The organism is Prochlorococcus sp. MIT 1306, assembly GCF_047304515.1.
Classification (GTDB): Bacteria; Cyanobacteriota; Cyanobacteriia; order PCC-6307; family Cyanobiaceae; genus Prochlorococcus; species Prochlorococcus marinus_D.
Genome location: NZ_CP138959.1, coordinates 683713 through 790665, shown reverse-complemented (window position 1 = coordinate 790665; position 106953 = coordinate 683713). Strand labels below are relative to the sequence as shown.

Sequence of the window (106953 nt, the reverse complement as noted above, 5' to 3'; positions counted from 1 at the left end):
GTGGTGGGGTTCCATTGAACTTGTCTCGGCATTTGAGCAGTACAGGCAGATACATCTTCTTCCAGGTTTTATCACCAGCGTTGGGGACGAACTTCCTGTAGCTCTCGATCAGCTCGCTGAAATTTAGTTGCTGTTTTGTGCTGCTTGTATCAGCACTTTGCGCTGCCTCTGCCAGGGTGAGACGTCCACCATTCCAGCGTTTAAAGATCTGCTGAATACGTGGCAGGGCATGTGCGGAGCCTTGATTGCTCCAGTCATAAGGGAGCATCACTGAACCAACGCCACTGATCTGTAGACGCATACGTCCGCGATGGTTCAGCACCTTCCAGTTGGGTGCTGTCGAGATGCGAACTGCCTCTCTAAAGGGCTTCACCCAGGGATCTGTGTTTGAGATGCGTCCCAATGAAGCGAGACATGTTGCTATCCATATTGTGTGCTGAGTGTGTGCTCAGCGTCAAGCAGAGGCGATCACCTGATGACATCTGATAACACAGAACCTTTTGTACAACAAGGCTATGACTAGAGGAAGACCCGTAAACACTGAAGCAACATATTGCTTTGGGAGCACTAGGTCGCAGGTTCGAATCCTGTCGCCCCGACTTGAATCTAAGCGAATAGCAAAACAGGTTTGCGCTAAGGCTGCGCTAGGGGAGGTGGCTGCAAAGGCCGTAGCGCAAGACTTTCGATCAAGCGACTCAGCAGCTGTTGACTTATTTCATAACTAGTTGGTACCTTTTGCGTCAATGAGCGAAGAGCAGCTCGGGGGACCCGAGGCGATCTTCGCCAGGGTCTGCCTGGTCCCTAACCAGCTCCATTCATGAGTTGGCTCACTGGAAGTAGTGAGGGCTTCGCTTTAAAAGTTTGCCGAAAGGACGGTTCTGTTCACCCCCTTCTCAGGAAGATTCAGCAAACCAGTCAATGCCCATAGTTGATGAACATGAAGGTTCAAGTGCATTCAATTGCACAGTCTGTATAAAGACAGAGGGTTTCGAATAAAGAGCGTCATCAAGCCACCCTCCTGCCTTAAGTTTCTATGACCTGGATCATTGCTAGTTTTTGCGTAAGTGTCATTGCCGGATGCCATTGGCTTGCAGGCGTGGTTGCAGTACGTCCTGAGCCTGAACAACAACGCTGGGCCTCACTAGGAGGTGGAGCTGGGGTCGCTTATGTCTTCTTACATCTACTGCCAGAACTAGCCATAGGTGGTAATGCACTTTCCGCAACTCCTGGCATGCAGACTTTTGCAACGACACCCGTAATCGAGGCATTGTTGTTTCTAGTCGCACTTCTGGGAGTGACATTCTTTTTCAGTATGGATGTCATCTCCAGCCAGAGCAAAAAAAGCAACTCAATGGTTGCATTAATCCACGGACTTTCCTTCGCATTGATCAACTACTTGTATGCCTACACCCTCCCTTCACTTATCACTACAGGGCGTTTATATGGCCTACTATTCACGGTCGCGATTTCAGCGCATGTACTTGTTGCGGATCGAACGATGGCTCGCCATCATCCACGCGTCTATCGACGAAGATTTCGCTGGCTAGGGACCGCTGCCGTTGTCTTGGGATTCTCGCATGCAGCTCTACTTCATCCAATCTCAGATCTCACTCTTGCTATCGCAACAGCCTTCCTTGGTGGGGGGGTTTTGATCTCAGTTTTCCGTGAAGAGATCCCTACTCCTTCCGCCACGCGCTTGTCGTGGTTTCTAAGCGGACTAGGCATGATGACTCTTCTGCTGCTGAGGGCTCTCAGCCTTTATCACCATTAAAAAGGTCAAGAAAGTAGATCTCCATCACCCCCAGATCGGCTGCACTGCCGTGGTCTTCTTCAGCAGCTACTGGCTGGATGGGAGAACTAGCTAAGGCAAGAGCTGCAGCAACACCAGTAAGCGATAAGGAGAGACGAAAGGCACGCTGCACTGGGATTGAACGCTTAAAAGGTCACTGATTGACAGAGATGTTTTTGGTTGCACCTTTCAGGCCACATCAACTGCAGTAATCGATCTCACCAGCCGTTTAAGCGTACGGCTACCCCTCGACTGAAACCGTCAAAAGCCATGTGAGCACAATCATCAGCAAGCTCGGTGTGCGTGATCGAACTCAAGCAGCAGTCTTTGCGATCAGACATTGCATCGTGGGGTGAGCACGCTCAAAGGCTTTTCCCCCAGGTCAGTTGCCTCAGCCCTCTGAAACGATATCTAGATAAGCGTTGACTAGGCGTAGCTTGCGTTTGTCAGACAAAAGCTCCGTTGTGATGTCGCAATTTAGTTTTTCTAAAATTTCAACTCTGAATTTATCGAAGTAGCTAATTAGCTGTTGTTATTCATCCACCGCTCAGCTCGAACTAAGTTTTCAAGCGCAGCTTCCCCTGGAGAGTCATTTTTAACATCCCCCACATGGGGGAATAGGCCCAGAACTATTTCACCCGGATGGGCGATGTGAATATTGTAAAAAGAAAGCAAGATAAAACAGTTAGCTAAAAACTCTGAGGATTAAAATGACGACAATTTCCATACAAAAATCAAAATCTCAACCCACGCAAAGAGGTGGCCTGAGGTATGTATCAATAGGCTCTGGAGTGGAAACTTACGAGAAAAGAGCACTAAAGGTTGAGATCTCTCACAATCTTCAGACAGGAGAGACTCTCTACTGGGAAGGGCATGGAAGAGGGATTAGCCCTGAGGATTTCATCACTTTTAGCCAGTCTTATGGGGTTTATGGACAAATGCTCCAGGGATCCCTTTACGGAGGCATAAAAGCTAGAGACTCAAGAAGAAATGACATGGGGTTATTTTTCACTACCAAATCTGATGGCGATCCGGACGAGGTGCTGCATTTAGACTTCTATTCCGATCCGGAACGACAAAACTTAATTGGGCGAACATCTACAACCTTAAAAGGTGCTCCATACAAGACTGGTGGGGGCCCTGAGCCAGTCTCGCCTATTAAAGCGCCAAGCAATGTGGAGGTCATCCAGAATTTATTTGCTAACTCTGGTGGAATAATTAACGACTCACAGAGTGTATCCGGAAGTGATATAAATATCAACAGCGGGAACACTTTTGTCTTCAACGATAACTCGTTAACTTACAACATAAATGTGACTGGTGACATTAATCAAGTCACGAATAATGTAGTCAACAACGAATTAAATGTTAGCTTTAGGATATCTGGAACCGCCATGGCAGACAACTTAAAGGGTTCTGTAGAAAAGGCACTAGCGGAATTGCTAGAAGGCGGCGATGGCAATGATGTTCTAACTGGCTTTAGAGGTGCAGATGTACTTTCCGGAGGCAATGGAGATGATCAGCTTCGCGCAGGGAATGGACGTGACTTAATAACAGGTGGCACTGGTGGAGACAGCCTGTATGGAGGCTTTGGACATAACACTTTCACTGGTGAGAGAGATGGGCAGGTTGACTCTCTTTACTTCAAGAGTGATCAATTTGCCTACAACTGGATCTATGACTCAGCTAGCAATAGCCCTAATGGTGAGAAGGTTGATGTGATTAAAGCTCTTGATGCTCATGATCAAGTCTTTGTTCAAGGGGTCGCAACCTCAGAATTATCCTTTGGATCATTGAGTAATTTCTCGACAGCAACAGGTAATTTCTCAGGTGTTGGAATCTATGCGAATGGATTTCTAGAGGCTATCTATGCAGGTGGAGACCTTAATGCCAGTCAGCTCCAGGCCATGACATCTGGAGTTCCTGTCTGATAAATCGTCGGGGAGCCTGAAGCTACGGCTGAAAGCTATACAAAACCCTCGATGGGAAAAGCAGGGCGCGAAGTGTTGTGCGCGATCAATCCCCCGACAAAACCATCAACGCCCCGCCGCGAGCGGGGTTTTTTTATTGGCCTGCTCCAGGCAACAGTTCCCTGCATCCAGGGATCTTCTTCAGAAGAAGACCAAGCCCTGATGCCAGGCGCCAGGGTCAGTATCAGCGTTGCAGCTGCGATCAGTAGAAAGCGCATTTCAGGCCCTGGCCTATCAGGCGACGCTAAGTCTGGACCGTTTTTGAAGTGGATTCAATAGGGAAATGCTTTCCCACTGGGGTGGTGACTGCAGATCTCCGCTTTTTTAAAGCTATCGGCAACGCTTGTAATCTTAAAAAGCCTAGATGGTTAGCAAAAGAAGAAGTGTCCGACAGACTCAACAAATTGCTCAAATACTTGAGAATGTATTGCAGAGGATATTAATAGAAGCAAGCGCTCTGACCAGTGAATATAGAAATACTGAAGTGTCCTCAGGCGTAAAGAGTGTGGTCATAAGTTATCGCAAGGTTTGCCGCTCATTAACAAGATTTCCGTGAGCCTATATACCTGCTGTGAGCAAGATCACAGTTGCGAGTGACTGTAAACACGACAAATGTGGTATCTTTTGAAGAAGCTCGGTAGACAGAGGATATCCTCCTCACTCAAAGAAGCTGAACATGACTTCATCGATCAAGAAAATTTGTGGGCTTTCCGCATTCTGCATGAGTTTCTATATAGCTGCTCCGGTTGCGGCTCACCCATGCCCAGATAGTATTTCGGTAGAACCCACAACGCATCCAATTTCAACTAGAGTTACAAAATCACCTAGTTTTCTGCGAAATTGCGGAGCCTTTAATCCTGCCAATGTGGGAAGCATTAACAGCGGATGCTCAATTATACCGAGGTCCCTTGTTGGTAGCCGTAGTACAGTTCAGATCATCTCCACGGTAAATCGTACTTCTTCTGGGCAGAGTGGGATCTGGTATCGGATAAGGGTTGTAAGTAATTCAACCTCAAACCAAGTAGCCTCAGTCAATGCTGGAGTAGGTGTCATTGGCTGGCTTAGAGCTAATAAACTTTAATGCCAACATTAATAGAAGACATCAAGGCAACTTTCTGAAAGTCAATGGTGCCAGATATCGATGGTTGCTTCAAGCCAATATTGAGGTGTTTCAAGAAATAAAAAGCCCCCGCGATTGCAGGGGCTTTTGGAGGGTATCGTAATAAGGGATAAAACAACACATAAGGCACATCACCGCTGGCACCAGAAATCGACACTCTTGCACTCACGTAACGCGGCCGGCAGATAACGCTCCACACATTCAGTCACAATCCCAATCCCACCATTTACAATCGTGCACCCTTACATCCCGATTGGCTGGTGTTGCAGATAACGCTTGAATTGCAGGCATCACTGCTGGTATGCCAATCCGGCGAGGCAAGGTTGATCCATACGGATGACTTACCAATACCTCCATCACCATCGAGGGTGACAACGGTGTCGAACTGACAGCCGGGTTCAAAGCGTCGTTTTACGGCACCAAGCAAAGCAATCTTCATGTATTGGTCAAAGTCAGGCTCGTTAGTTCCGAGATATGTAGTGCTGATGGAATCGATATCGACCGGTTCAATGGCTGAAGAATCAGCGACGTAATTGAGATAGTTCTGAATGGGGTCGTACCGATTCAGCAACGCCAAGCGCAAAACAGCATCTTTAACGGCTTCTTTGGTGATGCCCCATCCCTGTGCTTGAACCTCTGTGTAAAAGGTTTCGAGATCGGACTCTTCAAGGGGACTGCTATGGACTTCGATCAGACCGGTGACGATATTGAGGCGAATTGATCTAGAAGGAATCGCTTCTCTTAGCCGTATCAGAGCTTTACCGGCATTGAGAGGCGTGGCGACTTCCTTGCCCTTGTCATTTTCAAACCAACCACTTCCCCAGTAATGAAGGAGGGATTGATTGGCTGGTAGTTGAGCAGCACTTACTGCTTCAAAACTTGGATAGATCTGCGGTTCCCCCTGCCGAACAAATTCAGAAAGGCTTGATCCCAAGGAAGCCATCAGAAGCCCTCTGCCAATGGACGAACAGCCGCAGGGCAAGGAAAGCATGGTGTTGCGCAACACCTTGAACCTCGTGTTCCGGAACACGAAGTGCCGAGCATGCTCACCCGGGTAAGCATGGTGATGCGCAGCACCTTGAACCTCGTTACCCGGGTAACGAAGTGAGTCAAAGAAACTCATGGTGTTGCCCAACACCTTGAACTTCGTTATCCGGATAACGATGTAAACCAAGGAGAAAGCAAGGTGACCCGGGTCACCTTGAGCAGAGTGATCCGGATCACTCTGAACTCCCAAAGAAAAGCAGCGTTACGCCCATAACTCTGAACATCGTGACGCCCGTCACGATGTCAACAGCCGCAGGGCAGGAAAAGAACTCATGGTTATCCGGATAACCTTGAACATCGTTATGCGCATGAAGAATGGACCTGGAAAGAACTTATTGCCTGGCAAATTCCGAGAGCTTTGCTAAAATTGGTAAAAGAAAAAGCCTACACACTCAAAGCCCTCAAGGGGCTTTTTATTTCTTCAACGACTTCCCTATTCGCTTAAAGGGCATCCGAAACCTCACACGATCTTGAAGAATAGAAGCTAGGCAATCTCCGGCAGGTTCCTAAAATATTTTAGTTCTGCTAATTTCTCCGAGAAGGTGTGACCAACCTCACAGCTGTGAATGAGCTAGTTCATAACACGAGATTGTCGATGTTGGGATAATTTACATGCAAGACTTGAAATTCACCAATGGCCAACCAATTAGGGCAATTCATTAGAAAGAGTAAAAGCGATGCTTCTCTAAAGGCACAGCTCAAATCAAATTGTGCTGATGTAGTTGCTATTGCAAAGGCTCATGGGTTTGTGATCACAGAAGAAGATTTGAATGACTTTGAAGAAAGTTCAAAAGCTTTTATAGATCGAACGATCAAGTCCATTGGCATGGGAGATCCCGAAGAAACTATGAAACGATATCAAGTCTATAACTTGGTTTTATCAGCTTGGATTCGACAAAAAACTAAGCCGATTCAGCTATGAACTTTTTATAATTTATACAAAGTTAGCTATTTTACTAAAGCAAAGACACTGAAACGAAGTCAACCAAGAGAAGAGCATGGTGTCGGGCGACACCTTGACCCAGCGTGTTCCGGAACACTCTGAACTTCGTGTTGCGCAACACGAAGTGAGCCAAAGGAAAAGCAGCGTGACCCGGGTCACTCTGAACCTCGTGATCCGGATCACTAAGTCAACCAACAGCCGCCGGGCAGGAAAGAACCTTCTATTAAGCAGTGCTACTGAAAGTGGGCGGCCGCCCACCTGGCATTCCACGTGGTCTCGGGCCGACTGAAGAGGCAGGGACTGCAGGGCATTTGCCACGCATGACTGAGAAGCCTGGTACGGCAGGCTGACAATTGTCCGCCTGCTCCTGAGCCTTTTCTGGTTAATAAAACCCTGGCAACTGCACCGGCTACACCTGCCGCCGCTACTGATAATTAAAAGCTCTGTCGGGAAGCCTGAAGCCATGAAAGCGAGGCTGAGAGCTATACAAGACCCGAAAGGGAAAAGCAGGGGTCGTTGAGTAGTCGCTATCGATCTCCCGACTGAATATTCACAGGACCCGCCTCGAGCGGTTTTTTTGTTCGCTAATCAACTACACCCCCAAAGTGGGGAGAACATTCACCGGAAATATCCCACGTTGAGGTGATGTAGTTACAGACTAATTCAGCGATGTTGAAGAGGTCCATGAGGGGGTCCTCCACATCCTGAGATAAATGACAGAAACATCCAGCCCAAAAAAGCAAAAAAAGTATCGCCTTCCAAAGAGGCAGAAGGAAGTTCTTGATCAGCTTCTTGTTAGCATCCGAAGTGCACCCAATGTCACGGCGAGACTAAACAGAAAAACAATTACATGCTTGCTAAGCAGCACGCAGGATAAATTATATGCAGGAGTAGAAATGAGAAAGAACAAATTTTCCTTGACCTATAGAGTTGAACAGGACAAGGCAGATAACAGTCAATTAGTTCATGACCTATTTCGCGAGGTTTCGCAAGGGCTCAGTTGCGCAAAAATCACTACTGGAAAGTTTTATACTCAAATACTATTAGATGCCGACATAGCAAAAATGAACCTTCTGATTCGGAGGTTGGCAGACAAGCTAGAAGATGAGGATCTGGGCAACTCACTGACTAATGGCACGCAAAATTTTCTCCAGCTAGGTACACAGTGCGATCAATCTTACTTTGATGATGTAGCACAAATTATTCACTTCTCTTCTAGAGAAAATCTAAAATGGCCTTTCGAGGGCTCCTTTCGCAAAACACTAGGCTTTGACTCTGTGGACCGACTCATTACGATTGGGCACTCTCAACTTGCTCTAAGCGAAAAGGCAAATGAACTTTGGAGGGAGCATGTTGTTCCAGTAGTAATGATTAAACGAAAAGTTTATGAGATGGCTAAAAACCATGCTCCACCCAGAGTTATCAGTGAGTTCCTCAAAGCTCATCTTGCCATACTAATTATTACCAGGAAGGAAGCTGACCTTATGGACCGACAGCTTACAGAGAGCAACGAGAGTCTTAGAACTTCAATGCCGGAAGGATGGGATTGGGGCCAGGATCCTCTTGCTAGGATTAAAGCTGTGGGAATAAAGCCTCACCTGATTGGTGGGTACCAACCTCATCCATGGCAAGGCTGGAAGCCCACTGCAGTGAATAGCCTTTGGTATTGGCTAAATAAACCAATATTGAATTTCTAACTACCAGTCGGAAAGCCTGAAGCCCTTGCGAGACGGCCTCAAACCAGCGGGGCTCGTTTGATTTCTTCAAGCCACGGGTTCTGCAGACCTTGCCCTCGCTGAAGAAGAGCTGAGGTTCTCCTAGGCATTGGTCCGAACGATGAGGCAATTCACTTCCCACATTCGTTAGCCGAACACCCGCAGGAGTCTGGCCACATTCGTGCAACCTTCTTCTAGGAGTTCGTCGTTGCCATCAGGGTCGCTGCAGGTAATAACGACATCAGAGAAGCAATGGCAACCAAAGGACCTCTCCATTCATTTAAAAGCGAACCCTGAACACGTACCTCCGCTTTTTTAAAGCTATCGGCAACGACGAAAAGCCCCGCCAGATCTGGCGGGGCTGCTGATCGCATTGGGGCAGTTACGCAAGGAATGAGTTGTTGTCCCAGAACAATGCCAGTTCCTGATTGGCTTCCAGCGCATGGGCCCGGCGGATAGCACTTTCGGCATTGGCCAGACCGTTGCCGAAGGTGGTGTCAACCCCCCCGGTGCCGAGGTCCATGGCACTGCTGATCAGGATTTCTCGCAGTTGGCCGCCGGTCAGATCGTTGTTCTCGCTCCAGACCAGCGCTGCCACACCGGCCAGATTCGGGTTGGAAGCTGACGTGCCATCAAACCAGCTTCTGGTGCCGTCGACGTCCATGGCCCAGCTGTCCGTAGGAGCAACAAGTGTGAGGTTGCTCCCGCGATTGGAATAGGTCGCCAGGCTGACGTCGGTCGCGTTGATCAGTCCGTCAATGTCCGTTCGGAGACCGCTTTCAAGGGCTCCGACGCTGGTGATGTTGTCGTAACTGACCGCTGCTTCTGCAACTCCAGAGACGGTCGTTAAGTAATCGTTCTCACTGAACGTCTGGCCACCTCCATTGCCGGCTGCGATTGCAAAGAAGCCCCAGGGTCGGCTGGCAGCGAATTCTGCTTCGACTTCTTCCCTTGTGCTGGCTCCATCAGATGTCCATGGCCAGTCGCCTTGAACACCTCCTTGGAAGACGATGCGTTGGTGCCCCTCGCGTCGCTCACGTGTTTGTTCGAGGGCGGCTTCGAAGCCGATGCCGTTCTGATTCGCTGTTTTGGCGTTGAAGCTCCAGAGCTGACTGTCTGGAGCGATGCCGGCGACACCGGTGCCGTCGTGGCGTGCGGCCATCAGGCTCATCGACCGATGGCCATGCTCGGAGTTATAGCTGTTGACTTCGGTCAAGTAATCGACATGGTCGATTTCGGCGTTGAAGGCTGGCGAACCGCTGCCGTCGTCGCGTAAGCCACTATCCAGAGACACCAGCACCACATCGTTGGACCCGGTGTTGAAGCGCCAGGCGCCTGGCACATCCATGACATTGGTGTTCCATTGGAGTTCGCTTGTGGCATCAAGGTTCGGTGTTAGATCGATCGTCGCATCGCTGAAGCGCAATCGTTCGATTCCTTGGAGATAAAGCTCATCGCCATTGCTCAGGGTGAGGCTGTCGAAAACGGTCCCGCCGTAGAAGGCTTGACGGCCGAGATCCGCAGCCTCGGCCGGATCAATGCCAGCGCGTCCGTTGAACGAAACAACGTCGCCACTGTTGATGTTCTCAAGGTGGAGGAAATCGGTGCCGCCACGGCCTCGGTAGATCCGGCCTGATCCCGCTGCTGGAGCAACTTCCTGGTAGATCAGGTCGTTGCCAGTTTCATCACCAACGTGCTGTGAACCCCACCGCAGCGGTTTGATCAATGTGATCGGTTCTTCAAATGATTCGAAAACATGCTTAGTGGATCCTGAGCTCACTGATGTTTCGACATGAATGGCGTATCGATCACGCAGGCTCCAAGTGGAGATTGCATCCAGTTTGTCCTTGAGATTGACCAGGGCCGTTCCACGGATGGGGTCGACCACTTCCGTTCCCAGGTTGATGACGCTTCCCGTTTCCATGTCGGTCGCGGTGACAGTGACGTCCACGAGACTCATTGGCTGTGAGTGGCGTCGACCAAAGCGGTCAATGTCAATTTGATTGAGGTGTCGATATTTGTTGGGATCGAGATTGATCTTTAGGGCGCCATCCTCGAAAACTTCAGCCAGGCTGCTGTCTCCTGAAGCGTCGGTGATGCGTCGTTCTTTGAGTTCTGGAAGTTGAGGTTCAAATTCGAGTCCAGGTTTGAGCCAGCTCGGATTAAAGAGCTTTGGATTGATTCCACTGGCTTCGAGGATCTGCTTATCCAATGGTGTGTCGTACTTAAAAACACTGTCATCGATAGATTTGACAGTGATCTTCTGGGGGGGGTGTGTGAACTTTTCGTTTTCGAAATCGCTGTTAGCAGTGATGCCTTTGTTCGGGTCTTGATGTGGCGACTTGTTGTTGCTTGAGTGCTGCGATGTGAACAGTTTGTGAAATATTTTTTGGAGGTCAAGGTCTGTCATGGGGAAGATTGGTGGAAGAAAGTTGTAACTGTGTTAGCTTCTTCAACGCTTGGTCATTATTTGGTGATCTGAGTCACGCATGGTTGTGAGGTTCTACAGGTAATGGAGGTTTTGGGCCTGCATTTCTGTAAGTACTATCGCCATAAGGCCAAAGGCGCTCCCAAGAGCCACTGGGGCCGCGCATGCTGAAACGATTGGTGAGCCCGAAGCTTCAGCTGAAAGCTATACAACACCCTCGATGGGGAAAGCAGGGCGCGAAGTGTTGTGTGCGATCAATCCCCCGACAAAACCATCAACGCCCCGCCTCGTGTGGGTTTTTTATTGGCCTGCTCCAGGCAACAGTTCCCTGCATCCAGGGATCTTCTTTAGTTTGAGGCTCGAAGGGGGAAGGCTCGTTCAGTTGTTATTTGATTCCAAGACGGAGCGGCCGTCTGGTGCAATCACCACCACGGTCACCACGCTTGGCTCTGCATCGTTTTGTTCCCAGCCTGGAGGACCACCTGGAATCGTGAATTCAATGCCTTGTGAATCAGAGCGGGTGATGCAGGGGTTGCCCATGGCGCTGGCAAACATGCAAGTGCTAGGGCGGTATTGACTCAGTCCACCATTGAGTGACACGGCTGTTCCGCGAGCCAAGTTGATTGCCCTTCGGGCAGCCAGGGGGTCAAGTGTTGTGTCCGATGGAGCCTGGAAAGGCTGCCCAGATCCGGATTCATCTTCATCGTCGTAGGGGGCAACTGTGGAACCTGTGCTCGGTGGCACCGTTTCGGGTTCTGATTCGCTCTCGTTGCTGAGGGGTGTCGTGGTTCCGTTGCTGGGAAGACAGCTCACGCTGGGGGTGGTGATGTCGATGTCGCTGATGGCGACCTGTTCGCCGGACTGGCGATCAAAGCATCGATAAGCGTTGGCTTCGGCTTTTGGAGTGAAGATGAGTGTGCTGCTAGCGAGGAGAATTAGACCCGCAGCGCTTTGATGGACTATGCGCATGTCTGAATCATCAATGAGTTTGCGTTTGATTCGGAAAGGACTTATGGCGATGGAAGGGGTTGATCTCGCCATGACACGAGGCTTTGTTGGTTTGTTCTTTCAGCATTTTGGAGGCCCTGCTTGCCTTTTTGATGTGGAGAGCAGGGCGGAAGTTTTGCTTCTACGCGGAGGGTGTGTCGGGGCTTAGAGGATCAGCGGAAGACATCTTTAATCCCCTCTGCTAACAGCTTGCCAATGTGCTTGCCGAGGGCTTCACCGATTTGTGAGCCTGTGGAAGCTTCAGGATTGGTTTCATCTTCATATACATCTTCATCTTCGTAGGCAATGTCTTCGTTCCCAACGTCTTCGTTTCCAATGTCTTCGTCTGCAATGTCGATGTCAGAGTCAGCATCCTGGTCGAAATCTTCACCTGTACCGGTGTTATCAACAATGATGTCATCGTCCTCTGAATCGATGCCGGAATCCTCGGTGAGGGTTGTGCCTGGAACTGGCAGGCAGCTGATGGCCATGCTGGTCATGTCGACGGCACTGCGGGCAACCAGTTTTTCAGTGCTGCGCTCAAAGCAGTCAAAAGCAATGGTCATGGCGTTGACCTCTTGCGGCTGAACAGACAGAAGCGCAGCGGAGGAGAGGGTGAGAGAGGAGAGGATGGAGAGTGAGCGGTTCATGGTGGCGAGGGTGTGGGGAGAGAAGTGGAAGTGCTGTGTGTCCCACCGATCAACCCAAGATCTCTGAGAGTGGGAGATGGGTTGATGAGCTGTGTCATGGGTGGTTGTGATGTTGATCACAGGCAAGAAAAAACCCCGCAGCGGGCGGGGTTTTGGGGAGGTGTGAGCTGGCTGTCGTTAGCTAAATCTGGCCCGGTTGTGCCGCTGCCGTTACCGCGCCAGCTCACTGAAAGCTGGCTTCCTAGCAAGCAGGAGTGTTGCTGATGGAGCCTGGATTTTGTGTGGGAGACCATGAGGTGTTGAAGCCAGGGTTGCCGCCGACTTTGACCAGACCGTTGCTTGTGATGCGCAGTTTGAGGGAGCCTGTGCTGCGATTGCAGTAGTTTTTCCAGCTGGCATTAATGATGTTGCCCTGGATGTTGCCGGTGATCAGATTGAAGGGCTTGCCATTGAGGAAGCCTTTCATCTGGAATGAATTGCCGCTGCGTTGTACGGAATAGACGCCTTTGTTATTGCCTCTGAACCAGCCGTTGAGGTTGACCTGCGACTGTTGCTGCTGACAAGCAGGAGTGTTGCTGATGGAACCTGGATTTTGTGTGGGAGACCATGAGGTGTTGAAGCCAGGGTTGCCGCCGACTTTGACCAGACCGTTGCTTGTGATGCGCAGTTTGAGGGAGCCTGTGCTGCGATTGCAGTAGTTTTTCCAGCTGGCATTAATGATGTTGCCCTGGATGTTGCCGGTGATCAGATTGAAGGGCTTGCCATTGAGGAAGCCTTTCATCTGGAATGAATTGCCGCTGCGTTGTACGGAATAGACGCCTTTGTTATTGCCTCTGAACCAGCCGTTGAGGTTGACCTGCGACTGTTGCTGCTGACAAGCAGGAGTGTTGCTGATGGAGCCTGGATTTTGTGTGGGAGACCATGAGGTGTTGAAGCCAGGGTTGCCGCCGACTTTGACCAGACCGTTGCTTGTGATGCGCAGTTTGAGGGAGCCTGTGCTGCGATTGCAGTAGTTTTTCCAGCTGGCATTAATGATGTTGCCCTGGATGTTGCCGGTGATCAGATTGAAGGGCTTGCCATTGAGGAAGCCTTTCATTTGGAATGAATTGCCGCTGCGTTGTGCGGAATAGACGCCTTTGTTATTGCCTCTGAACCAGCCGTTGAGGTTGACCTGCGGTTGTTGCTGCTGACAAGCAGGAGTGTTGCTGATGGAACCTGGATTTTGTGTGGGAGACCATGAGGTGTTGAAGCCAGGGTTGCCGCCGACTTTGACCAGACCGTTGCTTGTGATGCGCAGTTTGAGGGAGCCTGTGCTGCGATTGCAGTAGTTTTTCCAGCTGGCATTAATGATGTTGCCCTGGATGTTGCCGGTGATCAGATTGAAGGGCTTGCCATTGAGGAAGCCTTTCATCTGGAATGAATTGCCGCTGCGTTGTACGGAATAGACGCCTTTGTTATTGCCTCTGAACCAGCCGTTGAGGTTGACCTGCGGTTGTGGGCTGGGGCTCGTTGGCCCGGACCCGATGCGCGTTAGCCGATATTGCAGTGCTTTGGGTACGTTGCCGCCCATGGTCGCAGCATTGGCGTAAAGCATGTTGTTGGAGCGCTGGATCACCCATTGCTGATTGGAGAGTGATTGAAGCTGCAGGATGTTGCCGACCCTGTTGGCGCGGAACAGACGGGTTTTGCTGGCGGTGTTGCAGCCACGCATCAGTTTCAGTGCGTTCTGAGAGTTCACGCTCACCCAGCGATTGGGATCTTGAGTACTTCGCAGGGCGTAGGTACCTCCATTGAGGCCATCTCGATTGCCCAGGTCATAGATGTCGAAGGTTTCCCAGCTGGTGCTGCCGCCCACGCTGTTGCTTTTGGCGCCGACATAGGCACCGGAACCAATGCCGGCCCGCACGTATTTATTGTTGAGTTCCGATTTCAAGGTGTAGCGGCCCAGCAGCATTCCGCTGTCGCATCGGGTGGCTGCCTGGGCGGAGAGAGCGGTGAGTGTGTTGAGGCCGCTAAGACCAGCTGCGGCTGCGAAGCTCAGGGCGAGGGATTTGGTGGCGAAATACATCGGTTGAAAGGTGAGGATTAGTAGTGCTGTTAGGGAGAAGCGGTGCTAGATCACCGATGAGCCCAGGATCTCCGTGATCGCATGCAGAGTTGTCGTTGGTGCTCGCATCCTTTTGTGATGTTGGTCACAGTGAACAGATTTGGCAATTTGCGTGTCAGAAGACTTTTCGAGCTGGTAAATGGATCAAGGCCAGTTGGGGCTTAAAGACATCCTCACAGCAACCGTTGGACGTGTTCTTTCCACTGCTTAACATCGGTACTGTTGCCGATGAGTTGATCGGCAAGTTGCCCTTTTTGCTCCAAAGTCCATTGGGCGTCGATGCGAGCCCGTGCTTCTAATTCATTCAGCTGATCCCGTGTCTGTAAGCGTTCAAGCTGCTGATGGCTACCAGTCTTGGCTGGGACTCGACATCGAACAGATTGGAAAGGGTGTAGCTGTCGAGGTCGATTCGGATTAGATGGTGCCTTTATTGGTTGAAGAATAGAGAGAGGGACAGGCTTATGGCATGGCAGATGTGAGTCAGTCAAAAGATCCATTGATTTATTGGAGGCTGATATAATGCTCTGTAGAGCTTTTGAGGCCTATTGTGATGAATCTCACGAAAATAATTGATTGGCCTCACATTTTGATCGTTGGCAGGGATATATGCTTGGAGTATTGAGGGAATTAGTCAACCCTCAATCAATCCTTCTTCATTATCATGCTCAACATTAGATACGCTGGTAAATGTGCGCTTTTCGCTTCCCTAATGTTACTGCCATTAGGGGTTGGATCTCTTCCTTCAGCTCGCTCCCAAAGCTTGCCTCAAAGTTATGAGCCTCAGCCCTCAGCGGAGAATTTCAAGCCCAGGATTCCTGATGGAATACGGGATCCATTTGGTCAATGTGATATCCAGCTGTTCTGGCGGATTACAACTCCGACCAGTTCCTTTAAATACCGTTCAGTGGGTGGGTCTTCTGGGTCGGTTACGGCACCGGGTAAATACACCTCCAGTCAGATCATTCGTGCTTTCCCGGTCTATAAGAATGTAGGCAAAGGAAACTGTAAATCGTTTACAAATCGAATTCAGATGCGGCAGACGGTTGATGGCGCCCATTCAGGAACCTTTGATCGTAATGAAGTTATTTGCCGAGGATCTGGTCCCATCAATTCCCTACGTCCCGGTGAAACATGCAATGCAGATGGTGTGAAATTGGCTTCTCCTGCAGCATGCCCGATTGGAGGGGGTAAATTTTTTGCTCAGGCGGCTCGTATGAATTGGGATCGAAATCAGCGTAATAACACCTACAAAGTTATATTTAAGACACGACGCGGTGATAGGCCCTGCCCTCAGGGATCTTGATTGCACTGTTATCTAATCCCCATGCTTAGTGCAGGTAGCTGGCAACATATTTAGATGGCTAATGCGGCCTTGCCTCAGGCAACTTCTCCTTCTTCCTCAGCTAAACGCCGGGCAAGAAGAGTTCAAGCCAAAGCTGCTGCTTCTGAACCAACCAATCTGGTGACTGAGGAATAAAACTTCTCAGGCGGGGTTCGATTCCCCGCACTGGTTATTGCCCACGATCTCCCCTACCCTTTATATCTCTCCTCCTCAGGCTTTTGCTTGGGGGGTGAGGCGTTGCCTTACGTCAGCACTTCGCTTTAACCACACTGGGATCGAGTGGGGGATTCGTGTGTCTTCACCACAAACTGCATTCCATCAATCTCCATCAACAACATCACGCTCATACATACAGCTCCCCATTCCCCAAACTCTTCTCCATCCAATACGCCAACAGAATGAAGCTCAATACCTCGCTCCCAATACTTCTCCAACACCAGCATCTCTTCCCGTAACCTTTCGATCCCTTCTGAGACTTTGCTCTCCATACGTCTACAAGGTCTGCTCAGTCAACTTAACCTGGTCGTACTAACTACCTGACTCATGCCTTTCACTAACGGCACCTGGATCTCCTACTTCACCCAAAACGGACAGCTGATGAAATCCATCACCTTTATTCATGGCGGTAAAGCAACTTCCACCATCACCGTCCCCTGCTAAATCAACAGCCGCCGGGCGAGAGGTAGCAAGTTCATTGATTTGGAAGTACCGGAAATGTTCTGCGATATAGGCGAGGGATTTGAGCTGACTATCTATGCGTAAGCGATGAAGTTGATCTAGGCCGGGATGTTCTCTCCAGATCTGACGCAGATGGGATCTAAGAGCAGCGCCACGAGCTTGTGCATCGTTGATGACCTGTTCAGCCGCTTTGAGTTGATCAGGTGTGCAGCTATAGAAGTCCGGGATATTCCATGCGAGCTGAAAGGCATCGTGGAACTGTTCAATGGCATCAGCCCATTGAGAACGTTTTGCTTGAAGTGAAAGGAGTTTTTGATTGGGACGCGGACGACGGGAATAATCCTTTTCGCCCGGTTGTCTTGGTTTATGTGGCCTGAATACGGCTGCCATGCCGCTGAAGCCACCATCACGGCGAAGTAATGCCCAGGGCTCGCCATCGATAGTGATGGTGTCACCGATCTCTAGATCAGAAGGCGGGGCAAAGCGATCACCTTGAAAACAAAGGATCAGATCATCAGACCAACGGCAGTTGCCATTGGCATTGCGACCACAGCACGGGCAGGGTTGCTGACGAGATGAACGGTTCATGCCTCCCCCTCCTCATAGGTCTCGACTTTTTCTTGCTTGTTTTTCAGTCGCGCCTCACGTTGAGCGTCTTCTTTTTGCGTCGCTTCAATCGTTCGCTGAACTAGCAGCTCAATGATGGAAGGCACGTTGTAAAGGACGCTGCTGTGCTTGCCGCCGGTTGAATAGATCCAATCGATGCCAGGGCGCAACCTGCGCTCACGGCGCATGCAGCGAAGAGTGCTGGGTTTCATTGCAAGCAGTTCACTTGCAACAGCCTCCGGCACCCATACAGGGTCTGTTAGGGAGAAGAAATGATCCCGCTGAGCAGACGTATCAACGTGGCTCTGGAGAAAACTCTGAGAGGTTGATCCGTTTTTTTGCGATTGGGGTCCAGGGGACTCCGCTAATGCTTGGGTATTTGAGTGGTCCCCAAATCCGTTCGAGGTAGGCGCGGATTTCTGGGGAGTCTTCTGCTGGCGTTGCGGATGCGCGGTAGGCATCTCGTGCTTCCTGCTGCAATACAGCGGAGGGTGTTCCCTCAGTTGCAATCAGTTGCTTCTGCAGGCGGTAGAAACGATTTCCAAGCTTGTGGCTTAGGAGATCGCCTCTTCGAGGTTTGTTCTCGGTGTGTTCGTAGATGACGCCAAGAGCGTGATCACGTCGAACCTTGCAATGAGCAGCTGCCTTTTCTGAATCACTGGCAAATAGAACAGGGCGTTGACCCTTTGGGGTGCGGATTGGCAGTGCAAGCCATTCCTCCAAAGAAGGTTCAAGCCTCGGACGTACGGGTGAATTCAGCAGCTGCAATTCAGGCAACTGTTGTTCTGATGGAAGGTTTTCGACGGAATCGCGGTTCAGGGGCTCTGAGAGGCGCGATGCGTTAATCACACCCTACTGATGCGATCAGACAAGTCAATTAACGCTTGGAAAGTTGTGTGGTCAGCTTTCCCAGAAGCAAGCCATAACCACACTCTGACCACAGAGGCCCTTTTGCCATTCGCTGAGATTCAAGTCGGGGCGACAGGATTCGAACCTGCGACCTAGTGCTCCCAAAGCACCCGCGCTACCAAGCTGCGCCACGCCCCGCCACGCAAGAATCCTAATATCTGGAGTGCTTATCAGTAAAACCTTTGCGACCAATAGGTTGGGCCTTTTTGTAGAAAATTACGCTGAATTCGTCTGTGGCGTGGGCGTCACTCAGCCGATCGGGCTGATTTTCCTCCCTTGATGCTCTGACAATGGCAACGACAACCCCCATAACTTTGGTTGGTGCAGTCGTTTCAGCAAGAGTCGGCAGGGATCACCTACGCCATTTTTTTGATAGTCATGACTTTAAAATCGAGAGATTGTCCATGATCATGATCACCTCATGCTGGTAGAGCTATATCTAAGTGGACTAAAAGTTCAGAAGCTAATGATGGAGACTGGTCGAGCCGAGACAAATTTGTGGTTTGGACAGCACTAATCAGGAACATACTGATGCACCACCCTCCACAAGAATTAATTCGCCGCTTGGAGCGAGTGCTGACTCCAAAAGAAATGGAAGCCTGGCTAGAAGGCTGGCAACAATCATTGGCAGCTGGAGCAGAGCCACCACCGATCCCAACATGGGGGTTGCCATCACCTAGCCCCAATAGGAATATCTAGCTTACAAAGAAGTTGTGATTTTCCTTCTCTATTCTGATTGAATCATTCAATGGTTGTTGGTGTTTTAGCAGCGCTTTGTGGATCTCTTGCTTGGACATTAAGTAGTAGTCTTTGGCGCTCAATCGAAACGTCTTTAACTGCCTGGCAATTAAATGGTCTTAAGATCGTCATTGCCACATTATTTTTGTTCCCTGTACTTCTATTCTTGCCATGGTCTGAGCAGAGCAATGGCTTGATGTTGTTAATGGCCAGTGGCGCATTAGGTATTGCATTGGGAGATAGCTTCTACTTCGCTGCTCTGCGACGACTTGGAACACGAAGAACATTGACGATTGAAGCGCTAGGACCTCTTTTGGCAAGCTTCTACGGAATGACATTTTTGGCTGAGACGATAAATTCGAGGTCTTGGCTTGGAGCAATCCTTGTTGCTGCATCAGTCGTGATTGCAGCCTTTCAGCAACCGCCGGAAAAGGAAGTGGGTTTCAATCGAAAGTTCTCGTCTCAACGATTGGGCCTGCTCTTTGCTCTATCTGGTGTTATTTGCGGCGTTAGTGGTGCCGCACTGTCACGTCAGGTACTCCTTTTAGGACAGATCACACCTTTGCAAAGTGCCGCGATTCGCTTACTAGGTGGATTAGTGCTCATTATTCCTTGGCTACGCAAATGCATTCGACCAATTCCTTATCCACGCCCGTCGCAAATCCGTTGGCCCAGGATTCTGTTTGCGACATTGTTGGGAACCAACCTTGGGATTATTTTGCAACAGCTAGCTCTGCAAAAGCTTCCCTTAGGGATTGGGGTGACATTACTGAGCAGCTCACCTGTAATGGCTTTGCTTCTTTGCCGCTATGAAGGCGATAGACTAAGGCTTGGAGGAATTACTGCATCTTTTATGGCAGTTTTTGGAATTTGGCTTGCAGTAACTAGCTAAACAAAAAACTTTAACTCTATTAAATAGAATCCTTTGAATTTGTCAGCCAACTCAGGCTATCCATGGCATTAACCATAATTCAAGAAGGCGTGGCCATCAAAGATCTCAGAGTTGGCTTTGGCGTCTTAAAGATTGCTAGGTTCTAATCAAAAGGTTAGGCATTAGAAAATCAGACAAGTTGAAGAAGTTGTTCTTCAACTTGTTGATAACACTTGGCGAAGGTCTGATGGGAAGAATTATGTCTTTATTTAAGATTTCGAGCCTCTCCTAATCACTAGGTAGTTAGCAATATCTAGACTCTTGATGTCATAAATGGGCGCATCAGATATTGAGAAGCCTTAATAAAGCAAGGTGTCTCTTGTCGCTTGAAGACAGCCAGAGAATCTAAATTTTCGAATTATCAATCAATGCCCATACTGCCCTTCTAATAGATGCTCACTGTCTTTTCATGACGTTTGGCATCGGCCATAGCTAGGGCAAAAGTAACCTTCAGATGGAAGGTCGACGAATGAACATTACTTTTATATTTACTCTATCGCTGTCGACAAAGAACTACTCAGTTTTGGCTTCAGTTGTGCCCCTTATGGGTCGCACTGACTTCAGAAGGCGCATCGTGACCACCAGCCATTTGCTTAAGGGACTGACTAGCGCAGATCGTGCTTAGGGCAATTACAACCAAGGATCCAGTGCGCAGAACCTCCAGAACGATAGGGAGGTGAGCATTGATTCGGTCTCGAACAGTTGTCATCAGATCATTTGAGAACATCCAATTACAGCAAACAATCAACCAAGAAAAAACCCTTGGTGGAATTCTTGAAGGGAGACGTTGCTTGAACGTCCTGTTTCGCAGGATGGAAGGCACAGGCAAATTCTTCCTTCCAACCCTTAGACAGCTCAGCCATCTGGTCTTGCAATGATCTTGACCAGTCTCACCCCAATGCTGTTTGGCGCTAGAGGCCAGATGAAACAGAGATCCCACAAGCATCAGTTTGTTCGTGAAGATCATTGGAACAACTGTCTACCCTTGCAGTCGACCAAGCTTTGCCTGGTTGAGTTTTTTGAGTCCAGTGAAATTGGTTAAAGCACTGTTCAGCAATAGGTTGGAGTTAGGCCATGGTCAATCACTGCCGAGAGAAGCAAGACCTTGCCTGACCAGCCCAGAGAAGATCGCCAGACAAATTCTTTCTATTTCTGGTTTGACTGCCAAATTTCATAACCTGCAAAGGGCTTTGCTTGTCTCAGCCGATGGTGTTGCTGAAATCGGGCAAACAACGGATCCGTTCTTATCACTTGTGTATCGTCAACCCAGAGGCTCAGCAGGTTGGTTCTAGAAGCATTGCTGCGTAGAGCGGAGCAGAGCAGATCGACTCATATCAGAGAAAGGAAACAACCAGGGCTTTGTAGCAACGTAAGCCATTCACTCCAAGTGGCAGGCAAGGAAACGGCTATACGAATGCTGTCCTCCTTTGTTGTCTTGATGTTGCGATCACGTCAGGTCGCTGCAATAGAGTCTGTAAGGCTTAGCCAAAAATTATCCTTATGGCTCAGGAGGCCCTGATGGACTCTCTCTCTTCTATGGATGTTTTGGGATTAATAGCTGGGACACTAACCACTATTGCATTTGTTCCTCAATTAGTAAAGATTTGGCGCTCTAAATCAGCGAAAGACATCTCTTATGTGATGTTCATTCTTTTTATTGTCGGCATCATCCTATGGGAAATATATGGCTGGGGAATACATTCTATGCCAGTAATCCTATTTAATGTGATCACCTTCATACTAGGGCTGGCTATCCTAATTCTTAAGTTTGTCTTTGACAGGCCGATTGAGGAAGCAACGGAGACATCAAAATAAAATTCGTGAATGACGAGTTCACTGATTAATTGATTTTCATTGTAAATGACAAACCTAATGACAGGTTAATGGCTACAACCTGATCGTAAAAGTGTATAGATTGATTAGCCATATAGCATTAACTGAGCTCAATGCATGATGTAAAGCTGTTCAATTAAAACCAGCCAAGAAGTATTCACCATTGCCTGGGTTTACCTAATCCAAGTCAATCTCTTCGTTTACGGTTCGAAGCCTTTGACTCTACCAATAGTTGTGTGAGCAGAATCACAGCAGATCTTGACTTTGCTCACTGTTGGTTAAGCTTTATTGGCTGAAACTATCAGTATTGAAAGATTTATGCTTTCTCACTGATTCCAGAGCGATGAACACCGTTACTACCAAGCAACTACTAAAAGCACAGATTTTAGAAAGGGTTAAATATCTAACCAATCACGGCCTTCATCATGAAGCCCACTCATTGTTTGCCAAACATTTTAAATGAAACAAGTCTCCGCAAAGATTATCCCATCATTTGATTGCTGAAAAATGCATGGACCATGAAAGGTTCATTTTCTTGACATTGACTTGCCTATTTTTATTGATTGGCTTATAAGGGTGTGATGGATAGAAATGAAATGGCCAATTAATCCATTGTTCTAATAACAAATCGAAATCTAAACTCATGAAAAACCGAAAGACTTCCCCAATTGCCTTGACTAGTTTATCCCTCGCCATGATCCTTAGTGGATGCTTAGGGAGCAATGAGCCTCAGAAATCGGCTAGCGATCAGAACGTTCAAGAGAGAGTGGAGATAGAAAAGGATCAACCACAGGTGAAACAAGAAAGCACCTCAGTAACGAGACAAGCTCGTCAGAGAATTAAAAATGCACTAGCTGTTGAGCCGCATGAGCTTGATGGTGTTGAGGTTGCGCTAATGAGAGTCAAGCGCTCAAGTGGAAACACATTAAATATCTATTGGACATATACCAATAACTCTTCAGAGGAGAAGAAGCTTACCGAGGGATGTTATGGTTGGCTCTGTAAATATAGGGCAGCTTCAGATGCTTATATCATCGACAATATTAATCAGAAAAAGCATCTTGTTGTAAAGGCTGATGGCAAGCCAATAACAAGTAATAAGTCAATGTTAGGTAGGGAAAATACTTTAGAGCCTGGTGCCACTATTAATGTTTGGGCAAAGTTCCCTGCACCTCCAAACGATATTGAAACGATATCTTTATACCTTCCTGGCATCCCTCCAATCGAGGATGTCCAAATCACAGAATAACTCAATGAATAAAACCAACCTTCAACATACAAATAACATAAAATGGGCATTCAATACTCTTCTTTTAGTCTCTTTTCTTCTTCCGCATTATCTCAGGGCTAATCAAGATAATCGTGGCACCGAGCTTATTGATCAGGGGGCAAAGGAGATAGACCTTATTCAACGCCCGATTGAACATAAGTTCTCAATTCTAGATCTTGATTATCAGATCCAGGGTCTTGACTATTCGATGAAGGATCTTACCTATTCGATTAATGATCTCAATATCACTACTAAACAAGAAAATGAGGTTCTTATTGAACTTGCTGCTGATGTCCTCTTTGATTTCGATAAAGCCAACCTCAAGCCATCGGCTGTTGCTTCTCTTGAGACTGTCGCCAAACGCATCCGTGAGACTTCACAGGGAGATGTTCGCGTTGAAGGGCATACTGACTCGAAGGGTTCGAATGAATACAACCAAACGCTTTCTGAGAAGCGTGCAATTTCAGTTCGAGACTGGTTTGTCTCTGATGGCGGCCTAAGCAATGTTCAATTCGTCACCAAGGGCTTTGGGGAATTGAAGCCGGTGGTCTCTAACACAACTGAAAAAGGAGGTGATAATCCAATAGGCCGTCAGCGCAATCGACGGGTGGAGATTATCATTAAGACCGTAGACTAAACTCTAATAATCAGAATTTAAATCTGACTGCAATCAGTCAATCATCTTATTATTTATTTTGCCTTGCAAAGAATATGGCACGAATATGTGTTTTTTAATAGAAATCAACCAGTTTTTTACTTGACGGCCTTGCTGTATTAACCGTCTGAAGAATGTTCATTCAATCAAATCAAACTCTAATTTGTGCATGGCTCAAAGTTTTCATTCAATGCTGGGCCACCATCTGCGGGCTGGATACAGCTCGATTGTTGAGTCTGTGGCTCTTCTTTCTCAGTTCTATACTGTTGATCTTTGCTTCCATTAGAGTTCATTTGCTCACTGATATCAGATAAGAGCATCTGGCCAACAAGCCCTAATTGGCTGCCAATAAATAACGAGATGAAGAAGCTGATCACCAACAAGGGCCAAGGTGCTGATTTGTCGGTCTTGAGTTTGGCCATGTCTAAATTTAGACGCTCAGGGTCTCTAATCAATTGATAGTCATCATCTTTGATACCACTTAACGCAAGCCATTCATTCCCTAGGCTTCCGTTCTCTGCAGCATCCTCGCAGCTAGCCATGGCTTAAAGGAGCGTGATTGCCGCGAGACTACCCAGCTGGGCAGATCATAATCCCACTACAATCCCATGATTTTGTTCAAGATAGCTCTAGGATTATCATGGTTAAAGAACAGAATCTCCTGTCTTTATTTCGTTACTAAAGCTATAGATTCTTTCTATCGACTCCGAATCCTTGGTACAAATGTATTTTCCGATTTTTGCATCGCCTTAGTCTACCTATGAACTGGCCACCCAACAAAGCTTGGACAAGCACAACTTCTCGGCGTGGTTTTCGCCATTTTGTTGCAATCAACTACGGTGGTAAGGGATCAGATCGATGGGTGAATCTCGTTTCTGTGCTTGATGGCCAAGCACGATTACGTGTGTCTTGGCAGGAAATGAAAGACTCCTCCATGTGGAACAGTGGCTGGCAACAGCTCCCTAAGCTTGAGGCCAAAACACTTGATGGTCAGATAGTTAATCAACAAATAGACCAAAATACGCAAGAGGCTTGTCTGCATCCTTCTGAGGATTTTGATAATCGGCCGTGGTTTGATCAAGAAAACAGTTGAGCTGATTAGATGCCTGACTTTTCTTTTTCTATTGATTGATGATTAAATCAAAGACCATTTACTCCCCTTTCTATTTATTAATACCTGCTTATTCCTAGATTTGCTTCTTATCCACTCTTAAGCGCTTACCACTTAGTGCTTACATACTTTATAACTAGAGCTTTGCTGTTCAATGAAAAGCAGCTTAATGGAACACAGCTGGCTTAAGTGTTAGTTCCAGAAATCCCTCGAGCTCTGAAATCGGTAGGATCTGTTTAACTGCCTCCCCGATAGGGATGATTAAACCAGACGCTATCAGCAATGGCATGCGATCAACTCTCATTCCCTTGCCTATCTTCTGAACGCAAAGTAGTTCTGTAACTCCGTCTGAGTTGTTGCGCTCATAGAGCTTGGCATTGTTGATTTGGGCAAGAGCAGATGGAACGAATCCATGTTTTGCTACAACATTTGTAAGTTTCATAATCCTAGCCTCTCTTTGATCAATGGGTCGAGGTCTTTCTTAAGGAAAGCGGCGTAGGCGAGAGCTAGATTTAAATCACCTCGCTGCTCTGCATATTCGATTGCATCGAGCACTGCCAACTTGATCGTGTGGATGTTTGTCAGCCCACGCGTTGCTGAAGTTCTCTTGATTGTGTTGTTCATTTACTGATTGCGATGGAGTTGTTTTAATGCCGGAATTTGTCGGCATCCGAATCATCGAACCTTTGCGCTGCAAAGTGCAACCCCTTGTGTGTAGGGATATCCCTATGCTTCACTTTGGATCCCTTATGGCTATTGTGTCTTGACTGATGCAGCTTCAGGGCAATGCCTGTCAATCTCACCATCACCAGGCGACTGGCTGTCAACCTTCCGCTTTCGCTTGCGGCTGAGGTGGAACGTTTGGCAAGGAATGAGCGTCGTTCTATTGCCTCATGGCTTCGGAACGCTATTGAGGATCAGGTCTTGCTCGAACTCAATCGCGAGCAGCACAGGTCTTGAATCGTCTCAAGCCGTTTTTAATCAAGCTGATCAAGTAACGGGTCAGACCTTCTGCCTATCGTCTCCTCTACAAGACCCTTCGAGCAGACTGGTTTCCTACTCATTCAATGAAGGAAACTCTTGTCGATAACGATCATTTGCGAACGGCTTTTTAGCCCTCTTTTGAGAGCTTGAATGCGAACTCTCTACATCAGTGAACAGTGCAAATCATCATGCTGAGAGAACCAGGAGATGGTCAACCCAGCTCGCATGAAGAACTGGGTTTTGGTTCTGTCGATCATCTGCTTGCCATTTTTAGATTATGCGGCCTTGCTGGAATGATGCAGATCAAGACGCTGCCAGCAACCGCTTTGGAATTTCGGAAGTTGCCAGACTCTCTGGGCTTCCTTTTGTTGACTTCGAATCTGACAGCAATGCTCGCAAAGGCATGGCTCTAGCTCCACCCCAGTTGCCTGTAACAGTGTTGCCATTGTGCTTTGGCAGTTACCCAGGGATAGCAAAGAGGCACGCCATTCGCCAGTCCTCCTTTTTTCTAAGGCCACGAATCAGCCAAGGCTTTGTGCATGCCCTGCAACGATCATGGCCTAAGCGAGCGGCCCAGGCTTGTTACTAGTCAAATCGATAGCCAACAGCCCCATCGGCCTGACCATGCCTTACTGATGCATCCTTTTTCTATTGAGTGAATCAATCACCATGAATCTCTTGGAACCCCAGGATCTGCCAGATCTTCCCAAGCTGAAGTTGGCCGTTGTGGGCCACGTTGAATGGGTGACCTTCCTGTCTACAGATCAATTACCCCAGCCTGGGGTAATCAGCCATGCAGATCATGCTTTTGAAGAGCCCGCTGGCGGTGGAGCTGTCGTCGCGGTGCAATTGGCTCGGCTCGTTAAACAACCCGTTCAATTCATAACAGCTCTAGGTCGAGATTCATACGGTGAAAAGAGTTTTCAAAGACTCCAGCAGCTTGGCTTAAGCCTGACTGTGGCTTGGCGTGATCAACCCACTCGTCGGGCGATCAGCCTTGTTGATTCTCATGGGGAACGGGCAATTACAGTTATTGGCGAGCGTTTACAACCCAGAGCAAAAGATGCGCTGGGCTGGGGAGCCCTTGCTGGTTACGACGGTGTTTTTGTGACCGCTGCAGATGCCCCTGCACTGCATCATTGTCGTCATGCTGGTGTGATGGCAGCTACTCCTCGCGTTCGTCTAGAAACACTTGAGCAGGCGAATATTCAGCTTGATGCGCTGATTGGTAGTGGTCTTGATCCAGGCGAACACGTTCCAGATAAAGCTCTCTTTCCAACTCCCCGGCTGAGAATTGCAACTGAAGGAGCTTTAGGCGGTCAGCTATGGCCTGGGGGACGCTATCAGGCTGTTTCACTGAAGTCTCCAGTCGTGGATGCCTATGGCTGTGGCGATAGCTTTGCCGCTGGGGTAACTGCAGGTTTGGCTGCTGGTTGGACTGATGAACAGGCGATCAGCCTAGGGGCTCACTGCGGTGCAAGCTGTGCAACTCATTTTGGGCCTTACTCCAGTGATGAGTGAGTCTGAGAGTTGGGCGTTGATTCGACCTTCAGACTTGAAGGCAAGCCTGCCAATAGCTTGTCAGTAGCTTGAAGTGAGGGTCAACCTGATTCACTTAGGCAATCGCGATCAGATCTTTATCGGAAAAATAAGAGATAGCGCTCAGCTTGATTCAGAAAGATGACGCTTGATTTGCAGAGGCAATTGGCCGGGAGGGTGATCAGCCTATAAATCCAAGAAATCACAGCTGATTGATGTCCAAGATCTGCGCGGTCCCTGAGCACTTTTTTGCTTGTTAGCAAGACGTCTTATCGGCTTTGATCAATTGAGCATCTACCCATTCGCCCTTTGCATTGTTCTCAACCGATGGGCAGCTCAGCTGCTGGATCAGGACTTTCGAAGATCGAGGCAATCCTTGCGACAAGAAGATCAATGCGTTAGAAGCTTGAGTACTACCGAATTGGAAGACGATCAATGAGATCCTCTCCACACCCTTACGAGCTAACCATTGTTGTTGGCATTGCAATATTGCTCGGAGGGCGCTTTTCAGTTTTTACTTTGCGCCCCGTATTTATTAGCGCAATCGCATTGTTGATCACCTTGACTGCATCGCGCTCCCAACGACGGTTAAAGCCTTCCCGCTCATCGTTAACTCCAATCCGTTCAACGAATGTCAATCGGAATGCACAACCTGCACCTATCCCCGAATGGGGTCCACATGCCCATCAATTGTCCAGCAGTGCACCGACTTCACGGTTGAGGGTGTCGCCGCCTCGCGCCAGGAAAAAGCTTCATCCCCTTTCTTCTGACCTAACCAAGGCTGGCAATCCTGACTAGATCAAAAGAGAGGCAGGCTGTCGCAGATGTTTGTACTTAGATTTTGATTCGCCAAGAAAACTATTGGGTTATTAATCTCTAAACAGAACACCCTTTGATCAAACTCACTGAATCTGATCAATAGATTGATTCTTTCTTGTCATTTTTTATGGATATAATACTGACTACTCGTTAAAGCTCTCGCGTATTCTAGCACTATCATTGACATACATATTTCCAGGATATCAATCTTAAAATGATTAGGCAACTGTCAAGTCTTGTCTATTGCTCGGTTGATATTGTTAGCGTCACTATTTTTCCTCATCTGCAATTCCTTCAACCCAGTGTTGATAAACTTTATTTTTAGTTCCGTCAAACCCCTGCAGCTTTAGCCAATGATTCCAAACCCTGGAGAGCTCAATCGCATCTTCAGGAACTTGTCTTGCGGTCGGCAAGCTTTTTGTAGGTTTTGGTACGAGTAATGTGAGGCTTGGTTCGAGTACATTCCAAGCAGCACCCTTCTGGGCCGAAATGATTACTGCATCAAGATTATCATTTTTGAGTTCCTTGAGTAGCTCGGCCGTTCCTTTCGATGTATTCAAGATAGCGTGCGGAAGCAATCGTTGCACCCAATTGATACTGTACGGGGAATGAGCTTCGAGACCAACTCGAAACCCTTTTATAGCCTTGATCTCTTTCCATCTATATTTACTACTGAATCGACTCCCCTTTAACAGCAATCCTATGCCGTAGCTTTGATTGGTTGAAGTGTACAACACCTCAGCAGACTCCTGAGGTACAATGATATCACTGGATAGTTTTAGGTCACATAATTCATTCTTCAGTGCCTCGAGTCCATTTGGTCTAACCTTATTTGGATTACCCAAGTGATCGATTTGAATAAAGCTAGCTTTCATACCCATATCTTCTGCAAATAAAAGCCCAGTTTCTACATCAGCACCAACTAACTCTTGTTTTGCATTGCGATAAGCCATTGGATAATCCTGCTTATGGATGCAGTAACGGATTGCTCCTCTAGCCTGCATTGACGGCCAGATACCGGCTTCTTCGAGAGGCTTGGGTTGCTTGATTAGCTCTGCTTTCTCTTTGGCCAGAACAAAGCCTTGAGTCTCGAGTTGACTTCGGTATGGATTGCTTGGTTGCGGAATTTGATTGAGGATAAACCGACTCACACTGATGAATATTGGTATGATTAGCATTGAGAGAGCAACTGGTAAAAGTTTCGATAATCTGTATCGAAATCCCTCAAGGCTGATCCATGTCCCAACAAGTACAAGGCTGATCACACTCATGCATGCGAGCAGCGTGCCAAGACGTGCTACAGCCAACTGATCAAGGGCAATGTAGAGATTCACCATGTCTGTAGGCAGGCCCATCTTGCTCAGCAGGAATGTCATCGCAAGCACTCCTTCAAGAAAAGTGCTTGCCAGACCTGTGATGAGGAAGCTGGGCATTTGTTCGACTGTTAACGGATTGCCTGTAAGCCAACCTGCAAAAGGGACGAAAGCAAGCGACAACACTCGGCCCATATCAGGAAAGACCAGCGCAAGAGGAGTCAGCACCTCAACCGGTAATTCGATCGACTGAGCTAACTTTTTACGGCTTTCACGATCTTCTAAGCCAAGGGAACGTTGTCTTGCCATCCCCTCAATCAAGAGCTGTTTGCCTTGATTGATTAGTAATGGAAGTACCACCAGTAAATTTGCTGTTGAGAACGCAATCAAAAGCGGTGTACGGAAAGATTTGATCAGTTCCCCGGCCTTGATAGGGATGACTGCTTGAACGAGGTAGGGAAGGAAGAGAAATGTAAGGACAACTGCAACTCCGCCCTGCAAAACAATGTAGATGGCGAGTCGAGGGATCTCTGATGGTGAAACTTGAGACGTCGTGCTTGCGAGGATCGCAAACACTCCAAGTGGTGTATACCTTGCGATGTATGCAGAGATCTTCAACAGCGCTGATTGAACCCGATCCAACACCTCGATCAAGCCCTGCCTTTTTGGAACTGAAATCAGAGCGATGCCGAGCGCAATAGAAAACAGCACCACTGCTGGAATTTGTGTGTCTGCAAATGCTGCGAATGGATTGACTGGAATAAACAGTTCGATGAGGTTCATCGGCTTAGCAGCCTCTAAGAGGCTTGGCCGGAAGAACGATGCTTCCCGCCAATCTGGAAAGCCAAGGGGAATCAAAAGCACTGCCCCAAGCACGACCACCCAGAACCCCATCAGCACCATCGCTGCTCGGCAGAGCAGCCGACTTGCTTGACCAAGTTCAAGGCGTCCCACTCCAGCCACGAGCGAAATGCTCAAAAACGGCACAACTGGCATCTGGAACAGGCGAAGGAAGCCTTCCCCTATTGGTGCAAGCAGGCTCACAATGGCCACGGGAAGCATCAACCCAGCAATGACCCCTGCCAGCAAACCTTCAAGGATCTGCATCGATAGGCTCTGACGCAGAAAGCGGCTCAGTGGCCAAAGAAGCCATCGCAGTCCGGCAACCATCTCGGCAACTCCATGTCCCGGAGGGCGTTTCACGTCAGAAAAACGATTCCTCACGGTTAGCCATTAAAGGCAAGCACAGAGTTGAGAACCTGTCACTCAAGATTAATGATCAGTTGATCAATGAGTAGTGCTTAAAAATCTCAGAGTTTAAACTTATCAACACAGAAATGTCTTTTTGGCACTAGAAGCCTCAATACTTATGTGTTTATTATAGACACAATCGTGCTTTTCAGCATTGCCTCAATCGTCTTAATTCGCTATTAAAAGCTAAATACCAGAGGAAGCATAGCTTCACGACTGATCTTCTATGCACAAATTTACGATATGGCTTGCTTCTACTTATCGAGGTCTTAAGTGGCAGCGAACCCACTCATATTCTTCCGCATAATTTGCTGACAAATCCTAATTATTCACCGTGACGATAACTCCTTTCTGATGAGTCTATAATAACTCTTCTTTTTGATTGCCGTGCTATTGCCACAATCAATTTAACGGCAATAGTGCGTATTGGCATGCGCCCCAACACTGCGATTAAATACTTGGATATTTAATCAGGGCTTTTATTAGCTTTTAACTGACTTTTAACTGGCTTTTTGTCTGGTGGTGATTTTTTGTCTTCGGTTCTTACCACAGTTGAGAATTAGGCTGATCTGATTAATGATCAACGTCCCCCTACGATCACAGGCGTCCCGCCTCCTTTTGATCCTGGCAAAGCGGGCACAACCTTCGTGCTGCCGTCCCATTTGTCGAGGAACAGTTTAAAAAGCACCTGGTCGTCGAGGGTGCGGTTGAGGGTTTCGTATCGCTGTGCTTCCTGCTCAGCAATTTTAACTTCAGTTTGCGCTCTGAGAAGTTGTTGCTCTGCAATCTGCTTTTGTTCGATAGCGGCTCTGTACTCTTCAGCGATGACAAGGCCAGTGAGATCAAGGCCACGAACTTCTACATAGTCAAACTTATCGAGTTCATCAGCGACAGCCCGTTCCACAAGCTCTGAGATGTCGCTCCACTTGCTGGCAATAGTGACAAGTTCGTATTGGGAGAACACTGATTTAAGTGCCTTGAGCAGGGAGGGTTGAATAATGCGTGGATAGATTTCGCGGTCATTGCTGGCGATTGTGCTGTACACACGCCCGGCTTCATTCGGCCGTACTGCATATTTCACCGTGGCGGTGGCCTCAATGACTTGAAGATCCTTGGTTAGGGACGCGAATTTCTCAGGCCTCACCTGCGTGCGGACATCAAAGGGGGCTACTGCTTGGATGAACGGAATTTTGAGGTTTAGCCCGGGCAGACGAGATCCACCAGTGACTTTGCCCAACGTGGTCACAACTCCAACTTGACCTGCTGGGACGACGAACAAAGCCTGTGTGATCAAGATAAGGCCGGAAAACAAGAGCGCGATCAGAAGTGATGCCGCGCCTCCGGGGGTATTGGGAGTGACGTTACGAAAGGGGGTTTCCATGTCTAGATCTCGATTGCTAAAGCCTATGGAGCTTTCTTGCATTTTGTTGATACTGGGCGCTTCGGTTGAGGACCTCAACACCATTGAGCTCTTTGGCCCTCAGCCAAGCAGTAGATCTAACGAAACTCTGGCGGACTCCTTTAAATACATCGACCCTGCAGCCGCAGGTGACCGAATGCATTCATCTAAGGATGCGTTATCTGGAGGATTACCTTCATTGTCATGGACATTTCAATGATGGTCAGAACTCATCAATTACTCAATGAGTCTTCTCGCGTAGATATGAAATAAGATGTAAATTCATCCACATCAGTTTGGCTATTTAGCCCAAGAGGGTCACCACATTTATCAACAACCATTGATGTAACAAGGGATGCAATTTTGTTTTCGTCTATACTTTCTAGCTGCTTGTCATTGGAGATGACAGCAGTCCATAACGAGGGATTGAATGAGGGTTTGCGATTTTCAGCAATTGCAATTTTAAGAGCACTTTCTTGCGTAAGGCCCATGGCAACTCCATTGCAAAATTTGCCTGCATAGCCTTGTGCGACTTTGAGCTCTAATGGCGTAGGATCTTCTACATCAACAATCTCAGAAGCGAAGACTGCTGCAGGGGAGAATATTGTCAAAACAAGTGCTAGTAAGGCTATTAGAGTCGCTGTTCTCTTCAGCCTGATCATGAAGGTCTTGAGAATTGTCATGGCTATCTATTAGTCTTGTTGATGGTGCCACAGCTGCTGGGCTTGGCTCAATGGCACGTGTAGCTTCCAAGGCGATCAGGCAGTACATGAAGCCTGAATCAATATCAAGTTGATTTAGGTATTTTGATCAAGTTCACAGGAAAGATCGCATTGGGTCAGCGCTGGGTTGGTCAATCGCTCGAGTACTCGTGCCATATCCACCGCAGACAACTCTCCGTTGCTGTTCCACTTGAAGGTGGTTTTGCGTTGGGGAAGGCTTTTGTCGGGTTTTGGTGTTCTGGAGTTTTGGGTGCTCATGATTGGCTCCCTGTATCGGGTGATACATATAAGCCTGAGAAGCACTGCTGAAGCTCAATTCTTACCCAACCTTTACTCAGCTTTTCTTTAGATTTGCCTTCTAGGAGCTCCCTCTGCATGTCTTTGCAGCTGTTTCAGCAGGTTTGGCTTGAGTGCATTGGTTGTCATGGCCTTTGATGACGTTGATGGACGAGGGGGGTTGTTCAGTGCTAGAAGTGGCAGCGATTTTGAAATGGACGTCATGGACGTGGTTATGCCTGCAGTGCTCTTTGCCTCAGCAGTCGGCCCCTCAATCCGTCCCGAGATAGCACTGCTTATCGCTGGAGGACTGTTCCTGCTTGCCACGCAAGTCTTCGTCAAAAAAGAAGGCTGAACCTTCTTTTCATAAGGCGAGCATCTAACTGGGATCAGCCTGAAATGGCCCTCCATGGTTCATGGAGGGAATTGCCATAACGTCTTAAGAATGCTCATGCTCTCTAGAAATAAATACTGTTTTTTTTGCTTATCTCGCTTCAGCACATCTAAATCATTTGGGTCAGGCTCAAATCTTTGCTCCTTTTGATTTCCCTAATTTGGTCTAACCATCAAAGATTTGATTGACTCGGCTTTGTCGGTCTGCATAAATTCTTTTCAACATCAGGGTTTCTTCTCCTCTGTCAACAGCTGGGCTGGTGCGGTGCACAATCCGGTCTGACCTCCGCGAGACCTGGCCATTGCAGGAAGGTAGGTATCTCATTGGCAGTCTTTGGTTCTTGAAAATTCTGATGAGGAGAGGAAGCGGCCGTTTGCTGCCTATGGGCAAGTCTTGGCTTTAACCTCTTTGGTGAGTTTGAGTTTTTACTCTGGTGAGGATTCCGCCAGGCATCTCAACCAGGCGAAGCAGGAATTGCTATCTATTGAAAGAAGAGTGGTGAATGAGTCATGTGTTTAATCGGCTTGCTTGGACTTCTAGCCCCAAGAGTTGTGCTGATTGCACTGTGGTTCTTTTATCAACCATTTATCATGGGCCCATTTGCTGGAGTTTGGATCTGGCCATTGTTAGGGCTATTTTTGCTTCCAACAACGACCCTTGCTTATTGTTGGGCAATCGCACTGGATGGTGGATTCAGCAGCTTTAGTGGATTGTTGATTCTTGCAATGGGCATTCTGTTTGATATTGGTTTCGTTGGCGGTGGAAGAGGAGTGCTGCGTCGTTAATGCGAATGTACCTATTGATTGATAAGGGGGTTGAGGAGTACTTTCTCAATCTCCTTCAGGATCTAAGTTTGCCTAGGTCATAGGCGCTCCAATCAAGATGATTGATTAGCTCGACGATCGCTGATGATTTTGGCGAGCTCCAGAACGTAACCTGCTACTACAAACTTGCCACGATTGTTTCGACTAGAGTCTGGGTCGCTGCGAATCGTTGCTGTTTCAGCCATTATTAGATCAAGTTCACCCTGAGAGAGTTCGTACAACTCTGAGAGGTTCACCTCCCGTCGAAGTAAATCTGACTTGAACCAGCGGTCCTGAGATTCTTGTAGAGGAACACCTGGTTCAGCTGAGTAGCTACCTACAATCGGGCTCAATGGATTGGAAACATAGACATTTCCATTCAGAGTACTTCCCGTCGCAAGTTTCAAGGCGAGCACGAGACTTTCAACTCCCTATTGCAGCAGAACATCCATTCTCCAAGGCATCAAGTCAACGGACAGGGCTATGAGATCAAGATGGTATCTATGCACGTGAGGGGCGAAACTATCTTGATGTTGTCTATGCAAGCGTGATTCAGCACCCTTATGAGGTGATCGTGATCGGCTCTGGTGCTACTGGAGGGGTTGCTGCTCTAACCCTTGCAGAAGCTGGTGTACGTGTGCTCGTGGTAGAAGCTGGGCCAGATTTGTCTGCTCAAAAAGCCCTGGGCTCAGAACCTGGAAACACCCTTAGACGTTTGGATGGTTTATGTAGCGGCAAGCATCGATCTCAGGCTCAACATCCTGGCTATTGGAAAGCGAATCCGTTGCTCTACGCGAATGAAAAGGAGAATCCCTATACCTATCCTTCTGAACACCCCTTCATCTGGACCCAGGGTCGTCAGGTGGGGGGGCGCAGCCTCACTTGGGGTGGAATCACTCTTCGTCTTTCAGATCAGGACTTAAAGGCTTCGCGCAGAGATGGTTATGGGCCTGAATGGCCACTGCAATACAGCGAGTTAGCTCCTCATTATTCCGCCCTAGAAGAGCGATTGAAGGTTCATGGTCATGTGGATGGGTTGGAACAGTTACCGGATGGCAACTACATCGCCCCATTACCGTTCACAGCTAGCGAACAACAGTTCGCTAGCGCCGTTGATACGGAACTTGGTTATCCAGTCATTCATTCACGAGGGTTCGGACCTCACCAGCCTTCAGTTGATGGACCTTGGCCTCGTTCAAGCAGTCCGGGCAGCACCTTACAGATGGCACTTGCCACAGGCAAAGTAGAGATCCTCAGCGACCACAAGGCTGAGCGGTTGCTGATGCATCCAGATCATGCAGCAGCCCGAGGGGTGCTGGTGATTGATCAGCGCAACGGCAACCGACAAGAGCTCCATGGTGAGCTTGTGGTGCTTTGTGCATCGACAATTCAGAGTCTTCGACTCCTGCTGAGTTCCGAAGTGAGCCATCACAGCGCGGGGTTTACTGACCCCTCGGGCAACCTCGGTTGCTATTTGATGGACCACGTCTCCACCTGTCGTTTCTTTGCTCTGCCACGTAGCCAAGTGAAGCAGGTGTCTGAGACTGACTCAACGGCGAATGTGCTTTCTGGAGCTGGCAGTTTTTTTCTTCCTTTCGGTGCTTGCTTAGAGCCTAAAAATCAGTTGAAGTTCTTGCGGGGTTATGGACTCTGGGGAGGGATTGATCGCTTTGAACCCCCAGATTGGTTGAAACGTAAACCAGACACAGCTACAGGTTTCCTGATTGGGCATGGTGAAGTGTTGCCTTCACCTCGCAACAAAGTGACGCTGTCAAGCACTTTGGATCGCTGGGGTGTTCCGGTGCCACATATCGATTGTCGATGGGGGGAGAACGAGCAGGCCATGGTTGATCACATGCAAGGCACGATCAAGGCAGCGATCCAGTCAGCTGGGGGAACAATGTTGCCGCTCAAGGAGCTGATTAATTTGATGTTTCTCGAACCCCTTCTCGATGGTGCGCTAGCTCTCAGTGAAACGTCTCCACCGCCGGGGTATTACATCCATGAAGTTGGCGGTGCTGCGATGGGAGAACGTGAAGATTGCAGTGTTGTGGATCGTTGGAACCGTCTTTGGCGATGTCCAAATGTGCTTGTTGTGGATGGAGCGTGTTGGCCAACATCCGCCTGGCAGAGTCCCACTCTGACAATGATGGCGATTACAAGAAGGGCTTGTCTACAAGCCCTTAAGCCTCGGCGTGGCTGAAAAGGTCATTGAGATACCGCTCAGTAACGGCTCGATCCCCGCAGCCGTTTTGAAAGAGGAAATGGGCGATGGCTGAACTCATCACGCGGTATTGGTCCCAGTTGGGATGTGACCCGATGAATTCCTTCATGCCTCGATAGAGCACTTCTGGAATTTCTGCTTCAAGGCTCACATAGGTGGAAGTGGTCTCAACTGATTGGCAAGCATCATTGATTTCAACGCAGCGCTCGAGGTGATTTCGATCCATAGAACGCCTTCAGCGAGTTTTTTTCTTGACACCAGGAAGCCACACTCTTGGGCTTAGCGTCAATCGTTGCAAGCACTTAGCAAGCTGTCCCGTAGAAAGGCAAGACTCATGTGTTTACAGGCGTTCCGGCTTCATTGGGCTGAGCATGGAGCCGAACGCAGTCAAAGGCTTACTGATGTAACGCAGATCAGTAACAAAGCTGTTAAACCACAGAGTCACCTTCCCATCAAGAGTGTTGCCCAAGAGGCCGTGGAAAACCCTCTTAGAACTGTGGAAAGCAATCGGAGAAAAGCCCCCCCCTGGCGACTGATCAGCCTTACTTATCTAAGTCGAGTCGCGCCTATCGCAAGTGAGAAAGCTGCTGACGATCCTTGCGTTCTATCAGTGATTTTAGGTTTCAGTCTCGCTTGATTTTCTCAGGCTGACTGGACCAAATGGATGCTCAGCATGGGGATAGGGGTAGTGACCATGGCTGTGGTCATGGTCATGGTCATGAGCCTTTTCCTTTAGGGACACTGGTATGCCGTCGGGCTGACAGGCACCAGTGCACTCCTTTTTGCACAGGGTGCAGCTCTCTGTAAGGCCTTCGACGTGATGGTGATGGCTTTCCTGCGCAAGACCAACTTCGTTTTCAAAGCCGAGAAGCTCAGACCTGTATTTACATAGCGAACAGTTCATTGCGGTATCTCCGCCACGCAAGATCTCGTCAATGCGATCCCGAAAGGTCTCGATGACAAGGGGGTGGTCTCCGAGGTATTTGGCCGCAAGAAACTCAATATTGGGATGATCATCTGCAACCCGCTTTGTGTGCTCTCGAATCCGACTCACCAACACCCCTGAGAAGAGGAAGTAAGGAAACACGATGATGCGGCGGAAACCGAGGCGTACTAGGTAACGCAAGCCAGGCTCCACAAGGGGGAAGGTGACGCCGGAATACACGGTTTCACCCCAAGCGAATCCGAAGCCTTCCACCAACATCCTGGTGATTTTGGCCACATTGGAATTGGCATCAGGATCTGAGGAGCCACGACCTACGACCACCAGGAGCGTCTCGCAAAGTGGGACTTCAGGAGCAGATTCAAGCGCCTCTTTCAAGCGGGCGCCGGCCGCACCGATCATTAAGTCGTTAATGCCAAGTTCGCGTCCGTAATCAATGATTAACCCCTTTTCAGCTGCGTAGTTGTTGAGTACGGAGGGGATGTCATTTTTGGCATGGCCTGCGGCAAACAACATCGCCGGGACTGCAAGAACCCTCTTCACGCCTTGTTCAAGTAGCCGATCAAGGCCTTCTCTGAGCACTGGACGGGCAAATTCCAGGTAGCCGTATTCAACGGGAATTGTGGGGAATTTTGGCTTGAGCGCCTTGACTAATTGGGCAAACTCCTCAACGGCTAAGCGATTCCGACTGCCATGCCCACAGATCAGGATGCCGAGATGACCATCTGGATGATCTAAGGATGCAGGATTCACAGTGAGGAGCGACCTAGAAAGACCCTATCTGTTGTCGTGAAGCAAGAGAACCAACGCAAAGTTCGATGTCTTCAATGAGATCTTGACTGAAGCCTGATGAGCAAGGGCTTTCTCCTCAAGACAGAGATAGTTACGCTGATCAATGAGGGTTAAGAGGCCGCCATTCATCGTCGCCTCCATGTTCCAAACGCACTTGCAGAGGATGCTTGCATCGCAGGAGTCTTCAATCCCAAAGCGGATGACATTCCTGCGCTGATGCGCTCGCTACAGCTCAAACGTAAACCCTTAATGGTTTGCAGCGGAGGCACAACCAGTCGCTGTGCAGCTGAAGGACACTGGACTCTGGATCTGCGCCAAAGCTGTCGCCAGATCCATTTCGATCCCAGCACCCAACACGTGGAGATTGGGGCTGGTCAGACAATGGAGGGTCTTCTCAGAGAACTCGCCAAGCACGGACGAAGTTTTCCCACAGGGCTATCAGGACTGCCAGGCCTCGGTTACATCCTCACTGGAGGCATCAGCCCTTTGAGTCGCAGTCAAGGATTAGCAATTGATCAAATCCTTGAGATCAAAGGTGTATGGGGCGATGGAGAAAGCTTTGTTCTCTCCAAGCCGGAAGCTGCTTGCTGCTCTGAAGATCAATTGGCTTGGCGTGGTCTCTGCGGAGCAGCGCCTTTTCTGGCTGTGATCACAGACCTCAAGCTTCAGACACATCTGCTGCAACCGCTGCGTATCTGGCAATCAAGTTTGACGTTTGAACAGCTGTTGGAGCTTATCCATCAGGCTGAAAGCTGGCCTGATTCGTTAAGCCTGCAGTGGATCTGGGGGGATGAAATCCACGCTTACGGAGTGATCCTTGCGAACGATGCTGTCGCTGTTGCGACATTCAATCAGCTGCAAAAAACAACTCTCTGCACAAACGTTGTTGAAATTGACGATGTTGCTGGCATACATGAATTGCCACCATTTGCATTGCCTGTTGTTTCAAACACAGCGATTGGGCGTTGCCACTCTGAAGTCGTTGCATTGCTTGGCCCTGCTTGGGGGTCTGCCTGTCAGGGAGTGATCACGGCCCTTGCCGAACTGATGGCAGAACGCCCAGATCCAAGGTGTTACTTGGCTGTTCAACAACTCGGCGGAGTCGCCAGTCGACAGCGTAAGGATGTCAGTTCTTTGATTCACCGTGAGGCGATCTGGAAACCATGGATCACGGCAGCCTGGCCGGCTGGAGATAGCCATATCAGAGCGCTAAGTCTCAACTGGCTAGAGAAGGTATGGGCAACGCTTGAGCCTTATTGCGAAGGTGTTCATCTGGCTCAGATGCATCCGCATCTGCCATGGCATCAGCGGGAGCTGAAAGCAGCATTCGGCGAATGGTTACCAGGTCTTCAAGAACTTAAGGCTCGTCATGACCCAAACGGTATTTTGCCGTCGCTTTGAGATAAGGTCTGCCGTCAAAGCCAGCCTTTTTAATGATTAACCGGTCAGAACCATCGTTGATCAAACAATGGTTAGGCAACCCTCCAAAAGATCTCCTCTCTGGGCTGGTGGTTGCCTTCGCAATGATCCCAGAGGCGATTGCCTTTTCAGGCATCGCTGGTGTTGATCCGCAAGTGGGCCTCTTTGGAGCGTTTTGCCTTTCAGTCACCATCGCCATAGTCGGCGGACGCATGGGGATGATCACCTCAGCGACTGGCTCGACAGCACTGTTGATGACAGGGATTGTGGCGACTGGTAATGCCGTTGGTGAAGGCCTAGGCCTTTCCTATTTGATGGCAGCAGGCCTATTGACTGGGCTATTGCAAATCCTTTGGGGTTATTTGAGACTTGCCTATCAAATGCGTTTTGTTCCTCAAGGGGTGCTGAGTGGATTTGTGAATGCACTTGCCTTATTAATTTTTCAAGCACAATTCCCTCAATTAGGCCTGAATCTGCATTACGGCGAAGACGTTGTTGTCGATCATGCAACCCAGGTTTTGCCTACTGGTGGCCAGATCCCTTTGGTTTGGGGGTTGGTGATCCTTGGCTTGGTGATTATTTATGGCTTACCGCGCTTAACTCGCCTGCTGCCTTCTCAGCTGGTGGCCATCATTGTCTTAACGATCATTAGCATCGGTTTCAACCTCGATATTCCTACTGTTGAGAGCCTAGGAAGCCTTCCAGATGGTCTCCCTAGTTTCACACTTCCATTTGGATCATTAGCAGATGGCAAGGTGCCATTCAACCTTGAAACATTTGGATTGGTTTTACCCACAGCTCTCGCAGTTTCCTTGGTTGGGTTGATTGAGACGTTCCTCACCCAAGACATCGTTGATGATTTAACTGATACCACCTCCAACAAGAATGTTGAGGCTCGAGGCCAGGGAATAGCAAATGTTGTCTCCTCTCTTTTTGGAGGAATGGCAGGCTGTGCACTTGTGGGGCAATCTGTGATGAATACAGAGAATGGTGGGCGTAGCAGACTTTCAACATTGTTTTCTGGTGTCAGTTTATTGTTAATGATCTTGTTGGGTCAAGGTTGGTTAAAACAAATCCCTATGGCGGCATTAGTGGCTGTGATGATTGCGATTGCTGTCAGTACTGCTGATATCCGCGGACTCCGACAGCTCAAAAAGATTCCTCGCAGTGATACAGCTGTAATGCTGATGACTTTTGCCGTCACCATGCTCACCACACCCCATAATTTAGCGCTTGGAGTGTTAGCGGGTGTTGCACTGGCAGGGGTACTCTTCAGCCGTAAAGTTGCCAAAGTGATCCGTGTCAGTGTTATACAAGTCAACCCTGATGAGCTTCGTTATGAAGTCAGTGGACAATTGTTCTTCGTGAGCAAGGTTTATTTTTTACAGGGCTTTGACGTTCATAAGCACCCTGCCAAGGTGACAGTCGACATGTCGCGAGCACACATCTGGGACCAAAGCGGAGTTGCTGCTTTGGATCAGGTGATTCGCAAGCTTCGCCTTGGAGGATCAGAGGTGGAGGTGGTTGGCCTTAATAAGGAGAGTCTTGATCTGTTTGAACGTATAGGCGGCAATCAGGAGCCTGCTCATATCTAGAAGGGTTGTATTTGAGATGATGACCAAGACTTTCTACTCTGTATTATCATTAGAGTTGTTTGCAGCGCTAATGATTTTAAATCATGAACTAGTTTGAAGATATTAGATTCATCTAAACCATTAATTCCTTAGACACGATGACATTTTAATCATCTAATGATTTCTTGGGAGTATTCCAGTGGCCCTTTGTGTTTCGTCATCCAGCAAGCGCGCTACTTTGCAAAATCATTAGTTTGATCTTCTGCTGAAAAAATGATGTCTTGGCTCATTTTGAAATTCTCTCATACACCTACTCTGAGCTGCTATAACTCTTTAGCTCACCAATGCTTTTCATGGCGAACTTCGATGCTTCTACGCCCTTTCTTCTACTGGCTCGCATCCATGTAAAACCAGGCTCTGTTGACGATTATCTTTCATTGGCTGCGACGACAGATGCAGGGGTGAAGGATTCTGAGCCTGGAATGTTGCATCACACATTTGATCAAGATCCAGATGATCCCCACGCGTTTGTTTGGTCTGAAGTTTATGCTAATGATGCGGCCTTTTTGGCGCATCTTGCCAATCCAATCGTTGGTGACTATCTCACTAAGCATGCAGAACTTGGTAATGGTTTTAGTGTTGAGGTCTACGGCACCATTGGTGCTGAGTGTCGAGCAGCAATGGCAGCAACTGGATTACCCCTAAAAATCTTCGAGACAAGATGTGGATACAGTCGTGTCTAAGTTTTGTCTGAATTCTTTCTGTTGCGATACAATTGGCATGACCGAAAAAATCATACACGCATAATAAGTGATCAGCATGAGATCTGTTTTGAGTATTTATTCCAACTAGGAACCATAAATACCCTTTGATTATCATTAGTCTATAGTGCAGAAAGCATGAGGAGCTTATAGACATGCTTTGCGCTATGTGGCTTTCTTTTCCGTCATTGGTTATCACATGAAAATCATTAAGTATTGATTTCTGATTCTCTCTATCCTCAATTATGGCGGTTAAGTGCTTCAAATATTATCTTGACACTAAGACCAGTATTGAACTGTTAATTCATCGCTATAATATCTCATCAAAAACCATAAAACTCTTGTTTATCTCCCTGGTCTCGCATAGATAAAATGCATAAGCCTTATCTCAATGTCACTCGTATTTAGACAAGTTCTGCCTTACAGATTTTTCGCACTACCCTTTACTCTAGGGGTCAATCATTGAAAGTTGAGACAGATCAATATCAGAGCAGTAAAAATCATTATTGGTATCGAAGTAGACAAAAGATCGTAAGCTGCAAGAGAGCTTGAACGATCTGTTGAAAGCATTATGTCATGCATCTAGTCAACCTAGAAATCACTGCAAGTGAGACGAATGATTGAATTGGGGCGGGATTGGCTCTTGGGCCCTTAGTCTATGCTTACTAGGAATATCCACTTCATCCCAAGAAGACTGCTGACCAATGATGAATCGATAATGATAGAGATCCAATACGCTATCCCATGCTATTAGCATGGGATAAAGATCTTTGCCCTGTTCATGAAAAGAGTTAAAAGCGGCAAGATCACTCACTTGACTTTTATTTAATCACCGTAAAAACCTAGTTGTTCATATCAAGCCCCATTCCTCTCTCGGTCTATATGAGCAACAAATCCTTTTTAATTACAGGCCATGAAATATGTTTGAAGACATCTACTTTATGCAAGAGTTGGTCTTCGGAATTTAAGACGAGTCATTCTATTCTCTAGTTCCATTTTGAACTAAGCAATGTTTTAGTTGCTGCATTGCGTCAGGTGGCAATCGATTATTCTCAAGCTTTGCCAAAGATCTGAGAGAATGAGGCTAAATTGCATAGTTACAGCATGATCAGGCGTTTTGCCACAGGTCTAGTCACTCTGTCTTTGCTTGCCACAGGATGTGCCTCAATTGATCAAGGTGGTGGTTCTCGGCTGGAATTGATCAGCAAGCGCGGCCAATTGCATTGTGGTGTTAGCGGCAAGATCCCAGGCTTTAGTTTTCTACTTGGCAATGGTCGCTATGAAGGGCTAGACGTTGATATCTGCCGCGCTATGGCCGCTGCAGTTGTTGGCGATGCCACGAAAGTGCAATATCGACCTCTTACAGCTCCCGAACGCTTCACTGCTCTAAAAACAGGCGAAATTGATCTGCTTTCACGTAACACCACATTTAATCTCAGTCGGGATGCAGCAGGAGGCAATGGTCTCACCTTTGCACCTGTGGTGTTTCACGATGGCCAGGGGTTGATGGTCAAGCGAAGTAGCGGAATTAAGGGCCTTCAGGATTTGAAAGCCAGCAACATCTGTGTGGGCTCAGGCACCACGACGGAACAGAACCTCAACGATGCATTTCAGGAACGAAAGCTTTCTTATACGCCGATCAAGTATCAAGATCTCAATCAAGTTGTCGCCGGCTACCTCCAGGGTCGATGTCTAGCGATGACTTCCGATCGTTCTCAACTTGCGGCGGCTCGATCTGGTTTTCCTGATCCTGAGCAGCACATCATTCTTGATGTTGTGCTGAGTAAGGAACCGCTTGCCCCTGCCTCAGTAGGTGGAGACCAGCGTCTTGGTGATGCCATCCGATGGGTGGTCTTTGCTCTTTTTGCCGCTGAGGAATTTGGTATTACTCAAGAGAATGTCGACAGCAAGCTTCAACAAGCCAAGACAAACCCACAGATGTCATCGCTGCGACGCTTTCTAGGCGTTGATGCTGGCCTTGGTCAAAAGCTTGGTCTGGCAGATGACTTCGTTGTCAAGGTGATCCGAGCCACAGGCAATTATGGAGAGATCTACAACCGCCACCTCGGTCCAAACAGTTCTGTGCCAATTCCTAGAGGTCTAAATCGCTCCTATCGGCAAGGTGGCTTACTGATCGCGCCACCATTTAACTAACCCCCCATGAAGCGCTCGCAGCACTTTTGCTTGCAAGTTGGCGTCGCTCTCGCTCTGCTGACCATTCTTGGCGTGTTGATCAACAATCTCGCTGTGAATCTGATCCGCACGGACATGGGGCTCAGCTTTCTTTGGTTAGGACGACCTGCAGGCTTTGCTCTAGCTGAACATCCGCTGTCTTATAGGCCTTCGGATAGTTATGCCTGGGCTCTTTGCATGGGCTGGTTAAACAGCCTCAAGGTCATCCTTTGCGGCCTTGTTCTGGCCACGGTGATTGGAGTGCTTGCAGGGGCTGCCAGAAGTAGCCGCAATCTGCTGTTACGAGCACTGTCGAGCGGATATGTGGCCTTGATCCGGCAGATCCCTCTGTTGCTTCAGCTGTTGTTCTGGTATTTCGTTGCTTTCTTAAGCCTTTCTGGGACCCCCTTGGCGCCATTAGGAGCCTTGATACGTGTCTCGAACCAAGGGATCGAATTGCTTGGCCTAAATCTGAGCGTTGAATTTTCGGCTTTATTAGTGGGCCTAAGCATCTTCACAGCAGCATCGATTGCTGAAATTGTCCGCGGTGGATTGAATTCTGTTCCGAGTGGTCAATGGGAAGCGTTTCGCAGTCTTGGTTTGCCAGAAGGTTTTGGGTTACGTCGAGTGGTGTTACCTCAAGCTTTACCAGCAATCCTGCCTGGCCTGACAAGCCAATATCTCAACTTGGCCAAAAACAGCACATTGGCGATCGCCGTAGGTTATGCCGATGTCTATGCGGTAAGTGATACGACAATCACACAGACCGGCAGAGCAATTGAAGGATTCTTCTTGTTGTTGATCAGTTTTTTGCTGCTTAACCTTCTGATCACTGGAGGGATGGAAGTTCTCAATCGGGTTGTGATCAGATCCCAGCAATAGCCTTAAGCTCAATTAGGTTTTTGTTTTTCATGAACTCTTTACTTCAACGGCGCATCGCAGCAGTGCTCTTGTTTATTGCAGCTGCCATTGCCATCCTTTTGCCTTTTGCCTCGGCCACCTTGCTAACCATTGCCCTCGGGGGGGCTGCCTGTGCCGCAGGCATTGGCCAATTATTGCGTCTTGGCGGTGAAGCGGGCTTGCAGGGCAAAGTGTTTCGAGGCTTCAGTGGCGTGCTTTATATCGCAGCTGCTCTTTGGATTTTGATCGACCCGGTCGATAGTGAAATCAGCCTTACCTTGTTTGCAGGGGTCTTGCTTCTCATAGAAGGCTTGATGGAATTGGCTGGAGGTGCAGCATCTCCAAGCCCTTTAGGTGGATTGGTGGTCTTCGATGGAGTGATCACTGCAATCTTCGGTCTATTGCTTGTTATTGAATGGCCTTCAGACAGCATTTGGGCTCTAGGAACATTATTCGGGGCAGCATTGTTCCTATCTGCAATCAACCTGCTGAGGGGCCCTAAGCCTGCTGAGACCACTTAGCAAGTGGATCTCATTGGCGACATCATCAAATATCGCCAATGAGACCAGTCTCGATTAATAAGCTGAAATATAATATTCCCATAGGGATGCATTAAATCCTTCAATGTTTGCACTACTACTACTTAGCTGTAGACAATGCACTCCGAGGCAATGCAGAAGCCAAAAGGATCATTAACCTCACCTAAGTACCAAAGCAGGTGTCAAGCAGAAGAGGATGATCATGATTTCGTAAAGCATCATTCCGCCATAGTGGAGGCGGTCAAAGCTTCTCTTGCTGAGATCGATGAACCAGCGTGAATGCCATCGGTAGCCCCATTCACGGTGCCGTATGAAAGCAATCAGCCAGAAGGTCAAGAGTGCGAAATTCAGCACCGTTGCCTTGGCAAAGATTTCAGCGAATTCAGCTCTCTCCATTGGCTAAATCTTGAAGTACCTCTAAGCAATAGCAATGGCTTTTGCTTCTGTCCATGCTTGGCTCAACAAGGGCAACAGAACCTCTGTTTCAACAGGATGTACAAATGGGCTTACGTTGATGATCTGCATCGATGGCCTATGCGTTTGAGCATGTCCCTTGATCGTTTCTATCCCAAGAGAAGTGGTCCGAATTGAGTTTCTAGTTCTCCTGAGTACACCTGCTAAATCCTGATGCAGTCTGGGCCAAGCCCTTTTAAACGTCTGAAACGGCACCTATTGGCCACTCCTCTGGATGGCTTGATGACTGTTTTGCTGCTTGCCCTGCTTGGTTGGGTTGCGACCACAACCCTGCATTGGCTTTTTGTTGATGCGGATTGGCAAGTCGTTAGCCAAAACCTTCCGCTGTATGCCTTTGGTAGCTATCCACCTCATCAACGTTGGCGCCCATTTCTTTGGATTGCGCTGCTGATAGGCCTCACCTTTTTAACGCTGTTAGGGCCACGTCGGGGTTGGATTCGGAAGGCCTTGCCTTTGGTATGGATTGCGATGGTGCCCTGTGGTGTGGTTCTTCTTGCTGGTGGCCTCGGTTTACTGCCGATCCCTTCTCATGCCTGGGGTGGCCTAACCCTCACCCTGCTGCTAACCGCCTGCAGCGGTGCTCTTGCTCTACCGCTGGGCATCCTTTTGGCACTCGGGCGTCAAACCAGGCTGGCCGTGATCCAACGAAGTTGCAGCGTCTATATCGACGTGATGCGGGCTGTTCCTCTAATCGCAGTGTTGTTTTTTGGTCAGCTGTTGATTCCCCTTTTCCTTCCCATGCATCTAGAAGTCAATCGAGTCCTGCGCGCTGTATTGGCCTTCGCATTATTTGCTGCCGCATACATCGCTGAAGACGTACGAGGTGGATTGCAAGCGATCCCACGAACCCAGCGTGAAGCTGCTGCTGTGCTGGGCCTGAGTCCTAAGCAAATGATTCAACTTGTGTTGTTGCCGCAGGCACTTCGTACAGCTCTACCGGCCCTGACCAACCAAGCAGTTGGATTACTTCAGAACACCAGCCTGATGGCCATCTTGGGTTTGGTGGAACTCCTGGGGATCAGTCGCAGCCTGTTGGCCAACCCTGATTTCATTGGTCGGTATCTGGAGGTGTATGTATGGCTAGCAGGGGTTTACTGGTTGGTTTGCACTGCTATGGCCTTACTTGCCCGTCATCTTGAACATCAACTGAGCCCCACAAGGTCTGCGACTTCAAAGCGATGATTCCAGCCATTCAAGCCACGGGCCTTGTTAAATCCTTTGGTGATCATCAGCGAGCTCTTGATGAGGTGTCGTTGCATGTTGAAAGCGGAGAAGTTTTGGTCGTCATGGGTCCTTCGGGTTCTGGTAAAAGCACCTTGATTCGAACCTTCAATGGACTCGAATCTCTTGATGAGGGGCGACTTGAAGTGCTTGGTATCCCCTTAGATGCAGACCACGATGAACGTCAGATACGACGTATCCGTAAACGTGTGGGCATGGTGTTTCAACAATTCAATCTCTTCCCGCATCTATCCATCCTCGACAACATCACTCTTGCACCGATTCGTGTGCAACGTCGGCCTCGAAAGGAGGCGGAGGCACGCGCTAATGATTTATTAACTCAGATGGGAATTGCCGAGCAGGCAGGTAAATACCCTGGCCAGCTGAGTGGAGGGCAGCAACAACGAGTAGCCATTGCACGTGCACTCGCACTACAACCTGAAATCATGCTTTTTGATGAACCTACAAGCGCTCTCGATCCGGAACGGGTCAAGGAGGTTCTTGATGCGATGCGATCGCTAGCGAATGATGGGATGACCATGGTGGTTGTCACCCATGAGATGGGCTTCGCCCGTGAGGTGGCAGATCGGGTGTTGTTTATGGATGAGGGCAAGGTTGTGGAGACCTCATCACCAGATGAGTTTTTCGCGAATGCTCGTGAAGAGCGCAGCCGCCGTTTTCTCAATCAAATGATGTGAATTTCTCCAAGGATTTTTAGGATTGAAGCAATTTCGACGTCAGTGATTGAAACTTGTGCATAGCCATTGAAATTCCAGCTGTTACTGAAAGCTTCTACTCCTGATGCAATATACGAGAAGAAGACATCACGGTTATCACTAACGGAGTGAGCTCCCTTGATATAAGTATCAACATCGCCTGTATTCACCGGCCTGCTGTCATTATCTGCGTTCAAACCAAATATCCAAGAGCGGTCTCCGTTCAACCACTGATAACCAAGACTTGTTAAAACCAAGACTGATTAAAATACTAATCAAGGAGAGTTTTGCTTTGCCATTACTTTGATGCCTTTGCTACACAACCAATTGGATCATGCAAGAACAATAACTTCGTTATAAAACTTGGTAATTCATTGTGCAACAGTCATTCTCAATCGTCCTTTCCTGATGCGCTATCAGCAAAGGTCTTCTCCAATCGCGCTTTGATTGTCTCGTCCTGGCTGATCTTCGCTTGATAGGGAGGCTTTCGTTGAGAGCTGACCTTTTCCCCAGCCCCGAAGTCAAACAGCCCTCCTGCCTTCATTTGCCCGAGTGGACCTCTCTCGATTGGGCCGTTCTTAAACATCGCAGTTTTTGCCAAATAGCCAACACCAAGGCCAACCAACACCGCCATTGAGATCAACGTGAGTAGAGCAGTGTGCGTCTCCATCTAGATCACATGTCCATCACTGCAGCCTTGCACACCTCTGATGAGCTCGCATGGCCAGAGGTGGTAAGTAAATGATGTTCTGGTCAGTGATCATTCAGCTCTTGATTGCTGGTTGCAGCTTCACGTTTGCTCTTCCCCAAAGGGGGCTTAATGGTCAGCGAATGAAATTTCAAGCCATTCCTCCTACAGATCAGGCCTGGAAGCCCTGATCAGATAACTGCAATTAATCCTGGGGGGGGCTTGCCATGGAGCTGGAGCCAACTCTTGATCACCTGTTCGGCTTCCTTCGGAATGGATCTCAGCCTGCGCCAAAAGGCTGAGCTGAACAAGATCCTCCATGGTTATGGCCATGTGCTTAAGGAGCTCGAGAACGCAGGGGAAGCTCTAGAGGAGGCTTTTGAGGAGAACGGTTCTTGGGGCGTGTTCTCTGGGTCTAGCTTGGTTGAGGCTGTGCGGGCATTCATCCAGACCTTCCGCCTTGCATTGGATCAAGCGAAGGAGGCACGGCTTACTAAGCGTGAAGCCACCAAGGAGGTGGTCGATGTCGATCGCTGATGGGTTACTTGCAGCCATTGAGGAGGTCAACAACCTCGACAAGAAGATGGCTCGTGACATCGGGGAGCACATCGACTCCCAGGCCCGCACGCTTGAGGCTCTGAAGAATGAGGTGGAGGCCAAGGCCTTTCCCCTCAAGCCTTTAGGTCGTTACCTCCAGCAAAGAAGGATCCGTTCTAAAAGCTGAAGGCAAGAGAGCTTAAAACCATTGCGTCACGCATGGCTCTCCCTGGACGGAGCAAATACACAAGGAAGCAACCATTATCCATTTCCTTATCGAAAACAAAGCACCACTCGCTGCGTCATATGAACAGCTGTTGGCGTTTTGGGTTGAGCACAGCCGATAAGGGATTTGTTGCAGAGGAGCGCCTAAACAAGGAGCGTCTTGCCAAAGCACTCCAAAAAGCTACTGGGGTGTGCCTCTCTAGATAGGCAAAGCTGGTGTGCAATTACACTGAGGGAATTATTTTCTAGAAACTAATTCTTAGAGTTCTAAATGAGCATTGATCAACTCATAGCTCCTAACACCTTCGGCTTTATAGCTGCTGCATTAACGACCATTGCATTCATACCTCAGGTCATAAAGACATGGAAAAGCAAGAAGGCTGATGACGTATCAATAGTGATGCTCTTGATGTTTATCACTGGTCTGTTATTTTGGATCATCTATGCGATAGAAACGAATGCTCTTCCTGTTCTCATTGCAAATATCATTACCTTCATCCTCAACATGACAATCCTTACCTTAAAGTTAATCTACGCGAAGCAACCCACTACAGCAGGCTAAAAGCAGATAGCATCAGCCCTTGCTAAAATATATTTTTAAAGGTCTAAGCTATGTTCACTAGCTAAAATCATTAATTATGGCCATCCGGTATAGCCCTCTAGCCGATCCTCTGATCGCCTACATAGACAAAGACCAAGAAAATACATCGGGTAGAGCATCAAGCTTACTGACCCCAATCAACTACAACGCAGATCTATTTGCTAACGAGGCAAAGTTTTTCACTGGCAACTATGGATTTGACGGATATATTGGTGTACCAGACTTACTCGGGCCAGGGGGCCAGCAGGCAGCTGCGCATCACAATGTTGCCTGGGAAAGTGTTGATCCAGAGCTGAGTCCAACGCTCCGCGCGCTAACAAGTGCAGCGAGCGTTGTTGGCTCTAAAGCTGTTTATGGCATGAATCTTTTGTTGCAAGACACCATGCCATTGGTGTTCAGTTATCCAGTCTTACCAACAACCTTAGATGGTGATGGAAGCGATTTTGAGATCACCCTGAACGATGGTTCGATCGTATCGCCTGCCCTTGCAGGATTCTTGCCAAACCTCGAATACAATGAACGCCAAACGATTGTGGTGGGAGGTGATTTCGGCAATCGCCTCAACCCCGAAAGTGAAGGAGCCCGCTATCCGGTATCGGTTCGAATCGTCAATGACGGCACACCCCTGCAGATGCTCTCAGCAAAAGGGCCTGTCTTTGCTACAGAACTGTCCATCGATAGCAGCAACTCCTATGTTCAAGGGGATGGCCCGAAGCTTGTTGCGGCCAAACTGAATACCTTCAGTCCGCTTGGAGAAGGCGGACCTATTGGCGTTGGCGCCACTTCAGCTAGCAACAGCGGGAGCGATCTTTATGGCGATCAAGCCCAATATCGCCTACGCCTTTATACCAGTGCAGGATTCTCACCAGATGGTATTGCAAGCCTGCAACCCAGCGAGTTCAATAAATACTTTATTCTTGAAGCGAAAGGCGATAAAGGCGAAAAAATTTCACTTACTAAATCGAATCAGGATTACACTATTGGCAAGTATGGTTCCATCAAAGTTGTAGGAATAGCAGATTTAGCACCAGCAGGAACAATAGAAAATGCCGCTTATGTGGAAGATCATGATAATTACTACGACATCATCCTAGAAGGTGATCTCAGTGCAATTACGAGACTAAGAAGTGTTCGTATGCCATCAAGTGGTAATTACCAAGTCGTTTATAACCCTGGTGGACCTGGTAATAATCCGGATGCAAAGGCTGCAGCACCAGGCCCGTTTACGATGCCGAGCGTTGATCACACCATTGCCATCATCAACGACCTTAATGGTGCGATGACTGCCACCTATGTCGAAATCGAAGGAGCCGTACTGACAAATCCATTGAGTAACTTACCGGTTGGAAAGCTGCTAGGAGTAGCAGTGGAAGACACGATCAGCGGCCAGCAAATTTACGCGTACGAAGATCCCTATGGACGTCGTTTCTACACAAGTTTCGAAGCCTCCAAAGACGTAGCCTCGGTACTTCCTAGCAACCTCCTGAAGCCGAAGCCGATTGACCTGATTGACACAACAGGTTTTGCGACCGACTCCAGCGTCATTATTTCCGGGTCATTTAGTCGCTCAGCATCTCACAGCTCAACATTGCAGTTTTATGAGGTAGCAGGACCCGATGGTGGTGTAGTTGACCCTGTAACTGGCAGAACGCTAATGCCCGATGAAAGCGGCTACAACTATGTGGCGAGGAGCAACCTGCTTACCAGCAAAAACAGTTCATTGAAAATCGAAAATAAGGAAATCAATAAATTTCAGTTCAATGCCGAGGCCGGAAAGATTTATGCACCATTGCTGATCAACGAAGTAACTGGTGAACAGTATTTTGCCTTCACTGGCGCTAACTCTGACAAGTCCGTGCATTTCACTGCTCTTGGTCCCAATGGCTTCGGTGTAGAGGATCTATTTGGTGGTGGTGATAAGGACTTCTCCGACATGATCGTGCGATATACGATCACAGTCTGAATCTCAACAGTTAAGTTTCGCTTTGCTGTAGTTCTTCCATTAAGCATTCACTCATACATAAAGATCTGCTGCACTGCCGTCCTCTTGAGCAGCGACTGGTTGGATCGGAGAACTCACTGAGGCAAGAGCAGCAGCACCAGCAAGCGACAGAAGAAGACGAAGGGAATGCTGCATTGAGAAGGAGCTATTCAGCGCAGAATGCCTTGCTTCTGCTGCTGCCCGCTGTAGTAGGCAGTTTCAGCTTTGCTGAGGATCAGTAAGCAATAAAAAAAACCCCGCACTTGGCGGGGTCATGAATTGTTTGATTGATTCTATTAAACAGCACTGCGGGGTGGAAGCTTGGCAAACAGATCTTTATGCGCATCAACCACATCTTGACAGCTCATAACAGGGGTAAATTCCATCACAATTCCAAATTGAGCACGCCAGGGAGCGAAATGTGTGAACAGCTGCTTATCGCTCTCTGCCCTGCACAAGATGACGACACGCCCTTCGCCTGGCGCATGAACACGGAAAAGGAGTTCAAAACCTTCAAATTTATCTTCCTTTGCCATGGCTCCACTTTCCCATAGTTCAATGAACTGGGCATAGGCGGCTTTCTGAAGATCAATATCTTCGAATTGGGCATCACATAGAAAGAGCTGCATTGGTGGTGAGTCGAAGGAATTTACTTTCTACATGAGCAAAAAGATATTTTTACAGTTCGTCAGGATATTAAGATCCAGCTCTTCATCAGAACGGTTTTGCCGATGTGCTTTTAAGTCTTCTGTGGTGATCACAAACCCAGCAGCTTTGGCAATAGCAACAGGATCTGCGCCTTCTACTTTGAGCTGGTCCTAAAGAGAGGTGTCTGCTTGAACCTTGGCGATGAATGCTCTTGATATTTACATCGTCAATTTAATTTCCTAAGGCGTTTTCAACATGGAACTGGATTGCATAAGATGCTACAAAATATTTACAAAAATGTGGCTTTACTGCAGGATAACAAATCAAAGTGTAGCGTCTTCTCAAGCCCTTCTATACAACAATGCACTTTAAACCTTTACTCACGCTTGCAGCAACAACAGCAATCTGCGCCCCCTTGTTGATAACAGCACCTGCAGAAGCTCAAGAGGCTGGGGAGAAATACACTATGGTTGTAGTCATGACTTCCTACGAAGTTGAAGATGATCAGATTGAATCAAGTATGGTTAGTGAACCGCAACAGGAGGCAGTAATTGACCAGGAACAAATTCTTGCATCAATGGGCGTAAATGCCAAGGAGATTGATACCATTAGCTACGATAAAAGACTCGCCCTAATAAATAGCTTTAAAACTCCTTTGGCTGAATCCGAATCGCTCGCGGTTCAGTCAATACCGATGGTCACATTGAAAGGTTGTCGGAGAGCAGGAGAAGCTCTTAAGTATGCTTTTACATTGCCTTCGTCAATGCTCAAGACGACGTACCAGTGCATTCAGAACTATTGAGAGGATTGATTGCTTTTCCCATAGTCTATTGATTAAGCTTGATTTACTTTTCTCAAGTAAATCAATGTGATTTGGACGTTCAGTAAGATGAGATACGTAAGGATTGGCATCAGCTTGTATTTAGATTTAGACGAGTCGATGGTATCCGAGATGCTGATATAGAGCGAAGCCTTGGTGGTTACTTTGAGGAAATAGATTTATCCGTAGAGATAAGAATTGAAGGGCTTGGTTTTGCTTCATCTCATGTGTATGGAGTGTATTGGCTAGCTCTAAAGCGACCAAAGCCAGGCAGCAAATGATCTCAATTGTGCCAGCTATCGGATGTCGTCTTAAGCTAATCGTGAATCCATGCTTGTTCCCCTCACTCCCCTCTTGGTTTGACTCCACCAGAATGTTCAACCGAACCAAAAGGGTCGTGAGAACCAGGGCCGGTTGGCGATCGACATCCCGTTTTGAACGTCTCTGGTACGGTTTTCGCGACTCAAAATCCATCGATCAATAGGTGCATCGTCAAGGCAATACAAGAGTTGCATGGCTTGAGCAAGATTCAAGCCTGGAGGCTTCTCTGCGATGAACTCCTCGAGCACCTAGAACTGCTCCGCGCTTGGCTCCTATAGCTCGCCGTTGTCTTGAAATTCAGCAATAAGGTTCTCGAGCTATTTCTTCTCACGCTGCGCACGTTTGCACCTGTTCTTGCCATCGCTGGCCATGTGAGACCATCAGCTGAGCAAGCCTTCCAGCTCCTCAATGCTCAGTAAGTCCATAACTGGGATGTTCGGTCGTCGAAACAAAAAAGATGCTCCCAAGGAGGAACCCACAGAAACAGATCTCGAAAGGGGCTACAGGCTCGCTGCCGCCAAGCAAAAGGAGATTTTGAAAGAACTTCTCGCACAAAAACCAAGGGCCTAACTTTCCACCACTGGTCTACGAGCAGAAGAGTTGAAACGACCCTCACCACACGGCTCACTTGGCCCTCCAGCCCACTTTTTGCAGTCTTTTCCATCGCTCCCTTGTGTCATCCACATCGGGATCCATCGATCTGGTTTTCAGTAAGGCGAGCTCTTCCTTCCTCTGGCGACCTTTGATCACTTCGATGGGGGGGTCTAAGGAACTACGGCCGAGAACATCTTTAAAGCGCAGATACTATTTGAAGACCCCACTGAGAAGCTCTCTGATCAAGAGTCTCTTCTCACGCAGGAGATGGAGATGAAAGAAGCAGGGATCCCCTTCGAAATTTCAGAAGGTCATGACGATGAATGAGGCCGACTTCGCTGAGCTGTTCGAACGCTGGCAGGCGGCCGAAGAGGTTGACGATGAGTTGATCCAACTGATCAAAGAGACTGTCCGATTTAGCGAAGAAACTGGTGACGACACCTTGAGGGATCGTGCGTGTGATCTGCTTTCTGGTGTTTTCCACCTGCCGAGTACTCCTCAAGAGATTGCTCTGGTCGGAGACGCGTTAGAAGGCTCAGGCACAATTCCTCCGCCAATACCTCCGGAAGACGACGAAGCTCGATAAAGACAGAATGCCTCCCGAAGCTGCCAGTCGAGGGGTCTCCGCTCTCCAGTGACTGTTGGTGGGCCTCAGGCGCCGACTCGACAGTTGTCACGCCGGCCTCGACACCAGCTCATATCTGTTGAGACCGCTTCCCTATGGGGACCCACCACAAAATTGGCGACAAACCCAATACACGAATAAAGTGCGATGCTCTAGGGGTTTCTAGAAGCTATGCATGGACAAGAAAGGCGCTAAGGGTTATTGGATCAGCACTTCAACAGTCACCAATCCAGCTTTATTTGCTGAGTACGTTGAGAAGGTTGGACCTTGGCTCAAAGAAGTTGGTGGAGTGGTTTTTGCTAAAGACACAGAACCTCAAGGGAAAGAGAAGACAGAAGGAGCGAACTTGGCAGTGATTTGTGAGTTCCCTTCAATGAGAGCGGCCGTCGATGCTTATGAATCAGCTGAGTATCAAGAGCTAAGCAAAATCCGTTACGCAGCCACAGAGAATGCAACCTTCACGATCATGGAAGGTATGGATGAAGCAGCAAAACTAAGGAGAGCCATGGGTAAGTAGTCGTTTCTTAAAACTGTTACTTGGGTGACATCGCCTTTGATGTAAATCGACTAGAAGGCTGATGCTTTTTTTTGTTTGACATGACCTTTCTGATGCATTGGAGCTTTAAAACTGGCTATCACGAGAAAGCAGCTCGTCAGTTCCTTGCGACAGGTGCCCCGATGCCTGAGTGCAAGTCTTGGCAGCGCTTTCACGCACCAGGCTCTGTACAAGGCTGGATCATTGTCGAAACCAACGACGCTGGAGTCTGCTATGAGCATGCAGCTGAGTGGGCTGAGTTCCTTGACTGGGACGTGACTCCCGTCTTCACGGATGATCAGGCAGGCCCATTGATTGCAAAGGTTTATAGCTAACCTCTATTGCAAGGAGTGATGCAAGGTCCTAGCCCAGTTGGAACCTCAGAGGCTCCTGGGGAAGCTGTAGCTGACATCGCCTCTTTCTCACTGAATATTCACCAACCCTCCCCGATTTGGGGGAGGGTAAGACAAACGCATGAATCCTCATTGCACGAAGCGCCTATTTCCCCATGGCTACTGCTCTGCTGTGCATAACAGGCGTGCTAGGCGGCTTGATCCACAGCCGCCTGTTCATGCGCGGGAAAACCGGTAATGACACCAGTGAGAGCAAGCTCCTGAGAACGCTCCCTTGAAGCAGACAATGACCCGACACGGGCATCGGTGCCATCACTGATCAACATCAGCACGTTGGAGGTGAACTGGTCTGGGATGTTGTCCTTGTAGGTCTGAAGTTGCTTAACGCTGCCCAGACGTCTACCTTCTCATCGGCGTGGTTCTTCAGTTCCAAAACAACGACCGGCAGCCGTTCAGGTGGAAGACGACATCAAGACGACGTGTGCTTCCGGCCCTGAATCATCAACTGGGAACTGCAGCGAATAATCAGATCAGGTTGTCGTCCTGGACTGGAATGATATGCAGATGGGCCGGTTCATGAGCCAGAAACGCATCCTTGTGCACATTCAGAAGCAGGGTGCAGATGTCATCTCCGGCACGGATCAACAGTCCCTCTCCTGTCTGTCTGAAGCGCAGGTCAGGAGTTCCCGCAACGCTGATGGAATCCTCGCCGATGCGGAAATCCGATATCACATCGTTTCCGGGTGACAGTACGAAGAGGTCTGGTCCGGGAAGGCCCGTAAGCCTGTCGTTGCCTTCGCTTCCTCCGTTTCGTTGCGCCCAGGCGTAGCCGAGTTTTCCGAAACTGGGCACATCGACGGCGTCTTTTTCATCGGATGATGAGGCTTCAAGCGTCTTGCCGGAATCGATCAGGCTGTTTAATTTCCCTGCATCGATCTCTGGTTTCTGGCCCATCTCCCTGGCTGTAAAGCCACTGGTGCCGATGATGGTATCTGGCTCAAGATTGATGATCCAGTTGGAGATCTCCTGCACTGCCGAGACATAACTGTCGAGATCGGAGAGGTTGTATGGAGAGGCCTCTGTATGAACATCAAGAGCGATATTGCCATCACCAATGGCATTCTGGATTTCTTCCGCCCAGTAAAATTCAAGGAAGGGTAATCCATCGGCTTTTGTTCCTTCAGGCGCCTCCCATGCGATTCCTCTTGTGAAATTCATGATGGCTCGATAGGGGTCATTCCTGAAGGCCTCCGGTTTCATTTCTTCTGGCAGCTGACCCTTGAACCTGTCCAGGTCCACGGAGTGAACCATGTATTCATCCTGCTCTCCCTTCACACCGTTCAGATAACGGTATCCAGGTTCGTTTTCGTTGAGAACCTTGAGCCAGGCGTTGCCGCTGTTGGCCATTTCTATCCAGAATTCATCCATGGAACTGCCATTGTTATTTTTGTCTTTCAGATTTGAGTAATTGGCTTCCACAACTAGATTGATCTTGAAATCTTCGAATCCTCCTCGCTTCATCTGTGAAAAAGTGTTCAGCGTATGGTGCCCATCGGTTAGGTAAGGGTTGTTATCGGGGCCGATCACCACTGTTTTCATACCGTTGGTCACGGTGCCGGGTGCGACTCTCTCCCAGTTCTCGTTAAAAACGTAGTAGCTGTCTGGATTTCCTGGGGTTGAATCGTCAAACCTGACAATCACTGCGTTGTCAACCTTTTGGCCGTTGGCGTAGGCAACATCATCAAACATTTTTTCATCATCACTGAATGTCCGTCCATGCACCGGATATCCATCCTCGAGAATCCAGTTCACGCCGTCGTAACGCCCAACCTTGTAGAGAACCTGGTCCTTACCGATCGCTGGTTGCCCTGCCTTGATCTCACTCAGTTCCAGCTCGAGAACATCATTTTTGCTCTTTTTCATGCGGTCAATGATGCGTTGTAAAAAGGCAGACATTTTTTATAATTTATTGGAAATAATAGCCATGGCTCCTTTGCAGACCTGATCGTTTTGGCCATCCTCGCCTTTGACCAGTCTTGTCAGAATGAACAGCCTGGTCGGTTCAAAACGAGATAACTCAGGGCTCAGCGATGTTTGAAATTCCCAAACCGATTCACCGCAGCAGGGTTCGACAACTGCTGGGTCGGGAATATCACATCGCCAGACGCAAAGCCAACTGGCTGTTCGGCTCCAGACAATGGGCGACAACACGCGACGTCCTGACGGCAAGCCACCGCAAATTCAGCCATCAGTCTCTGATCCTGCGCCCTTTAAGGGATGTGGATATGGTGCTTCAGCACAACAAGCGCAGGAATCTGGAGCTAGCGCTTGCGCAACTGGATCGAATCCTGATTCGTCCGGGGGAAACAATGTCCGTGTGGAAGCTGGTCGGACGACCCACTAGACGGAAGGGCTATCTAGAGGGTCTGGTGCTGAATCAGGGCAGGATCTCCAGGGGGACAGGAGGAGGGCTCTGTCAGCTGGGAAATCTGCTGTTCTGGATGGCGGCCCACAGTCCGCTCACGATTTCGGAGCGCTGGAGGCATGGTTTTGATGTGTTCCCGGATGTGAATCGAACCATTCCCTTTGGTGCCGGAGCAACGCTGGCGTACAACTATGTGGATCTGCAGATCACCAACAACACGCCCTATTGCTTCGCGATTCATCTATGGCTGGATGACATCCATCTGCATGGTGAACTCAGCTGTGATGTGGATTACGACTGCATCTACAGCGTCGAGGAGCGTCATCACAGGATCCAGCAGCAGATCTGGGGCGGCTATTCGAGGCACAATCAGCTCTATCGGATCTGCACAGCATCCGATGGTGTTGAAACGGAACAGCTACTGGTGGAAAATCACGCGATCATGATGTACGAGCCGTTGCTGAAAGCGGCGCCATGATGCCTTGATACTGAACGAATCTCAGCCTGTTGAATCGTCATCGCCAATCCCTTGAGAATCGCCAGCTAGCTAGCCAACCAAGGCCACTGGATCCCGAAGGCCTCGAGGGGGTCCATCACCAGCTTGTTAAGCGCACGCCCGAGCACCACCTGCGGTTCATCGGCACGGATGGGGATCACAGAGTGCTGCAGGGTCCTGGGCAGGTCGGCGCCCCTCACGATCCCGCGCCTGAGCAGTGAGTTGCCCGCTTCCAGACCACACACGTAGGCGCGTTCCTGACAAAGGCCTTTAGCACCATGTTCTTTCTCGCCCATCCGCACCCAGTCGCCGGCGCAGACCACCGAAGCCAGTGACGTCTCCATTGGTGGCCGCTTGCTGAAACTTCCCGGCGAGAAGAGGGACACCGAACTCGGATAACGCCGCACCTCCTGATCCACGACCCTGGCCCCCCTGAAGGCAGGCTGCGCTATGGGCAGCAGATCCTGCATCAGGCAGTCGACGATCTCCTGATCGCTCAGCTCGGCAATGGCCGAGGCGTTGTAGAAGTCGCTGGCGATCACCGAGCCCTGCGGTGGCTGATCACCCCAGAGCGCCTGCTCCGACTCCCGCTGCAGTTGATCCAACATGAAGAAGGTGGCGCCGGCGCCTCTTAGTGCGCTGAAACGTGAGAACACATTGGCGGGATCGGCGACCGGCACGGTGCGATCCAGCCACAGACGGATCGACACCACATCGATCGATCCGAGCGTGGCGGCACGCACAAGCTCTGGCGCCAGCGCGCCGCACTGTGGGGATTGCGCCATCAAAGCACCCATTCCTTTGGCACTCACCGCAAGCACCACGGCATCGACATCCTCGATTAAACCGGTGCTCCCGCTTGTTACGGAACGGGTTGCCACCGAGCGGATGGCCTGAGTCTCCGGCGAGACGTTCAGCCGGGTGGCCAGGGTGCCGCCCAGCACCTCGAGCTGATGCTGCTCCTGCAGCCGCTCACTGAGCGGGGCAATCAGCTGTTCGGCGATGCTTTTCGACCTGATCCAACGCACATCGAAGGAATCCTGATGCGCCAGGGCGTAGTAGTAGAGGAGCTCCATCGTGACAGCGGCCGACAGCTCCTCCGGCGGCTTGAACAGCCCCACCAGCAACGTTGGCCGCAGGAAATCATCGATCATGCGATCACTGATCCTGAGCTGTCTAAACAGCGTCAGCGCATCGATCGAGTCGTAGCTCGTGTATACCGCATCGCTGCGGTTCAGATCGAGCATGGCGTAGAGCAGGCCGGCGATGCTGAGCCGATCAGCAACAGGCAGGCGCTTGAAGTTATTGATCGTTGCAGCAACCTGACCCAGGGGACTCGGCCACAGCGGAGCGTCACCGAAGACAGGAGCCGTCGCCTCCAGGCCTTCGGGTGACCAGAACGCACTAGTGGTGAACTCCGTGAAGATCGAGCCGAGCCCGAGCTCTGCCGTCAGGGCATTGATGTTGGGATAATCCTTCCAGAACCCCCGGGTGCCTGCCTCGAACGGTTTGCCGCTTGGCGTGGTGAGGGGCTGACTACCGGTTGGATCCGCCATCCCATCCATCAGGGTTACGCGAACACCCGCTTCGCAGAGTGCCTTGGCCGCACCCCAGCCAGCCCAGCCGGCCCCGATGACAACCGCATGAGATTGCTTTTTACCCGGAAAACCTTCGGCCATGAAGCTGTTTTACATCGGCCCAACCTAAAGAGATGAACTCATGAACCATGGGCTTCCTTAGCCACCTTGTGACAAAGGCAACTCTTGAAGGAAGTCTTCATTGTCTCCACAGAGCAACTACTATTTCTTCGTCTCTCCTTACAGGGGGGAGCGCAGCTAGCCCGAGCCCTGTAGGAAACACCTCAGAGGCAGCGCAGCAAGACCCCTCTCTCTCGTTAAGAGCTCCTAAAAACTGACCTAAATTGGGTTAACGCTTAGGAGGGCTGTTTAAAAAAATGGTTTTTCGCACCCTGAGAACAGACACTCGTAGACGTGTTGAGGAGATCATCCATCGCTTAGCGACTGGAGAACCTGTCAGCCTCGAGGAGCGGGCTCAACTGCAGAAGTATGCACTCCACATTCCTTTTGTTGCAGGCCAATTGAGAAGAGCCCTTAAGCATCGAGAGGAACTGGAGGCAGATGGACTTATTGAATGATCAGAGGGTTAACTCGCCACCGTCAGTTCTCTTTCTGATCTTGCTACCACACTCTTAACTTAAGGAGGCGAGAGTTGTCTACGCTTATGCATTCTAGATACTCAAGGATGTGGTTTTGCTATTGCTCAACATGTTTGCAATGGGTATGAAGACCCTCAATGAGTTGTTCTTCTGACATGAGATTAGAAATTGGTTGTTATTTGTAAGTTTAAGCTGCCAACTATCGAATGTCATTTTAAGCAAAGAGTGAGGTGGTTAAAGCAATACAAAGCCCCTGCAGTTGCAAGGGCTTTGTATTGCTTTTGAACCGTGATGCCATACCAACAACCGGCTTGGGTGGTTGACGTCGCCGAAATGGCGTCTGTCGAACGATCAAGATTGCGCCGCAAGCGTTTTCTTAGCGATGACGACAGGTAACGACAACAAGGGAACTAACACATAAGTGCATGGCGTTTCAGGGCATGGGCACACCTGCTCTAGTTGTCATGGCTATTAATTCTATGCTTCCCATATTCGCGCTTCGAGAGCTGCACAAGCAACTGAAGAAGCCCACAAACACTAAAAGGGTATCTCCAATGGAGGAGGACGTTATGAGCCACTGCTTGGAAAAAGCAGAAAGAACAAACCAGCCCCTAGGGGGGCTCTTTTTTTAGCCGCATGCCAGGATTCCTGATGTGGAGATTGCTCAATGACTGAAACCAAGAAGCCAAGTCCTATGAAGGACTTCACAGACAAGCTCTTCGATCTGTGCAGGGAATATCAGCAAGAGATCCCACCGCACAAAATTGCAGAAGTGTTAAGAGACTACGCAGAGCGGTTGGATTGATGGTGCGTTTCTCGTGCTCTTGTCCTCAACGATCGCTGAAATGTGCACACTAAAAATACCCTCTGTGTGAGAACAGAAGGAATCAACAACTAACAAACGACCAGCTGATCGCCAGCATCCGCCCAGCGATCACTCCTTGGTGGGGGCAAACTCTGTATATGGATCTACTTCATGTAGGGCAGGCTGCAATTCGGCAATCTGCTTCTCGAACTGATCAACAACTGAAGGATGCTCTGCTCTGCGTGCTTCAAGACGAGCAACGCGCTGTGCGTTTTGACACTCCTGAGCAGCCTTGTGCTCAGAATTAGGGATCACAACAACGCGATCACGAGGAATGGTGTAGCCAAAGGGAGCATTGATGCCTTCGTCGAATCGTGAGTACAGGTCGTGCAGTTCAAGACCTGTACAGCATGACGTCATCAGAACGTGAGAGCGAACTACAAAGGGCGTAAGAACCAGGGCCGGTCGGGGCTAGGCATCACCTCCTGAACGTCTCGAATACGGTTTGCGTCAATAAGAATCCATCGATCAACCCATCGCATCTTCGAGGGCAGGCCAGGGCTTCTCTCCTGTGATCTTGTCGATGACGAAGACCTGACCCTCACTTGGCTCGCTGGCCTCGCCGTTGTTCTGACATTCAGCAATACAAGCCTCGATCCCCTTCTTCTAAGGTTGGGCACAACTTTTTGTTCTTGCATTCCTGGCCATGTGAGAACATCAGCTTGACGAGCCCTTCAGTATCTAGATGAGCAGCAAGGAAAGCGAGCAGGAGATCGATCTTCGGATTGCTCGTATCAAGAACGAATTGGCTGAGGCAGAGGCTCGTCTAAAAAACGAAATCGCTGAGATATTGGCTCGTCTAAAGAAGGAATTGGCGGAGGTAGAAGCTCCTCTAAAGAAGGAATTGGCTAAAGCAGAGTTACAAAGAGGTTATATCCGTGCTGCTGCTAGGCAAAAGGAAATCCTGAAAGGTCTTCTCGAGCAGAAGCCAAGAGCTTGACTTGCTAGCTCTGAACTAGTGCAGGAGGTTGACACAACCCCTGACCAAGGGCTGACATGGCCCTCCAACTCTCTTTTTTCAAAAAGCTCTCGCCTCTTCGAGGTGTGCGAAGCTGCTAGAGAGACCGATGGGTTAGCGTTGAAATGACTCGCCGCTAAACATTTAAAGATAATATCTACTAGCAGCTGGTCTATCAATGAACTATCAAATGTTGCTCGAATGTCATGCCGCAGGTACAGCAATAACTGTAAGAGAGGCACAGCTATTGGATCTAGAGTTGGACTCCCAAATCGCAAGTATCAAAGTTTCTCGAACGCAGGGTTGTATAGAAGTCGCTCCTGATCACATTTGCCAATCAGCTGGTGTCTGCAAAGGTAGTTTCTGGATCACTTGCTTTGCCGCTGTACTTGATCAGGTCACTCCTGTATCAGCTGGGAAGAAAGCAAGAGGCGCAACAGTCTTTGATGAGTTAATCAACAATCGTTATCTAGTTGATCGTTAGGTACTTGAGAACACACAGCTGCTATGCGATGAACAGACAGCTGGTGTGCCCCATGAAGAAAAAGGAGAGAGACCGCACTCTTTTTTCATTCCTTCAATTGAAGTGGCCTGATAGCTACAGCAAAAAGGGAAGTAGATAATGAAGCACCTTTTGAGCATGCAGCCATCCCACAGGCCAGAGAGACTACGCCCCTATAGATCTTTTGGAGCGTTGCTCTAGTATGAATTTTAGATTAAAAGTTTGTTTATATGTTCAACAAGACATACAACACATTCGTCTTCTTAATGAAATCGAGCAAAAACAAACTTCTATCCACTGACTCAGTCCATTTAAGTAAATGATGCCTGGACCACCTCGGGCAGCAAGCAGTAAGATGAAAGATAGTTAATAGTCTGTCAGACAAGACATAGCTCAAGGAGAATACGGAAGGCAGCCTTTCAGACGGATTGAACTCTTTAGATTTCTGAGTACTTGATGCCCTGGCATTTGCACATTACCTTGAGATCAGTGGACATCGGCTAGCTTTAAGCCCTCGAATTCGGTGCAGGTATCTCCAGGCTCCCATACATACTCTCAAGTCCAGCAGTGAACCTGCCAAGGTTGTGACCTTTAGAACCGATTTACTTTGCCATGGCTGCATGAGCTAGTAACCCACTCTCTTATGCTCTTTTTATGATTTCCTGCCGGACTGATGGAAGAACACTATCAGGTAATAGGACTAAATCGGCCCCAAAGAAACTATAGTTTTTTCTTTGTGTTGAGAGAATACTTGTTTTAACGACATAAAGGATATAGTTAGGGGTAATGGACTAAAGCAATGGATTTATTACTAGCGCTAGGCATTCCCATGTTGGTCTTGGGTCTAGCCTATCTACTGATCAATAATGCTTCAGGGTTTCCTGTTTGGTTAGAGAGGCTAACGAATAGAAGTGGAGCAATCTGGACATATGGTGTAATCATCATTGCCGTTATTTCCATAGTGAGATACGCCAGTGGAAATTAACTATGGGTTCATACCTTTTTAATTAAAATCATGCAAGAGTTCTCGAAAGCTAGTTTCACCGCACTATTTGCTTCTCCCAGATACGCTCTAGCGATGCTCTGAAGTCTTCTGTTGCGAATGATCCATTCAGTGTCTTCTGGAAGAGTAGATGGGAGAGTCTTCTTAATTTCATGCCCACAGCAAAGCAAGCAACTGCCCAAGCAAGGATTACCCAAATGGGATGTTGCATCGCTAAAGAGCCTCCGCTAAGACAATGCTCTATCAGGCTCCTATCGGCACGAAACCGTCATCAAGTTGCAATCTGCCGCCTGATCGACTCACATGCCTCCCCAACCTTATCCCCATCCAGACGGGAGTCTCCTTGTCTAAGCAGTTCCTGCGCTGCACTCCATGAGCTGGTGTCTTTGCAGCGATAACGCTTTCTCTTGCTGTTGCTCTGCTTGCTTTGCCTGTAGTCCCAAGGTCGCTGTATCCCCCCAGGAACAGACCAGATGCCAATACCTCCCAATCGGGCATAGGTCTCTAGGCGTGAGTAGGTCTGACGATCACACCCTTTGATGGACTGCCAATAGACAAAGGCATTTCCCGACTTCACTAATGACTGGTTGATGTTGCTGCCATTAAGGATCACCTCTGCCACGGTTCTTCCATAGCGGTCAGTTGCCTTGGAGCGGAGAGTCACATCAGACCCAACCGGCAGAAGACTCTTAAGTGCTTGCCGTGCTGCTTTGCCATAGGGCGATTGGGAAGTCTCTGGAGCATCAATGCAGGCAAGGCGCACTTTGGTTCTAAGGTTGCCTTCTTTGACGGTGAGAGTGTCACCATCACCGATCGAAAGCACTTCTGCTGCATTGGATGGCACTGCCCAAAGAGTAAGAAGCAGAACTAGAAGTGCCTTGCCCATATCCGATCCAAACACTTAGCAAACTCCTTCTCAGTCAACGGTTTAGCAAGGTCTTTCTTTCTCTTAGCTCTCCTGATCCACCAAATCATCAAACCCCAGTAGAAAACAACCAGCAAACCAACTTCGAGATAACTCCAGTGCAACTGCTCCATCAATTCTCTCCCAGCCCTTTTAGTTCCTTCAGAAGAGCACGGTTGAGGTTGTCATGGCAGCCAATGATCATCTGCGTGTCAATCGTGCCTTGCCTATAAGCGGCACATGCCTTGGCACAAAAATCTTTAGTTATCTGCTGCCATCGATCAAAGGTTCCCGAAGGCAATTGAGATTTCAAATTCTTATTGATCTTTTCAAAGACAAGTGTCTCAGTAGTGAGGCGGCTTTGAGTCTTCAACTGGAAAGTAAGCACGTTCTTCCTCATCAGATTCTTGGCTGCTGAGGTACTCATCAACTTCGTCATAGGAATCATCATCGACATCTCTTTCGTGAACAGTCACGCCTAAACCTCCATTTGATCTCATCTAACTCAATTTTGCCTGATCACATCTCATGGTGATAGGAGGAAGCACCGTAAGTCAAGAAATAGAAGGGGTCTATGGCATTGCTGGTGAAGATTCCGGTGCCCTATCTCACAAGTCACGAAGCTCTATCTAGGCTTAAGACATGGCCGTGTCTAGAAGAGAAGACCCGCCTTAGCTCAAGCCTGCTCCTGATGCTGATCTCACTGAACAACTCACAGTAGATGCCACGTTTGTGTTCAGGGTTCGCATCTAAGAAGAGGAGGTCCACAAGCGGCTAGAAATCGCGTTGTTAAAAAGTCCAATCCGCTGAGCTACTTTCGCTCGCGTAAAAACCAGAAAATCCTCTTGCTAGTGTATACAATCTAAATCCATTAATTATTCTCAGATTCCAAGTCTAGAACGGCTAAGACATAACATTCAAGAACGGAATCTTCTAATTATGCTAAAATATATAAATGATCTTCAAGCCTCTATATGCGACGCACGCCAATCTCAGGTTTCATCTTCAAATCTGCTTTAGCTGGCATATTACTCTGCTCATCAACAATCTCTGCGGAGGCAAAGGATAAAGTCATTGAAGGCACAACTTATAGCTATAATTGCAGAGAAGGGCTCTGGAAAAGCAAAATAATTGGTCGTGGAGTCAACGACAAAGATTGGATTACAATTGAAAGGCTGGAGGAGCTTTCAGGTGCTCGGCAAGTAAATGTTAGGAATGATATTGAAAAATCATGCCAATCCTCTTCACTAATCTCTAAAGCTAAAAGAGCATTTGGAGCCGATTGTGAGCTAGCAAGTGATTCTTTTGATCCTAGGAATTGGCAAATCGATTACGCAAGTAGATTCAACGCTTATGGGAATAAGTACTTGATCTTCGCAATAAGATATGGTGATGGAAGCAGGAAGCTCTGCCTTTCGAAGAATAATTTCAGAGACAACTCACCCATCGAGACCCCAGGCAGGAGCCTGTTCCTCCATAACATCGAAAGACAAGCGGGTTCATCAGTTATTGAATACGAATATCACTCTGGGAATGGATGGGGCTACGAGGTTAAAAAGTACCGACTAGATTTTAGTGATCCAGAACGACCAAGTTTTAGCGTGGTTGATAGTTGGATTCATCAGCTGTAAATAGAATTCTTCTTACCTGAGGCAGGCAGAGCACTACCTATATTTATCTAAAGCAAATGCTAAGGCTCAGTTGCTATTGCCATGTAGCTTTAAACCTATAGGATTTAGCTAATCAGTCATTTGCAAATGGATCGAAATGTTTTAGGCGAACCTCTCGAGATTTGTAGTTGTGATCCGAACACGGGTTGGTATCGAGACGGAAAATGTAGAACTGATGGGAATGACCTTGGTCAGCATACGGTTTGCTGCGTGATCAGCGAGCAATTTCTGACCTATAGCAAAGCTCAAGGGAACGATCTATCAACACCAATGCCTCAGTATGGCTTCTCAGGCTTAAAACCAGGTGATCATTGGTGTGTATGTGCATCTCGTTGGAAACAAGCCTATGATGATGGCATGGCACCAAATATTCGATTAGAGGCAACGAATATTGAGGTTTTAACAGCTATAGATCTTCAGATACTCAAGCAATACAGTCATGCTTGAGCTGCATCAATCTTTGAGAATTTAGAGCACTAAAAGATATGATCGATATCTCGGACGTGACAAAGAATCATTATTTATACTCTTCTAACAATACTTTCGTATCCATCATATTTATATATGTTGAAGAGCTAAATACTTCTCATTACTTTAAGGAATAGTGGCAATAGTTGTTATCAGTCCTCCCTTTGCGAAGGGCTTTCAGCAAAGGTCTGCTCCAAGCGCCTTTTAAATTCGTCGTCCCGACTGATTGGACTAAGATCCCTTTGCGGCTTGAAGTTTGTGCCGACTTCCTTTGGAGGCTTGAATTCGACTTGTAAGTCCCTTCTTTTACTGAATAGTCCCATCGTCATACCTAGCCACCAGAACTGAAGTCCAGCGAAAACAAGAAAACAGAGCCCAAGCCCTATGTAGCCAGCGTTCATCTCCATACAGGAAGCCTTGCATACAACTGGCATGGGCTCGATATGAGCGGCTTTGGCAAGAACAGGCGAACGCCTGCCAAACGAGAGAAGAAGTGAATCAAAGCTCGTGAACTCGACCAGCTCGCAGTTGTTGACCAGCTCGCGGAGCAGATTGCTGACCGCTGGCTGCTAATGATGTGGGATCAGCCTGGCGCTGCTTAGGTGGGATAAAACAAACAGGGACTAGGGATCTTGGATCAAAGAGAACGTCTACTCCCCCCTGTTGCTATGCGAGTGGGCATTTGATACCTAAGCTTGTTGCCTTGGTGCGTGCAAACGCCTTGTGACTTAGCCAAAGTTGGAACGAACGCATGAGCTGCCCTCTGTACCTACCAGAGGGCCTTTTTTTTATGGCAGAGGAGATAGACCTCGATCTGCGCAATCAACGTCGCCCTGCTTCCAGCCAGTGCCATCGATAGAAGGAGCCCAAACCTTGATGCAGTCGGTTCTCGTCGCCTCTTCCCATTCCTTACTCTCCTCATTCTGCAGATATTGACTCCACTCTTTGATTGAGTCGCCCCATCTTTCTCCGACGCACCACTGTGGGCATAGGTCGAAGTATTTTTCTGATAGTCAAGGTTGGCGTATAGATTTCTCAGCTCTAGAAGGAGCAGCCAGAGCTCCGATCAGCAAGAAGAGCATCAGAGCTTGAGCCGCATTGGCGAATGTATTTCTTTGGTTCTCCCAATAGCCTGAAGGGAGCCTTCTTTCTCTTGGAGCCTCAGTTCACATAAAGCCAGCGCGCCTGATCAAGCACCTGCTTCAACTGGTCGTCATCGAGAGCAAGGGCTTCTGGCCAAACATCAGAGAGCCAAGCACGTAGCTTGATGCAATCGATTCCAGCCTTGCTCTGCCAGGGTGTGAAAAACTCCTCCTGAGCAGCCAGAACTCGGAACTTCAGGAACTCCAGCAAGCGGGCTCGCAGCCGCTGTTGGTTTGGCATTCAATGGATCGTTCCGGTCCGTTAAAAATACAACTCCGATCCAAGAAAAAAGAAGTCAAGAAGAAACAGTAAGAGAGAGATGGATTAGCCGGCCTATAAGTGCCCCAAACTGGTGAATAGACGCAAGCACGCAAGCAGCAATCAACAACTGGATGATCACCAACCATCAGAGCAAGCTCCTTAAGATCATCGATAAAATCGGCTTGGGAGAAGAGAACAAGCTGAAGACTGAATCATTTCACCTCGTTTACTGAGCCATTTGGTCAGAAAAATCTGCTGATTCATTTTGAATTAATCCAAGCTGACTTTTCCCTTGTTGCTCAGCAACTCACCTCTTAAAGCCATGGTGTTGATCTTGTGGAGGTGTGCACCATCACGCTGCAGTTAAAGATTGCCTTAGGAACAAAAGACCCCCGAGGAACCAGGAGGTCTTTTCTCTCCCACACCCATAGGTGCTAGCGGTCAGGTTTCAGCTGCCGCCAACCCTTTGTTTGGCACTGGTTCTTGCTGAGAAGGCTGCAATTGGGCAATCTGCTTCTCGAGCTGATCAACAACTGAAAGATGCTCTGCTCTGCGTGCTTCAAGACGAGCAACGCGCTGTGCGTTTTGACGTTCCTGAGCAGCCTTGTACGCAGAATCAGGGATCACAACAACGCGATCACGAGGAATGGTGTAGCCAAAGGGAGCATTGAAGACTTCGTCGAATCGTGAATACATGTCGTGCATGTTCAAGACATCTACAGCATGACGCCATCAGAAGTTCCGACCGAACCAAAAAGGTCGTAAGAACCAGGGCCGGTCGGCGATAGACATCACCACCTGAACGGCTCGTGTACGGTTTTTGCGAATCAAAATCCATCGATCAATCCATCGCATCTTTGAGGGAACCCCAGAGCTTCTTTGCTTGCGCAAGGTTTCAAAGCAAACGCTTCTCTCCTGTGATCTTGTTGATGACATAGAACCGCTACTCGCTTGGATCGCTGGTTTCGCCGTTGATCTGATCTTCAGCAATAAGAGGCCCGATCCAATTCTTCTCAGATTGGGAGCAACTTTTATTGTTCTTGCTCTATCTGGTCATGTAAGCCCATCAGATGTGTGCAAGGCTTCTCTTATGCAACACGCTCTGAATTGAGATGAATGCTGGCTATATCGCTCTTGGGATCTGTTTGCTTGTCTTCCTTGGCCTTCAGTTTTGGTGGGTAGGAATGACGATGAGAAATGGCCGTGGTGGGGCAAACGGATGGGGGAGAACAGGTCTTTTTGACTTCAGGTCTCAACAAGAGGTCAAACCAAAAGACAGCATCCAGAGCTACAAAATCAGAAAACAGTTAGAGGAAACCTTCTCTAAAAGCCCTTAAAGGCCCTCGAACACCGCGGGGGTGCACACTCCACCGGTCTTTCGATTTACGCAGATCAGATGTGTGCAAGGCTGCCGGTGTACAACAGGTGGTCTAAGTTTTAATACCCCTTTGACCTGCTATGGAGACGAACGCTGCTTTAGCACTTCTTCTCTCTTTGCTTGTCTTATTTGGCCTTGGTTTTTGGTGGTTGTTCAGACTGACGATCAGGAAAGGCCCTGATCGGGCCAGCGAAGTGAGAAAAGCAGGAGGGCTCTTTAACTTCAGTTCTCAACAGAAGGGCAGCTCGCGGCGCAAGATCGCACCAAACGACGCAATCAAAGAGCGATTGGAAAAAACCTTCGCTGATAGCGCTTCACGAACGGAGGACTAAGACGCCTTAACCCTGAGGAGGGGTAGAACTCCTGCTACAGATCTTTCTTGCGCTATCTCCATAGCTCAAGTGCATCAGCCACGTGAGGATTGATCGTCTTGGTTTTCAGTAAGGCAGGCTCAGCCTTCATCGAGCGGCCTTGGACAACTCGATATCGCGATCGAGATCGCTAGGGCCAGCGCAATCCATGAATTGCAGAAATCACTAGCCCTTGGGGTCAGGCAACAAATACGGCGCGTCGCGCCTCATCTCACGCATCATTGTCAGTCGCCCATCAAGATCTTGCCTTCGCCATACGTCTCTGGCGGGTCAGGGATGGGCTGTTCCTCTGGGTTTTGTGGGATGGCTTCTTCCATCCCTAAATCGATCTGCACGAAAAGAAGAGACAAAACGCCAATCAGTCATGCAGCCACTGCCAGTAGAGACCAATGGCGAAGGTCCATACAGCGATGAGGCAAGCACATGGACCTCTACTAATGGATTTTGCCCTCACCCCTATTGAGCCAACGAATCAATCTCTTGATGGGGGTGGACAGGAGGGAATCAAACCAGTCATGATGAGAATGATTCCCATTCCCATTCCTGGTCTTGGTTCTCCGCCTATCGGCCGAGGCCACGGCTGGAGACTCAGGGGCCTTTCAGGGCGGCGGGTTGGACCAACCCCAAATGATGACCATGCGAATTCCACTCAATCAGCCAACAGCCTTGTTGTTACAACCATGAGCAAAACTTGGCTGATTTCGGGGCCTCCCGGCTGCGGCAAAACAACCTGGATCCTCAACACGATGCAGAGCCACCCAGGCTCTTGCGGATACCTGCGACTTAAGGGTTACGCCGATGAAGGCCTTGAACAGGCCCCCGACACAGGAATAGATCTTGCCTTTCTCCAAGATCAGATTCCTCAACTGAGAGACCTCACTGATCCGCATCTAGACCTTGCATCCCAACCGGACGACTTGCTGGCATTGATCGAAGTTCCCCAGTTCCGCCCTCCCAAGGAGAGTGGTCTGATCGGGATCGATCCTCGCGTCAAAGCTCAGCTCGAAGCATTTCAGCTGCTCCCTGATCGCCATCTCCACTTCGGCCAAGAGCCTGAATTGCCGAAGCGAGACACCCTGGAATTCAGCAAGCTCGAATCCTGGACCATCAGCCTTCACAAATATGTCTGGGACCCCAGCAGCCTCAACAGCTTCTGGTTCGAACTTGTGAACGGTGCCTATGGCGATGTTTACCGAGCCAAGGCATTAATGAATCTGCCTGATGGTCGTGCATTTTTCTGCAACTGGATGATGACTCAGGACGGTTCACAGTTCCTGCCCCTGCAAGCAGTTGCACCACCAAATGGCCGCCCCACTCGAGTGTCTGAATTGGTGGTTCAAGGCAAAGCGCTCGATGCAGTCGGCGCTCAGTCGACGATCGACGACTGCCTGCTTAACGATGCCGTATTGGAGATGCATCAGGCACCTCTGCGAGATCGGCAACCAGAACTCACTCACTCACGCTGATTGTTATGGCTCATGCTGTGATTTCGTGTCTGCACGCCAACCTCGCTGCATTCGAGGCGGTGCTGGATGACATTGATCAACAAGGGATCGAGACGATCACCTGCCTTGGCGATTTAGTGGGCTACGGCCCCCAACCCAACGAAGTTGTGGAGCTGGTGCGAGAACGTGCCATACCCACTTGTCAGGGCTGCTGGGACGAGGACATCATCGATGGACTGAATGCATGCGAGTGCAGTTACCCATCTCAGCTGGCTGAACGGCGCGGACACCTGGCCCATCAGTGGACAGCCGAGCGGATGACTGATGAGAACAAGGCCTTTCTGGCCAGTCTGCCGACATCGTTACGTCGAGATCGGCTCCTGTTTGTGCACGGCAGCCCCAATAGCCAACACGAATATCTGCTGCCAAATATGGATGCCTTTGCAGCACTCGAAAGGGTGGAAACGGCAGGAGCCGAGACCCTTTTCTGTGGACACACTCATCAGCCTTATGTGCGTGAACTGCGGAATGGATCAATTCATGTGCGCCTGCAAAACGCCGGCAGCCACAGCGCAGGGGAACACGAGCTCAATTTGCCAATGCGTCGAATCGTCAATGCTGGCTCTGTGGGCGAGCCACGTCACGGCAGTAACAGCGCCACCTATGTGATTCACAACGATGCCACTGATGAGGTTGAGATCAAAGAGGTGAGCTATGACGTTGGGCGAACCTGTCAAGCCATTGTTGAAGCGGGGCTACCTCCAGTGTTCGCCTGGCGCTTGAGCCATGGCTTCGAATATGCCGAACAAGCAGAAGACGCCAGCCACGTGTGTGAACGCTGATGGATCGCTGGGCACTCGTAAGCGGTCTCCGCGGAGATTTGGAGGTTTATAACCTCATCCAGCGAGACTTAAAGAAAACCCGTGGGGTAGAGACCCTCTTTGTCTTGGGAGATCTGATTGGTCCTGATCGCAACTGCAACGCACTGTTGAACCGTCTGCAAAACCCTCATCGCAATGAATTAAAACCCCAATGCATCTATGGGTGGTGGGAAGAACAATTGCTTGCAGAGCGCGGGTTTCGTGGTGATCGAAATGCCGAAGCACTACGTCTCAACCAAGGAGAAGATGCTGTGCATGCACTTGTCAATGCTGTTGATTCTGCTCACTTGAACTGGCTGGCCTCTCTTCAATTCGGCTTCATTGAACTGGATTGTGGTCTCATCCATGGCAGCTCGGCGGACGTTGGCGACAACCTGACGCCAGAGAGCTCACCGTTAGTGCTCCTTGATCGCCTCACACGACTCGATGTGAACAGACTGTTCACTGCACGCAGCACTAAGCAATTTCGTCTTGAGTTAACAGGTGGAGGTATCGACTCACAAGTCAAGGATTTGGAGGGTCAACAGCAACATCAACAGACGGTTCCCAAACGGAGCGTGATCGGCATCGGAGCTGGCCCTCATTACACCCTGTACGACCCAGGCAGCGATCAAATCGACTTCCTCACTGCCGGAAGTCAAACGCCATCCAAGCATCGCGGTTTTGCTTGAACTAACCCTGCCCAACAGGACAAGTTAAAAGTTCAGTGAAAGACAGGAGCGCCTAAACCCTTGATGGCAATGGGGTTTAACACTCTCTTACGATCCAATGCTTAGAAAAGCGAAAGCTTTTAAACGCTCAAGCAGTTCCCCTTTGAAGCAATCATTGGCTCCTTTCCCTAAGCATTCCTTGTCCGCTGAAGCCACAATAAAAAAACCTGGAGCTATGAGCGGAGGAGGGCAGGTAGGCATTGCCTTGTTAACCACGCCCCCAATCTTCACTCCTATCCAATAACCCCTAACTGTCACTTGCCAGCAACTGGCCAACTCAGACAAGAAAAAGGGGCCCGCAGGCCCCGTAGAACGTGCTGTTGTATCCCAGCAAACGACGGCAGAGGGGTCCCACTCCAGCTGCCGTTAGCGATCACTCTTTTGTGGCCGCTAACTCTTTGTCTGGCTCAGCTGCTGGCAGGGCCGCTTGGAGTTCGCCGATCTGCTCATTGAGGCGCTCAATCACCTGAGAGTGATGCTCTTTGCGAGCTTCAAGTTTGGCAACTTGGCGCTCGTTTTCTTGGGCACGCAGCTTGTTGTACTGCGAATCAGGGATCACAACAACGCGATCACGAGCAATGCTGTAGCCGAATGGAACGTCAAAGACGGAATCGAATAGTGAATACATGAGTGTTCTCTTCAAGACCCCTACAGTTTGACTCCACCAGAATGTTCAACCGAACCAAAAAGGTCGTGAGAACCAGGGCCGGTCGGCGATAGACATCCCATCGTGAACGTCACAGGTACGGTTTTCGCGACTCAAAATCCATCGATCAACAGGTCGCATCGTCAAGGGAATACAAGAGTTGCATGGCTTGAGCAAGGTTCAAGCCTGGAGGCTTCTCTGCGATGAACTCCTCGAGCACCTAGAACTGCCCCGCGCTTGGCTCCTATAGCTCGCCGTTGTCTTGAAATTCAGCAATAAGGTTCTCGAGCTATTTCTTCTCACGCTGCGCACGTTTGCGCTTGTTCTTGCCATCGCTGGCCATGTGAGACCATCAGCTGAGCAAGCCTTCCAGCTCCTCAATGCTCAGTAAGTCCATAACTGGGATGTTCGGTCGTCGAAACAAAAAAGATGCTCCCAAGGAGGAACCCACAGAAACAGATCTCGAAAGGGGCTACAGGCTCGCTGCCGCCAAGCAAAAGGAGATTTTGAAAGAACTTCTCGCACAAAAACCAAGGGCCTAACTTTCCACCGCTGATCTACGAGCAGAAGGGTTGAAACGACCCTCACCACACGGCTCACTTGGCCCTCCAGCCCACTTTTTGCAGTCTTTTCCATCGCTCCCTTAGGTCAGCCACATCGGGATCCATCGATCTGGCTTTCAGTAAGGCGAGCTCTTCCTTCCTCTGGCGACCTTTGATCACTTCGATGGGGCGGTCGAGATCGCTCTTGTCAGTCGCCCATCAAGATCTTGCCTTCGCCGTACGTCTCTGGCGGGTCAGGGATTTGCTGTTCCTCTGGGTTTTGTGGGATGGCTTCTTCCATGCCCAAATCGATCTCAACGAAAAGAAGAGACAAAACACCAATCAGTAATGCAGCCACTGCCAGTAGAGACCAGTGGCGTCGGTCCATCATTGAATCAATAACAATCAGTACCAATGCTCTACTAGATCACAGCGCCTTGTTGAATGAAAGCTTTGGAGTTAGCAGCTTTTTTTATCCAGATCAAACGGATAGTCATTCATTCAAGTCTTAGAAGGATAAAAAAAGGGTTTCTCCAAGGCAACCACAACTCCGTTGGCATTGGACGATTCGCCTCAACCAAATCCAAAAACACTGGCATCAAGATGCAGTGACTATTCCATCTCAACTGGATAAAGACAAGCTGGTTAGCAATATGGACTGACTGAATTCACCAGCAGGTCAACTCTTCAGAGGCCATCGAATCGAACATTTAGGTTCACCCTTTCAGGCCCTAAGGCAGTAGCTTGCGTCACCAAAACTGCTGTCTTTTGGCTTGCTGTTCCATCAACTGACACGCCAGTGGGTGGTGCCCAGGTCGCGGAAAACCCCCAGGGTCCAATCGTGGTTCGGATTGGTTGCTCGCTATAACCAGCCTTCGTCAAAGCGCTTTTGACAATCGGAAAGAGTGTTTCAGCTGTGCCATTGAGCTGACCATTGAGCCCAGTTTGACCAATTGCATTTGCCATAAATAGAGGAGCCAACTTCCCTCTCACCTCCTTGGGAAGCGTGTTCAGAAGTACCGATGGCTTTTCCGCCAATGCAGCTGGCGAAAGAGTGGTGAACAAAAACACAGCCGCGACCAAGAATCTGCGCATCAGTTGGGGGTATTTCTGTCTCAGTTGTAGCCAAAACATGCGATCTGCCCATGGCCCATGGCAACAACAAGGTTGAGGATCAACTGCTCATCGATGACCAAGGCAAAGCACCCAGCCACCATGACGATCTGACCACTGCATGAAAAACCGTCGCGATGACGAGTAAGCAGGGCCGCTTGAATTCAGCGCTAAGAACCCGGACCAGAAAAAAGAGACAATGCGCCGGTCTTAGGCATGCCCCATGCCAGTGCAAGCATGCTGATCAGCAACAACTTGAATTGAGCCCCCTGCGACCATCGCCACTGATTGGCTCATGCTTGCCACATCAAAGAGATCACCTAGATGTTGATTTGATGCGCAAGCAGGCAAGACAATAAAAAAGGCCCATTAGGGCCAGGGACAAACCTTGTGGTTCTCACAGAGCTCGATGAGGTTTGGCGACTGCAAGACCGCGCAGTCCGAAAAAGGCAAGGACGGAGCTGATGCCGGTGAGAAGTACAAGGGTCGAGACCAAAGTGGGGGTCAGTTCATAGCAACTACCCCAAAAGCTGATACCCATGTCAGTTACAGCAAGACTTTTAGTTCATAGCAACAACTCAGCCAATCGCCAATAGGGCCAGGTTGATCGTTGCTGATCAGGTCAATGGCAGTGAATGGCGCCAACGAACAATTAAGCAAAAAGACTTACTTTTACAGGCGGTGTAAAACGACAGAGCCACCTCAGCACACCTCAATCGCGTGGTTCATAGCAGCTACGAGATTGTCAATCAAAGAACAAACAAAATCCAACATTTGCGAAGCATCCATCCTGACTGAAGCCGCTAAACCCTGGCCTTAAAGGGATTGGACGCCATGGATCGTTCAGACAGCCTCGCCAAGATTGCAGTTCAGGCCACTTCAGCAATACACCACTGCAGGAAAAAAAGATCACTCCAGCAACACACGCTGCGCGACCCACAAACAAGAACCAAGACCGATATCGCCCGTCAGCGAATGTTCTGATGCCTTAGTTGGTGGACAGAATCAAGTCATACCAGTGGGTTTGCCAGCATATAAAAAAGACCCTTGGTTGCTTTGCATTCACAGCAAGGGTCTTAGCGTTCTCTTGTGAGGTGGGGTTAGCTCGCAGTACGGGCTAGCTCCTTAGCCTTGTCTGACAGAGCTCCCTCAAGAGTCAACCTTGCGATCTGAATTTCAAGACGTTCAAGGGCGCTGAGGTATGCAGCCTTGGTTTGCTCGAGGTCTGCAACACGTGCAGCCTTCTGAGCGTCGTGATGAGCCTTGTACTCACCATCACTCATTGCATAGAAGGTGGGTTTTACAGAGGCACTGGAGGAAGCGAAATAACTGTCGAGGACCTCGCCTTTGTCCTGATAGTCAGCAATGCGGTTGTCTAAGGAGGTCATTGGAGGGAGAGAAAAATCGTTCCTTACCGGTCTGCATTTAAAGGGCCATCCAGGAGGCAATGGGTACGGTTTCCGCGAATAAAACTCGATAGGCAGATACTTGCTGTCTGCCAACGTCACCCAGAACACCTTGACTTGTGCCTGGTTTAACTGCAGCTGTTGTTCCCCTGCTCTGCGGCGATGCGGTTCTTGAACCACTTCTGCTCAGTTGTGCGCGTCGCTGCTTGTGTACACCTCTTGCCATGAGAGCCGATCAACTAGGCAAGGGATCTTCTTAGTCAGAGCTCATCCCAACTCAAGCAGGTTGGAGGGTTCTAAAGAGCAGGGATTCATACACAGCTATCGCCAACAAGATCAAGACGATTCCGCTCACCAGTACTTTGCCGTTCATCGATGTCGTGGAGACAAGCACTTCCCTTTCTACTTTCTGCGCAAGTGCTGTGCTAATCGAGTTTTGCAAGAACCTGCCACCCTTGCGCTGAGAATGCTGGCCTGGCCATCTCAACCCAACAACTGGGCAAGGCTTTCGCTCTGCACCAATTGAAAATGAGGCAAAGAAGGGCAGCCCAAAGGATTGCACCGTTTAGGAATCATGCGTGCTCAAGTCGGGCCAAGGTCCCCATTGGCAAACCTGGCGATTCCTTCCAAGCTGACCCCGCCAACCAGCACAAATTCATAAACAGCGATCCCCAGAAGGGATAGGACGATGGCCAGAACCACAACTTTGCCGTTCATCGATGCGCCACTTGAAAGCATGAAGGATTGATCAAAACTCAACCTGGTTGGAGAAATCTGACGATCAAAGGTTCACATAGAGCGACACCAGTCAGTAGCAGGGCGATTGCCAGAAAAAGAGCTTTGCCACTCATCTATGGCATTGGGGCTTGTCGTCCCTTTCTACTTTCACCTCAAGTGTTGTGCAGCATTGATCGATCCATGCACTCATCACCACTGGGGTGGCGCAGCGCTCCAAAACCCTCGTTGATGCCTTGTTTGCATCGCTCCATGAGCTCCATGGCGCCTTCGATGCAATCGTCAAGCCTCCTTGCCTTGAGCAGCAACAGAGGCTGATGAGGCCATCAATCAAGCGTGCTGCACGCCTCGAGGCTTCCTTCTAGTGCAACTGATCAACGCCTCCTTTCAACTCGAAGTTCTCAACGCTCTTCTGATCAACATCGATCTACGGCCTGGCTGAAGAGGCAACAACAGAGCCACTCAACACATCTCCTGACAGGCATCCAAGCGGATCGGCAAGGGACTGACGAACCAAGCGCTAGCCACCGATGAGATATATCAAGTTTTCTTGATGGATTGCTAACTTTTCCTCGTTTCACCTACCTGAACGGACTTCGCAGCGTTGTTACTGCTTCTATCGCTGGTTCACTCTTGGCCGCTGGCGGTTTTTGGGCTGTAGAAGACCTCCTGGCAAACGGAGCAGAGGCAGGCATGATCATTCTCACCAATAGCTACACCGCAGCCACGAGATGCAACTGATCAACCGCCCCTCAGGGGGCTTTTTTGCCCTGATACGCGTAGACCAGCTTCGTCTAGACGTATAAGCCAAGTAAACCAATGATCATCGAGAAGGATCTTTAAGCCTGAGGGGCTAAGCCCAGGCGAGGCCTGGATAGAACCTGCCGTTCATCTTGAACAAACGTTAATGCTGGTTGTACTTGTATTCATCGATACTCAAGATGGAACCAGCTGTTTTGACAACGGTGGTTTTTTCGCAAGCGATCCAAACCAAACCTCTCACTTATACGTCGCCTGCGGCACGTGAACGTGAAATTTACTTCTCATCTGCAAGGAATTTGGCCAACGCTCAGTTTCAACTTGCTGATGCTGAGCTGACGCAGAGGTTATGGCAGGACGTGAGCGATCGCGATCTTGATGTGGATCGGGTGCTCAACTTGATGTATGGATGCTGGTTCCACGACGATGCGGAAGCGATGATCGATGCAGACGAGGCTTTTCTCCAGAGCGGGCGTGCGGAAACTTGAGGCCATGGTGGACGCCCTATAGAACGCCATGCCAAATCGTTGACGGTCAACCGCCCCTTCGGGGGCTTTTTTTTGCCTTATCCGCACCGGCCGTTTTCATCTCGACGGATAGGCCGGATAACCCTCGCCTACAGGCATTACCTGTGAATGCCACCAGCGCCGTTCTTCTTTTGGCAGCCGGTAGCTGAAGTCTGTTTTGACGTCATGCCATTGATTGCCCGCACGATCAACACCGATGACTGAGTAGCTCGGAGACGTACGTGTGGCGATGTCTTCGACATAGCGCAGACCAAAACGATTCCAGGAAGGCTCCTTGCCCTTCCAGCAGCTGAGCCAGCCAAAGAATTCGTGTCAGGTCGGTGTGTGCCTGAACGCTGAAGCAAAGGTCAATGGAGAGCAGCCTAGATCTGATGGCTGCGGGTAGAGCTGTGTATGGAAGCCTGTTTTTTTGAACACCCAATAAGCTTGCGATTGCGATTTAAATTCAGATGAGTCTTGTGAATTCAATCAAGAAAAACCTGACCTTTGGTAACGGTAAATACATCTTTGATGGCTCAATATCTTGAGGCCAAGACATCAACCCTTCCAGGTAGTTTCCCTGTAATTTCTAATACAGCCTTGATGAATCTTTATGTGTATGTTTTGAAAGTCATCTATATGGAGCAAGTTCATGCCCATCAGTGATTTCTTAAAAGAGACCATTAATGATTGCATGACCAATAAGGCAGAATCATTGAATGGCAGGATTGCAATGGTTGGCATATTAGCTCTTATGGTTACGTACCTTGCAACGGGAGACATTATCCCAGGTGTTTTTTAGTCTGGCGATTCTCCAATTGATGGGGAGCGATTAACTGGGAGTCATTCTTAGATTAAAACTTATATAAAACTCTAATGAATGGGCTCCCGATTTTCCTTAAATGAATCATTTTCTGATTAATATTTGAAGGTTATTGATCTCTCTTCTGTAGACCTGCAGTAACATGATTCCCTCAGTTATGCAGTAGAGGCCTCTGTTGAATTTAATCATCTAGCTTGGTCACACAATGCATGTATTTGCCTTCATGATGCTCAGACGGCTCAAGCCTTTGCGGGCAATAGTGGTTGCTGTGTCTTGATTCTTTCAAAGGCTTTTATTCTTTCTTATGATCTCATCAGCCATTTCAAATGGCAGCCTTTAGGGCGTTGATGGTGTTAGATAGCAAGCAGCATCTCCATCTGAAATTTTCAGGAGTAGTTTTTGCATGACAGGGTCAACTAAATTAAGCTTTGATTCGTTCAAAGTGAATCAATTGATGCAGACAGAAAAGCGCCTTTTGGCCTAAATAGAGTTAGACGAGAAGACTTTCCATGACTGAAATGTTAAATTTTGATCTGCGGCAGAAAGCTCTGAAACTCCTCAGCAGAAAAAGAGCTTTGAAAAATGAGCTCAAGCTTTACCTTGTTTTCAATCAATTGCTTATCTGGGTTTGGGTGTTTACTAAAATTACCTTTTTTTGGCCCATTTGGTCTATTTTGGCTGGAGGTATTTATCTTCTTTCTAAGTCACATAAACTCTCTCGTATACAGAAGCAGCTTATCCATGCAAAAGCGAGGCAGCGTATGGGTGCCTCGACTCTGCTAAAAGACGAACACATTTCGAAACTTGTTGAAGCATCGTGAATCTTGGCGCTTCATCTTCGTAATGGAGGAGATCGACAGAAAACTTGCAGAACCTATCAAGGCAGCTGAGGGCTCGCCCTTTGCGGACCCGAAGAAGATGCTACCGAGACCATCAATCTCCAGACATTTCAGAGGCTAAATCTTGATTCAGTCAGAAGAATATTAGACTCGAAAAGATCCCATGATATTTTTTGCATTATTAAAGACCGAAACATTGAATATGGATAACAGTGGTTTTATTGATTGGTATTCGAACTAAAAAACTTGATTATAGATCAAGTGTATTTGAGTAGCCTTGCGATTTTAGTTAGACAAACAATGCCTCAAGTATCAATATGAAATAGATGTAGGCAATAGCAAGTGTCTGCAATGATGCTCATGATGAAAGGTTGATGTATGAAAAGGATTTCAATTGATGCTTGCCGCGAGTTTGTCTTATCTTGAATCATTTGGCAATTTATAAAGTCGGCCGTCTTAAACTAAGCCAATTGGTTTAATAGAGCTTTTATTCCTACATTTACTAGAAAGCAGCTAAGACCTGCTTCATTATTCTTAGCTTGTCTTGCTGCTTCATGGCTGCGTTTGGGCAAGTCAATTGATTGACGACCACTTCCTCACTAAACAGGTAATATCCCAATAAATTTTGGTTGCCATAGAAGTCAATGCAAGGATATTTTCCATTAGCCAATAGAGTCTATCTTTTGTAGTTGTAAGCACAGGTTAGTTGATTGTAAGTCTTCAAACCATGGCATAGTCAACTTTTGCGGCTGTATTGTGAGGTTTTATACAGCATTCTTTTATAGTTTTTCTTATCTTTATCAAGTCACATATTTTGAGCAAGACCATGACGATCGCTGATTTCATGAGCAACAAGGCAGAGACTTGGAACGGAAGAGTCGCAATGCTTGGCTTTTTAGTGGCCATCGGTACATATGTAGTAACAGGAGAAATTATTCCCGGTATTTTTTAGTGAACTTATAGGGAGCTTTCTTGAGCTATTTTTATATTCAAGTGGCTCCCTATTATTTAAACCAAAAGGCTCTTCATCTATTGCATTGGGGCGTGCAATCCCTTTCTACTTTCACCTCAAGTGCTGTGCAGCATTGATCGAACCCTGCACTCATCACCACTGGGGTGGCGCAGCGCTCCAAAACCCCTTGATGCCTTGTGTGCATCGCTCCATGAGCTCCATGGCGTCTTAGATGCAATCGTCAAGCCTCCTTGGCGTGAGCAGCAACAGAGGCTGATGAGGCCAGCAATCAAGCGTGCTGCAGCCTCGTCGCATCCTTCTACTGCAACTAATCAACGCCTACTTTCAACTCTCAGTTCTCAACGCTCTTCTGATCAACATCGATCTACGGCCTGGCTGAAGAGGCAACAACAGAGCAACTCAACACATCTCCTGGTAGGCATCCGAGCGGATCGGCAAGGGACTGACGAACCAAGCGCTAGCCACCGATGAGATATATCAAGATTTCTTGATGGATCGCTAACTGTTCCTCGTTTCACTTACGCGCTGCTCTAGTTATGGAACGCCTAACAGCGCTAAGGCTCATGATGACCATTCTCAAGAAGGGCTTTCTGCTTTCTTCACTGGTCGTTCTCGGTGTTGGCATCACGGCTTGCAGCACCTCAAGTTCATCCGCACGGCTCAGTGGAGCTGGTGCCACTTTCCCTGCAAAGATCTATACCCGTTGGTTCTCTGAGCTGGCCAAGGCTGGGGGGCCACAGGTCAACTATCAGGCTGTTGGCTCTGGATCTGGCCGCAAAGCCTTCATTGATCAGACCGTGAGCTTCGCGGCATCGGATGATCCGATGAAGCAAGAAGATATTGACAAGGTTCAGCGTGGCTTGGTGCAAATCCCCATGGTGGGAGGCACAATCGCCTTTGGCTACAACCGAGACTGCGATCTGAAGTTGACCCAACAGCAAGCGGTTGAAGTTGCTCTTGGCAGCATCACTGATTGGGATCAGCTCAATTGCCCTGCAGGCAAGATCACTTGGGTGCATCGCTCTGATGGCTCTGGCACCACCAAGGCTTTTACCAATTCCATGCAGGCCTTTTCTCAACAATGGACCCTGGGAACCGGGAAATCAGTGGAATGGCCAACAGGGGTGGGCGCTAAAGGGAATTCAGGTGTTGCTGGTGTGATTACAAATACACCTGGCGCGATCGGTTACGTGAATCAGTCATTCATCAAAGGAAAGGTCAAAGCTGCTGCACTTGAAAATCTCTCTGGCGAGTTCCTCAAGCCAACTGTGAATACAGGAGCTGCTGCCCTCAATGGCATCCAGTTAGACGCCAATCTCGCCGGTACCAATCCAAATCCCACAGCCAAAGGGGCTTATCCGATTGCCACTCTCACCTGGTTGTTGGCATACAAAACTGGTAATGGCAGCAACCTTGACGCACTCAAAACAACCTTTGACTACATGTTGAGTGATGAGGCTCAGGCGCAAGCTGATGGGTTGGGCTTCGTTCCCTTGCAAGGCAAAATTCTCGACAAAGCTCGTAGTGCGGTTGGCTTGATCAGCAAGTGACAATCGCACCGCCACATTTGCTTGATTCAAGTCGTGCCAGAACTTTAATGAAGGCACTTGCAGATCCTATTCGTCTGCAAGTGATCGAGGAGCTTGCCTCTGGTGAACGTTGTGTGTGTGATCTCATTAATGAGTTAAGTCTTGGCCAATCACGCCTTTCCTTTCATCTCAAGGTCTTAAAAGATGCTGGTTTGATTGTTGATCGGCAGAGTGGTCGTTGGGTTTATTACCGCTTAGAGCCAAAAGCCCTTGGTATCTTGCAGGATTGGCTTTCATCTTTAGCCGAGCAATGCCAGAAACCAACGATTGACTGCGAATAATGATGTTGTTGCTAGTGATGAGCCTGATCAGCAGACCAAAGCAAAAGCCCCAGCGGCTTGAGGATGCCACCGCAACACTGTTGAATTGACAAGAACAATCCAACAGCTTGCGGTGCTACAGGATCCCAATGGCCGATAAGTCAGCGAAATGGATCACAGCCCTGCGCGACGGGATCAGACGACAATGTGGCGATGGCTGGATGGTTCGCGGCATTGGTGACGGTCTCCTCCAGAGGGTTCAGCTGACTGTGCGCTTCGACGATGGCACCCGCACCAGCATCATCCTCGGTCCAAAGGCCAAGACCGATCCTGATTTCGTTCCATGGATCGCAACAAGCGCTGATTGGATCTTGAAAATTTCAACTGAGATCTCTGAGTTAATGAAAGATCAGAGCAAAGGATTGGCTGATGCCTACGAGTTGGTGAAACAAAGAAACGAGTCTGGAGCTGATGGTGAATTCGATTGGGAACGACTACTAAAAAAATTCAAATCACATAAAACAAGTAAAAGCAAAAATGGAGCTCGGGTTTGGAACCGTAACTACCGCACTCCCCTTGCCCGTACAGTCGTTATTCTCACAAGCCAGCCTGAACCCAGCTCCGGCTACACGCTCTTGAAAGCATTGATCGAACGTCATGGAGGAGAGCCCGGCTCCACAAGCAGAAGACTTCGCATTCAGTACGCAGCAGAATTCCTTCGCTTCGCGTTTAAACATGGCGCCAACAGGCGTTGGCTACCACCGGAAGATCTCAAGACGTTGATCGGCGAAAAAAGTGTCGATTTCACTCAGAACAACGTCAACACGGTGTAGGGGTGTAGGAAACCAAGCCGCTTCGCCACATTCCAGCTGACAGGCAACCCGTTAGTTCCCCTTCAGGTCTCGCCTTGATCAGCGCCTGCTTGAAGCTCTACCAGGCCCGTACTACCGCAAACAAAAGTTGATGCCCAAGCAAAGCTTGCCTCCGATCGCTGGCTACGAAGCCGAAATTCTTGCCCTCGTTCAACAAGCTAATCCCGCTGTGCTCACGCATAGCAATCTCAATCTGGAGCAGTTTCAGTCAGCCTTTGCCTGTGCTCTCCACATGCATCAGCCCACGATTCCAGCAGGTGCGAATGGAGAACTGATCTCGCATCTGCAATACATGCTGGAGCACAGCGAAGAAGGCGATAACCACAACGCCGAACCCTTTGCCCATTGCTACAAGCGCCTCGCAGACATCATTCCCCAACTGATTGAAGAGGGATGCAACCCTCGCATCATGCTGGATTACTCAGGCAACTTGCTCTGGGGTGTTGAGCAAATGGGCCGTGTCGACATTCTCGAGGCGCTTAAACGTCTGGCATGCGATCCCACGCTTCAACCCCATGTGGAATGGCTCGGCACCTTTTGGAGCCATGCCGTTGCACCCTCCACTCCAATTCCAGATCTGAAGCTACAAATCCTGGCCTGGCAGCATCAATTCGCTGCCATGTTTGGGCGGCAAGCATTGCAACGAGTGAAGGGTTTCTCGCCACCGGAAATGCACCTTCCCAACCATCCAGACACCCTCTATGAATTGGTGAAAGCCCTCAGAGATTGCGGATACCGTTGGCTCCTTGTTCAAGAAAACAGCGTTGAAAACTTCGATGGCTCATGCCTTCGCCATGCACAGAAATACGGCCCCAATCAACTTGTGGCTCGTAACTCCAGAGGGGAAACAGTCAGCATTGTGGCGTTGGTCAAAACCCAGGGCTCAGACACCAAATTGGTAGGACAGATGCAGCCCTATCACGAAGCATTAGGCCTGGGCAGACAATCACTGGCAGGTAAATCGATTCCATCATTGGTCTCTCAAATTGCCGACGGAGAAAATGGAGGCGTGATGATGAATGAGTTTCCAGCCGCCTTTATCCAAGCCCATCAAACCATTGCTTCCCAGGTTGATCCTGTAAGCACAGTTGCGCTCAACGGCACTGAATATCTGGAGTTACTGGAGGCCGTCGGTGTGAAATCCTCTGATTACCCGAAGATTCAGGCGATACAGCAACACAAGCTGTGGGATAACACTGACAACCCCATCAACCCTGAATCAATCGAAGCGGCCATCAGCGACCTCAAAGAAACAGACCCCTCCTTCTCGATGGACGGCGCATCCTGGACCAACAATCTCAGCTGGATCAAGGGCTATGAAAATGTTCTGGAACCGATCAACAGCCTCAGCGCAAAGTTTCACCAGCTGTTTGATCCCTTGGTGACAAAGGATCCAGCGATCACGCACACCCCGCAGTATCAAGAAGCTCTGCTCTACCTGCTACTGCTAGAAACCAGTTGCTTCCGCTATTGGGGTCAGGGCACCTGGACCAACTACGCCAATGAGATCCACCGGCGCGGAGAAGCCATGATCAACTCAGCAAACCAAGCACTGAGATAGGTGTTCGTCTAAACAACAAGGCAAAAGCAAAGCCTTCAACTTTGCAGTCAATCCCAAAGCGATCGCAACCATCAATAATCGGCATCGTGCCTAGTGGATTACAAAGTCCTGAACTCCTATTTAGGAGGCACAGGGAGGCACATCCCACAAATGCCAAACAAACGCCTGTAGAATCATTCCAACCGTTGGCCCCGTTCCGGGGCGCAGTCAGACTTAAGCCAGGCAACGGGGGCTTAAGCACTGCAGGAGCGTTCGATGAACATCCTCTCCATGATTCAGCGCAAAGCTCAAAAGCAAGCTGCCCTGTCTCATTCCCAGTTCCTGATGGCGAAAAGCTATCGAGGAATTGACTACACCTCAGCTCATCAATCCCCAGCGAAACTCGCTGTCCACGCACACACCAATCGAGGGGTTGACTACACCATTTAAATCACTTAAATCTCCTACAAATCACATCACATCTGCGGTTTTCCTCCAGGAAGCCGCTTTTTTATTTCCTATGCGCGCTCTCATCGTCTCAACCATCTGCCTCACTGGTTTATTGGCCGTCAGTTGCAGCAACAGGAAGGATCAGGCCAGTGCACCAATCACCTCTGATGTCTTGGTGTCTTCAACAGAATCATGGGATGGCGAGCGGGTCAGCTATCCGCAAGGCAAAGCTGAGATGACATTGATAAGAGCTGTTTTTCCGCCTGGCGCCAAAACCCCAGTTCATACTCACCCTCAACCTGGTGTCGTGTATGTCGAAAAAGGTTGGATCAAATGCACACTCTCAGAGTCTGGTAAGCGAAGGGAGTTCAGACGAGGTGAAGCATTTGTTGCCTCTACCGGAGACACCCAACACGCCTGTGAAAACATTGGCAATGAAGATGCCGTTGTGTTTGTTGCCTGGGCAGGGGTAGAAGGAGTGCCGCTCAAGCAATCTGTCAAAGCTGAATGAAGTCAGAACTGTTGGCAGTGTTGCGGCCAGCCCCTCTTGCACATCGCGCCTGCGCAGGTTTTTATATGGGCAATAAAAGAGCCCCCCAGCTAACAAGGGGGCGGATTTGTGCAAAAACCGACTGATCCCCATCACCCGGCCACGCAAAGAGAATAGTGGCTGTCAAGGGTGATAGTGATGGTCTTCACACTATATTTAGGTTTGAATGCATTTATATTGACTTTCTGACACCACCTGTAGCGGAAGCTTGTTTTTTTGATCATTTTTGCCTAAAAGTTGATTTCCCCATCACCCAGACCCATCGCTCACCTGCGAGGGTCTTTTTTATTGCTTGCCATAGAGCAGCCGCTGCCTTTGTGCCCCAAAATCTTTGCCCTGTTGGCGTGAACAGAGGTTGGAGATGATTGTCGATTGGATCGACAACAAGATCTTGAAAAAACCAATGTCCTTCTCGCCCACAACGCTGAGCACAGCCCAAGAACTCAACAACTATGCTCAAAACTGTGAATATCAAGTCGGTGTGACCTCCAAGTCTGCTGAGTGATTGACTAACGATCAAGCATCACCAACAAGGCCCCTAACCATCTTGCGCCAAGTTCTGCCTGGCTTACATCAAGCAAGACAACAGCTCAAAAAAAAAGAGAATGTTGATGGTTTTTTCAATCGCGAGTTTCAATCGGGCAAAACACAAGCCCCTCGCTTGCAGCACGGGAAAGAAATGGACATCCAATTGGTGCAGGAGACTGTCTGCTTGATGAAAGAAGCAATTGACGATCACCTGGATGATCAGGCGAGTGATTGAACTCTGTTGTATTAACGATGACAGCAAGACCGCCTGAGACCGCTTGAAACCACTTCGATAATCGAGGCTTTGGGCTTAGATAAGTAGCAATAAAGCCTCGGCTATCCGTACCAACGCAGGCCCCAAAGCCCCCACATTGGCGTTGTTTTTTTGTCATTGTCATGGAACGTCTTTTGGCAGGCACATTCAATGCCTCAATCAAAGCTCACCCTCTCATTCATCCTCTTCACATCACTCTGGATTGTTTGGTCCGCTTGGGATGCAGTGCAACCTGTTCTAAGTAGTGGTCAACTGGCTGCGCTATTCCCTTTACTGCCAGTAAGCGCACTTTTATTAGGCCTCTCGTTCTTCGATAACGAAGATGATGATGATCACAACGGTGGGACGCTTCAACCCATCTATGCCAAGGCTAGAGCTTAATCAGGTGGATTTTTACACGATCACACTCGGCGTTTTTATCGCGCTGTTTTGCCTCGCTGTATACAGGATTGCTGATCAGCCTGCCTAAGCAGCACGGATACAGGTGGCGACACAATTCCATTCTGATTCAGTGGTGTCATCCCAATTCTCTGGTTCGGCACTTAAGTACACCGTCTTCAAGAGGTTCACTGACTCATCAACGCTTGTTGCTTGAGGATCTCTTGCACGAGCCAATGCTGCCTTTTGCTCTTCAGTGAGTGTTACTGGAGAGTAGTTATCCACGAGTTTGAGTGTTGCTGCCATGGCGAAGAATTTTTGTTGGCTCTTAATAGCAACAAAAAAGCCTCTCAGCTAGGGGGCTAAATCTCAATTCAATGTGAACCAGCTCACACATCAAAGCCTGAACATCTGCCAGAGCGATGATCAGGGGCAGTTGGGTGAGCAGAAGGAGTGCTATCAAGCAGGAGCACTCAATCAAATCTCATCGGGGAGAGTGTTGCTGCGAACTTGGCATGCTTAGGCTCGAGCAAAACTTGCTGCATCGCCGCATTCGCGGCCATTGAACAGCTGACCCTAGATCCAACACATGCATCAACAGGGCTTCTACGTTAGTCTTATATTACGTTAATACATATCTAAGGCATTAAAAGTCTTCCATGAGCTAGCGCCTTTGGGCCTCCCGCCCTATGGGCCAAAGCATGAATTTCAGTCGTCTAGGCGACGCAATTCGCCAGCGAGGCCAAATCCAAGCAAGCAATGCAAATAAGCCATCGCTCTAAACATTGGCCCTAAGCATGCAGCGGCCGACGCGAGCACCTTTGCTAACACAAAAGATCTGGTATCGATTGACATCTCCCCTGCCTCTTATCTCTTCCTTGAGCGATGGATTGATGCCAAAGCTGTCGCCAGGAGCAGGTCGCCCATCCACACGTCGACAATACAGGTGTACTATGCTTGCTCACGTTGCCGATAGAAACACCATGGCTGCAAGCACGCCAATCCCCAACAACCCCACCACGGGTAAAGCTTGGACACGCAATGAACTGCTTACAGAGCTGGAGGTAGAGCGCAAAAGAAACTCAGAGCGAACAGGTGGAATTGTCTCCTGGTCTGAGCAAGTTTCAAATGTGCAAGCTCGTTGGCGCATCCATCTCAAAGAGTGGACAATCCTCACCCACCAAGTTTACGAACTGGGCCGCGAATGCCGCGTCTTTACAGAGACCCGCCTGCTCGCGAGCACGAGTACCTCTCTAAGGCGATCGAATTGACACCAACTAGCAAAGACAAAAGAATGCCGATGGATCAGGAAGGATTAATGCTGTGACCGATGTCATTTTTTTCTGCGCATCATCGAGACCATTGATCATGAGCAAGACAACTCGAACCATGCCCTACTAAATCCACCGAGAAGGTTCCAGAGAGCTGATGGGTCAGTCAAGGCTCATTGCCCGCGGGAGATGAACATGCTTTTGCCGCTACTAATCGCACTACCCCTCAGCCCTTCAACAAGGCCTGGTTGTCGCTGGATTGAAGGCGTCGTTCCCAGGAGCCTTCAAGATCAATTCGCTTGTTGATGCAAACCAAGAGCCCTAGTCAAAACCAGGGCTTTTCCTTCGTCATCTGCAGAGTCTCTAGGCCTCGATCCCATACTCAATTGCGATTTGATGCAGCTCATCGAGCGTCAATTCGGAAAAATAACTCCGCAAGCAAAGCAAGGATTCAAAGCTCTCTAAGGTGCCACCACCTTCTTTAAGCAGCAATAGTCGAGCCAATGTCATGGCGAATTCATTCTGGGTCATGCGGCGAGCTCTTCTGTGAACTGAGGGTCTGGGTCTTCCCCGCATGGAGTCGTCAGCTTTTGCCATCCATCAAGAAGCATCTGACCACATAGTTCAAGGGCTTGATCCAAAGGAAGCCTCAGGCGCTGTTTCATCTGCGATGGAGTTCCATCCATTTGCGCACTCCATTGATCAACAAAAACGAAGGGGTTTCTGATCCAACTGTTGGCATCGCGGTGGAAGCGATAGCAGAAATGGCCATCAGGGCTGATGAGCCAGCCATTGACCTGTTGCACCGGAGGACTTTGCATGACACAAGCAAAAGTACACCTGTACTAGCCTCGCTCCAGTGTTCTGTCAATAGTGGCGATGGGCGACGCGCTGATCTTGTTGGTTACGCCCCTACATGCCCTTGATCAGAGCGTCCTCCGGACGATCGCGACGACCCGAAAACCCATTGCAAAATCGCGCTGTGAGATTTGCGCCTTGCCCAGGCATCAAAAACACTCCTTCGCAAAGCTGCCCAACTTCACGCAACGCATCTGGCCTGGTTCGCAAAGGTAAAGCCCGTCCAATAGAAAATTTTGATCAACCCCATAGCCAACATTGAGCACTGCAACGACTTGGCAGGGCAAGTTGCTAGAAGCTATAGACAGCGCTGAAGAATGCAGAAAAAATTTTCACCACAACAGAATGAGAACCCACCAAGTAAAGCCTCACTTGCCGCGGGGGCTTTACTTATTGCGATGATTTAAAAATCATTACCTTAAGAGCACGTATTTGCCATACTATCAATCAGTTGAGCCCTGTTAGTTTAGTCAGGACAGAGTTAATGATGACATTCCTTGGCTTCATGATGAGTTTTCTAATCAGTATTTCACCAGTAGTCCCAAGTGCATTAGCTCCTGAGTCAACCTCATTTACATGTGATGGAAGTCTTGTCGAAGCAACAATCTACAACAATGAGAATGGAGCATACAGCAGAGTAGAAGCATATGAAGAGCTTGATGCTGGAGCTTTTATCGTGATCAACCTAGAAAATTCAAAACTGATGCTACCAAGAACCTTCAACGTTGGCGAAACCAGTTTTACTGATGGCAAATGGTGGTGGAGCTATGAAGATCATCAACATCCAACCTTCCGGGGTCTTACACCACTCGGTGAGGTTCAAGAATTCAACTGTGAAGCTCTATAAGCTAACTTTAGCTTAGGAATGGCTACCACCTTGTCTCGTGAATTAGTCTGTAATTAGTGACAGTCAAATGGATAGTTCCTAAGCTTTGCTGCAAATGATTCATGCAAATTGACAAAGAATCACCCCCAGTAAGCGAGGCATACACAGAACAGCGCTTAAGAAAAATCAGCGCAAGCAAACTAGTGTGAGGGATAGGAGATCACACGTCCTTTTAATGAGCCTGCGTCGACCTGGTGCCATTGCTGTAGGGGTTAGTGGGTCTGCTGCTGTTGCGTTGTCGCTGTTGAAGGAGTCTTACCAATGACGAAGGCGGGGTTGAAAGTCAAAATCAATGAGTTGCCAGAGAACCACATCTCGATAGAGCTAGAGGTTCCAGCAGCACGCTGCAAATCAAGTTATGACGCAGCCTTATCGCGCCTAGCTAGCGCGATAAGGCTGCCAGGCTTCCGTCCAGGAAAGATTCCGAAGCAAGTGATCATTCAGCAGATCGGTATCGCACGTATCAAAGCAGCAGCATTAGAGAAGCTGATCGATATGACATGGAAGGAAGCCATCGTTCAAGAATCAATCGAACCAATTTCTGAGGCGCAGCTCAAAGAAGAACTTCAAACTCTTGTGGATCGCTTCAGTCCTGAAAAAAGTGTGACATTTACTCTTGAAGCAGAGGTGGTTTCAGCAAGCAAACAGGAAGAAGAGTGAAAAGCAAACCGGTCAGAACATGAAAAGAGTAAAGAGACAAAGAAGATCAGAGCATGACTAATAACTGTTGGCAATCTTATGGGGGGGGACTAAGTTATGGATTCCAATTCAACGCAAGATGTTGGTCAGCTAGATAAAAATTGAGGATGATTGACTCATGAATCCAATTAAACTGGTTGAGATCACAATCGTCAGATTCATTTGCCACATTAGCTCCGCCGCGCAGTTGTTCTGACTAATCTCTTCTGCAGTTGGCTTGATACCGGTGAAACGATCTGAACTCTTGAGAGTCATAACAGGGGCGGCAGTGTTGAGTATCAGCCAATGTCTTGGGCGCCCAAGCCAAGCCTTGGCAATGGAGGGAAAGCTTCCTGCTCTAGACGCTCAAGCCCCAGACTTTGAGCTAGAGGCCGCTGCTCAAGAAGGTGCGCTAGCTGAGAAATTAAAACGTGATGCCTTTCTAGGCAGTTGGCTGGTTCTTTACTTCTACCCTCGCGACTTCACCAGTGGCTGCACACTCGAGGCGCGTGGATTCCAGCGAGATCTCTCAGACTTTAAAGCTGCAGGTGCGGCTGTGGTTGGAGTCAGCGCTGATGGCACCGAAGAGCACGTGAGCTTCTGTAGCAGCGAAGGCCTTGGATACACACTGTTGTCTGACCCAGGTGGAGTCGTAAGCGAAAAGTATGGATCATGGAATTCACCATTCAGCCAACGTCACACATTTCTGATTGATCCCGATGGCATCCTTCGCGCTCGCTGGGAAGACGTAAGTCCATCCCGCCACAGTCAAGATGTGCTGCGAGCGTTGAAGGGACTTCAGCAGTCATAAATGAATCGCGAGAGAAAGAGACCATCTACCATCTACCCAAACGGCGAAAAACTTATCGCAAACAGGCAAAATAATAGCGCAAATATCTTGAAATTACCTGAAATAATTTGCACACCGGAAAGCGTTGATACTGTAAGGATTCATTCCTTCTGTCAAGCAAGTCTGAAACTAGATAGAATGGTGCACTGCTCCGCATAGATGAGGCAATGGTCTTTAATACTGCTCAAAAATACAAGACAGCTAAACATTTCATCTGGATAACTTCTCCTAGAATCAGCTTATTGAGTTTTGCTCTGATAGTAAGCCCTTGGTCTAATCCTGCCCTAGCAGAAAAACTAGTTCCAATAACGTCCTCAGAAGGAATGGTCTTGTTGCAAACAAGCAAGTCTGTATCAGATTACGGCTCGTTAATGGAAGCTTTTCTGACCCAGTCAAACCTTGCCTATTGCGGGGTTGCCAGTGCCGTAATGGTTCTAAACAGCCTAGCAATCCCGGCACCTCCAGTAGATGGTTTCAGAAACTACCACTTCTGGACCCAAGACAATATCTTCGACTCGGATTCATCTCAAGCAGTAATTAGCCCAGCCAAAGTCAGGCGTCAAGGCATGACACTTCAAGAGCTTCAAAAGCTACTCAGTCATCATGGTGTTTCGTCAAAGCGTTTACACGGAAATATCCTTAGTCTGTCAGACTTTAGATCGCTTCTGAAAGCTAATCTTGACGATTCAAGTGATCGCTTGATTGTCAATTATGACAGAAAGGTTATTGGCCAAAAAGGCGGTGGACACTTCTCTCCACTAGCAGCTTATAACGCTGTTACTGACAAAGTTCTAATCCTAGATGTTGCCAGATATCGCTATCCTTCTGTATGGGTAAAAACACATAATCTATGGAAAGCAATGCGAACATTAGACGGCATATCAGGATTACAGAGAGGAATGCTCGTTATTGAATAGCGTGCAAGATTAGGAAGAATCATTTATAAAATCAGTGCCCATGACACTTGTCCCTTTTCGGAAAGAAATACTAATGCAATAGATCAATCATTGTGCCTATAAATTCTAACTTGACAAGATTATCCCTAGCCAAGAGCCAGCAGAACCATGAGATGAAACCAATCCGGGAGAATGCTGATCAAGTGATTACCCAGTAGCCACTCCAGTCGGGCTTCATGCCATCATGTCGCCCCTGAGGATCGATCTCCAGGACGACTGAATATCCCTGTAGACGGATGATCGCGGCATGATCATCCTTGTGGATCTGATCCATCGGCTCGAACCAGCGGCGACGTGCCTTGCCCTTGGCAATTTGAGCTGAAGGTGCGACCACAAGTTCCAAATGATGCTGTTCAAGCATTTCGCCAGCCTTATAACCTCCCAGATTGATGAACCAGAGCTTGTTGGCTTCGTTTGCATTAACTTTGCCGGCGCTAGCCATTGTGATCCGGTAACCATCCACGAAGCGGATGCGCATGTAGCCATCCACATGCAACCCTCGAGGATTGCCAATCCATTGTGATTTCAGCTGGGGAACTGTTGATTCAATCGTTTCACCCACCACCCAGCGCACATCGTGCATCTCCACGTGTGCTCCGCGCATCCTCCCACCCAACACGACAAGGTAGAGATTCATCTCTATAAAAGATTAATCCAGGAAAAGATCATTTTTGATGCTTAAAAATGAATACTAATCGGAAGCTTCACTTAAGCCAGCATGCCAAAAGAAAAGACCAAAAAATAATACGAAATAAGGCTATCAGCTATTCCTTTTGAGGCTTCCAAAGCAACAATACAACCCAAAGAGTAGATGAGACAACGATCAATGCCTCAACAAGATATGTGTGCATACTAAACCCTCTCGTTCTTCCCAACCTTAGCAAGCATTTTCAAGAAAAGAAAGCAAAAATGCTTAAAACGGATTAACGGGTAAAAATTTGAATTAATCCCAATATTCAATCATGAATCTATCCTTATTCCGTTCATCCTTGATCTACGAGCAAAGCCTCCTGGAGTGAAGAGCCGGGGCCTATAGGAATACGAATAACAACAAACATCGAGATTAATTGCCAACAGACTAGAGAGGGACAACTCGCTCTAGAAATTTTGTTAATCCTATCGATCAAGGCGATTCATTATTGCGCGCACGTTTTACCGCTAAACCAGCTTCTACAGCAGTTGTTGCAGCTACAAGCAAGAGACCCATAAGACCCACCAGTTGATTTCTTTGATCATTAACAGGATCAATGTCTTGACCCAAGACGGCACCAATCACAATCCAAATACTAACGACCGCGGAAGTAATCCAATAAGCCTTCCACCTACGTTGGTAGAGGTAGCCAGCTCCAATACCTGGCAAAATATTTAATGCAACAGCAACCCAACCAGCAGAAGATGCAACAATTTGATCTTTGGTCGACTTATCCATGTGAAAGTGACAAACAGCTCATATCATAGCAAATCAAAATGATGCAATAGACGACATGCAATTAAGCATAAAGAGCCATGCCGGCACAAGATAAAAGCAATCTATATAAATTTAAAGCAGATGAATGTTAAACGACTAATTTACTTGGCCCTCCTCCTCCATCAACAAATATAATACTTCTAAGTCTAGAATGGATTCAGCAACTTTACGCCTTAAAGAAACGAGTGATTCAGGGTCCATAGCAGACTCTGCAATCATCAGCCTTGCCTGTTGAACAGCATGCTCTAGGTTTCTAACTTTAAGCTTGCAAATGTGCTTATTGGCTTTGCACTGCTGCAGCGTATAAGAGTCAATCATAAAATCAATACATCAATCAAGGCATGCATCAAACAAAGGGAATCTTAGTTTTACTCTCTTTCTATTTTAGCTCTCATGAAAGAGTCACTGTTTAATTTTCAACTCCTCCTAGCAGTCCTAAGATCATTGATAACAATAGAGTGCCTTAGCCTTCGTCTTTTGTATGAATCATGGCCCATTAGGAAAAAGCAATACTCTCAGGAAGCAATCAAACACTAGTTCAAACTAATGAAGAGGTCATGGATTAGCAATCTGTGCATAGAGTCTGGATTAATTGTAGCCTTCATGCAAAGAGTTTCGTCTTATTTACCAACTAAGATTGCTTCCTTTGTTGGCTTTACTGCAGTCAAGGCTTTGTCGCGATCACTGCAAAAAATGGATCTCCTTTGCCGCCTAGCAACCCCAAGACACCTGTTGAGCGAGTCTCCTCTGCGATGATCTCAGGCTTTGGCCAACCCTGAGCCATCAGCACCCTAGAAACGTAGGTGAAATGATCACGGTCATCGCCATCCCTCCAGATCTGCGGAGCTTTTGTGAAAAACATACGATTCGAGAAGGCAACGATAACTTGGCCCTTCGAGCGCGTCACACGCAATAACTCCTCAGCCATATCCTCAGGCTGCTGAAGGTATTGCCAACCTGCAACGATGAGAGTCGCATCAATGCTCTCATCCTTAAGCGGAATGGACTGGTTGAGATTGAAATTCTGAACCCAATGGCTATCAAGCCGGTTGTTGGCCACGAGTTCCTTTTCATTGAGGCCATGGCCGATCACACGGTCATAGATGACGTCATCAGGCAGGTGAGACACCCAGCTCGACATCAAGTCGAGCACTGTGGAGCAAGACGGAATCTTCTCGCGATAAAGCTGCGTCAAACGCCCCCGAAAGGCCTCGTCCAGATGATGAACGAAACGAGGCTCAGCATAAAAAAGCACGTCATCGTTCTGATCGAGCTTGGAACGTTGATCGTTTCGAAGAACTTGAACCGCCAAGGGGATTGCGAAGCGATGCTCAGTCTCGCCTGCTACAAACCATTCCGCGAGTCAATAACCTCAAGGCCTCACAAGATTCAACTAAGCTAATATCCGCAAAACATGTTCACTATCGTCGACTTTTGCGAGTTTCTCTATATAGATCATGTCAGTGCTAATCCACTCGAGCAGATGAATTTGAAGCTGCCACAGGGGAACTTTTAGTAGCATTATCAGTTAATTTTCTTACCAACCATTGCAGCTATTTACAGGGAATAGAAAGCCCCCGCACTAGCAGGGGCTTCATGAATCGCCACTGAGCTTGTAGTGGTTCCTCCTTGCCATAAAAATTTTGTCATGACGAGCGCGAGCAGGTCTCCTTTGCTGCGGCAGGTTCAGCGATAGGTGCCTTGATCGCTTGCTTGGCTTGCGGCAGTGCTGTTTGAAGCGCCTCAATCTGTGCTTCAACTTTGTTGACTGAATCGAGCAAATCGGCCCTTACATTCTCGAGATGAGAAACACGTTCTGCGTTCTGGCGATCCTGATCAGCCTTGAACTCAGAATCACTGATCACAGAAACGCGAGGAGGTGTTTTATAGAAGCTTTCACTAGAGAAAAACTCGTCAAAGAGGGAGTACATGGTGTTCTATGAGAGATTTTTACAGCTTGGTCGGCGTAGATGCCTAGACCGAACAAAAACAGTACGGAGAACCAGGCCCGGTTGGGATTAAAAAGCCACTCCAAAGTGATAGTTGTACGGTTTTCGCCAATCAACTTGCATCGGGGAATCGATGGCTTGATCAAAAGCACTCCACAACAGCTGGACCACGTCGTTAGAGGCACTCCCTTGACGGTGATGCTCATCAGCGACGCAGCAAAAACGACTGAGATCTCTTTTTTTCACTCCTGCGCGTGAAAAACCTCATCCCTATGGGGCAGAAATGCCCCTCCCCAAGGCATTCTCTAGTTGCAAATCTGTGGATCCCACCGCTCCATATCAATGTCAGGGCCTTGATCTAGAGGTCTGATACTACCTTCTGACCGCCATCCCAGAAAGGCATTTTTGTGACTGCATCAGTTCGTTCATGCCGATCACCACGTTGCGCATTGGCTCATCAGTGATGCCTTCCACGCCAATTTCACCATTTGCCGATTGGCCATCCGCTCGCCAAATCTCAAAGCAATAGACGGGCCTTTGAGGATCAGCCAAGCGGATGGCCCTTGTTTTGCAAGGGTTGATCAATGCTCACTTGATTGCGTAAATGTTCGATCACTCCAACATCATCAACCAAGTGGTAAGCACGAATACATGTCTTTGGATCATTGCCTACATCGGTTTTTTCTGGATCATTCATGATCTCTATGCGTGGAGATACAGCGACTCACTCCCTTGGGTGCCCGGATCATCCAAGGGTCTTTCCTTGCTCACGCACGAATCCATAAGTTGATCTGGAAGGAACGGCAGAAGCTTTTTTCGATCAACGTCAGTCGATCGTGTTTAAAAACCAAGTTTTGCAGCTCTGGCGACTTACACTCTCAACTCAGGTTTTTCCATATTTCTATGGAAGGCCATAGTTTGTATTAAGCACTTCTAAGCAATAGCTTCTCTTTATGTTAGCCAGACAAAAGAAGTCTAGATGAGCATCAAGGTTTTGAATTCCCCTTTTGAAATTATCCTTACAGAACTCTAAGGTTAATCTTTAAGGATGCCTTGGTGGAAGCTCAAAAACATCGCAAACACTATGATACTTTGCCCCAAAGTACAATCATCAACAAGCCTAATATATGCGATCGAACTCAAGCAGCTGTCTTTGCGATCAAGCATAGCTGCGTGGAGCGGGAAAGGCTCAAAGAGGAATTAAATTGATAACAAATACTGCCAATCAGGCCATAAAGATAGTAGACAGTATTAGAAAGCACCATTTTTGATCATGGCGATAGATATTGATTATTTTGTCTATCAAAAGAAAGAAGTTATCTCTTCGAAATCATTATATATTCAACGGGATCACCAGAGCCTTTCCCCCCCTAGGGTCACAAAGATTTCAGCCACTAAAGCCTTACTTTGGTGACCTCGGCCTGAATCGCTGATGGTCCAGTGGAAACCTTGATCGGACGTCTGGTGAAAATCTCAACACGAATGCCCGCGCGAGTAATCGCGATTAAAGCCTTGCTTAAAAAGGCTGTGCTCAAGATAACGGCCAGCGGCCAACGCCAGGCCAGCAACAGCTCAAAAATGCCCCTCATCTATCGCCTCAGTTAGGAGCTAGTCGTAGCTCACCTCACCTATAACCAGCAAGCCCTGAATCATTAGTAGCAACAGTTCCGCCTTCGCCTTATTTTCTATGCAAGAAGCCCCATCTGATGCGCATGACTGAATTGCCTTCGACTTAGCTCTTCCTTTCAACATCTACCAAAAAGTAGCTCTTAGCCTGTAGGCAAGCCAAAACCAAGGCTAGGCAAGAGAAATTTGATTCAAACGATCAGCATTGCGGAGCTAATCAAAGAACGTATCTCGTTCATTCGCCACTCGGCCAAAAACCTCCCCCCAAGCCCCTTGTTCATGTATTGGTTTTGATGCGGACTAATAACAGCAGCAAAGTATCGCCACAAGCAAAGGCTCAGTTCTTCACTCGAACCCCATTGACAATTGCTGGCCTATGCTCATGATCGCCCCTGCTTATATCAGCAAAGACATGGCACCTCAGAAACATTCCTGATGGCTTGACCTACATCCTCTTCGATTCCAATCAAGTTCTATTCATCACTGTTGCAACGGCAAAGGGGGTTGAACTAATTCAAAATGCTTACTCAGCTAGCCAAGCAGCGAAAATAATCATTCACTCTCACGAATTAGGAAGGTTTGTAGAATAACTGAGTAACATCAACCACCTGAATTCCCATAAGCTCCTTCGATCGGGAGAGAATCAGGGACCCAGAAACGGAGAGAGTCTCAATCCAGTTCAACTCAATAAGCTCTAAGCGATGGCGTGCAGGCTTTTAGCACCATTCCTAATCCAATGGTGTCTCCCTTTTGATTCCCCGACCAGACCCTCACCATGCAGACCCTTGACTGGATCTGGTTGCTACACCCGATTTTCGCCGTAGCCTTGATCTACCCCCTACTGGGGGTAGTCCTAAACCTGTCACTTCAAACCCGCAGTCGTCGGCTAAAACTTCAAAACGAAAGTCCAGCCAATGTCGGGAGTATGCACAGCAATCTCGGGCGATGGCTCTCAGCCGGAGTGATCGCAATCGTGCTGCTTGCTCTGGTCGTGATGATCAGCACTGAACATCCGCTAACAGAGTTTGAGGGCGGTCTGATCCGTGCTGGATTGCTTCTACTGGTACTCATTGGAAGTTGCATCGCTTTGCTGACAACCTGGCGAGACAAAAGACCCGCCTATCGAGCAGGCTTCTCCTTACTCTGCTGGGCAGGTGTCATCGTCCTTGGGATGCAGCCGGAAGTATTCCGCCTCGGTGACAACCCCCTCAAAGCAGAATTCTGGCAATCGCATTTCTGGGGTGGCATTGGTCTCGTTGGGCTGATGCTGTTCTCGCTGGCATCCCGACAAGAAATCCTGCGTGATCTGCGCTGGCGATGGCTGCACATCACAGCCAATAGTCTTGCGGCGGTGATCTTCCTGGCAGAAGCAATCACCGGCCCCAAAGCCCTACTAGAGATCCCTCTGAACTGGCAAAAGCCTTACATCCAACAGGCAAAAGCCGAGCGGGTAGCAAATTACACCCCGAATGCTCCTAAGGCGTAAGGGTTGTTGTGCGCGCCCAGGCACCAGTTCTGGAACAAACGTCATGCCGCCAAACAGATCAAAGATGAGCTCTAAGCCGTCCTGGTCTTTCGACTGATGCCAATCAAGCGCTTGCCATGGTTTCAATTGGGAAAGAAGGCGTCCATGCCATCAGCGTTCTTCAACCTGCTTAAACCAAGCAAACAAATGCAGGAGTTCTGCAAACAAAAGATTCTCAAAAGGAATACAAATGATCACTGTTGCCAACTCAATTAAGCACTCAATCAGCTCTCAGAGCTAAGCCGATAATCAACGAGAAAAGCGAATCCATATAGAATTACATCGTGTGGTGAGTGAAGGCACCAAGACACATCAAATGGCTGCTGAAACGGCTGCTGTGAAGGAAGCAATCAAATTGGAAACGCTTGGTTGAGCGTTTTTCATCAGCGAAGGTTGACCATGAACAAAGCTTGCAGTGCAACGCCTTGTAGACATGAGACATCAATGCCTAAAACCGGTTCAGTCTGCAGTGCCAGAGCGCTGGGATCAGGCTCATTGCTGAACTTGATCGAGCCACTGCATTTCTACAGAAGCGAGCAGAACATATGTCCAGCGGAGAAGGACGAAAACAACACGCCTCCACTGCCCTAAGGGTGGGTACGAATAAGCAAAGCCCGCACTAATCGCGGGCCTTTTTCATGCTCTTCAACAAAAGCCTTCACTTCCTTTGATGGTTGAGGCGATTGATGCTGCTAGACAGAGCGATTTAAATCTTTAGCCAACGGGACTATTGATCGCAGCCCAAAGGAATAGAGAGACATTTGCGGCAATTGCCAAACCTACGGAGGAAACCTTTTTCATGGATCATCCAGGGAACCCTTCCACTGCAGCAAATCACGATGTGCCTTTGCCAGAGTCTGTCAGTAAGCCCTCACAAGGATATGGAAAGGAGGCCCACTGCTCAATAGAGGAATGGTCACTGATCCTGAAGTTGATGTGGCCAGGAAGAGCTTTGAGAAAGGTTGGTTCTTGTGCATTCGCTCACTTCTTTGAACAATTAGTGGCAACTCCATACTCAGCTGAGCAAGGATGTAAATGATCAATTGAATGGCTGGGCTAATGAGCCGCCACGGTTACACCATCAGCTATCGCGATGCTCAGAGTCATCGGTGCGAATTCTGTGCCTATGCGAATGACTCTTTTGAGGCCAGACAGGTTGCCATGGAAACGATCAAATTCGTCCATGAGCATCCAAATGCGATTGATCACATTCTTCGCTCAAGCTAGGACAACAATTTGAGCCCTAGAGCTCAGCCTTCTTCAACCATCCAGCTGGTGGCTAGAGGTCAGGGATAGACTTGAAACTCTTGCACCTTGTTTAGGCTATTTTTGAATGACAATTCCATATTTAGCGTACTAACTAAGGAATAAGAACTTATCGCCCTGCCGATGGTGTAATTGTGGCCATGGTTGATTACCTAGGTGACCACTTGCCGCCCAAAGATTCGTTCGCTTCCCTTCGGCCGAAACGCACCCAGAGACAGAACAGCTCATAGGAACTGGATCTCAACTTGACCAGCTGGGATTGAGCGTTCCAGCGCCAGTGAAAACCATTCACACAAGCGAGCAGAAACGTCTTTCACCATTTTCTCGGAGCACCGCTTGCACCACTAACAAGAAACTGGAGCTAGGAGGTATGGCTTCAGTTGAACCATCAAACCGAGCAGATTCACCGCCAGCTCAATGTGCGCCGATAAGCAATGGATGCGTCAATGCTGTCGAATCTCTAATCGCAAATCAGCAAAAAAACATTCCCAGGAGACTCTTCTTGGACCCAACCAGCAGACATTAGCCATCAAGGCAAGAGCTACCAGGAAGGATCAGCTGCTCGATTGGAGTGGACTCAACGTCTGCGACTACGACGACGTTGCTGAGCCTTGCGTTTGTACTTCTCGACTGGGGTCTCGTGGTGACGAATGCGCTTGAGATCAGAAAAAATCCCAGCCTTAGAGACTGCTCGCTTAAAGCGACGAAGGGCCGATTCAACGCCCTCATTCTCCCCTACCGTGACCTGAGCCATAAGCAAATTCAACCAATCAACGAATTTACCAGGCCACCTCTCGTTAGCAATTCACCAACACAACAAAAAGGTTTGCGGCATCACCTTGAGAATTGGAGATCTGATCAATAAAGCAAGCCTATGCAAGGCATCAGGATTTGGTATTTCCATTGATCCAAGGCCACTCCTGTCGGTACTTTTACCTACATGAAGAAAAGCCAATTCAAAGCCAGGAACAGCGAGCTCTACGAGGCCATCCTGATTGCCTCAGAGAGGGGCCATCTTTGGGGTCTCGATCGCTCCAGAACAGCAAACCAGACACGCCTGGTTCCTGATTTTCACCAACACCGCTAGGCAGTGAACCTCTGATTGCTCACTTCAATCTGGCTCAACAGGATCATTTCGCTCAGACATTCCTTTGCTGATTCCGCTAAGACCTTAGTTCGCTACAAATCGGTCGCTTCGATCCCAAGAGGGACCAATTTGACAACCAAATACAAAAGGCAAGTGTTGTTTACGAGACAGATACCCGTTTAGGAAAATGTCTTCTCAGGCAAGCCATAGTCCGCTCAAGATCCACTGCTGCATCCTGCCAAGATCTAACCAGGCAAATCTGCCAAAACCCACCCTGGTTCTACTGAACTCACCACTTGCTCAGAACGACCTACACCCTGAGCTCTTGTGATGGGCCCACACATCTTGAGAAGTTCTATCAGAACAAGGACATATCAAGGCAGCAATGACCCCCATCTAATTTGCCAAACCTCGTCCCAATTACTTCGAGTAAAAATCATGGCGAACGGGTTTCCAAACGCATAAAGCACACCCGCCGGCGACAGGTTCAGGGGGACTGTTGTCACTCATTCAAGTTAAGAACGCACAATTGATGTGAATAAGTTGCGGCACAAGTCATGTCGGCTACTTGCTCAGCTCATGCTTGGCGGGTATTCGTTCATCAGATCTCCTGAAGCCAATCCGGGCAGCGAGCCGATACTAGCCCGTATCGCACTACTGCAGATCTAAACAAGAGAAGATTGGTAATCATGCGCTTCAGTAATACTTAAGCGCTTAAGCCTTGTGTGATCTATCAGCTCTTAATCAATCACTGAAATCCTTTAACTCGCTATTTAAGCCTTTGCTTCACTTAGCCCAAATACTAATCAGGCTATTTCGCTGAAAGGTGTCTCAGCAATAGCTTTGTGGTGGGCAATCAAATCCAATCTCCACTCAGAGAATGCTGCCATTGCAGAAGAAATAAAAAAAACAAATAAAGTCAAAGCCACCGATGGGTCAATTCAAGCGTTACAAACGAACCCAACAACTGCTGAGCGATGGAGGTGCACTAATTAGCAATGGTCACTTTGTTTAGTCCTACGACCAATATGGTGCTGGCTGGATGCAAAAGACCTGTAAAGAATGGTCATAATATTTTGAGTTAAAAGTGGTTTCTTGAGCATTGAAAACACCAACTTAAAACAACAAACCTGATTGCGAACACCGCTTAAGCATCCATTCTCAGACCAGGTAACTTAATAACCATAAACACTATGGATTAGGCATGAGATGTTGCCTAATCTATTCCTTAAAGAAAGAAAAGTATCGTTTAGGATTGGTTTATTTCTCACCTTTTCTTTTGATCACCTGGCTTCTCCTGCGTCCAATCGAAGATTCCCTGATAGCCACCAAATGCCGAGCTAATCCCGAACATCGCAATGAATAATACTCCGACAACCACAATCACTCCAATCGTCAGTGGACTCAAGTCAAGAGCCATCGCGAAAACAAGAGCACGCATGACGATCCGCAAGACATCTTCATCATCCTCTCAGATCGAGGTCAAAGCCGAAAAATTAAGCAAACTAAATCCTTGCTCACGTCTACCAGGAAAGCTGCGGACAACTGGCACGCTAAGGCTCGCTGGAGCGACCCATGCCTAGGATGGATTGAAATCAAAAGGGAGAGGGAACCTTGGGGACCATCATGGGATTCCGCCTCAAACTGCATGAACAGGTAATCAATCAATCCACAGGAGGCAATACATCGATATTCAATAAGTTAAGTGGCGCAACAATTGCTGTTTCAATCTTTTTTGCAGTTCTAAGCACTGAAAATCAAATTGATTTTCAGTTTGGCGGACAAATAGATGCCATCGATTGGATCATTGGCTGTCTGTTTTGCATTGAATATTTTTGTCGAGTGTGGACTGCCCCACTTGAGGGCAAATATGGAGAGGGTATAGAAGGCACGATTCGCTACATGTTCTCACCAATGGCCATTATTGATCTGATTGCAATTATCCCCTCCTTCATAGGCGTAAGAACAGAACTAAAGATCCTGAGGATTATTCGCCTTCTTACGATTCTAAAGGTTGGCCGCAGCGAAAGATTCAAGCAAAGCATGCTTCATTTCAACTATGCACTCAGATCCAAGAGCCAAGAGCTGCAGATATCTACTGTTTATACATTATTACTTTTACTCATTAGCAGCACATTGATGTATCTTGCAGAGTCATCTATTCAGCCTGATCTATTAGGTTCAATACCAAGATGCCTCTGGTGGTCAATTAATGCAGTCAGCTCAGTGGGGCATGGAGATTCAGTGCCAATTAGTGCGGTAGGCAAGATTATCGCTTCAGTAACTTCTCTTATGGGAATTGGCGCCATCGCCATACCTACCGGAATTCTTGCCGCAGGTTTTAGCGAATCAATTGCTGTGCAAAAGAATAATCTTGAGGAATCTGCTCAGGAAAGCATTACTTAGGAATCAACACACGGCAATTTGTTCATAATATCAAACAATCAAATCCTTGTTTTCAGGCAAAAGTTGAAAGATGAGAGTTTTAGCTGTAGTTGGCTAGATAAAGTAAGGCATCTCTATCTTTCAGCCTATTCTCTTCTAACCAATCAATTAGCCAAAGGTGCGCAGCCTCTGCAAACGAAAATCACAATGTTGACTTCTGGCAGAAGAGGCCACTATTGCCGAGGGAAGCTTCCTATAAGATCGCCAACTATGAGTTAAATAGACCAACAATTGCCATCACCAGAAGAACTGCGCTGGCAAGGAGGCTAATGGCAAAGCCTGGCCCTCTCAGCTTGGCCGCTTTCCAATAGCCAATGCCATAAGCAATACGTGCGCCCACCCAGATGAAGCCAATCAAGCAGGCAACAGACGTGTTGCTAGAAAGAGCTGCTAGCCAGAACACCGGCAGGAAGAACATCATCTGTTCAAGAGTGTTCTGCTGAACACGTAGCACTCGCTCAAATTCTTCTGGCCCACTCGTTGCTGGAGCTTTTACTTTGTGCTGGCTTCGTGCAAATGCCACTGCAAACATGGTTCCTTGGTAGACGATCGCGGCAGCCAAGGTGACAACGGCTGGAAGCACAGGAATGGTCATGAAATTGGTATCAGCACAATGACTTTAAGGATGCCATCTGAATTCCAGCCTTGATGGCCAGCGAGTGGGGCTGTGCCTCTCTGATGAAGAGCAGTGTTTGTCTCTGCATAGCCGCTTGGTTCAAGCAACTAGCTGACCAGAGCCACGACATTCATAGTTGCCCAACTGAGGGGAAAGCTCCTCCATGAAATCGCCCAATTGACCAAGGTGATCATCATCGTTGAACTAGCGGCTGCCATCCCCCCTCAATTTCCCTAAAGCCCAACAAAGAGAGAGTCCTGTCAGGCTGTCTTGGCAAGGGATCGGCCTACAAGATCTTATGCATCGAAATTCCGCAAAACCTCAAAATATGGCTCCACACAACCTGGCTTCAGTCTTTATCTGAGAACTGACGCTGCAGCACGATATCCAGGCCTGGCGCAATCGGTCTGAACTCCCTAAGTCTGGGGCTCCAGATAGCACCACTCGCCAGCTCCTCCATAGTCGCCAGGGTCATATCCTGACCCTCAAGCAACTGCAATAGTTCAAGGGAAACACACAGTGGCCCTCGAAATACATGTACCACAAGCGTGCTGCTGTGGTTGCTGAACCAAGGAACGAGGAGATTTTCAGGTGCCCAGTTGATTTCCTCGACAAGTTCACGCTTCACGGCCTGAAAAGGCGTTTCCCCTGCATTCAAGTGACCTCCAAATAATCCCCAATGACCTGGAAACAAGATTCCTTCGATGTCATCACGAAGCTGAAGGAGCCAGCGACCATCCCTTTCCAGCACAGCAAGAGAGACCTCGTGCGTCATCTCTTCATTTCGAGAAGTCGTTACCCATAACGCCAGCCTGCCGCACCCTTGTACTTAACGTCTTATAGACCCGCCCAAAGGTTCAAAAATTCGGCTCATCAGGTTTTGTTCTGTAAACAGATGAGTTATCCAAGGCTATTGACCTTGGAGAGGGCGTGACCACCAACTTTCCAATCATGGGCACCACAGCAATCGGAAACAAAAAGCAGCTAGCCAATTCCTGGAATGTGGAAAGGGAGCTTGTTGTCAAATGCCACGAGCCAGCG

At 48.5% G+C, this 106953-nt stretch carries 141 protein-coding genes, 1 tRNA gene and 2 pseudogenes (2 of these 144 cut by a window edge); 70 read left to right on the top strand and 74 right to left on the bottom strand.

Annotation, left to right across the window (positions count from 1 at the left end):
* Positions 1-403, bottom strand: partial view of a hypothetical protein gene (locus tag SIB74_RS04265; protein WP_063395194.1) — the start only. It extends 776 nt beyond the left edge of the window; the window shows 403 of its 1179 coding nt (coding positions 1-403); the start codon lies at positions 401-403; the stop codon falls past the left edge of the window.
* A 630-nt stretch (positions 404-1033) separates the two neighbouring features.
* On the opposite strand from SIB74_RS04265, the gene SIB74_RS04260 reads away from it, so the two are divergent.
* Positions 1034-1771: a hypothetical protein gene (locus tag SIB74_RS04260; protein WP_063395195.1), complete on the top strand. Its 738-nt coding sequence runs from the start codon at positions 1034-1036 to the stop codon at positions 1769-1771.
* Here the strand turns inward: SIB74_RS04260 and SIB74_RS04255 are convergent.
* Positions 1752-1922 (bottom strand): hypothetical protein, encoded by a 171-nt coding sequence (locus tag SIB74_RS04255; RefSeq protein ID WP_369818005.1) that lies wholly within the window; start codon positions 1920-1922, stop codon positions 1752-1754. The genes SIB74_RS04260 and SIB74_RS04255 overlap by 20 nt on opposite strands.
* Positions 1923-2031: 109 nt before the next feature.
* Here SIB74_RS04255 and SIB74_RS04250 point away from each other — a divergent pair.
* Positions 2032-2145, top strand: a pseudogene (locus SIB74_RS04250) (LuxR C-terminal-related transcriptional regulator); the annotation flags it as partial.
* 354 nt (positions 2146-2499) lie between these two features.
* Complete coding sequence (locus SIB74_RS04245) at positions 2500-3720, top strand: calcium-binding protein (RefSeq protein ID WP_063395196.1); 1221 nt, start codon at positions 2500-2502, stop codon at positions 3718-3720.
* 35 nt (positions 3721-3755) lie between these two features.
* Here the strand turns inward: SIB74_RS04245 and SIB74_RS04240 are convergent, their stop codons facing one another.
* Positions 3756-3977 carry a hypothetical protein gene (locus SIB74_RS04240; RefSeq protein ID WP_156486042.1) on the bottom strand — a complete coding sequence of 74 codons (222 nt, stop codon included), beginning with the start codon at positions 3975-3977 and terminating at the stop codon, positions 3756-3758.
* A gap of 1128 nt (positions 3978-5105) precedes the next feature.
* A complete protein-coding gene (locus tag SIB74_RS04235; RefSeq protein WP_156486044.1) occupies positions 5106-6002 on the bottom strand; it encodes a VapE domain-containing protein in 897 nt (298 codons plus the stop codon).
* A gap of 558 nt (positions 6003-6560) precedes the next feature.
* On the opposite strand from SIB74_RS04235, the gene SIB74_RS04230 reads away from it, so the two are divergent.
* Entirely contained in the window at positions 6561-6848 is a 288-nt protein-coding gene (locus SIB74_RS04230; RefSeq protein ID WP_011825916.1) for a Nif11-like leader peptide family RiPP precursor, read from the top strand.
* A gap of 734 nt (positions 6849-7582) precedes the next feature.
* Positions 7583-8566: a hypothetical protein gene (locus SIB74_RS04225; RefSeq protein ID WP_011825915.1), complete on the top strand. Its 984-nt coding sequence runs from the start codon at positions 7583-7585 to the stop codon at positions 8564-8566.
* Positions 8567-8778: 212 nt separating this feature from the next.
* On the opposite strand, the gene SIB74_RS04220 is transcribed toward SIB74_RS04225, so the two are convergent.
* The 4 genes from SIB74_RS04220 to SIB74_RS04205 form a co-directional block, all read right to left on the bottom strand.
* Entirely contained in the window at positions 8779-8958 is a 180-nt protein-coding gene (locus SIB74_RS04220) for a hypothetical protein (RefSeq protein WP_011825914.1), read from the bottom strand.
* Between the two features lie 8 nt (positions 8959-8966).
* Positions 8967-10994 (bottom strand): S8 family peptidase, encoded by a 2028-nt coding sequence (locus SIB74_RS04215; RefSeq protein ID WP_011825913.1) that lies wholly within the window; start codon positions 10992-10994, stop codon positions 8967-8969.
* A gap of 396 nt (positions 10995-11390) precedes the next feature.
* Entirely contained in the window at positions 11391-12053 is a 663-nt protein-coding gene (locus SIB74_RS04210) for a hypothetical protein (protein ID WP_011825912.1), read from the bottom strand.
* 119 nt (positions 12054-12172) lie between these two features.
* Complete coding sequence (locus SIB74_RS04205) at positions 12173-12649, bottom strand: hypothetical protein (protein ID WP_156486045.1); 477 nt, start codon at positions 12647-12649, stop codon at positions 12173-12175.
* 30 nt (positions 12650-12679) lie between these two features.
* Here SIB74_RS04205 and SIB74_RS04200 point away from each other — a divergent pair, with 30 nt between their 5' ends.
* A complete protein-coding gene (locus SIB74_RS04200) occupies positions 12680-12913 on the top strand; it encodes a hypothetical protein (protein WP_413681780.1) in 234 nt (77 codons plus the stop codon).
* Here the strand turns inward: SIB74_RS04200 and SIB74_RS04195 are convergent.
* Positions 12891-14717: a fascin domain-containing protein gene (locus SIB74_RS04195; protein ID WP_413681779.1), complete on the bottom strand. Its 1827-nt coding sequence runs from the start codon at positions 14715-14717 to the stop codon at positions 12891-12893. The genes SIB74_RS04200 and SIB74_RS04195 overlap by 23 nt on opposite strands.
* A gap of 212 nt (positions 14718-14929) precedes the next feature.
* On the bottom strand, positions 14930-15244 hold the full coding sequence (locus SIB74_RS04190) for a dephospho-CoA kinase (protein ID WP_231906003.1): 315 nt from the start codon (positions 15242-15244) through the stop codon (positions 14930-14932).
* Between the two features lie 221 nt (positions 15245-15465).
* Between SIB74_RS04190 and SIB74_RS04185 the strand changes: the two genes are divergently transcribed.
* Positions 15466-16059 (top strand): hypothetical protein, encoded by a 594-nt coding sequence (locus SIB74_RS04185; protein ID WP_041374783.1) that lies wholly within the window; start codon positions 15466-15468, stop codon positions 16057-16059.
* Between the two features lie 299 nt (positions 16060-16358).
* On the opposite strand, the gene SIB74_RS04180 is transcribed toward SIB74_RS04185, so the two are convergent.
* From SIB74_RS04180 to SIB74_RS04160, 5 genes are all read right to left on the bottom strand, one after another.
* On the bottom strand, positions 16359-16586 hold the full coding sequence (locus SIB74_RS04180) for a hypothetical protein (RefSeq protein WP_011825905.1): 228 nt from the start codon (positions 16584-16586) through the stop codon (positions 16359-16361).
* Between the two features lie 40 nt (positions 16587-16626).
* A complete protein-coding gene (locus SIB74_RS04175) occupies positions 16627-17364 on the bottom strand; it encodes a hypothetical protein (protein WP_063395313.1) in 738 nt (245 codons plus the stop codon).
* On the bottom strand, positions 17361-17627 hold the full coding sequence (locus SIB74_RS04170) for a hypothetical protein (protein ID WP_041374782.1): 267 nt from the start codon (positions 17625-17627) through the stop codon (positions 17361-17363). Before SIB74_RS04170 ends, SIB74_RS04175 begins: the two co-directional genes overlap by 4 nt.
* Before the next feature lie 49 nt (positions 17628-17676).
* Positions 17677-18231, bottom strand: coding sequence for a hypothetical protein (locus SIB74_RS04165; RefSeq protein ID WP_041374781.1), 555 nt, complete (start codon positions 18229-18231; stop codon positions 17677-17679).
* A gap of 124 nt (positions 18232-18355) precedes the next feature.
* Positions 18356-18429: transfer RNA gene (locus SIB74_RS04160), tRNA-Pro, on the bottom strand.
* A gap of 393 nt (positions 18430-18822) precedes the next feature.
* Between SIB74_RS04160 and SIB74_RS04155 the strand changes: the two genes are divergently transcribed.
* Positions 18823-18990 carry a hypothetical protein gene (locus SIB74_RS04155; protein ID WP_413681778.1) on the top strand — a complete coding sequence of 56 codons (168 nt, stop codon included), beginning with the start codon at positions 18823-18825 and terminating at the stop codon, positions 18988-18990.
* 49 nt (positions 18991-19039) lie between these two features.
* On the top strand, positions 19040-19921 hold the full coding sequence (locus tag SIB74_RS04150) for a DMT family transporter (RefSeq protein WP_063395314.1): 882 nt from the start codon (positions 19040-19042) through the stop codon (positions 19919-19921).
* A 568-nt stretch (positions 19922-20489) separates the two neighbouring features.
* Here the strand turns inward: SIB74_RS04150 and SIB74_RS04145 are convergent.
* The gene (locus tag SIB74_RS04145) at positions 20490-20669 is read right to left on the bottom strand and encodes a hypothetical protein (RefSeq protein WP_036912139.1); all 180 of its coding nucleotides are present in this window, start codon (positions 20667-20669) and stop codon (positions 20490-20492) included.
* A 791-nt stretch (positions 20670-21460) separates the two neighbouring features.
* Between SIB74_RS04145 and SIB74_RS04140 the strand changes: the two genes are divergently transcribed.
* The 3 genes from SIB74_RS04140 (at position 21461) to SIB74_RS04130 (ending at position 23700) form a co-directional block, all read left to right on the top strand.
* Positions 21461-21775: a SemiSWEET family sugar transporter gene (locus tag SIB74_RS04140; RefSeq protein WP_082818447.1), complete on the top strand. Its 315-nt coding sequence runs from the start codon at positions 21461-21463 to the stop codon at positions 21773-21775.
* 784 nt (positions 21776-22559) lie between these two features.
* Positions 22560-23042, top strand: coding sequence for a hypothetical protein (locus tag SIB74_RS04135; protein ID WP_197463260.1), 483 nt, complete (start codon positions 22560-22562; stop codon positions 23040-23042).
* On the top strand, positions 23023-23700 hold the full coding sequence (locus SIB74_RS04130; RefSeq protein ID WP_413681777.1) for an OmpA family protein: 678 nt from the start codon (positions 23023-23025) through the stop codon (positions 23698-23700). Before SIB74_RS04135 ends, SIB74_RS04130 begins: the two co-directional genes overlap by 20 nt.
* 176 nt (positions 23701-23876) lie before the next feature.
* On the opposite strand, the gene SIB74_RS04125 is transcribed toward SIB74_RS04130, so the two are convergent.
* Entirely contained in the window at positions 23877-24140 is a 264-nt protein-coding gene (locus SIB74_RS04125) for a hypothetical protein (protein ID WP_231906004.1), read from the bottom strand.
* Positions 24141-24478: 338 nt separating this feature from the next.
* On the opposite strand from SIB74_RS04125, the gene SIB74_RS04120 reads away from it, so the two are divergent.
* A complete protein-coding gene (locus SIB74_RS04120; protein ID WP_063395316.1) occupies positions 24479-24811 on the top strand; it encodes a TIGR02450 family Trp-rich protein in 333 nt (110 codons plus the stop codon).
* Positions 24812-24995: 184 nt separating this feature from the next.
* Here SIB74_RS04120 and SIB74_RS04115 read toward each other — a convergent pair whose 3' ends face one another.
* Together SIB74_RS04115 and SIB74_RS04110 are read right to left on the bottom strand one after the other, a co-directional pair.
* Positions 24996-25271 (bottom strand): hypothetical protein, encoded by a 276-nt coding sequence (locus SIB74_RS04115; RefSeq protein ID WP_011130290.1) that lies wholly within the window; start codon positions 25269-25271, stop codon positions 24996-24998.
* Positions 25268-25453, bottom strand: coding sequence for a hypothetical protein (locus tag SIB74_RS04110; RefSeq protein ID WP_063395317.1), 186 nt, complete (start codon positions 25451-25453; stop codon positions 25268-25270). Before SIB74_RS04110 ends, SIB74_RS04115 begins: the two co-directional genes overlap by 4 nt.
* Positions 25454-25615: 162 nt before the next feature.
* Between SIB74_RS04110 and SIB74_RS04105 the strand changes: the two genes are divergently transcribed.
* From SIB74_RS04105 to SIB74_RS04095, 3 genes are all read left to right on the top strand, one after another.
* Positions 25616-25789 (top strand): hypothetical protein, encoded by a 174-nt coding sequence (locus SIB74_RS04105; protein ID WP_011825888.1) that lies wholly within the window; start codon positions 25616-25618, stop codon positions 25787-25789.
* 301 nt (positions 25790-26090) lie between these two features.
* Positions 26091-26402 (top strand): hypothetical protein, encoded by a 312-nt coding sequence (locus SIB74_RS04100; protein WP_074159113.1) that lies wholly within the window; start codon positions 26091-26093, stop codon positions 26400-26402.
* An 80-nt stretch (positions 26403-26482) separates the two neighbouring features.
* A complete protein-coding gene (locus SIB74_RS04095; RefSeq protein WP_063395319.1) occupies positions 26483-27334 on the top strand; it encodes a carbohydrate kinase family protein in 852 nt (283 codons plus the stop codon).
* A 473-nt stretch (positions 27335-27807) separates the two neighbouring features.
* Here the strand turns inward: SIB74_RS04095 and SIB74_RS04090 are convergent, their stop codons facing one another.
* From SIB74_RS04090 to SIB74_RS04070, 5 genes are all read right to left on the bottom strand, one after another.
* Positions 27808-27990 carry a hypothetical protein gene (locus SIB74_RS04090; RefSeq protein ID WP_156486062.1) on the bottom strand — a complete coding sequence of 61 codons (183 nt, stop codon included), beginning with the start codon at positions 27988-27990 and terminating at the stop codon, positions 27808-27810.
* Positions 27991-28440: 450 nt separating this feature from the next.
* Positions 28441-30687, bottom strand: coding sequence for a cation:dicarboxylate symporter family transporter (locus SIB74_RS04085; protein WP_231906005.1), 2247 nt, complete (start codon positions 30685-30687; stop codon positions 28441-28443).
* Positions 30688-31315: 628 nt separating this feature from the next.
* Positions 31316-32116 (bottom strand): prohibitin family protein, encoded by an 801-nt coding sequence (locus SIB74_RS04080; protein ID WP_063395436.1) that lies wholly within the window; start codon positions 32114-32116, stop codon positions 31316-31318.
* A 251-nt stretch (positions 32117-32367) separates the two neighbouring features.
* Positions 32368-32817, bottom strand: coding sequence for a hypothetical protein (locus SIB74_RS04075; protein WP_063395322.1), 450 nt, complete (start codon positions 32815-32817; stop codon positions 32368-32370).
* A 114-nt stretch (positions 32818-32931) separates the two neighbouring features.
* Entirely contained in the window at positions 32932-33114 is a 183-nt protein-coding gene (locus tag SIB74_RS04070; protein ID WP_063395323.1) for a hypothetical protein, read from the bottom strand.
* A 166-nt stretch (positions 33115-33280) separates the two neighbouring features.
* Between SIB74_RS04070 and SIB74_RS04065 the strand changes: the two genes are divergently transcribed.
* Together SIB74_RS04065 and SIB74_RS04060 are read left to right on the top strand one after the other, a co-directional pair.
* Positions 33281-33487, top strand: a complete 207-nt coding sequence (locus SIB74_RS04065; RefSeq protein WP_063398189.1) for a hypothetical protein — start codon at positions 33281-33283, stop codon at positions 33485-33487.
* Positions 33488-34116: 629 nt separating this feature from the next.
* Complete coding sequence (locus SIB74_RS04060; protein ID WP_413681776.1) at positions 34117-34311, top strand: hypothetical protein; 195 nt, start codon at positions 34117-34119, stop codon at positions 34309-34311.
* A gap of 92 nt (positions 34312-34403) precedes the next feature.
* Here the strand turns inward: SIB74_RS04060 and SIB74_RS04055 are convergent, their stop codons facing one another.
* Positions 34404-34682, bottom strand: coding sequence for a hypothetical protein (locus SIB74_RS04055; RefSeq protein ID WP_231906006.1), 279 nt, complete (start codon positions 34680-34682; stop codon positions 34404-34406).
* A gap of 194 nt (positions 34683-34876) precedes the next feature.
* On the opposite strand from SIB74_RS04055, the gene SIB74_RS04050 reads away from it, so the two are divergent.
* The gene (locus SIB74_RS04050; RefSeq protein WP_063395326.1) at positions 34877-36532 is read left to right on the top strand and encodes a GMC oxidoreductase; all 1656 of its coding nucleotides are present in this window, start codon (positions 34877-34879) and stop codon (positions 36530-36532) included.
* Here the strand turns inward: SIB74_RS04050 and SIB74_RS04045 are convergent.
* Positions 36513-36779, bottom strand: coding sequence for a DUF2811 domain-containing protein (locus SIB74_RS04045; RefSeq protein ID WP_063395327.1), 267 nt, complete (start codon positions 36777-36779; stop codon positions 36513-36515). The genes SIB74_RS04050 and SIB74_RS04045 overlap by 20 nt on opposite strands.
* Before the next feature lie 108 nt (positions 36780-36887).
* Here SIB74_RS04045 and SIB74_RS04040 point away from each other — a divergent pair, with 108 nt between their 5' ends.
* Entirely contained in the window at positions 36888-37190 is a 303-nt protein-coding gene (locus tag SIB74_RS04040; RefSeq protein WP_063395328.1) for a hypothetical protein, read from the top strand.
* Here SIB74_RS04040 and SIB74_RS04035 read toward each other — a convergent pair.
* Positions 37170-38249 (bottom strand): sirohydrochlorin chelatase, encoded by a 1080-nt coding sequence (locus tag SIB74_RS04035; protein ID WP_063395329.1) that lies wholly within the window; start codon positions 38247-38249, stop codon positions 37170-37172. The two genes, SIB74_RS04040 and SIB74_RS04035, sit on opposite strands and share 21 nt — an antisense overlap.
* 162 nt (positions 38250-38411) lie before the next feature.
* Between SIB74_RS04035 and SIB74_RS04030 the strand changes: the two genes are divergently transcribed.
* The 6 genes from SIB74_RS04030 (at position 38412) to SIB74_RS04005 (ending at position 45635) form a co-directional block, all read left to right on the top strand.
* Positions 38412-39689, top strand: a complete 1278-nt coding sequence (locus SIB74_RS04030) for an FAD-binding oxidoreductase (protein ID WP_063395330.1) — start codon at positions 38412-38414, stop codon at positions 39687-39689.
* A gap of 32 nt (positions 39690-39721) precedes the next feature.
* A complete protein-coding gene (locus tag SIB74_RS04025) occupies positions 39722-41302 on the top strand; it encodes a SulP family inorganic anion transporter (protein WP_063395331.1) in 1581 nt (526 codons plus the stop codon).
* Between the two features lie 332 nt (positions 41303-41634).
* Positions 41635-42024 carry a putative quinol monooxygenase gene (locus SIB74_RS04020; protein ID WP_063395437.1) on the top strand — a complete coding sequence of 130 codons (390 nt, stop codon included), beginning with the start codon at positions 41635-41637 and terminating at the stop codon, positions 42022-42024.
* A 1122-nt stretch (positions 42025-43146) separates the two neighbouring features.
* Positions 43147-44196: an amino acid ABC transporter substrate-binding protein gene (locus SIB74_RS04015; RefSeq protein ID WP_063395332.1), complete on the top strand. Its 1050-nt coding sequence runs from the start codon at positions 43147-43149 to the stop codon at positions 44194-44196.
* A 6-nt stretch (positions 44197-44202) separates the two neighbouring features.
* Positions 44203-45096, top strand: a complete 894-nt coding sequence (locus SIB74_RS04010; protein WP_063395333.1) for an ABC transporter permease subunit — start codon at positions 44203-44205, stop codon at positions 45094-45096.
* A gap of 29 nt (positions 45097-45125) precedes the next feature.
* Positions 45126-45635 (top strand): HdeD family acid-resistance protein, encoded by a 510-nt coding sequence (locus SIB74_RS04005; protein ID WP_011825860.1) that lies wholly within the window; start codon positions 45126-45128, stop codon positions 45633-45635.
* Between the two features lie 177 nt (positions 45636-45812).
* Here the strand turns inward: SIB74_RS04005 and SIB74_RS04000 are convergent, their stop codons facing one another.
* The gene (locus SIB74_RS04000) at positions 45813-46049 is read right to left on the bottom strand and encodes a DUF6868 family protein (protein ID WP_041384377.1); all 237 of its coding nucleotides are present in this window, start codon (positions 46047-46049) and stop codon (positions 45813-45815) included.
* 231 nt (positions 46050-46280) lie between these two features.
* Here SIB74_RS04000 and SIB74_RS03995 point away from each other — a divergent pair, with 231 nt between their 5' ends.
* Positions 46281-47309 carry an amino acid ABC transporter permease gene (locus tag SIB74_RS03995; protein WP_063395334.1) on the top strand — a complete coding sequence of 343 codons (1029 nt, stop codon included), beginning with the start codon at positions 46281-46283 and terminating at the stop codon, positions 47307-47309.
* Positions 47306-48046 (top strand): amino acid ABC transporter ATP-binding protein, encoded by a 741-nt coding sequence (locus SIB74_RS03990; protein ID WP_063395335.1) that lies wholly within the window; start codon positions 47306-47308, stop codon positions 48044-48046. Before SIB74_RS03995 ends, SIB74_RS03990 begins: the two co-directional genes overlap by 4 nt.
* On the opposite strand, the gene SIB74_RS03985 is transcribed toward SIB74_RS03990, so the two are convergent.
* Together SIB74_RS03985 and SIB74_RS03980 are read right to left on the bottom strand one after the other, a co-directional pair.
* A complete protein-coding gene (locus SIB74_RS03985) occupies positions 48034-48321 on the bottom strand; it encodes a hypothetical protein (protein ID WP_063395336.1) in 288 nt (95 codons plus the stop codon). The genes SIB74_RS03990 and SIB74_RS03985 overlap by 13 nt on opposite strands.
* 134 nt (positions 48322-48455) lie before the next feature.
* Positions 48456-48734 carry a hypothetical protein gene (locus SIB74_RS03980; protein ID WP_036912024.1) on the bottom strand — a complete coding sequence of 93 codons (279 nt, stop codon included), beginning with the start codon at positions 48732-48734 and terminating at the stop codon, positions 48456-48458.
* A gap of 71 nt (positions 48735-48805) precedes the next feature.
* Between SIB74_RS03980 and SIB74_RS03975 the strand changes: the two genes are divergently transcribed.
* The 5 genes from SIB74_RS03975 to SIB74_RS03955 all read left to right on the top strand — a co-directional run bounded on the left by SIB74_RS03975 (position 48806) and on the right by SIB74_RS03955 (position 52078).
* Positions 48806-48943 (top strand): hypothetical protein, encoded by a 138-nt coding sequence (locus SIB74_RS03975; RefSeq protein ID WP_156486063.1) that lies wholly within the window; start codon positions 48806-48808, stop codon positions 48941-48943.
* Positions 48944-49025: 82 nt separating this feature from the next.
* Positions 49026-49289 (top strand): hypothetical protein, encoded by a 264-nt coding sequence (locus tag SIB74_RS03970; RefSeq protein WP_063395438.1) that lies wholly within the window; start codon positions 49026-49028, stop codon positions 49287-49289.
* Positions 49276-49476 carry a hypothetical protein gene (locus SIB74_RS03965; protein WP_063395337.1) on the top strand — a complete coding sequence of 67 codons (201 nt, stop codon included), beginning with the start codon at positions 49276-49278 and terminating at the stop codon, positions 49474-49476. The genes SIB74_RS03970 and SIB74_RS03965 overlap by 14 nt, the downstream gene beginning before the upstream one ends.
* Before the next feature lie 309 nt (positions 49477-49785).
* Positions 49786-50076, top strand: a complete 291-nt coding sequence (locus SIB74_RS03960) for a SemiSWEET transporter (RefSeq protein ID WP_063395338.1) — start codon at positions 49786-49788, stop codon at positions 50074-50076.
* A 76-nt stretch (positions 50077-50152) separates the two neighbouring features.
* Positions 50153-52078 carry a DUF4114 domain-containing protein gene (locus SIB74_RS03955; protein WP_063395339.1) on the top strand — a complete coding sequence of 642 codons (1926 nt, stop codon included), beginning with the start codon at positions 50153-50155 and terminating at the stop codon, positions 52076-52078.
* Positions 52079-52129: 51 nt separating this feature from the next.
* Here SIB74_RS03955 and SIB74_RS03950 read toward each other — a convergent pair whose 3' ends face one another.
* The 3 genes and pseudogenes from SIB74_RS03950 to SIB74_RS03940 form a co-directional block, all read right to left on the bottom strand.
* Positions 52130-52252 carry a hypothetical protein gene (locus tag SIB74_RS03950; RefSeq protein ID WP_255359794.1) on the bottom strand — a complete coding sequence of 41 codons (123 nt, stop codon included), beginning with the start codon at positions 52250-52252 and terminating at the stop codon, positions 52130-52132.
* Between the two features lie 140 nt (positions 52253-52392).
* Entirely contained in the window at positions 52393-52725 is a 333-nt protein-coding gene (locus SIB74_RS03945; RefSeq protein ID WP_063395340.1) for a DUF3303 domain-containing protein, read from the bottom strand.
* Between the two features lie 27 nt (positions 52726-52752).
* Positions 52753-52962, bottom strand: a pseudogene (locus SIB74_RS03940) (Nif11-like leader peptide family natural product precursor).
* Between the two features lie 143 nt (positions 52963-53105).
* Here SIB74_RS03940 and SIB74_RS03935 point away from each other — a divergent pair.
* On the top strand, positions 53106-53546 hold the full coding sequence (locus SIB74_RS03935; protein ID WP_063395341.1) for a hypothetical protein: 441 nt from the start codon (positions 53106-53108) through the stop codon (positions 53544-53546).
* A 395-nt stretch (positions 53547-53941) separates the two neighbouring features.
* Here SIB74_RS03935 and SIB74_RS03930 read toward each other — a convergent pair whose 3' ends face one another.
* On the bottom strand, positions 53942-54133 hold the full coding sequence (locus SIB74_RS03930; RefSeq protein WP_063395343.1) for a hypothetical protein: 192 nt from the start codon (positions 54131-54133) through the stop codon (positions 53942-53944).
* A gap of 42 nt (positions 54134-54175) precedes the next feature.
* Here SIB74_RS03930 and SIB74_RS03925 point away from each other — a divergent pair, with 42 nt between their 5' ends.
* The gene (locus SIB74_RS03925; RefSeq protein WP_255359795.1) at positions 54176-54304 is read left to right on the top strand and encodes a hypothetical protein; all 129 of its coding nucleotides are present in this window, start codon (positions 54176-54178) and stop codon (positions 54302-54304) included.
* A 205-nt stretch (positions 54305-54509) separates the two neighbouring features.
* Here SIB74_RS03925 and SIB74_RS03920 read toward each other — a convergent pair whose 3' ends face one another.
* The gene (locus SIB74_RS03920) at positions 54510-54686 is read right to left on the bottom strand and encodes a DUF1651 domain-containing protein (protein ID WP_156486080.1); all 177 of its coding nucleotides are present in this window, start codon (positions 54684-54686) and stop codon (positions 54510-54512) included.
* Positions 54687-54792: 106 nt separating this feature from the next.
* On the opposite strand from SIB74_RS03920, the gene SIB74_RS03915 reads away from it, so the two are divergent.
* From SIB74_RS03915 to SIB74_RS03905, 3 genes are all read left to right on the top strand, one after another.
* Entirely contained in the window at positions 54793-55065 is a 273-nt protein-coding gene (locus SIB74_RS03915) for a hypothetical protein (protein ID WP_231906008.1), read from the top strand.
* 214 nt (positions 55066-55279) lie between these two features.
* Positions 55280-55621: a DUF1330 domain-containing protein gene (locus SIB74_RS03910; protein ID WP_063395345.1), complete on the top strand. Its 342-nt coding sequence runs from the start codon at positions 55280-55282 to the stop codon at positions 55619-55621.
* An 80-nt stretch (positions 55622-55701) separates the two neighbouring features.
* Complete coding sequence (locus tag SIB74_RS03905) at positions 55702-55974, top strand: DUF3303 domain-containing protein (protein ID WP_041385049.1); 273 nt, start codon at positions 55702-55704, stop codon at positions 55972-55974.
* 206 nt (positions 55975-56180) lie between these two features.
* Here SIB74_RS03905 and SIB74_RS03900 read toward each other — a convergent pair whose 3' ends face one another.
* Both SIB74_RS03900 and SIB74_RS03895 read right to left on the bottom strand, forming a co-directional pair.
* Complete coding sequence (locus SIB74_RS03900) at positions 56181-56318, bottom strand: hypothetical protein (RefSeq protein ID WP_156486064.1); 138 nt, start codon at positions 56316-56318, stop codon at positions 56181-56183.
* 199 nt (positions 56319-56517) lie between these two features.
* A complete protein-coding gene (locus SIB74_RS03895; RefSeq protein ID WP_413681775.1) occupies positions 56518-57915 on the bottom strand; it encodes a ParB/Srx family N-terminal domain-containing protein in 1398 nt (465 codons plus the stop codon).
* 167 nt (positions 57916-58082) lie between these two features.
* Here SIB74_RS03895 and SIB74_RS03890 point away from each other — a divergent pair, with 167 nt between their 5' ends.
* Positions 58083-58895, top strand: coding sequence for a VanW family protein (locus SIB74_RS03890; RefSeq protein WP_063395347.1), 813 nt, complete (start codon positions 58083-58085; stop codon positions 58893-58895).
* A 65-nt stretch (positions 58896-58960) separates the two neighbouring features.
* Here SIB74_RS03890 and SIB74_RS03885 read toward each other — a convergent pair whose 3' ends face one another.
* Positions 58961-60592 carry an FAD-dependent oxidoreductase gene (locus SIB74_RS03885; RefSeq protein ID WP_063395348.1) on the bottom strand — a complete coding sequence of 544 codons (1632 nt, stop codon included), beginning with the start codon at positions 60590-60592 and terminating at the stop codon, positions 58961-58963.
* A gap of 275 nt (positions 60593-60867) precedes the next feature.
* On the opposite strand from SIB74_RS03885, the gene SIB74_RS03880 reads away from it, so the two are divergent.
* A complete protein-coding gene (locus SIB74_RS03880) occupies positions 60868-61068 on the top strand; it encodes a hypothetical protein (RefSeq protein WP_063395349.1) in 201 nt (66 codons plus the stop codon).
* Between the two features lie 955 nt (positions 61069-62023).
* Here the strand turns inward: SIB74_RS03880 and SIB74_RS03875 are convergent.
* A complete protein-coding gene (locus SIB74_RS03875) occupies positions 62024-62314 on the bottom strand; it encodes a guanylate-binding protein (RefSeq protein ID WP_082818450.1) in 291 nt (96 codons plus the stop codon).
* Positions 62315-62639: 325 nt separating this feature from the next.
* Between SIB74_RS03875 and SIB74_RS03870 the strand changes: the two genes are divergently transcribed.
* Positions 62640-62894 (top strand): hypothetical protein, encoded by a 255-nt coding sequence (locus SIB74_RS03870; protein ID WP_063395351.1) that lies wholly within the window; start codon positions 62640-62642, stop codon positions 62892-62894.
* 196 nt (positions 62895-63090) lie between these two features.
* A complete protein-coding gene (locus SIB74_RS03865) occupies positions 63091-63396 on the top strand; it encodes a hypothetical protein (protein WP_063395352.1) in 306 nt (101 codons plus the stop codon).
* A gap of 1292 nt (positions 63397-64688) precedes the next feature.
* Here the strand turns inward: SIB74_RS03865 and SIB74_RS03860 are convergent.
* Both SIB74_RS03860 and SIB74_RS03855 read right to left on the bottom strand, forming a co-directional pair.
* Positions 64689-65303, bottom strand: a complete 615-nt coding sequence (locus tag SIB74_RS03860; RefSeq protein WP_063395353.1) for a thermonuclease family protein — start codon at positions 65301-65303, stop codon at positions 64689-64691.
* Positions 65304-65665: 362 nt separating this feature from the next.
* A complete protein-coding gene (locus tag SIB74_RS03855; RefSeq protein WP_255359767.1) occupies positions 65666-65797 on the bottom strand; it encodes a hypothetical protein in 132 nt (43 codons plus the stop codon).
* Between the two features lie 498 nt (positions 65798-66295).
* Between SIB74_RS03855 and SIB74_RS03850 the strand changes: the two genes are divergently transcribed.
* Together SIB74_RS03850 and SIB74_RS03845 are read left to right on the top strand one after the other, a co-directional pair.
* On the top strand, positions 66296-66952 hold the full coding sequence (locus SIB74_RS03850; protein WP_063395355.1) for a hypothetical protein: 657 nt from the start codon (positions 66296-66298) through the stop codon (positions 66950-66952).
* A gap of 126 nt (positions 66953-67078) precedes the next feature.
* Positions 67079-67438, top strand: coding sequence for a DUF2237 family protein (locus tag SIB74_RS03845; protein WP_063395356.1), 360 nt, complete (start codon positions 67079-67081; stop codon positions 67436-67438).
* Between the two features lie 1182 nt (positions 67439-68620).
* Here SIB74_RS03845 and SIB74_RS03840 read toward each other — a convergent pair.
* The 3 genes from SIB74_RS03840 to SIB74_RS03830 all read right to left on the bottom strand — a co-directional run bounded on the left by SIB74_RS03840 (position 68621) and on the right by SIB74_RS03830 (position 69754).
* Positions 68621-68842: a hypothetical protein gene (locus SIB74_RS03840; protein ID WP_011130345.1), complete on the bottom strand. Its 222-nt coding sequence runs from the start codon at positions 68840-68842 to the stop codon at positions 68621-68623.
* Between the two features lie 462 nt (positions 68843-69304).
* Positions 69305-69568 (bottom strand): guanylate-binding protein, encoded by a 264-nt coding sequence (locus tag SIB74_RS03835; protein WP_413681802.1) that lies wholly within the window; start codon positions 69566-69568, stop codon positions 69305-69307.
* Positions 69569-69595: 27 nt separating this feature from the next.
* Entirely contained in the window at positions 69596-69754 is a 159-nt protein-coding gene (locus SIB74_RS03830; RefSeq protein ID WP_156486065.1) for a hypothetical protein, read from the bottom strand.
* A gap of 567 nt (positions 69755-70321) precedes the next feature.
* On the opposite strand from SIB74_RS03830, the gene SIB74_RS03825 reads away from it, so the two are divergent.
* Positions 70322-70573 carry a hypothetical protein gene (locus tag SIB74_RS03825; protein ID WP_011130342.1) on the top strand — a complete coding sequence of 84 codons (252 nt, stop codon included), beginning with the start codon at positions 70322-70324 and terminating at the stop codon, positions 70571-70573.
* 263 nt (positions 70574-70836) lie between these two features.
* Here the strand turns inward: SIB74_RS03825 and SIB74_RS03820 are convergent, their stop codons facing one another.
* The gene (locus SIB74_RS03820) at positions 70837-70962 is read right to left on the bottom strand and encodes a hypothetical protein (RefSeq protein WP_255454330.1); all 126 of its coding nucleotides are present in this window, start codon (positions 70960-70962) and stop codon (positions 70837-70839) included.
* A gap of 330 nt (positions 70963-71292) precedes the next feature.
* On the opposite strand from SIB74_RS03820, the gene SIB74_RS03815 reads away from it, so the two are divergent.
* Genes SIB74_RS03815 through SIB74_RS03805 form a run of 3 tightly spaced genes read left to right on the top strand, consistent with a single transcriptional unit; the run spans position 71293 to position 73609 of the window.
* Positions 71293-72078, top strand: coding sequence for a GTP-binding protein (locus SIB74_RS03815; protein WP_063395440.1), 786 nt, complete (start codon positions 71293-71295; stop codon positions 72076-72078).
* Between the two features lie 5 nt (positions 72079-72083).
* Entirely contained in the window at positions 72084-72899 is an 816-nt protein-coding gene (locus tag SIB74_RS03810; RefSeq protein ID WP_063395360.1) for a metallophosphoesterase family protein, read from the top strand.
* Positions 72899-73609 carry a hypothetical protein gene (locus SIB74_RS03805; RefSeq protein ID WP_063395361.1) on the top strand — a complete coding sequence of 237 codons (711 nt, stop codon included), beginning with the start codon at positions 72899-72901 and terminating at the stop codon, positions 73607-73609. The genes SIB74_RS03810 and SIB74_RS03805 overlap by 1 nt, the downstream gene beginning before the upstream one ends.
* Before the next feature lie 412 nt (positions 73610-74021).
* On the opposite strand, the gene SIB74_RS03800 is transcribed toward SIB74_RS03805, so the two are convergent.
* The gene (locus SIB74_RS03800; RefSeq protein WP_063395363.1) at positions 74022-74276 is read right to left on the bottom strand and encodes a hypothetical protein; all 255 of its coding nucleotides are present in this window, start codon (positions 74274-74276) and stop codon (positions 74022-74024) included.
* Positions 74277-74556: 280 nt separating this feature from the next.
* On the opposite strand from SIB74_RS03800, the gene SIB74_RS03795 reads away from it, so the two are divergent.
* Positions 74557-74685 carry a hypothetical protein gene (locus SIB74_RS03795; protein WP_255359796.1) on the top strand — a complete coding sequence of 43 codons (129 nt, stop codon included), beginning with the start codon at positions 74557-74559 and terminating at the stop codon, positions 74683-74685.
* Positions 74686-74890: 205 nt separating this feature from the next.
* Here SIB74_RS03795 and SIB74_RS03790 read toward each other — a convergent pair whose 3' ends face one another.
* From SIB74_RS03790 to SIB74_RS03755, 8 genes are all read right to left on the bottom strand, one after another.
* Complete coding sequence (locus SIB74_RS03790) at positions 74891-75016, bottom strand: hypothetical protein (protein WP_413681774.1); 126 nt, start codon at positions 75014-75016, stop codon at positions 74891-74893.
* Between the two features lie 28 nt (positions 75017-75044).
* A complete protein-coding gene (locus tag SIB74_RS03785) occupies positions 75045-75227 on the bottom strand; it encodes a hypothetical protein (RefSeq protein WP_155724849.1) in 183 nt (60 codons plus the stop codon).
* Between the two features lie 296 nt (positions 75228-75523).
* Positions 75524-75931, bottom strand: coding sequence for a hypothetical protein (locus SIB74_RS03780; protein WP_156486066.1), 408 nt, complete (start codon positions 75929-75931; stop codon positions 75524-75526).
* A 415-nt stretch (positions 75932-76346) separates the two neighbouring features.
* On the bottom strand, positions 76347-76490 hold the full coding sequence (locus tag SIB74_RS03775) for a hypothetical protein (RefSeq protein WP_155724852.1): 144 nt from the start codon (positions 76488-76490) through the stop codon (positions 76347-76349).
* Between the two features lie 559 nt (positions 76491-77049).
* A complete protein-coding gene (locus tag SIB74_RS03770) occupies positions 77050-77337 on the bottom strand; it encodes a hypothetical protein (RefSeq protein WP_063395367.1) in 288 nt (95 codons plus the stop codon).
* A 37-nt stretch (positions 77338-77374) separates the two neighbouring features.
* Positions 77375-77581 (bottom strand): hypothetical protein, encoded by a 207-nt coding sequence (locus tag SIB74_RS03765; RefSeq protein ID WP_155724853.1) that lies wholly within the window; start codon positions 77579-77581, stop codon positions 77375-77377.
* A 51-nt stretch (positions 77582-77632) separates the two neighbouring features.
* Entirely contained in the window at positions 77633-77797 is a 165-nt protein-coding gene (locus tag SIB74_RS03760; protein ID WP_231906010.1) for a hypothetical protein, read from the bottom strand.
* 140 nt (positions 77798-77937) lie between these two features.
* Positions 77938-78072 carry a hypothetical protein gene (locus tag SIB74_RS03755; protein WP_255359797.1) on the bottom strand — a complete coding sequence of 45 codons (135 nt, stop codon included), beginning with the start codon at positions 78070-78072 and terminating at the stop codon, positions 77938-77940.
* A 221-nt stretch (positions 78073-78293) separates the two neighbouring features.
* On the opposite strand from SIB74_RS03755, the gene SIB74_RS03750 reads away from it, so the two are divergent.
* The 12 genes from SIB74_RS03750 (at position 78294) to SIB74_RS03695 (ending at position 87212) form a co-directional block, all read left to right on the top strand.
* On the top strand, positions 78294-78455 hold the full coding sequence (locus tag SIB74_RS03750) for a hypothetical protein (protein WP_155727995.1): 162 nt from the start codon (positions 78294-78296) through the stop codon (positions 78453-78455).
* Positions 78456-78648: 193 nt separating this feature from the next.
* Positions 78649-78831 (top strand): hypothetical protein, encoded by a 183-nt coding sequence (locus tag SIB74_RS03745; protein ID WP_011825786.1) that lies wholly within the window; start codon positions 78649-78651, stop codon positions 78829-78831.
* A gap of 200 nt (positions 78832-79031) precedes the next feature.
* Positions 79032-79337 carry a hypothetical protein gene (locus SIB74_RS03740; protein ID WP_011130361.1) on the top strand — a complete coding sequence of 102 codons (306 nt, stop codon included), beginning with the start codon at positions 79032-79034 and terminating at the stop codon, positions 79335-79337.
* Positions 79338-80687: 1350 nt separating this feature from the next.
* Positions 80688-80999: a 2TM domain-containing protein gene (locus SIB74_RS03735; RefSeq protein ID WP_063395370.1), complete on the top strand. Its 312-nt coding sequence runs from the start codon at positions 80688-80690 to the stop codon at positions 80997-80999.
* 844 nt (positions 81000-81843) lie between these two features.
* Positions 81844-81969 carry a high light inducible protein gene (locus SIB74_RS03730; protein WP_011130364.1) on the top strand — a complete coding sequence of 42 codons (126 nt, stop codon included), beginning with the start codon at positions 81844-81846 and terminating at the stop codon, positions 81967-81969.
* A 120-nt stretch (positions 81970-82089) separates the two neighbouring features.
* Positions 82090-82461, top strand: coding sequence for a hypothetical protein (locus SIB74_RS03725; protein ID WP_063395372.1), 372 nt, complete (start codon positions 82090-82092; stop codon positions 82459-82461).
* A 95-nt stretch (positions 82462-82556) separates the two neighbouring features.
* Positions 82557-83540 (top strand): phosphate ABC transporter substrate-binding protein PstS, encoded by a 984-nt coding sequence (pstS, locus tag SIB74_RS03720; protein WP_063395373.1) that lies wholly within the window; start codon positions 82557-82559, stop codon positions 83538-83540.
* Positions 83541-83587: 47 nt separating this feature from the next.
* Positions 83588-83860, top strand: a complete 273-nt coding sequence (locus SIB74_RS03715; protein ID WP_063395441.1) for an ArsR/SmtB family transcription factor — start codon at positions 83588-83590, stop codon at positions 83858-83860.
* Positions 83861-83988: 128 nt separating this feature from the next.
* On the top strand, positions 83989-84672 hold the full coding sequence (locus tag SIB74_RS03710) for a hypothetical protein (RefSeq protein ID WP_063395374.1): 684 nt from the start codon (positions 83989-83991) through the stop codon (positions 84670-84672).
* 130 nt (positions 84673-84802) lie between these two features.
* Entirely contained in the window at positions 84803-86272 is a 1470-nt protein-coding gene (locus SIB74_RS03705) for a hypothetical protein (RefSeq protein WP_063395375.1), read from the top strand.
* Positions 86273-86527: 255 nt separating this feature from the next.
* Positions 86528-86701 carry a hypothetical protein gene (locus tag SIB74_RS03700; protein ID WP_197463262.1) on the top strand — a complete coding sequence of 58 codons (174 nt, stop codon included), beginning with the start codon at positions 86528-86530 and terminating at the stop codon, positions 86699-86701.
* A 70-nt stretch (positions 86702-86771) separates the two neighbouring features.
* Positions 86772-87212, top strand: coding sequence for a cupin domain-containing protein (locus SIB74_RS03695; RefSeq protein WP_063395376.1), 441 nt, complete (start codon positions 86772-86774; stop codon positions 87210-87212).
* Between the two features lie 324 nt (positions 87213-87536).
* Here SIB74_RS03695 and SIB74_RS03690 read toward each other — a convergent pair whose 3' ends face one another.
* Complete coding sequence (locus SIB74_RS03690; protein ID WP_156486067.1) at positions 87537-87698, bottom strand: hypothetical protein; 162 nt, start codon at positions 87696-87698, stop codon at positions 87537-87539.
* Between the two features lie 100 nt (positions 87699-87798).
* Between SIB74_RS03690 and SIB74_RS03685 the strand changes: the two genes are divergently transcribed.
* Both SIB74_RS03685 and SIB74_RS03680 read left to right on the top strand, forming a co-directional pair.
* Complete coding sequence (locus tag SIB74_RS03685; RefSeq protein WP_413681773.1) at positions 87799-88014, top strand: hypothetical protein; 216 nt, start codon at positions 87799-87801, stop codon at positions 88012-88014.
* A gap of 189 nt (positions 88015-88203) precedes the next feature.
* Entirely contained in the window at positions 88204-88434 is a 231-nt protein-coding gene (locus SIB74_RS03680; RefSeq protein ID WP_155724601.1) for a hypothetical protein, read from the top strand.
* 84 nt (positions 88435-88518) lie between these two features.
* On the opposite strand, the gene SIB74_RS03675 is transcribed toward SIB74_RS03680, so the two are convergent.
* Both SIB74_RS03675 and SIB74_RS03670 read right to left on the bottom strand, forming a co-directional pair.
* The gene (locus tag SIB74_RS03675) at positions 88519-88737 is read right to left on the bottom strand and encodes a hypothetical protein (protein WP_063395379.1); all 219 of its coding nucleotides are present in this window, start codon (positions 88735-88737) and stop codon (positions 88519-88521) included.
* Positions 88738-89139: 402 nt separating this feature from the next.
* Positions 89140-89286 (bottom strand): hypothetical protein, encoded by a 147-nt coding sequence (locus SIB74_RS03670; RefSeq protein ID WP_156486068.1) that lies wholly within the window; start codon positions 89284-89286, stop codon positions 89140-89142.
* 128 nt (positions 89287-89414) lie between these two features.
* Between SIB74_RS03670 and SIB74_RS03665 the strand changes: the two genes are divergently transcribed.
* Complete coding sequence (locus SIB74_RS03665; RefSeq protein WP_231906011.1) at positions 89415-89702, top strand: hypothetical protein; 288 nt, start codon at positions 89415-89417, stop codon at positions 89700-89702.
* A 363-nt stretch (positions 89703-90065) separates the two neighbouring features.
* Here SIB74_RS03665 and SIB74_RS03660 read toward each other — a convergent pair whose 3' ends face one another.
* From SIB74_RS03660 to SIB74_RS03650, 3 genes are all read right to left on the bottom strand, one after another.
* Positions 90066-90233 carry a hypothetical protein gene (locus SIB74_RS03660; protein WP_156486069.1) on the bottom strand — a complete coding sequence of 56 codons (168 nt, stop codon included), beginning with the start codon at positions 90231-90233 and terminating at the stop codon, positions 90066-90068.
* Positions 90230-90523 carry a DUF1651 domain-containing protein gene (locus tag SIB74_RS03655; RefSeq protein ID WP_063395381.1) on the bottom strand — a complete coding sequence of 98 codons (294 nt, stop codon included), beginning with the start codon at positions 90521-90523 and terminating at the stop codon, positions 90230-90232. Before SIB74_RS03655 ends, SIB74_RS03660 begins: the two co-directional genes overlap by 4 nt.
* Positions 90524-90614: 91 nt before the next feature.
* Positions 90615-90749, bottom strand: a complete 135-nt coding sequence (locus tag SIB74_RS03650; protein WP_255359798.1) for a hypothetical protein — start codon at positions 90747-90749, stop codon at positions 90615-90617.
* A gap of 295 nt (positions 90750-91044) precedes the next feature.
* Between SIB74_RS03650 and SIB74_RS03645 the strand changes: the two genes are divergently transcribed.
* The 4 genes from SIB74_RS03645 (at position 91045) to SIB74_RS03630 (ending at position 93891) form a co-directional block, all read left to right on the top strand.
* Positions 91045-91407, top strand: a complete 363-nt coding sequence (locus SIB74_RS03645) for a hypothetical protein (protein WP_063395382.1) — start codon at positions 91045-91047, stop codon at positions 91405-91407.
* A 300-nt stretch (positions 91408-91707) separates the two neighbouring features.
* The gene (locus SIB74_RS03640; RefSeq protein WP_063395383.1) at positions 91708-92106 is read left to right on the top strand and encodes a trigger factor family protein; all 399 of its coding nucleotides are present in this window, start codon (positions 91708-91710) and stop codon (positions 92104-92106) included.
* A 265-nt stretch (positions 92107-92371) separates the two neighbouring features.
* Positions 92372-92935 (top strand): peroxiredoxin, encoded by a 564-nt coding sequence (locus tag SIB74_RS03635; RefSeq protein WP_063395384.1) that lies wholly within the window; start codon positions 92372-92374, stop codon positions 92933-92935.
* 206 nt (positions 92936-93141) lie between these two features.
* A complete protein-coding gene (locus tag SIB74_RS03630; protein WP_063395385.1) occupies positions 93142-93891 on the top strand; it encodes a phytochelatin synthase family protein in 750 nt (249 codons plus the stop codon).
* A 178-nt stretch (positions 93892-94069) separates the two neighbouring features.
* Here SIB74_RS03630 and SIB74_RS03625 read toward each other — a convergent pair whose 3' ends face one another.
* From SIB74_RS03625 to SIB74_RS03595, 7 genes are all read right to left on the bottom strand, one after another.
* Positions 94070-94567 carry a DUF1543 domain-containing protein gene (locus tag SIB74_RS03625; protein WP_082818453.1) on the bottom strand — a complete coding sequence of 166 codons (498 nt, stop codon included), beginning with the start codon at positions 94565-94567 and terminating at the stop codon, positions 94070-94072.
* Positions 94568-95053: 486 nt separating this feature from the next.
* Entirely contained in the window at positions 95054-95359 is a 306-nt protein-coding gene (locus tag SIB74_RS03620; protein ID WP_063395387.1) for a hypothetical protein, read from the bottom strand.
* A 703-nt stretch (positions 95360-96062) separates the two neighbouring features.
* Positions 96063-96710 carry a methyltransferase domain-containing protein gene (locus SIB74_RS03615; protein ID WP_063395389.1) on the bottom strand — a complete coding sequence of 216 codons (648 nt, stop codon included), beginning with the start codon at positions 96708-96710 and terminating at the stop codon, positions 96063-96065.
* A gap of 334 nt (positions 96711-97044) precedes the next feature.
* Positions 97045-97329 carry a hypothetical protein gene (locus SIB74_RS03610; RefSeq protein ID WP_063395390.1) on the bottom strand — a complete coding sequence of 95 codons (285 nt, stop codon included), beginning with the start codon at positions 97327-97329 and terminating at the stop codon, positions 97045-97047.
* 390 nt (positions 97330-97719) lie between these two features.
* On the bottom strand, positions 97720-97899 hold the full coding sequence (locus tag SIB74_RS03605) for a hypothetical protein (protein ID WP_063395391.1): 180 nt from the start codon (positions 97897-97899) through the stop codon (positions 97720-97722).
* On the bottom strand, positions 97892-98044 hold the full coding sequence (locus SIB74_RS03600; protein WP_155728034.1) for a hypothetical protein: 153 nt from the start codon (positions 98042-98044) through the stop codon (positions 97892-97894). Before SIB74_RS03600 ends, SIB74_RS03605 begins: the two co-directional genes overlap by 8 nt.
* Before the next feature lie 697 nt (positions 98045-98741).
* Positions 98742-98936, bottom strand: a complete 195-nt coding sequence (locus SIB74_RS03595; protein ID WP_063395392.1) for a hypothetical protein — start codon at positions 98934-98936, stop codon at positions 98742-98744.
* A gap of 812 nt (positions 98937-99748) precedes the next feature.
* On the opposite strand from SIB74_RS03595, the gene SIB74_RS03590 reads away from it, so the two are divergent.
* Positions 99749-100459: a DUF4079 domain-containing protein gene (locus tag SIB74_RS03590; protein ID WP_063395393.1), complete on the top strand. Its 711-nt coding sequence runs from the start codon at positions 99749-99751 to the stop codon at positions 100457-100459.
* A 1095-nt stretch (positions 100460-101554) separates the two neighbouring features.
* Here the strand turns inward: SIB74_RS03590 and SIB74_RS03585 are convergent.
* The 4 genes from SIB74_RS03585 to SIB74_RS03570 form a co-directional block, all read right to left on the bottom strand.
* Positions 101555-101683, bottom strand: coding sequence for a hypothetical protein (locus SIB74_RS03585; protein ID WP_255454309.1), 129 nt, complete (start codon positions 101681-101683; stop codon positions 101555-101557).
* A 658-nt stretch (positions 101684-102341) separates the two neighbouring features.
* A complete protein-coding gene (rpsU, locus tag SIB74_RS03580) occupies positions 102342-102518 on the bottom strand; it encodes a 30S ribosomal protein S21 (RefSeq protein ID WP_011130394.1) in 177 nt (58 codons plus the stop codon).
* A gap of 1139 nt (positions 102519-103657) precedes the next feature.
* Positions 103658-103780: a hypothetical protein gene (locus SIB74_RS03575; RefSeq protein ID WP_413681772.1), complete on the bottom strand. Its 123-nt coding sequence runs from the start codon at positions 103778-103780 to the stop codon at positions 103658-103660.
* Between the two features lie 338 nt (positions 103781-104118).
* Entirely contained in the window at positions 104119-104292 is a 174-nt protein-coding gene (locus SIB74_RS03570) for a hypothetical protein (protein WP_155728036.1), read from the bottom strand.
* Between the two features lie 185 nt (positions 104293-104477).
* Here SIB74_RS03570 and SIB74_RS03565 point away from each other — a divergent pair, with 185 nt between their 5' ends.
* On the top strand, positions 104478-105257 hold the full coding sequence (locus tag SIB74_RS03565) for an ion transporter (RefSeq protein ID WP_063395396.1): 780 nt from the start codon (positions 104478-104480) through the stop codon (positions 105255-105257).
* A gap of 247 nt (positions 105258-105504) precedes the next feature.
* On the opposite strand, the gene SIB74_RS03560 is transcribed toward SIB74_RS03565, so the two are convergent.
* The 3 genes from SIB74_RS03560 to SIB74_RS03550 all read right to left on the bottom strand — a co-directional run.
* A complete protein-coding gene (locus tag SIB74_RS03560; protein ID WP_011130397.1) occupies positions 105505-105891 on the bottom strand; it encodes an MAPEG family protein in 387 nt (128 codons plus the stop codon).
* Between the two features lie 370 nt (positions 105892-106261).
* Positions 106262-106687, bottom strand: a complete 426-nt coding sequence (locus SIB74_RS03555; RefSeq protein ID WP_063395397.1) for an NUDIX domain-containing protein — start codon at positions 106685-106687, stop codon at positions 106262-106264.
* 209 nt (positions 106688-106896) lie between these two features.
* A protein-coding gene (locus tag SIB74_RS03550) for a Signal peptidase I (protein ID WP_156486072.1) crosses the window boundary here: on the bottom strand, positions 106897-106953 show its final stretch. 186 nt of this gene lie beyond the right edge of the window; 57 of the gene's 243 nt are visible here — the last part of the coding sequence; its start codon lies off the right edge, out of view — the gene reads right to left on this strand; it ends in the stop codon at positions 106897-106899.

Coding starts and splice junctions, on each gene's coding strand:
- SIB74_RS04260 (WP_063395195.1), top strand. CDS start 1,034: ATGACCTGGATCATTGCTAGTTTTTGCGTAAGTGTCATTGCCGGATGC.
- SIB74_RS04245 (WP_063395196.1), top strand. CDS start 2,500: ATGACGACAATTTCCATACAAAAATCAAAATCTCAACCCACGCAAAGA.
- SIB74_RS04240 (WP_156486042.1), bottom strand. CDS start 3,977: ATGCGCTTTCTACTGATCGCAGCTGCAACGCTGATACTGACCCTGGCG.
- SIB74_RS04235 (WP_156486044.1), bottom strand. CDS start 6,002: ATGAGTTTCTTTGACTCACTTCGTTACCCGGGTAACGAGGTTCAAGGT.
- SIB74_RS04230 (WP_011825916.1), top strand. CDS start 6,561: ATGGCCAACCAATTAGGGCAATTCATTAGAAAGAGTAAAAGCGATGCT.
- SIB74_RS04225 (WP_011825915.1), top strand. CDS start 7,583: ATGACAGAAACATCCAGCCCAAAAAAGCAAAAAAAGTATCGCCTTCCA.
- SIB74_RS04220 (WP_011825914.1), bottom strand. CDS start 8,958: ATGCGATCAGCAGCCCCGCCAGATCTGGCGGGGCTTTTCGTCGTTGCC.
- SIB74_RS04215 (WP_011825913.1), bottom strand. CDS start 10,994: ATGACAGACCTTGACCTCCAAAAAATATTTCACAAACTGTTCACATCG.
- SIB74_RS04210 (WP_011825912.1), bottom strand. CDS start 12,053: ATGGCGAGATCAACCCCTTCCATCGCCATAAGTCCTTTCCGAATCAAA.
- SIB74_RS04205 (WP_156486045.1), bottom strand. CDS start 12,649: ATGAACCGCTCACTCTCCATCCTCTCCTCTCTCACCCTCTCCTCCGCT.
- SIB74_RS04195 (WP_413681779.1), bottom strand. CDS start 14,717: ATGTATTTCGCCACCAAATCCCTCGCCCTGAGCTTCGCAGCCGCAGCT.
- SIB74_RS04185 (WP_041374783.1), top strand. CDS start 15,466: ATGTTACTGCCATTAGGGGTTGGATCTCTTCCTTCAGCTCGCTCCCAA.
- SIB74_RS04180 (WP_011825905.1), bottom strand. CDS start 16,586: ATGGAGAGCAAAGTCTCAGAAGGGATCGAAAGGTTACGGGAAGAGATG.
- SIB74_RS04175 (WP_063395313.1), bottom strand. CDS start 17,364: ATGAACCGTTCATCTCGTCAGCAACCCTGCCCGTGCTGTGGTCGCAAT.
- SIB74_RS04155 (WP_413681778.1), top strand. CDS start 18,823: ATGCACCACCCTCCACAAGAATTAATTCGCCGCTTGGAGCGAGTGCTG.
- SIB74_RS04150 (WP_063395314.1), top strand. CDS start 19,040: ATGGTTGTTGGTGTTTTAGCAGCGCTTTGTGGATCTCTTGCTTGGACA.
- SIB74_RS04145 (WP_036912139.1), bottom strand. CDS start 20,669: ATGACAACTGTTCGAGACCGAATCAATGCTCACCTCCCTATCGTTCTG.
- SIB74_RS04140 (WP_082818447.1), top strand. CDS start 21,461: ATGGCTCAGGAGGCCCTGATGGACTCTCTCTCTTCTATGGATGTTTTG.
- SIB74_RS04130 (WP_413681777.1), top strand. CDS start 23,023: ATGTCCAAATCACAGAATAACTCAATGAATAAAACCAACCTTCAACAT.
- SIB74_RS04125 (WP_231906004.1), bottom strand. CDS start 24,140: ATGGCCAAACTCAAGACCGACAAATCAGCACCTTGGCCCTTGTTGGTG.
- SIB74_RS04120 (WP_063395316.1), top strand. CDS start 24,479: ATGAACTGGCCACCCAACAAAGCTTGGACAAGCACAACTTCTCGGCGT.
- SIB74_RS04115 (WP_011130290.1), bottom strand. CDS start 25,271: ATGAAACTTACAAATGTTGTAGCAAAACATGGATTCGTTCCATCTGCT.
- SIB74_RS04110 (WP_063395317.1), bottom strand. CDS start 25,453: ATGAACAACACAATCAAGAGAACTTCAGCAACGCGTGGGCTGACAAAC.
- SIB74_RS04105 (WP_011825888.1), top strand. CDS start 25,616: ATGCCTGTCAATCTCACCATCACCAGGCGACTGGCTGTCAACCTTCCG.
- SIB74_RS04100 (WP_074159113.1), top strand. CDS start 26,091: ATGCGGCCTTGCTGGAATGATGCAGATCAAGACGCTGCCAGCAACCGC.
- SIB74_RS04095 (WP_063395319.1), top strand. CDS start 26,483: ATGAATCTCTTGGAACCCCAGGATCTGCCAGATCTTCCCAAGCTGAAG.
- SIB74_RS04080 (WP_063395436.1), bottom strand. CDS start 32,116: ATGGAAACCCCCTTTCGTAACGTCACTCCCAATACCCCCGGAGGCGCG.
- SIB74_RS04075 (WP_063395322.1), bottom strand. CDS start 32,817: ATGACAATTCTCAAGACCTTCATGATCAGGCTGAAGAGAACAGCGACT.
- SIB74_RS04070 (WP_063395323.1), bottom strand. CDS start 33,114: ATGAGCACCCAAAACTCCAGAACACCAAAACCCGACAAAAGCCTTCCC.
- SIB74_RS04065 (WP_063398189.1), top strand. CDS start 33,281: ATGGCCTTTGATGACGTTGATGGACGAGGGGGGTTGTTCAGTGCTAGA.
- SIB74_RS04060 (WP_413681776.1), top strand. CDS start 34,117: ATGGGCCCATTTGCTGGAGTTTGGATCTGGCCATTGTTAGGGCTATTT.
- SIB74_RS04045 (WP_063395327.1), bottom strand. CDS start 36,779: ATGGATCGAAATCACCTCGAGCGCTGCGTTGAAATCAATGATGCTTGC.
- SIB74_RS04040 (WP_063395328.1), top strand. CDS start 36,888: ATGTGTTTACAGGCGTTCCGGCTTCATTGGGCTGAGCATGGAGCCGAA.
- SIB74_RS04025 (WP_063395331.1), top strand. CDS start 39,722: ATGATTAACCGGTCAGAACCATCGTTGATCAAACAATGGTTAGGCAAC.
- SIB74_RS04020 (WP_063395437.1), top strand. CDS start 41,635: ATGGCGAACTTCGATGCTTCTACGCCCTTTCTTCTACTGGCTCGCATC.
- SIB74_RS04015 (WP_063395332.1), top strand. CDS start 43,147: ATGATCAGGCGTTTTGCCACAGGTCTAGTCACTCTGTCTTTGCTTGCC.
- SIB74_RS04010 (WP_063395333.1), top strand. CDS start 44,203: ATGAAGCGCTCGCAGCACTTTTGCTTGCAAGTTGGCGTCGCTCTCGCT.
- SIB74_RS04005 (WP_011825860.1), top strand. CDS start 45,126: ATGAACTCTTTACTTCAACGGCGCATCGCAGCAGTGCTCTTGTTTATT.
- SIB74_RS04000 (WP_041384377.1), bottom strand. CDS start 46,049: ATGGAGAGAGCTGAATTCGCTGAAATCTTTGCCAAGGCAACGGTGCTG.
- SIB74_RS03995 (WP_063395334.1), top strand. CDS start 46,281: ATGCAGTCTGGGCCAAGCCCTTTTAAACGTCTGAAACGGCACCTATTG.
- SIB74_RS03990 (WP_063395335.1), top strand. CDS start 47,306: ATGATTCCAGCCATTCAAGCCACGGGCCTTGTTAAATCCTTTGGTGAT.
- SIB74_RS03980 (WP_036912024.1), bottom strand. CDS start 48,734: ATGGAGACGCACACTGCTCTACTCACGTTGATCTCAATGGCGGTGTTG.
- SIB74_RS03975 (WP_156486063.1), top strand. CDS start 48,806: ATGATGTTCTGGTCAGTGATCATTCAGCTCTTGATTGCTGGTTGCAGC.
- SIB74_RS03970 (WP_063395438.1), top strand. CDS start 49,026: ATGGATCTCAGCCTGCGCCAAAAGGCTGAGCTGAACAAGATCCTCCAT.
- SIB74_RS03965 (WP_063395337.1), top strand. CDS start 49,276: ATGTCGATCGCTGATGGGTTACTTGCAGCCATTGAGGAGGTCAACAAC.
- SIB74_RS03960 (WP_063395338.1), top strand. CDS start 49,786: ATGAGCATTGATCAACTCATAGCTCCTAACACCTTCGGCTTTATAGCT.
- SIB74_RS03955 (WP_063395339.1), top strand. CDS start 50,153: ATGGCCATCCGGTATAGCCCTCTAGCCGATCCTCTGATCGCCTACATA.
- SIB74_RS03950 (WP_255359794.1), bottom strand. CDS start 52,252: ATGCAGCATTCCCTTCGTCTTCTTCTGTCGCTTGCTGGTGCTGCTGCT.
- SIB74_RS03945 (WP_063395340.1), bottom strand. CDS start 52,725: ATGCAGCTCTTTCTATGTGATGCCCAATTCGAAGATATTGATCTTCAG.
- SIB74_RS03935 (WP_063395341.1), top strand. CDS start 53,106: ATGCACTTTAAACCTTTACTCACGCTTGCAGCAACAACAGCAATCTGC.
- SIB74_RS03915 (WP_231906008.1), top strand. CDS start 54,793: ATGACGATGAATGAGGCCGACTTCGCTGAGCTGTTCGAACGCTGGCAG.
- SIB74_RS03910 (WP_063395345.1), top strand. CDS start 55,280: ATGGACAAGAAAGGCGCTAAGGGTTATTGGATCAGCACTTCAACAGTC.
- SIB74_RS03905 (WP_041385049.1), top strand. CDS start 55,702: ATGACCTTTCTGATGCATTGGAGCTTTAAAACTGGCTATCACGAGAAA.
- SIB74_RS03900 (WP_156486064.1), bottom strand. CDS start 56,318: ATGTTGATCAGTGATGGCACCGATGCCCGTGTCGGGTCATTGTCTGCT.
- SIB74_RS03895 (WP_413681775.1), bottom strand. CDS start 57,915: ATGAAAAAGAGCAAAAATGATGTTCTCGAGCTGGAACTGAGTGAGATC.
- SIB74_RS03890 (WP_063395347.1), top strand. CDS start 58,083: ATGTTTGAAATTCCCAAACCGATTCACCGCAGCAGGGTTCGACAACTG.
- SIB74_RS03885 (WP_063395348.1), bottom strand. CDS start 60,592: ATGGCCGAAGGTTTTCCGGGTAAAAAGCAATCTCATGCGGTTGTCATC.
- SIB74_RS03880 (WP_063395349.1), top strand. CDS start 60,868: ATGGTTTTTCGCACCCTGAGAACAGACACTCGTAGACGTGTTGAGGAG.
- SIB74_RS03875 (WP_082818450.1), bottom strand. CDS start 62,314: ATGACGTCATGCTGTACAGGTCTTGAACTGCACGACCTGTACTCACGA.
- SIB74_RS03870 (WP_063395351.1), top strand. CDS start 62,640: ATGAGCAGCAAGGAAAGCGAGCAGGAGATCGATCTTCGGATTGCTCGT.
- SIB74_RS03865 (WP_063395352.1), top strand. CDS start 63,091: ATGAACTATCAAATGTTGCTCGAATGTCATGCCGCAGGTACAGCAATA.
- SIB74_RS03860 (WP_063395353.1), bottom strand. CDS start 65,303: ATGGGCAAGGCACTTCTAGTTCTGCTTCTTACTCTTTGGGCAGTGCCA.
- SIB74_RS03850 (WP_063395355.1), top strand. CDS start 66,296: ATGCGACGCACGCCAATCTCAGGTTTCATCTTCAAATCTGCTTTAGCT.
- SIB74_RS03845 (WP_063395356.1), top strand. CDS start 67,079: ATGGATCGAAATGTTTTAGGCGAACCTCTCGAGATTTGTAGTTGTGAT.
- SIB74_RS03840 (WP_011130345.1), bottom strand. CDS start 68,842: ATGCCAAACCAACAGCGGCTGCGAGCCCGCTTGCTGGAGTTCCTGAAG.
- SIB74_RS03835 (WP_413681802.1), bottom strand. CDS start 69,568: ATGCACGACATGTATTCACGATTCGACGAAGTCTTCAATGCTCCCTTT.
- SIB74_RS03825 (WP_011130342.1), top strand. CDS start 70,322: ATGGAGACGAACGCTGCTTTAGCACTTCTTCTCTCTTTGCTTGTCTTA.
- SIB74_RS03815 (WP_063395440.1), top strand. CDS start 71,293: ATGAGCAAAACTTGGCTGATTTCGGGGCCTCCCGGCTGCGGCAAAACA.
- SIB74_RS03810 (WP_063395360.1), top strand. CDS start 72,084: ATGGCTCATGCTGTGATTTCGTGTCTGCACGCCAACCTCGCTGCATTC.
- SIB74_RS03805 (WP_063395361.1), top strand. CDS start 72,899: ATGGATCGCTGGGCACTCGTAAGCGGTCTCCGCGGAGATTTGGAGGTT.
- SIB74_RS03800 (WP_063395363.1), bottom strand. CDS start 74,276: ATGTATTCACTATTCGATTCCGTCTTTGACGTTCCATTCGGCTACAGC.
- SIB74_RS03785 (WP_155724849.1), bottom strand. CDS start 75,227: ATGATGGACCGACGCCACTGGTCTCTACTGGCAGTGGCTGCATTACTG.
- SIB74_RS03780 (WP_156486066.1), bottom strand. CDS start 75,931: ATGCGCAGATTCTTGGTCGCGGCTGTGTTTTTGTTCACCACTCTTTCG.
- SIB74_RS03775 (WP_155724852.1), bottom strand. CDS start 76,490: ATGGGTATCAGCTTTTGGGGTAGTTGCTATGAACTGACCCCCACTTTG.
- SIB74_RS03770 (WP_063395367.1), bottom strand. CDS start 77,337: ATGACCTCCTTAGACAACCGCATTGCTGACTATCAGGACAAAGGCGAG.
- SIB74_RS03765 (WP_155724853.1), bottom strand. CDS start 77,581: ATGGCAAGAGGTGTACACAAGCAGCGACGCGCACAACTGAGCAGAAGT.
- SIB74_RS03755 (WP_255359797.1), bottom strand. CDS start 78,072: ATGAACGGCAAAGTTGTGGTTCTGGCCATCGTCCTATCCCTTCTGGGG.
- SIB74_RS03740 (WP_011130361.1), top strand. CDS start 79,032: ATGGAACCAGCTGTTTTGACAACGGTGGTTTTTTCGCAAGCGATCCAA.
- SIB74_RS03735 (WP_063395370.1), top strand. CDS start 80,688: ATGACTGAAATGTTAAATTTTGATCTGCGGCAGAAAGCTCTGAAACTC.
- SIB74_RS03730 (WP_011130364.1), top strand. CDS start 81,844: ATGACGATCGCTGATTTCATGAGCAACAAGGCAGAGACTTGGAACGGA.
- pstS (WP_063395373.1), top strand. CDS start 82,557: ATGACCATTCTCAAGAAGGGCTTTCTGCTTTCTTCACTGGTCGTTCTC.
- SIB74_RS03715 (WP_063395441.1), top strand. CDS start 83,588: ATGAAGGCACTTGCAGATCCTATTCGTCTGCAAGTGATCGAGGAGCTT.
- SIB74_RS03710 (WP_063395374.1), top strand. CDS start 83,989: ATGGCCGATAAGTCAGCGAAATGGATCACAGCCCTGCGCGACGGGATC.
- SIB74_RS03705 (WP_063395375.1), top strand. CDS start 84,803: ATGCCCAAGCAAAGCTTGCCTCCGATCGCTGGCTACGAAGCCGAAATT.
- SIB74_RS03700 (WP_197463262.1), top strand. CDS start 86,528: ATGAACATCCTCTCCATGATTCAGCGCAAAGCTCAAAAGCAAGCTGCC.
- SIB74_RS03695 (WP_063395376.1), top strand. CDS start 86,772: ATGCGCGCTCTCATCGTCTCAACCATCTGCCTCACTGGTTTATTGGCC.
- SIB74_RS03680 (WP_155724601.1), top strand. CDS start 88,204: ATGCCTCAATCAAAGCTCACCCTCTCATTCATCCTCTTCACATCACTC.
- SIB74_RS03675 (WP_063395379.1), bottom strand. CDS start 88,737: ATGGCAGCAACACTCAAACTCGTGGATAACTACTCTCCAGTAACACTC.
- SIB74_RS03670 (WP_156486068.1), bottom strand. CDS start 89,286: ATGTCAATCGATACCAGATCTTTTGTGTTAGCAAAGGTGCTCGCGTCG.
- SIB74_RS03665 (WP_231906011.1), top strand. CDS start 89,415: ATGGCTGCAAGCACGCCAATCCCCAACAACCCCACCACGGGTAAAGCT.
- SIB74_RS03660 (WP_156486069.1), bottom strand. CDS start 90,233: ATGACCCAGAATGAATTCGCCATGACATTGGCTCGACTATTGCTGCTT.
- SIB74_RS03655 (WP_063395381.1), bottom strand. CDS start 90,523: ATGCAAAGTCCTCCGGTGCAACAGGTCAATGGCTGGCTCATCAGCCCT.
- SIB74_RS03645 (WP_063395382.1), top strand. CDS start 91,045: ATGATGACATTCCTTGGCTTCATGATGAGTTTTCTAATCAGTATTTCA.
- SIB74_RS03640 (WP_063395383.1), top strand. CDS start 91,708: ATGACGAAGGCGGGGTTGAAAGTCAAAATCAATGAGTTGCCAGAGAAC.
- SIB74_RS03630 (WP_063395385.1), top strand. CDS start 93,142: ATGGTCTTTAATACTGCTCAAAAATACAAGACAGCTAAACATTTCATC.
- SIB74_RS03625 (WP_082818453.1), bottom strand. CDS start 94,567: ATGAATCTCTACCTTGTCGTGTTGGGTGGGAGGATGCGCGGAGCACAC.
- SIB74_RS03620 (WP_063395387.1), bottom strand. CDS start 95,359: ATGGATAAGTCGACCAAAGATCAAATTGTTGCATCTTCTGCTGGTTGG.
- SIB74_RS03610 (WP_063395390.1), bottom strand. CDS start 97,329: ATGTACTCCCTCTTTGACGAGTTTTTCTCTAGTGAAAGCTTCTATAAA.
- SIB74_RS03600 (WP_155728034.1), bottom strand. CDS start 98,044: ATGAATGATCCAGAAAAAACCGATGTAGGCAATGATCCAAAGACATGT.
- SIB74_RS03595 (WP_063395392.1), bottom strand. CDS start 98,936: ATGAGGGGCATTTTTGAGCTGTTGCTGGCCTGGCGTTGGCCGCTGGCC.
- SIB74_RS03590 (WP_063395393.1), top strand. CDS start 99,749: ATGCAGACCCTTGACTGGATCTGGTTGCTACACCCGATTTTCGCCGTA.
- SIB74_RS03585 (WP_255454309.1), bottom strand. CDS start 101,683: ATGGACGAATTTGATCGTTTCCATGGCAACCTGTCTGGCCTCAAAAGA.
- rpsU (WP_011130394.1), bottom strand. CDS start 102,518: ATGGCTCAGGTCACGGTAGGGGAGAATGAGGGCGTTGAATCGGCCCTT.
- SIB74_RS03570 (WP_155728036.1), bottom strand. CDS start 104,292: ATGCGTGCTCTTGTTTTCGCGATGGCTCTTGACTTGAGTCCACTGACG.
- SIB74_RS03565 (WP_063395396.1), top strand. CDS start 104,478: ATGGGATTCCGCCTCAAACTGCATGAACAGGTAATCAATCAATCCACA.
- SIB74_RS03560 (WP_011130397.1), bottom strand. CDS start 105,891: ATGACCATTCCTGTGCTTCCAGCCGTTGTCACCTTGGCTGCCGCGATC.
- SIB74_RS03555 (WP_063395397.1), bottom strand. CDS start 106,687: ATGACGCACGAGGTCTCTCTTGCTGTGCTGGAAAGGGATGGTCGCTGG.